Annotated in this window: 102 protein-coding genes, 1 tRNA gene, 4 pseudogenes and 1 other annotated feature (2 of these 108 only partly in view); of the genes and pseudogenes, 50 read left to right on the top strand and 57 right to left on the bottom strand. The window is 56.3% G+C overall.

Features of this window, described 5'->3' with window-relative positions; genetic code table 11:
* The 9 genes from sapA to pdeR all read left to right on the top strand — a co-directional run.
* Nucleotides 1-1,063, top strand: the 3' portion of a protein-coding gene (gene sapA, locus K5I40_RS00255) for an ABC transporter substrate-binding protein SapA (protein WP_039031873.1). Its footprint begins 578 nt before the window's first position; only the last 1,063 of its 1,641 coding nucleotides appear in the window; the start codon falls outside the window, past its left edge; the stop codon is at nucleotides 1,061-1,063.
* Nucleotides 1,060-2,025 (top strand): putrescine export ABC transporter permease SapB, encoded by a 966-nt coding sequence (gene sapB / locus K5I40_RS00260; RefSeq protein WP_039031872.1) that lies wholly within the window; start codon nucleotides 1,060-1,062, stop codon nucleotides 2,023-2,025. Before sapA ends, sapB begins: the two co-directional genes overlap by 4 nt.
* Nucleotides 2,012-2,902 carry a putrescine export ABC transporter permease SapC gene (gene sapC, locus K5I40_RS00265; protein WP_039031871.1) on the top strand — a complete coding sequence of 297 codons (891 nt, stop codon included), beginning with the start codon at nucleotides 2,012-2,014 and terminating at the stop codon, nucleotides 2,900-2,902. Before sapB ends, sapC begins: the two co-directional genes overlap by 14 nt.
* The gene (sapD, locus tag K5I40_RS00270; RefSeq protein ID WP_039031870.1) at nucleotides 2,902-3,894 is read left to right on the top strand and encodes a putrescine export ABC transporter ATP-binding protein SapD; all 993 of its coding nucleotides are present in this window, start codon (nucleotides 2,902-2,904) and stop codon (nucleotides 3,892-3,894) included. The genes sapC and sapD overlap by 1 nt, the downstream gene beginning before the upstream one ends.
* Nucleotide 3,895: 1 nt before the next feature.
* A complete protein-coding gene (gene sapF / locus K5I40_RS00275; RefSeq protein WP_138369197.1) occupies nucleotides 3,896-4,702 on the top strand; it encodes a putrescine export ABC transporter ATP-binding protein SapF in 807 nt (268 codons plus the stop codon).
* A 124-nt stretch (nucleotides 4,703-4,826) separates the two neighbouring features.
* Nucleotides 4,827-5,615 carry an enoyl-ACP reductase FabI gene (fabI, locus tag K5I40_RS00280; protein ID WP_039031868.1) on the top strand — a complete coding sequence of 263 codons (789 nt, stop codon included), beginning with the start codon at nucleotides 4,827-4,829 and terminating at the stop codon, nucleotides 5,613-5,615.
* 162 nt (nucleotides 5,616-5,777) lie between these two features.
* Nucleotides 5,778-6,770 carry a CMD domain-containing protein gene (locus K5I40_RS00285; RefSeq protein WP_223073945.1) on the top strand — a complete coding sequence of 331 codons (993 nt, stop codon included), beginning with the start codon at nucleotides 5,778-5,780 and terminating at the stop codon, nucleotides 6,768-6,770.
* 89 nt (nucleotides 6,771-6,859) lie between these two features.
* Entirely contained in the window at nucleotides 6,860-8,794 is a 1,935-nt protein-coding gene (locus K5I40_RS00290) for an exoribonuclease II (protein ID WP_223073944.1), read from the top strand.
* Nucleotides 8,795-9,112: 318 nt separating this feature from the next.
* Entirely contained in the window at nucleotides 9,113-11,104 is a 1,992-nt protein-coding gene (pdeR, locus tag K5I40_RS00295) for a cyclic di-GMP phosphodiesterase (RefSeq protein ID WP_039031865.1), read from the top strand.
* Here pdeR and K5I40_RS00300 read toward each other — a convergent pair.
* On the bottom strand, nucleotides 11,101-11,970 hold the full coding sequence (locus tag K5I40_RS00300; protein WP_139565325.1) for a crotonase/enoyl-CoA hydratase family protein: 870 nt from the start codon (nucleotides 11,968-11,970) through the stop codon (nucleotides 11,101-11,103). The genes pdeR and K5I40_RS00300 overlap by 4 nt on opposite strands.
* Before the next feature lie 192 nt (nucleotides 11,971-12,162).
* Here K5I40_RS00300 and K5I40_RS00305 point away from each other — a divergent pair, with 192 nt between their 5' ends.
* The 3 genes from K5I40_RS00305 to osmB all read left to right on the top strand — a co-directional run bounded on the left by K5I40_RS00305 (nucleotide 12,163) and on the right by osmB (nucleotide 13,652).
* Nucleotides 12,163-12,345: a hypothetical protein gene (locus K5I40_RS00305; RefSeq protein ID WP_072036731.1), complete on the top strand. Its 183-nt coding sequence runs from the start codon at nucleotides 12,163-12,165 to the stop codon at nucleotides 12,343-12,345.
* A gap of 68 nt (nucleotides 12,346-12,413) precedes the next feature.
* The gene (locus K5I40_RS00310) at nucleotides 12,414-13,169 is read left to right on the top strand and encodes a DNA-binding transcriptional regulator YciT (RefSeq protein ID WP_039031863.1); all 756 of its coding nucleotides are present in this window, start codon (nucleotides 12,414-12,416) and stop codon (nucleotides 13,167-13,169) included.
* 264 nt (nucleotides 13,170-13,433) lie between these two features.
* Nucleotides 13,434-13,652 (top strand): osmotically-inducible lipoprotein OsmB, encoded by a 219-nt coding sequence (gene osmB / locus K5I40_RS00315; RefSeq protein ID WP_039031862.1) that lies wholly within the window; start codon nucleotides 13,434-13,436, stop codon nucleotides 13,650-13,652.
* Between the two features lie 117 nt (nucleotides 13,653-13,769).
* On the opposite strand, the gene yciH is transcribed toward osmB, so the two are convergent.
* The 5 genes from yciH to pgpB form a co-directional block, all read right to left on the bottom strand.
* Nucleotides 13,770-14,096, bottom strand: a complete 327-nt coding sequence (yciH, locus tag K5I40_RS00320) for a stress response translation initiation inhibitor YciH (RefSeq protein WP_039031861.1) — start codon at nucleotides 14,094-14,096, stop codon at nucleotides 13,770-13,772.
* On the bottom strand, nucleotides 14,096-14,833 hold the full coding sequence (pyrF, locus tag K5I40_RS00325) for an orotidine-5'-phosphate decarboxylase (protein ID WP_223073943.1): 738 nt from the start codon (nucleotides 14,831-14,833) through the stop codon (nucleotides 14,096-14,098). Before pyrF ends, yciH begins: the two co-directional genes overlap by 1 nt.
* Nucleotides 14,834-15,015: 182 nt before the next feature.
* A complete protein-coding gene (gene lapB / locus K5I40_RS00330) occupies nucleotides 15,016-16,185 on the bottom strand; it encodes a lipopolysaccharide assembly protein LapB (RefSeq protein WP_223073942.1) in 1,170 nt (389 codons plus the stop codon).
* 6 nt (nucleotides 16,186-16,191) lie between these two features.
* Nucleotides 16,192-16,500 (bottom strand): LapA family protein, encoded by a 309-nt coding sequence (locus K5I40_RS00335; RefSeq protein WP_039031858.1) that lies wholly within the window; start codon nucleotides 16,498-16,500, stop codon nucleotides 16,192-16,194.
* Between the two features lie 150 nt (nucleotides 16,501-16,650).
* Entirely contained in the window at nucleotides 16,651-17,415 is a 765-nt protein-coding gene (pgpB, locus tag K5I40_RS00340) for a phosphatidylglycerophosphatase B (protein WP_223073941.1), read from the bottom strand.
* 197 nt (nucleotides 17,416-17,612) lie between these two features.
* On the opposite strand from pgpB, the gene ribA reads away from it, so the two are divergent.
* Entirely contained in the window at nucleotides 17,613-18,203 is a 591-nt protein-coding gene (gene ribA, locus K5I40_RS00345) for a GTP cyclohydrolase II (RefSeq protein WP_039031856.1), read from the top strand.
* Nucleotides 18,204-18,247: 44 nt separating this feature from the next.
* Here ribA and acnA read toward each other — a convergent pair whose 3' ends face one another.
* The 6 genes from acnA to topA all read right to left on the bottom strand — a co-directional run bounded on the left by acnA (nucleotide 18,248) and on the right by topA (nucleotide 25,710).
* Entirely contained in the window at nucleotides 18,248-20,923 is a 2,676-nt protein-coding gene (gene acnA, locus K5I40_RS00350) for an aconitate hydratase AcnA (RefSeq protein ID WP_223073940.1), read from the bottom strand.
* 155 nt (nucleotides 20,924-21,078) lie between these two features.
* Nucleotides 21,079-21,180: a small membrane protein YmiC gene (gene ymiC, locus K5I40_RS00355; RefSeq protein WP_231568169.1), complete on the bottom strand. Its 102-nt coding sequence runs from the start codon at nucleotides 21,178-21,180 to the stop codon at nucleotides 21,079-21,081.
* Nucleotides 21,181-21,305: 125 nt separating this feature from the next.
* On the bottom strand, nucleotides 21,306-21,476 hold the full coding sequence (locus K5I40_RS00360) for a hypothetical protein (RefSeq protein ID WP_072036729.1): 171 nt from the start codon (nucleotides 21,474-21,476) through the stop codon (nucleotides 21,306-21,308).
* 2 nt (nucleotides 21,477-21,478) lie between these two features.
* Nucleotides 21,479-21,619: a YmiA family putative membrane protein gene (locus tag K5I40_RS00365; RefSeq protein ID WP_218015341.1), complete on the bottom strand. Its 141-nt coding sequence runs from the start codon at nucleotides 21,617-21,619 to the stop codon at nucleotides 21,479-21,481.
* A 335-nt stretch (nucleotides 21,620-21,954) separates the two neighbouring features.
* Nucleotides 21,955-22,929 (bottom strand): HTH-type transcriptional regulator CysB, encoded by a 975-nt coding sequence (cysB, locus tag K5I40_RS00370; RefSeq protein WP_032611190.1) that lies wholly within the window; start codon nucleotides 22,927-22,929, stop codon nucleotides 21,955-21,957.
* Between the two features lie 186 nt (nucleotides 22,930-23,115).
* Entirely contained in the window at nucleotides 23,116-25,710 is a 2,595-nt protein-coding gene (gene topA, locus K5I40_RS00375; RefSeq protein WP_039031854.1) for a type I DNA topoisomerase, read from the bottom strand.
* Nucleotides 25,711-26,106: 396 nt separating this feature from the next.
* On the opposite strand from topA, the gene K5I40_RS00380 reads away from it, so the two are divergent.
* Nucleotides 26,107-26,358, top strand: coding sequence for a YciN family protein (locus K5I40_RS00380; RefSeq protein WP_039031853.1), 252 nt, complete (start codon nucleotides 26,107-26,109; stop codon nucleotides 26,356-26,358).
* Between the two features lie 35 nt (nucleotides 26,359-26,393).
* Here K5I40_RS00380 and sohB read toward each other — a convergent pair whose 3' ends face one another.
* A complete protein-coding gene (gene sohB / locus K5I40_RS00385; RefSeq protein WP_138369204.1) occupies nucleotides 26,394-27,440 on the bottom strand; it encodes a protease SohB in 1,047 nt (348 codons plus the stop codon).
* A 249-nt stretch (nucleotides 27,441-27,689) separates the two neighbouring features.
* Here sohB and K5I40_RS00390 point away from each other — a divergent pair, with 249 nt between their 5' ends.
* Together K5I40_RS00390 and cobO are read left to right on the top strand one after the other, a co-directional pair.
* Complete coding sequence (locus K5I40_RS00390; protein ID WP_223073939.1) at nucleotides 27,690-28,451, top strand: YciK family oxidoreductase; 762 nt, start codon at nucleotides 27,690-27,692, stop codon at nucleotides 28,449-28,451.
* Nucleotides 28,448-29,038 carry a cob(I)yrinic acid a,c-diamide adenosyltransferase gene (gene cobO / locus K5I40_RS00395; RefSeq protein ID WP_039031850.1) on the top strand — a complete coding sequence of 197 codons (591 nt, stop codon included), beginning with the start codon at nucleotides 28,448-28,450 and terminating at the stop codon, nucleotides 29,036-29,038. The genes K5I40_RS00390 and cobO overlap by 4 nt, the downstream gene beginning before the upstream one ends.
* Before the next feature lie 32 nt (nucleotides 29,039-29,070).
* On the opposite strand, the gene rluB is transcribed toward cobO, so the two are convergent.
* From rluB to rnm, 4 genes are all read right to left on the bottom strand, one after another.
* Nucleotides 29,071-29,946: a 23S rRNA pseudouridine(2605) synthase RluB gene (gene rluB / locus K5I40_RS00400; protein WP_039030662.1), complete on the bottom strand. Its 876-nt coding sequence runs from the start codon at nucleotides 29,944-29,946 to the stop codon at nucleotides 29,071-29,073.
* A 357-nt stretch (nucleotides 29,947-30,303) separates the two neighbouring features.
* Complete coding sequence (locus K5I40_RS00405; RefSeq protein WP_223073938.1) at nucleotides 30,304-30,672, bottom strand: hypothetical protein; 369 nt, start codon at nucleotides 30,670-30,672, stop codon at nucleotides 30,304-30,306.
* Between the two features lie 237 nt (nucleotides 30,673-30,909).
* Nucleotides 30,910-31,530: an L-threonylcarbamoyladenylate synthase gene (locus K5I40_RS00410; protein WP_039030663.1), complete on the bottom strand. Its 621-nt coding sequence runs from the start codon at nucleotides 31,528-31,530 to the stop codon at nucleotides 30,910-30,912.
* Complete coding sequence (gene rnm, locus K5I40_RS00415; RefSeq protein ID WP_251929512.1) at nucleotides 31,527-32,408, bottom strand: RNase RNM; 882 nt, start codon at nucleotides 32,406-32,408, stop codon at nucleotides 31,527-31,529. Before rnm ends, K5I40_RS00410 begins: the two co-directional genes overlap by 4 nt.
* 159 nt (nucleotides 32,409-32,567) lie before the next feature.
* Nucleotides 32,568-32,662: a sequence feature (Trp leader region), on the top strand.
* A gap of 24 nt (nucleotides 32,663-32,686) precedes the next feature.
* Here rnm and K5I40_RS00420 point away from each other — a divergent pair.
* The 8 genes from K5I40_RS00420 to K5I40_RS00455 all read left to right on the top strand — a co-directional run bounded on the left by K5I40_RS00420 (nucleotide 32,687) and on the right by K5I40_RS00455 (nucleotide 41,192).
* Nucleotides 32,687-34,249: an anthranilate synthase component 1 gene (locus K5I40_RS00420; protein WP_223073936.1), complete on the top strand. Its 1,563-nt coding sequence runs from the start codon at nucleotides 32,687-32,689 to the stop codon at nucleotides 34,247-34,249.
* Complete coding sequence (gene trpD / locus K5I40_RS00425) at nucleotides 34,249-35,844, top strand: bifunctional anthranilate synthase glutamate amidotransferase component TrpG/anthranilate phosphoribosyltransferase TrpD (RefSeq protein ID WP_138369211.1); 1,596 nt, start codon at nucleotides 34,249-34,251, stop codon at nucleotides 35,842-35,844. The genes K5I40_RS00420 and trpD overlap by 1 nt, the downstream gene beginning before the upstream one ends.
* Nucleotides 35,845-35,847: 3 nt before the next feature.
* Nucleotides 35,848-37,206, top strand: coding sequence for a bifunctional indole-3-glycerol-phosphate synthase TrpC/phosphoribosylanthranilate isomerase TrpF (gene trpCF / locus K5I40_RS00430; protein ID WP_223073935.1), 1,359 nt, complete (start codon nucleotides 35,848-35,850; stop codon nucleotides 37,204-37,206).
* A 10-nt stretch (nucleotides 37,207-37,216) separates the two neighbouring features.
* Nucleotides 37,217-38,410 carry a tryptophan synthase subunit beta gene (trpB, locus tag K5I40_RS00435; protein WP_039030668.1) on the top strand — a complete coding sequence of 398 codons (1,194 nt, stop codon included), beginning with the start codon at nucleotides 37,217-37,219 and terminating at the stop codon, nucleotides 38,408-38,410.
* Nucleotides 38,410-39,219 carry a tryptophan synthase subunit alpha gene (gene trpA, locus K5I40_RS00440; protein WP_223073934.1) on the top strand — a complete coding sequence of 270 codons (810 nt, stop codon included), beginning with the start codon at nucleotides 38,410-38,412 and terminating at the stop codon, nucleotides 39,217-39,219. Before trpB ends, trpA begins: the two co-directional genes overlap by 1 nt.
* Nucleotides 39,220-39,375: 156 nt before the next feature.
* Entirely contained in the window at nucleotides 39,376-40,587 is a 1,212-nt protein-coding gene (gene yedE / locus K5I40_RS00445; protein WP_223073933.1) for a selenium metabolism membrane protein YedE/FdhT, read from the top strand.
* Complete coding sequence (gene yedF, locus K5I40_RS00450) at nucleotides 40,584-40,817, top strand: sulfurtransferase-like selenium metabolism protein YedF (protein WP_039030671.1); 234 nt, start codon at nucleotides 40,584-40,586, stop codon at nucleotides 40,815-40,817. Before yedE ends, yedF begins: the two co-directional genes overlap by 4 nt.
* A gap of 102 nt (nucleotides 40,818-40,919) precedes the next feature.
* Nucleotides 40,920-41,192 (top strand): YqjD family protein, encoded by a 273-nt coding sequence (locus K5I40_RS00455; protein ID WP_052246198.1) that lies wholly within the window; start codon nucleotides 40,920-40,922, stop codon nucleotides 41,190-41,192.
* 32 nt (nucleotides 41,193-41,224) lie between these two features.
* Here K5I40_RS00455 and ompW read toward each other — a convergent pair whose 3' ends face one another.
* Nucleotides 41,225-41,857 carry an outer membrane protein OmpW gene (gene ompW / locus K5I40_RS00460; protein WP_039030672.1) on the bottom strand — a complete coding sequence of 211 codons (633 nt, stop codon included), beginning with the start codon at nucleotides 41,855-41,857 and terminating at the stop codon, nucleotides 41,225-41,227.
* 221 nt (nucleotides 41,858-42,078) lie between these two features.
* On the opposite strand from ompW, the pseudogene K5I40_RS00465 reads away from it, so the two are divergent.
* The 4 genes and pseudogenes from K5I40_RS00465 to yciA all read left to right on the top strand — a co-directional run.
* Nucleotides 42,079-42,171: pseudogene (locus tag K5I40_RS00465) on the top strand (YkgJ family cysteine cluster protein); the annotation flags it as partial.
* A gap of 25 nt (nucleotides 42,172-42,196) precedes the next feature.
* Nucleotides 42,197-42,940, top strand: coding sequence for a YciC family protein (locus K5I40_RS00470; RefSeq protein ID WP_223073932.1), 744 nt, complete (start codon nucleotides 42,197-42,199; stop codon nucleotides 42,938-42,940).
* A 56-nt stretch (nucleotides 42,941-42,996) separates the two neighbouring features.
* Nucleotides 42,997-43,536 carry a septation protein A gene (locus K5I40_RS00475; protein WP_039030674.1) on the top strand — a complete coding sequence of 180 codons (540 nt, stop codon included), beginning with the start codon at nucleotides 42,997-42,999 and terminating at the stop codon, nucleotides 43,534-43,536.
* Between the two features lie 55 nt (nucleotides 43,537-43,591).
* Nucleotides 43,592-43,987, top strand: a complete 396-nt coding sequence (yciA, locus tag K5I40_RS00480; RefSeq protein ID WP_138369213.1) for an acyl-CoA thioester hydrolase YciA — start codon at nucleotides 43,592-43,594, stop codon at nucleotides 43,985-43,987.
* A gap of 30 nt (nucleotides 43,988-44,017) precedes the next feature.
* On the opposite strand, the gene tonB is transcribed toward yciA, so the two are convergent.
* Nucleotides 44,018-44,749: a TonB system transport protein TonB gene (gene tonB, locus K5I40_RS00485; RefSeq protein WP_138369256.1), complete on the bottom strand. Its 732-nt coding sequence runs from the start codon at nucleotides 44,747-44,749 to the stop codon at nucleotides 44,018-44,020.
* 221 nt (nucleotides 44,750-44,970) lie between these two features.
* Here tonB and K5I40_RS00490 point away from each other — a divergent pair, with 221 nt between their 5' ends.
* Nucleotides 44,971-45,267 (top strand): YciI family protein, encoded by a 297-nt coding sequence (locus K5I40_RS00490; protein WP_032611245.1) that lies wholly within the window; start codon nucleotides 44,971-44,973, stop codon nucleotides 45,265-45,267.
* A 36-nt stretch (nucleotides 45,268-45,303) separates the two neighbouring features.
* Here K5I40_RS00490 and leuE read toward each other — a convergent pair whose 3' ends face one another.
* A complete protein-coding gene (gene leuE / locus K5I40_RS00495) occupies nucleotides 45,304-45,939 on the bottom strand; it encodes a leucine efflux protein LeuE (RefSeq protein WP_138369214.1) in 636 nt (211 codons plus the stop codon).
* A gap of 70 nt (nucleotides 45,940-46,009) precedes the next feature.
* Nucleotides 46,010-46,183, bottom strand: coding sequence for a YciY family protein (locus K5I40_RS00500; protein ID WP_098946243.1), 174 nt, complete (start codon nucleotides 46,181-46,183; stop codon nucleotides 46,010-46,012).
* Between the two features lie 142 nt (nucleotides 46,184-46,325).
* Here K5I40_RS00500 and cls point away from each other — a divergent pair, with 142 nt between their 5' ends.
* Complete coding sequence (cls, locus tag K5I40_RS00505) at nucleotides 46,326-47,786, top strand: cardiolipin synthase (protein ID WP_223073931.1); 1,461 nt, start codon at nucleotides 46,326-46,328, stop codon at nucleotides 47,784-47,786.
* Between the two features lie 32 nt (nucleotides 47,787-47,818).
* Nucleotides 47,819-48,148, top strand: a complete 330-nt coding sequence (locus K5I40_RS00510; protein WP_039030677.1) for an HI1450 family dsDNA-mimic protein — start codon at nucleotides 47,819-47,821, stop codon at nucleotides 48,146-48,148.
* A 60-nt stretch (nucleotides 48,149-48,208) separates the two neighbouring features.
* Here K5I40_RS00510 and oppF read toward each other — a convergent pair whose 3' ends face one another.
* From oppF to K5I40_RS00540, 6 genes are all read right to left on the bottom strand, one after another.
* Nucleotides 48,209-49,213, bottom strand: coding sequence for a murein tripeptide/oligopeptide ABC transporter ATP-binding protein OppF (oppF, locus tag K5I40_RS00515; RefSeq protein ID WP_039030678.1), 1,005 nt, complete (start codon nucleotides 49,211-49,213; stop codon nucleotides 48,209-48,211).
* Nucleotides 49,210-50,223, bottom strand: a complete 1,014-nt coding sequence (locus K5I40_RS00520) for an ABC transporter ATP-binding protein (protein WP_039030679.1) — start codon at nucleotides 50,221-50,223, stop codon at nucleotides 49,210-49,212. The genes oppF and K5I40_RS00520 overlap by 4 nt, the downstream gene beginning before the upstream one ends.
* An 11-nt stretch (nucleotides 50,224-50,234) precedes the next feature.
* Nucleotides 50,235-51,143, bottom strand: a complete 909-nt coding sequence (gene oppC, locus K5I40_RS00525; protein WP_039030680.1) for an oligopeptide ABC transporter permease OppC — start codon at nucleotides 51,141-51,143, stop codon at nucleotides 50,235-50,237.
* A gap of 14 nt (nucleotides 51,144-51,157) precedes the next feature.
* The gene (oppB, locus tag K5I40_RS00530; protein ID WP_039030681.1) at nucleotides 51,158-52,078 is read right to left on the bottom strand and encodes an oligopeptide ABC transporter permease OppB; all 921 of its coding nucleotides are present in this window, start codon (nucleotides 52,076-52,078) and stop codon (nucleotides 51,158-51,160) included.
* Nucleotides 52,079-52,163: 85 nt separating this feature from the next.
* Nucleotides 52,164-53,795 carry an oligopeptide ABC transporter substrate-binding protein OppA gene (oppA, locus tag K5I40_RS00535; RefSeq protein ID WP_039030682.1) on the bottom strand — a complete coding sequence of 544 codons (1,632 nt, stop codon included), beginning with the start codon at nucleotides 53,793-53,795 and terminating at the stop codon, nucleotides 52,164-52,166.
* A gap of 774 nt (nucleotides 53,796-54,569) precedes the next feature.
* Entirely contained in the window at nucleotides 54,570-55,217 is a 648-nt protein-coding gene (locus K5I40_RS00540; RefSeq protein WP_039030683.1) for a YchE family NAAT transporter, read from the bottom strand.
* A gap of 476 nt (nucleotides 55,218-55,693) precedes the next feature.
* Here K5I40_RS00540 and adhE point away from each other — a divergent pair, with 476 nt between their 5' ends.
* A complete protein-coding gene (gene adhE, locus K5I40_RS00545) occupies nucleotides 55,694-58,369 on the top strand; it encodes a bifunctional acetaldehyde-CoA/alcohol dehydrogenase (RefSeq protein WP_039030684.1) in 2,676 nt (891 codons plus the stop codon).
* 62 nt (nucleotides 58,370-58,431) lie between these two features.
* On the opposite strand, the gene tdk is transcribed toward adhE, so the two are convergent.
* Nucleotides 58,432-59,046, bottom strand: a complete 615-nt coding sequence (gene tdk, locus K5I40_RS00550; protein ID WP_223073930.1) for a thymidine kinase — start codon at nucleotides 59,044-59,046, stop codon at nucleotides 58,432-58,434.
* A 536-nt stretch (nucleotides 59,047-59,582) separates the two neighbouring features.
* On the opposite strand from tdk, the gene hns reads away from it, so the two are divergent.
* Nucleotides 59,583-59,996 carry a histone-like nucleoid-structuring protein H-NS gene (gene hns / locus K5I40_RS00555; RefSeq protein ID WP_039030686.1) on the top strand — a complete coding sequence of 138 codons (414 nt, stop codon included), beginning with the start codon at nucleotides 59,583-59,585 and terminating at the stop codon, nucleotides 59,994-59,996.
* A gap of 201 nt (nucleotides 59,997-60,197) precedes the next feature.
* On the opposite strand, the gene galU is transcribed toward hns, so the two are convergent.
* From galU to rssA, 3 genes and pseudogenes are all read right to left on the bottom strand, one after another.
* A complete protein-coding gene (galU, locus tag K5I40_RS00560; protein ID WP_039030687.1) occupies nucleotides 60,198-61,106 on the bottom strand; it encodes a UTP--glucose-1-phosphate uridylyltransferase GalU in 909 nt (302 codons plus the stop codon).
* Between the two features lie 201 nt (nucleotides 61,107-61,307).
* Nucleotides 61,308-62,321 carry a two-component system response regulator RssB gene (rssB, locus tag K5I40_RS00565; RefSeq protein ID WP_039030688.1) on the bottom strand — a complete coding sequence of 338 codons (1,014 nt, stop codon included), beginning with the start codon at nucleotides 62,319-62,321 and terminating at the stop codon, nucleotides 61,308-61,310.
* A 91-nt stretch (nucleotides 62,322-62,412) separates the two neighbouring features.
* Nucleotides 62,413-63,311, bottom strand: a pseudogene (gene rssA / locus K5I40_RS00570) (patatin-like phospholipase RssA).
* A 115-nt stretch (nucleotides 63,312-63,426) separates the two neighbouring features.
* On the opposite strand from rssA, the gene K5I40_RS00575 reads away from it, so the two are divergent.
* The 3 genes from K5I40_RS00575 (at nucleotide 63,427) to K5I40_RS00585 (ending at nucleotide 65,014) form a co-directional block, all read left to right on the top strand.
* Entirely contained in the window at nucleotides 63,427-63,885 is a 459-nt protein-coding gene (locus K5I40_RS00575; protein WP_072036690.1) for a YchJ family protein, read from the top strand.
* A 45-nt stretch (nucleotides 63,886-63,930) separates the two neighbouring features.
* A complete protein-coding gene (gene purU / locus K5I40_RS00580) occupies nucleotides 63,931-64,773 on the top strand; it encodes a formyltetrahydrofolate deformylase (RefSeq protein WP_039030691.1) in 843 nt (280 codons plus the stop codon).
* A gap of 156 nt (nucleotides 64,774-64,929) precedes the next feature.
* Nucleotides 64,930-65,014, top strand: a tRNA-Tyr gene (locus tag K5I40_RS00585).
* Between the two features lie 228 nt (nucleotides 65,015-65,242).
* Here the strand turns inward: K5I40_RS00585 and K5I40_RS00590 are convergent.
* Complete coding sequence (locus K5I40_RS00590; protein WP_223073929.1) at nucleotides 65,243-65,686, bottom strand: Lrp/AsnC family transcriptional regulator; 444 nt, start codon at nucleotides 65,684-65,686, stop codon at nucleotides 65,243-65,245.
* Nucleotides 65,687-65,793: 107 nt separating this feature from the next.
* Here K5I40_RS00590 and K5I40_RS00595 point away from each other — a divergent pair, with 107 nt between their 5' ends.
* Nucleotides 65,794-66,690, top strand: a complete 897-nt coding sequence (locus tag K5I40_RS00595; RefSeq protein WP_223073928.1) for a DMT family transporter — start codon at nucleotides 65,794-65,796, stop codon at nucleotides 66,688-66,690.
* Here K5I40_RS00595 and narI read toward each other — a convergent pair.
* From narI to K5I40_RS00620, 5 genes and pseudogenes are all read right to left on the bottom strand, one after another.
* Nucleotides 66,687-67,364: a respiratory nitrate reductase subunit gamma gene (gene narI, locus K5I40_RS00600; protein ID WP_039030694.1), complete on the bottom strand. Its 678-nt coding sequence runs from the start codon at nucleotides 67,362-67,364 to the stop codon at nucleotides 66,687-66,689. The genes K5I40_RS00595 and narI overlap by 4 nt on opposite strands.
* Nucleotides 67,364-68,074, bottom strand: a complete 711-nt coding sequence (gene narJ / locus K5I40_RS00605) for a nitrate reductase molybdenum cofactor assembly chaperone (RefSeq protein ID WP_139565339.1) — start codon at nucleotides 68,072-68,074, stop codon at nucleotides 67,364-67,366. The genes narI and narJ overlap by 1 nt, the downstream gene beginning before the upstream one ends.
* Nucleotides 68,071-69,605: pseudogene (narH, locus tag K5I40_RS00610) on the bottom strand (nitrate reductase subunit beta). Before narH ends, narJ begins: the two are co-directional and overlap by 4 nt.
* On the bottom strand, nucleotides 69,602-73,345 hold the full coding sequence (locus tag K5I40_RS00615) for a nitrate reductase subunit alpha (protein WP_223073927.1): 3,744 nt from the start codon (nucleotides 73,343-73,345) through the stop codon (nucleotides 69,602-69,604). Before K5I40_RS00615 ends, narH begins: the two are co-directional and overlap by 4 nt.
* Nucleotides 73,346-73,727: 382 nt before the next feature.
* Nucleotides 73,728-75,122 (bottom strand): NarK family nitrate/nitrite MFS transporter, encoded by a 1,395-nt coding sequence (locus K5I40_RS00620; protein WP_139565341.1) that lies wholly within the window; start codon nucleotides 75,120-75,122, stop codon nucleotides 73,728-73,730.
* A 309-nt stretch (nucleotides 75,123-75,431) separates the two neighbouring features.
* Between K5I40_RS00620 and narX the strand changes: the two genes are divergently transcribed.
* Both narX and narL read left to right on the top strand, forming a co-directional pair.
* Complete coding sequence (gene narX, locus K5I40_RS00625) at nucleotides 75,432-77,228, top strand: nitrate/nitrite two-component system sensor histidine kinase NarX (protein ID WP_223073926.1); 1,797 nt, start codon at nucleotides 75,432-75,434, stop codon at nucleotides 77,226-77,228.
* Complete coding sequence (gene narL / locus K5I40_RS00630; protein WP_039030700.1) at nucleotides 77,221-77,871, top strand: two-component system response regulator NarL; 651 nt, start codon at nucleotides 77,221-77,223, stop codon at nucleotides 77,869-77,871. Before narX ends, narL begins: the two co-directional genes overlap by 8 nt.
* A gap of 2 nt (nucleotides 77,872-77,873) precedes the next feature.
* Here the strand turns inward: narL and K5I40_RS00635 are convergent, their stop codons facing one another.
* From K5I40_RS00635 to nasR, 7 genes and pseudogenes are all read right to left on the bottom strand, one after another.
* Complete coding sequence (locus tag K5I40_RS00635; protein WP_039030701.1) at nucleotides 77,874-79,277, bottom strand: YchO/YchP family invasin; 1,404 nt, start codon at nucleotides 79,275-79,277, stop codon at nucleotides 77,874-77,876.
* Nucleotides 79,278-79,603: 326 nt separating this feature from the next.
* Nucleotides 79,604-82,114: a nitrate reductase gene (locus K5I40_RS00640; RefSeq protein WP_223073925.1), complete on the bottom strand. Its 2,511-nt coding sequence runs from the start codon at nucleotides 82,112-82,114 to the stop codon at nucleotides 79,604-79,606.
* A pseudogene (gene nirB / locus K5I40_RS00645) lies at nucleotides 82,111-86,090 on the bottom strand (nitrite reductase large subunit NirB). The gene K5I40_RS00640 and the pseudogene nirB overlap by 4 nt, the downstream one beginning before the upstream one ends.
* Nucleotides 86,091-86,101: 11 nt before the next feature.
* A complete protein-coding gene (locus K5I40_RS00650; protein ID WP_223073923.1) occupies nucleotides 86,102-86,890 on the bottom strand; it encodes an ABC transporter ATP-binding protein in 789 nt (262 codons plus the stop codon).
* A gap of 9 nt (nucleotides 86,891-86,899) precedes the next feature.
* Entirely contained in the window at nucleotides 86,900-87,778 is an 879-nt protein-coding gene (gene ntrB / locus K5I40_RS00655) for a nitrate ABC transporter permease (RefSeq protein ID WP_223073922.1), read from the bottom strand.
* 1 nt (nucleotide 87,779) lies between these two features.
* Nucleotides 87,780-89,027, bottom strand: coding sequence for a CmpA/NrtA family ABC transporter substrate-binding protein (locus tag K5I40_RS00660; protein WP_223073921.1), 1,248 nt, complete (start codon nucleotides 89,025-89,027; stop codon nucleotides 87,780-87,782).
* A 228-nt stretch (nucleotides 89,028-89,255) separates the two neighbouring features.
* Nucleotides 89,256-90,422, bottom strand: coding sequence for a nitrate regulatory protein NasR (gene nasR / locus K5I40_RS00665; protein ID WP_223073920.1), 1,167 nt, complete (start codon nucleotides 90,420-90,422; stop codon nucleotides 89,256-89,258).
* Between the two features lie 73 nt (nucleotides 90,423-90,495).
* On the opposite strand from nasR, the gene ychN reads away from it, so the two are divergent.
* The 3 genes from ychN to K5I40_RS00680 all read left to right on the top strand — a co-directional run bounded on the left by ychN (nucleotide 90,496) and on the right by K5I40_RS00680 (nucleotide 93,196).
* Nucleotides 90,496-90,849 carry a DsrE/F sulfur relay family protein YchN gene (gene ychN, locus K5I40_RS00670; protein ID WP_039030707.1) on the top strand — a complete coding sequence of 118 codons (354 nt, stop codon included), beginning with the start codon at nucleotides 90,496-90,498 and terminating at the stop codon, nucleotides 90,847-90,849.
* 107 nt (nucleotides 90,850-90,956) lie between these two features.
* Complete coding sequence (locus K5I40_RS00675; RefSeq protein ID WP_223073919.1) at nucleotides 90,957-92,741, top strand: methyl-accepting chemotaxis protein; 1,785 nt, start codon at nucleotides 90,957-90,959, stop codon at nucleotides 92,739-92,741.
* A 212-nt stretch (nucleotides 92,742-92,953) separates the two neighbouring features.
* Nucleotides 92,954-93,196, top strand: a complete 243-nt coding sequence (locus tag K5I40_RS00680) for a DUF1883 domain-containing protein (RefSeq protein WP_039030709.1) — start codon at nucleotides 92,954-92,956, stop codon at nucleotides 93,194-93,196.
* Between the two features lie 38 nt (nucleotides 93,197-93,234).
* On the opposite strand, the gene K5I40_RS00685 is transcribed toward K5I40_RS00680, so the two are convergent.
* Nucleotides 93,235-93,930 carry a gamma-glutamylcyclotransferase gene (locus K5I40_RS00685; RefSeq protein WP_039030710.1) on the bottom strand — a complete coding sequence of 232 codons (696 nt, stop codon included), beginning with the start codon at nucleotides 93,928-93,930 and terminating at the stop codon, nucleotides 93,235-93,237.
* A 194-nt stretch (nucleotides 93,931-94,124) separates the two neighbouring features.
* Complete coding sequence (gene chaB, locus K5I40_RS00690) at nucleotides 94,125-94,355, bottom strand: putative cation transport regulator ChaB (RefSeq protein WP_039030711.1); 231 nt, start codon at nucleotides 94,353-94,355, stop codon at nucleotides 94,125-94,127.
* A 268-nt stretch (nucleotides 94,356-94,623) separates the two neighbouring features.
* On the opposite strand from chaB, the gene chaA reads away from it, so the two are divergent.
* Complete coding sequence (gene chaA / locus K5I40_RS00695; RefSeq protein WP_039030712.1) at nucleotides 94,624-95,724, top strand: sodium-potassium/proton antiporter ChaA; 1,101 nt, start codon at nucleotides 94,624-94,626, stop codon at nucleotides 95,722-95,724.
* A 113-nt stretch (nucleotides 95,725-95,837) separates the two neighbouring features.
* Here the strand turns inward: chaA and kdsA are convergent, their stop codons facing one another.
* Genes kdsA through hemA form a run of 6 tightly spaced genes read right to left on the bottom strand, consistent with a single transcriptional unit; the run spans nucleotide 95,838 to nucleotide 101,141 of the window.
* Nucleotides 95,838-96,692, bottom strand: a complete 855-nt coding sequence (kdsA, locus tag K5I40_RS00700; protein ID WP_039030713.1) for a 3-deoxy-8-phosphooctulonate synthase — start codon at nucleotides 96,690-96,692, stop codon at nucleotides 95,838-95,840.
* Between the two features lie 36 nt (nucleotides 96,693-96,728).
* Complete coding sequence (gene sirB1 / locus K5I40_RS00705; protein WP_039030714.1) at nucleotides 96,729-97,538, bottom strand: invasion regulator SirB1; 810 nt, start codon at nucleotides 97,536-97,538, stop codon at nucleotides 96,729-96,731.
* Between the two features lie 3 nt (nucleotides 97,539-97,541).
* Nucleotides 97,542-97,934, bottom strand: a complete 393-nt coding sequence (gene sirB2, locus K5I40_RS00710) for an invasion regulator SirB2 (protein ID WP_223073918.1) — start codon at nucleotides 97,932-97,934, stop codon at nucleotides 97,542-97,544.
* Complete coding sequence (gene prmC, locus K5I40_RS00715) at nucleotides 97,927-98,760, bottom strand: peptide chain release factor N(5)-glutamine methyltransferase (RefSeq protein WP_223073917.1); 834 nt, start codon at nucleotides 98,758-98,760, stop codon at nucleotides 97,927-97,929. Before prmC ends, sirB2 begins: the two co-directional genes overlap by 8 nt.
* Entirely contained in the window at nucleotides 98,760-99,842 is a 1,083-nt protein-coding gene (gene prfA, locus K5I40_RS00720; protein ID WP_138369267.1) for a peptide chain release factor 1, read from the bottom strand. The genes prmC and prfA overlap by 1 nt, the downstream gene beginning before the upstream one ends.
* A gap of 42 nt (nucleotides 99,843-99,884) precedes the next feature.
* Nucleotides 99,885-101,141, bottom strand: a complete 1,257-nt coding sequence (gene hemA / locus K5I40_RS00725; protein ID WP_039030718.1) for a glutamyl-tRNA reductase — start codon at nucleotides 101,139-101,141, stop codon at nucleotides 99,885-99,887.
* A gap of 221 nt (nucleotides 101,142-101,362) precedes the next feature.
* Here hemA and lolB point away from each other — a divergent pair, with 221 nt between their 5' ends.
* The 4 genes from lolB to dauA all read left to right on the top strand — a co-directional run bounded on the left by lolB (nucleotide 101,363) and on the right by dauA (nucleotide 105,709).
* Nucleotides 101,363-101,974 carry a lipoprotein insertase outer membrane protein LolB gene (lolB, locus tag K5I40_RS00730; RefSeq protein ID WP_039030719.1) on the top strand — a complete coding sequence of 204 codons (612 nt, stop codon included), beginning with the start codon at nucleotides 101,363-101,365 and terminating at the stop codon, nucleotides 101,972-101,974.
* Nucleotides 101,971-102,840 (top strand): 4-(cytidine 5'-diphospho)-2-C-methyl-D-erythritol kinase, encoded by an 870-nt coding sequence (gene ispE / locus K5I40_RS00735; protein WP_138369268.1) that lies wholly within the window; start codon nucleotides 101,971-101,973, stop codon nucleotides 102,838-102,840. Before lolB ends, ispE begins: the two co-directional genes overlap by 4 nt.
* Nucleotides 102,841-102,964: 124 nt before the next feature.
* The gene (gene prs, locus K5I40_RS00740) at nucleotides 102,965-103,912 is read left to right on the top strand and encodes a ribose-phosphate diphosphokinase (protein WP_003856663.1); all 948 of its coding nucleotides are present in this window, start codon (nucleotides 102,965-102,967) and stop codon (nucleotides 103,910-103,912) included.
* Between the two features lie 120 nt (nucleotides 103,913-104,032).
* On the top strand, nucleotides 104,033-105,709 hold the full coding sequence (gene dauA / locus K5I40_RS00745) for a C4-dicarboxylic acid transporter DauA (protein ID WP_223073916.1): 1,677 nt from the start codon (nucleotides 104,033-104,035) through the stop codon (nucleotides 105,707-105,709).
* Here dauA and K5I40_RS00750 read toward each other — a convergent pair.
* Both K5I40_RS00750 and ychH read right to left on the bottom strand, forming a co-directional pair.
* Entirely contained in the window at nucleotides 105,695-106,738 is a 1,044-nt protein-coding gene (locus K5I40_RS00750) for a MerR family transcriptional regulator (protein WP_223073915.1), read from the bottom strand. The genes dauA and K5I40_RS00750 overlap by 15 nt on opposite strands.
* 114 nt (nucleotides 106,739-106,852) lie before the next feature.
* Complete coding sequence (gene ychH / locus K5I40_RS00755; RefSeq protein ID WP_039030722.1) at nucleotides 106,853-107,128, bottom strand: stress-induced protein YchH; 276 nt, start codon at nucleotides 107,126-107,128, stop codon at nucleotides 106,853-106,855.
* Between the two features lie 274 nt (nucleotides 107,129-107,402).
* Between ychH and pth the strand changes: the two genes are divergently transcribed.
* Both pth and ychF read left to right on the top strand, forming a co-directional pair.
* Nucleotides 107,403-107,987: an aminoacyl-tRNA hydrolase gene (gene pth, locus K5I40_RS00760; protein ID WP_223073914.1), complete on the top strand. Its 585-nt coding sequence runs from the start codon at nucleotides 107,403-107,405 to the stop codon at nucleotides 107,985-107,987.
* Between the two features lie 126 nt (nucleotides 107,988-108,113).
* Entirely contained in the window at nucleotides 108,114-109,208 is a 1,095-nt protein-coding gene (gene ychF, locus K5I40_RS00765) for a redox-regulated ATPase YchF (protein WP_032611353.1), read from the top strand.
* Nucleotides 109,209-109,306: 98 nt separating this feature from the next.
* Here ychF and K5I40_RS00770 read toward each other — a convergent pair whose 3' ends face one another.
* Nucleotides 109,307-111,361, bottom strand: coding sequence for a beta-galactosidase (locus K5I40_RS00770; RefSeq protein ID WP_223073913.1), 2,055 nt, complete (start codon nucleotides 111,359-111,361; stop codon nucleotides 109,307-109,309).
* An 11-nt stretch (nucleotides 111,362-111,372) separates the two neighbouring features.
* Nucleotides 111,373-112,605 (bottom strand): oligosaccharide MFS transporter, encoded by a 1,233-nt coding sequence (locus K5I40_RS00775; protein ID WP_223073912.1) that lies wholly within the window; start codon nucleotides 112,603-112,605, stop codon nucleotides 111,373-111,375.
* A gap of 287 nt (nucleotides 112,606-112,892) precedes the next feature.
* Between K5I40_RS00775 and K5I40_RS00780 the strand changes: the two genes are divergently transcribed.
* The gene (locus tag K5I40_RS00780; RefSeq protein WP_223073911.1) at nucleotides 112,893-113,906 is read left to right on the top strand and encodes a LacI family DNA-binding transcriptional regulator; all 1,014 of its coding nucleotides are present in this window, start codon (nucleotides 112,893-112,895) and stop codon (nucleotides 113,904-113,906) included.
* A 154-nt stretch (nucleotides 113,907-114,060) separates the two neighbouring features.
* On the opposite strand, the gene K5I40_RS00785 is transcribed toward K5I40_RS00780, so the two are convergent.
* Nucleotides 114,061-114,991, bottom strand: partial view of a DUF3320 domain-containing protein gene (locus K5I40_RS00785; RefSeq protein ID WP_251930990.1) — the final stretch only. It continues 2,333 nt past the right edge of the window; only the last 931 of its 3,264 coding nucleotides appear in the window; its start codon lies beyond the right edge, outside the window; it ends in the stop codon at nucleotides 114,061-114,063.

Consider the following 114,991-nt stretch of genomic DNA (forward strand, 5'->3'; position numbering starts at 1 on the left):
GTACGCCACCCAGTTGACCCTGCAGGATAAAATGGAGCTGATGGACCGCCAGCCGGTAGGCACCGGGCCATTCCAGGTTGAGGAGTACCGGGCCGGGCAGTACGTGCGTCTGGCGCGCCATGAGAAATTCTGGCGCGGCACGCCACTGATGCCGCAGGTGGTGGTGGATTTAGGCTCCGGCGGAACAGGGCGTCTGTCGAAACTGCTCACCGGCGAATGCGATGTTCTGGCATGGCCCGCCGCCAGCCAGCTCACCATCCTGCGCGACGATCCGCGCCTGCGTCTGACCCTGCGCCCGGGCATGAATATCGCCTATCTGGCCTTCAACACTAACAAGCCGCCGCTGAACAACCCGGCCGTTCGCCACGCCCTGGCGCTGGCGATCAATAACCAGCGCCTGATGCAGTCCATTTATTACGGTACCGCCGAAACTGCCGCCTCAATCTTGCCCCGCGCCTCGTGGGCTTACGATAGCGAGGCTAAAATTACTGAATACAATCCGGATAAATCACGCGAACAGCTGAAGGCGCTGGGGGCTGAAAACCTCACCCTGCAGTTGTGGGTGCCCACCAGCTCCCAGGCCTGGAACCCCAGCCCGCTGAAAACCGCCGAGCTGCTGCAGGCAGACCTCGCGCAGGTGGGGGTCAAAGTCGTGATTATCCCGGTAGAAGGCCGTTTTCAGGAGGCGCGCCTGATGGACATGAACCATGATTTGACCCTGACAGGCTGGGCGACAGACAGTAACGACCCGGACAGTTTCTTCCGTCCGCTGCTGAGCTGTGCGGCGATTGATTCCCAGACCAACTACGCCCACTGGTGCAACCGCGAGTTTGACGACATCCTGCGTAAAGCGCTGTCGACCCAGCAGCTGGCGGCGCGCATCGATGCCTATGATGAAGCGCAAATTATTCTCGCCAAAGAGCTGCCGGTGCTGCCCCTGGCCTCGTCCCTGCGTCTGCAGGCGTACCGTTACGATATTAAAGGTCTGGTGCTCAGCCCGTTTGGTAATGCGTCCTTTGCCGGCGTCTCCCGCGTGAACCAGGAAGAGGTGAAAAAACCGTGATTATTTTTACCTTACGTCGGCTGCTGTTGCTGCTGATCACCCTCCTCTTCCTGACCTTTGTCGGCTTCAGTCTGAGCTACTTTACCCCTCACGCGCCGCTCCAGGGTGCTTCCCTGTGGAACGCGTGGTGGTTCTGGTTTGAAGGGGTGCTGCACTGGGACTTCGGTGTCTCCAGCATTAACGGCCAGCCCATCGCCGAGCAGCTGAAAGAGGTGTTCCCCGCCACCATGGAGCTGTGCATCCTGGCCTTCGGCTTTGCGCTGGTTGTGGGGATCCCGGTCGGAATGCTCGCCGGGATCACCCGCAACAAGTGGCAGGACAAGCTGATCAGCGCGTTCGCCCTGCTCGGGTTTTCGGTTCCCGTCTTCTGGCTGGCGCTGCTGCTGACCCTCTTTTTCTCGCTGACGCTGGGCTGGCTGCCGGTGTCCGGGCGTTTTGACCTGCTGTACGCGGTGAAAACCGTGACCGGATTCGCCATTATTGACGCCTGGCTCTCAGATTCGGTCTGGCGGCATGAGATGATCATCAGCGCCGTGCGCCACATGGTGTTACCGGTGCTGGCGCTGGCCGTGGCACCGACCACGGAGGTGATCCGCCTGATGCGCATCAGCACCAGCGAAGTCTTTGATCAAAACTATGTTAAAGCTGCCGCCACGCGCGGGTTGTCGCGGTTTACCATTTTACGTCGCCACGTGTTGCATAATGCCCTGCCGCCGGTGATCCCGCGTCTTGGCCTGCAGTTCTCCACCATGCTGACGCTGGCGATGATCACCGAGATGGTCTTCAGCTGGCCCGGCCTCGGTCGCTGGCTGATCAACGCCATTCGCCAGCAGGACTATGCCGCGATCTCCGCGGGCGTAATGGTGATTGGCGCGCTGGTGATCATCGTTAATGTGATATCCGATATTCTGGGCGCTATGGCTAACCCGCTGAAACATAAGGAATGGTATGCCTTACGATAGCGTTTATAGTGAAAAGCGCACGCCCGGTGCGTTGCGCACCGTGTGGCGTAACTTCTATGGCGACACCACGGCGATGATCGGCCTGTACGGCTGCGGCGGCCTCGCGCTGCTGTGCATCCTCGGATCCTGGTTTGCGCCCTACGGCATCGACCAGCAGTTCCTCGGCTACCAGCTGCTGCCGCCGTCCTGGTCGCGCTACGGCGAAGTCTCCTTCTTCCTCGGTACCGACGACCTCGGGCGCGATGTGTTAAGTCGTCTGCTGAGCGGTGCTGCGCCAACGGTGGGCGGTGCCTTTGTGGTCACGCTGGCCGCCACGCTGTGTGGTCTGCTGTTAGGCATTGTTGCCGGCGCGACCCACGGTTTGCGCTCGGCGGTGACGAACCATATTCTTGATACGCTGCTGTCGATCCCCTCGCTGCTGCTGGCGATTATCGTGGTGGCTTTTGCCGGACCGCATCTGACCCACGCCATGTTTGCGGTGTGGCTGGCGCTGCTGCCGCGCATGGTGCGTTCGGTCTACAGCCTGGTGCATGATGAGCTGGAAAAAGAGTACGTGGTGGCCGCCCGTCTCGATGGCGCCACCACCTTAAATATTCTGTGGTTCGCGGTGCTGCCCAATATCGCCTCCGGGATGGTCACGGAAATTACCCGCGCCCTGTCGATGGCGATCCTCGATATTGCTGCCCTCGGTTTTCTCGATCTTGGCGCACAGCTGCCCTCTCCGGAATGGGGCGCAATGCTGGGCGACGCGCTGGAACTGATCTACGTAGCGCCCTGGACGGTGATGCTGCCGGGTGCGGCAATTATGATTAGCGTATTACTGGTGAACCTGCTTGGCGACGGGATCCGTCGCGCCATTGTGGCGGGGGTGGAATAATGCCGTTACTGGATATTCGCAATCTGACGATTGAATTTAAAACCGGCGAAGGCTGGGTCAAAGCGGTCGATCGCGTCAGCATTACCCTGAGCGAGGGCGAGATCCGCGGTCTGGTGGGTGAATCAGGTTCAGGCAAGAGCCTGATTGCGAAAGCGATCTGCGGCGTGGCGAAAGATAACTGGCGCGTCACCGCCGACCGTATGCGTTTCGATGATATCGACCTGCTGCGCCTTTCCGCTCGCGAGCGGCGTAAGCTGGTAGGTCACAACGTGTCGATGATTTTCCAGGAGCCGCAATCCTGTCTCGATCCGTCGGAGCGTGTGGGCAAACAGCTGATGCAGAATATCCCCGGCTGGACCTATAAGGGCCGCTGGTGGCAGCGTTTTGGCTGGCGCAAACGCCGGGCCATCGAGCTGTTACACCGGGTGGGGATCAAGGATCACAAAGACGCCATGCGCAGCTTCCCGTATGAGCTGACCGACGGTGAGTGTCAGAAAGTGATGATCGCCATTGCGCTGGCCAACCAGCCGCGCCTGCTGATCGCCGACGAACCGACCAACGCCATGGAGCCCACCACCCAGGCGCAAATTTTCCGCCTGCTCACCCGGCTTAACCAGAACAATAACACCACCATTTTGCTAATCAGCCATGACCTGCAGATGCTGAGCAAATGGGCGGACAAGATTGACGTGATGTACTGCGGGCAGACAGTAGAGACCGCCGGCAGCGAAGACCTGATCACCACACCGCATCACCCTTATACCCAGGCGCTGATCCGTGCGATCCCCGATTTTGGCAGCTCCATGCCGCATAAAAGCCGCCTGAATACTCTGCCGGGCGCTATTCCGCTGCTGGAGCACCTGCCGATTGGCTGTCGACTGGGACCGCGCTGTCCGTATGCCCAGCGGAAATGCATTGAAACCCCGCGCCTGGCCGGGGCAAGGAACCATCTGTATGCCTGCCATTTCCCGCTGAACATGGAGAGAGAGTGACATGGTCGAAACCCTGCTGGAAGTGCGCAATCTGAGTAAGACCTTTCGCTATCGCACCGGCTTATTCCACCGCCAGACCGTCGAAGCGGTAAAGCCGCTGAGCTTTACCCTGCGCGAAAAGCAGACTCTGGCGATCATCGGTGAAAACGGCTCCGGGAAATCAACGCTGGCGAAAATGCTGGCCGGGATGATCGAGCCTTCCGATGGTGAAGTGCTGATTGACGACCACCTGCTGAAATTTGGCGATTACTCGTTCCGCAGCCAGCGGATCAGGATGATTTTTCAGGATCCGTCGACGTCGCTGAACCCGCGCCAGCGTATCTCGCAGATCCTCGATTTTCCGCTGCGTCTGAATACCGACCTTGAGCCGGAGGCGCGGCGTAAACAGATTATCGAGACCCTGCGAATGGTTGGGCTGCTGCCCGATCACGTCAGCTATTATCCGCACATGTTGGCACCGGGCCAGAAACAGCGTCTGGGTCTGGCCCGCGCGCTGATCCTGCGTCCAAAAGTGATCATCGCCGACGAAGCGCTGGCCTCGCTGGATATGTCGATGCGTTCACAGTTAATCAACCTGATGCTGGAATTGCAGGAAAAACAGGGTATCTCGTATATCTACGTGACCCAGCATCTGGGAATGATGAAGCACATCAGCGATCAGGTGCTGGTGATGCATGAGGGCTCGGTGGTGGAGCGCGGCAGTACCGCCTCGGTGCTGGCCGCACCGCTTCACGATTTGACCAAACGTTTAATTGCTGGCCATTTTGGTGAAGCCTTAACCGCCGATGCCTGGCGAAAAGATCGCTGACCCACACCGTGTGGAGTGGTCGGATTAACACTGTACGCGACACATGCTATTATCGCCGCGTTTTAACGACGGTTGTCCAAACAGATGACGGCCGCCACAACAATGAATATAAGGATTAAGAGCTATGGGTTTTCTTTCCGGTAAGCGTATTCTGGTGACTGGCGTTGCCAGCAAACTGTCCATCGCATACGGCATCGCACAGGCTATGCATCGCGAAGGCGCTGAGCTGGCATTCACCTACCAGAACGACAAGCTGAAAGGCCGCGTAGAAGAGTTTGCCGCGCAGCTGGGTTCCAGCATTGTTCTGGAATGCGACGTTGCACAAGATGAAAGCATCGATGGCATGTTCGCTGAGCTGGCAAAAACCTGGCCGAAATTTGACGGTTTCGTTCACTCCATCGGCTTTGCACCGGGCGACCAGCTGGACGGCGATTACGTGAACGCAGTCACCCGTGAAGGCTTCAAAATCGCACACGACATCAGCTCCTACAGCTTTGTAGCGATGGCAAAATCCTGCCGCTCCATGCTGAACCCAGGCGCTGCCCTGCTGACCCTTTCCTACCTGGGTGCTGAGCGCGCAATCCCTAACTACAACGTGATGGGTCTGGCGAAAGCCTCTCTGGAAGCCAACGTACGCTATATGGCGAACGCGATGGGTCCAGAAGGCGTGCGCGTAAACGGTATCTCTGCGGGTCCAATCCGTACTCTGGCTGCTTCCGGCATCAAAGACTTCCGTAAAATGCTGGCACACTGCGAAGCGGTTACCCCAATCCGTCGCACCGTGACCATCGAAGACGTGGGTAACTCCGCGGCATTCCTGTGCTCTGACCTCTCTGCTGGCATCTCCGGCGAAGTGGTTCACGTTGACGGCGGTTTCAACATCGCTGCAATGAACGAGCTGGAAATCAAATAAGTTCGTAACCTTCCCGCTCCGGCGGGAAGGTTCTTCTCCCGTTCAGCCCCCCGCTTTCCCCTCGTTATTCCGTTCCGCTATTTGTTATCACCTAACAATATTTTTCCGCTTATCCAGCTTACGCCAGGATATTGATCGCTATTATGAGATCAAGGAACGCACATGGAACAACGCTGTATTTCTGGCAAAGGCCACTGGTATCATGAGACCCAGTCCAGTAGCAGCCCGACGGAAGTCCTGCCTTTGGTTCCCGAAGCCGCACAGGTCGCGGATCGTTTTTTGCTGAACCTCGTTTTACCAGCGACGCTGCTTGCCGCCTGTGAACGCTGGTTAACCCCGGCCCGGACGCTGTGCGACCTCTTTTTCCCGCGTACCCTGACGGTTACCCGACTGCGCACGTTGAGCGCGTATGACCGTTTCAGCACCGCCCTGACCGTGGCGCAGGTCTGCGGCGTGCAGCGTCTGTGTAACCACTACGCCGCCCTCCTCGCCCCGCTCCCCGGCCCCGACTCCTCCCGTGAAAGCAATCGCCGCCTCGCCCAAATCACTCAGTATGCCCGCCAGCTTGCCAGCTCGCCGGACGTGATCGACAGCAAAGCGCAGCAGGGGCTCGATGAAGTGGGCCTGACGGTGTATGACATTGTGACCATCAACCAGATTATCGGCTTCGTCGGCTTTCAGGCGCGCGTGGTGGCGGTCTTTCAGGCTCTGCTCGGCCACCCTGTTCGCTGGCTGCCGGGACACCACATTCAGCCTCACGCCCTGCCCGACGATAACACTTTGAATACATGGCAGCCCGCCGTACCGGGGGTCGAGCGATGTCAGGCCAGCCCAGAGCAGTTGGCGTCCCTTGAACGCTGGCAGGAGGAGCCGCTACTGCAGCAGCTTACGCCGGTGTTGTGTCATGAACCGGCAATCCTCGATCAAACAGGTGAAATTCTGGTCAGTGGCATTCACGCAGAATATGAAAACGACGAGTCGGTAAAGCGTGCCGTAGAGCAACTGGCGCGATCGCCGGACCAGTTTAGCGCCGCGCAGTTTACCCCGCTGACGAATGCCGGGCAGCCGCCGGTACAGGCCATCAACCTGCTTACCTGGAGCGCTTTTTGCGGTTGGCTGAACCGTCTGAAAATCGCCATCGGCAGGGGCGAATAACCACACTAATGACCTAAAGAGCGCTTGCTGTAACAGTGAGATTCGCGTAAAACTGTCAGCCGCTCATATGGCTACGAAAATAGATCACTATGCTCCAGGACAACCCGCTGCTAGCGCAGCTTAAACAGCAACTGCATTCCCAGACGCCACGCGCTGAAGGGGTCGTAAAAGCCACGGAAAAAGGCTTTGGCTTCCTTGAAGTCGATGCGCAGAAAAGTTACTTCATTCCGCCTCCGCAGATGAAGAAGGTGATGCACGGCGATCGTATTACGGCCGTGATCCATAGCGAAAAGGATCGTGAATCCGCCGAGCCTGAAGAATTAATTGAACCCTTCCTGACCCGTTTTGTGGGTAAGGTACTGAGAAAAGATGACCGTCTGTCCATCGTTCCGGACCATCCCCTGCTGAAAGACGCCATCCCCTGCCGCGCTGAGCGTGGCGTGACCCATGATTTCAAAGAAGGTGACTGGGCCGTGGCAGAAATGCGCCGTCATCCTCTGAAGGGCGATCGCGGTTTTTATGCTGAACTGACCCAGTTTATTACCTTCGGCGACGACCATTTCGTGCCGTGGTGGGTCACTCTCGCACGCCATAACCTCGAAAAAGAGGCCCCGGAGGGCGCAGCGACAGAGATGCTGGACGAAGGTCTGGAGCGTCGCGATCTGACCGCCCTCAATTTTGTTACCATCGACAGCGCCAGCACCGAAGATATGGACGATGCGCTGTATGTTGAAGAGCAGGCTGACGGCAAACTGCTGTTAACCGTAGCGATTGCCGATCCTACGGCCTGGATCGCTGAAGGTACACCGCTTGATAACGCGGCCAAAATCCGTGCCTTTACCAACTATCTGCCGGGCTTCAACATCCCAATGCTGCCGCGTGAGCTGTCTGATAATTTATGCTCGCTGCGCGCCAACGAAGTGCGTCCGGTCCTGGCGTGTCGCATGACCATCGCTGCCGACGGCACGATTGAAGAGAATATCGAGTTCTTTGCCGCGCTTATCGAATCGAAAGCCAAGCTGGTATATGACGAGGTCTCTGACTGGCTGGAAAACAGCGGCACCTGGCAGCCAGAATCTGATGCTATTGCCGAACAGATCCGCCTGCTGCAGCGCGTCTGCCTGAGCCGTAGCGAATGGCGTAAAACCCATGCGCTGGTGTTCAAGGATCGTCCTGACTACCGCTTCATTCTCGGTGAAAAAGGCGAAGTGCTGGATATCGTTGCTGAACCACGTCGCATCGCTAACCGTATCGTTGAAGAGTCGATGATTGCGGCCAATATCTGTGCGGCCCGCGTCCTGCGCGACAAGCTTGGATTTGGCATCTATAACGTGCACACCGGTTTTGATCCCGCCAACAGCGAAGCGCTGGCGGCCCTGCTGAAAACGCACGATGTGCATGTGGATCCGCAGGAAGTCCTGACCCTGAACGGTTTCTGTAAACTGCGCCGTGAACTGGATGCTCAGCCGTCTGGTTTCCTCGACAGCCGCATCCGTCGTTTCCAGTCCTTCGCTGAGATCAGCACCGAGCCAGGCCCGCACTTTGGCCTGGGTCTGGAAGCCTACGCCACCTGGACGTCGCCGATTCGTAAGTATGGCGATATGGTTAACCACCGCCTGCTTAAAGCGATCGTCAAAGGTGAAACCATTGCCCGTCCGCAGGACGACGCTACCGTGCAGATGGCCGAGCGTCGTCGCCTTAACCGCATGGCGGAACGTGATGTCGGTGACTGGCTGTATGCCCGCTTCCTGAAAGACAAAGCCGGAACCGACACCCGTTTTGCCGCTGAGATCATCGATATCAGCCGTGGCGGCATGCGCGTGCGTCTGGTGGATAACGGCGCCGTGGCCTTCATTCCAGCGCCGTTCCTGCACGCCGTGCGTGACGAACTGGTCTGCAGCCAGGAAAACGGCACCGTGCAGATCAAAGGTGAAGTGGCGTATAAAGTGACCGAAGTTATTGACGTGACTATCGCTGAAGTGCGCATGGAAACACGCAGCGTTATCGCCCGCCCTGCTGTCTGATTGTTGTCTGCTTAAAGGTCGGTTCACTCATTGCGGGCGAGCCGATTTTTTTTGTATTAACCTCACATTCATCATTTTTCCTTACCATTACCCCCCACAAATTCCGAAAAGCGATCACACTTATTAACGATAATCTGTTGAACTTCATAAGGTGTGACCGGAATATTCATTCGTCTGTATCCTTTTTTGCTAATCTCGTTCTAATATAAGAATACTGGGAAAAAACAATAAGTTTAGCTCGGCATTACCGCTATTTTAACGCGATTAAACCGACTGGAAATGCACGATGTGTGCAATTAAGTGCGCCTGGGAGAGAGCATGATTGACGATCTGGAGCAAAATTTGCTGTTTCGTTACATGGGCACCCACAGTCCCTGGTGGCGACTGACGGCGGACAGCAATGCGCTCCATCTTGCGGCCAGCGAAAGCGCCGAGACCACTCAGGTGGTGGCGCTGACTGACGAGCAGGCCGACAGCATTCGCCAGATGACGGTCATCACCTCCAGCATCACCATGACGCTCTCCCTGTACGGAACTGATGTGCCGGTGCACCTCGTGGGCCGTAAAACCACTAAAAAAGAGTGGGCCGGCACCGCCTCCGCCTGGAATGACACCCCCTCCGTCGCCCGGGATCTGGCCCAGGGTTTATCCTTTGCCGAACAGGTGGTTTCTGAGGCCAACTCGGTGATTGTTATCCTCGATCGGCACGGCAATATTCAACGCTTTAACCGTCTGAGCGAAGAATACACCGGGATGAAAGAGCACGAGGTCATTGGCCAGAACGTCTTTAAACTCTTTATGAGCCGCAGCGAAGCCGCTGCCTCCCGCCGCAATATCAGCGGTTTTTTTCGTGACGGCAGTTCTTATGAAGTAGAGCGCTGGATCAAGACCCGCAAAGGGCAGCGGTTATTTCTGTTTCGTAATAAATTTGTGCACAGCGGCAGCGGGAAAAACGAAATTTTTCTTATCTGTTCAGGTACGGATATCACCGAAGAACGCCGCGCGCAGGAACGCCTTCGGGTGCTCGCCAACACCGACACCATTACCGGCCTGCCAAACCGTAACGCCATCCACGATATGATCAGCGAAGCCATCGACACCCGTGGCGATGGCCAGGTCGGCGTGGTCTACCTCGATCTCGATAATTTCAAAAAAGTGAATGACGCCTACGGGCATATGTTTGGCGATCAGCTTTTGCAGGCGGTGGCGCTGGCGATCCTCAGTTGCCTGGAGGATGGGCAGGTGCTGGCGCGTCTCGGCGGCGATGAGTTTATCGTGCTGGCAACCGGCACGTCGCAGAGTGCGCTCGAAGCCATGGCTTCGCGGATCCTCACCCGACTGCGTCAGCCCTTCCGGATTGGTTTAATCGAAGTCTATACCGGCTGTTCGCTGGGTATTTCCCTCGCCCCACAGCACGGCACCGATCGCGAAAGCGTGATCCGCAATGCCGATACCGCGATGTATACCGCAAAAGAGAACGGGCGCGGCACGTTCTGCGTCTTCTCGCCGGAGATGAATCAGCGTGTCTTTGAATATCTGTGGCTGGACACCAACCTGCGCAAAGCGCTGGATAATGACCAACTGGTGATCCACTACCAGCCTAAAATTACCTGGCGCGGCGAGGTGAGAACCCTCGAAGCGCTGGTTCGCTGGCAATCGCCGGAGCGCGGGCTGATCCCGCCGCTGGAGTTTATCTCCTACGCCGAGGAGTCCGGGCTCATCGTTCCTCTGGGGCGCTGGGTGATGCTCGATGTGGTGCGCCAGGTTGCCAAATGGCGCGACAAAGGTATTAACCTGCGCGTGGCGGTTAACGTCTCGGCCCGCCAGCTGGCGGATCAGACGATTTTCAGCGATCTGAAGCAGGCCTTAAAGGACCTGAATTTTGAGTACTGCCCGATTGATGTCGAGCTGACCGAAAGTTGTCTGATTGAAAACGAAGAGCTGGCGCTGTCGGTGATCCAGCAGTTCAGCAAGCTGGGAGCGCAGATCCACCTTGACGATTTCGGAACGGGTTATTCGTCCCTGTCGCAGCTGGCCCGTTTCCCCATTGATGCCATTAAGCTCGACCAGGCATTTGTCCGGGATATCCATAAGCAGTCGGTATCGCAGTCGCTGGTACGCGCGATTGTTGCGGTCGCTCAGGCGCTGAATTTGCAGGTGATTGCTGAAGGGGTGGAGAGCGCAAAAGAAGACGCCTTTCTGACCAAGAACGGCGTCAACGAACGACAGGGTTTTCTGTTTGCTAAGCCCATGCCCGCTGTCGCATTCGAGCGATGGTTTAAACGTTATCAGGCACGCAACGCGCGTTAACTGGCTTTACGCAGGCCCGATGCGGTGTGGCGATCCTGCAGCAGAACCAGCCGCTGCATGTAGGCCACATCCTTCGGTTGCAGGCAGAATGCCGCATCCACCCAGTCTTCGGTGATATCCATCAATTCGCTGCGCGGCAGCTGCAGGACGCGCTGACGGGCGCGCAGCATCGCTCTGACGCCATTCATTTTGGGTTGTAACGTGTCGATGAAGGTGCGCGTCGCCACGTAGCCCTGGCCGGGTTCAAACAGCACGTCCACCAGCCCGTGTTGCTCGTGCCATTCCGCGGTGTGCGACTCCCCTTTATAGATAAGCTCCTCGGCCAGCTTCATGCCTGAGCGGCGCGCGACCAGCGAGTAGCCTCCCATTCCGGGGAAGAGATTGAAGGCGATCTCCGGGAAACCTAAGCGTGCATCCCTCTGCGCCAGTAAAAAGTGGTGCGCCAACGCGGCCTCAAAGCCTCCGCCCAGCGCACTGCCCTCCACCATCGACAGGGTGATCGCCCCGGTATCAAAGCCCCGCGACGCAGCGTGGACGCAGTCCACACAGGCGCGGGCATAGGCCCGAAGCGCTTCCCGGCGACCATTCTCAATGCAGTCGACAAAGAAGCGTAAATCGCCCCCGGTGTTGTACATATCGGGCACCAGCGAACCTGTCACCCAGAAATCAACCTCAAACCCGGACTGTCGTACCAGCCACGACAGGTTCATGATCTCCTCTATCAGCGCATGATTGAAGCAGGGCCGCGGCTGGGCCCGTAACATCATCCATACGGTACGTCTCTCTTCCTCGTAATAACCGGCGAGTTGGGTGAATCGTACAGAATCAGTGAACAGTTTACAGGTAGCCTGATTGATAATTGTCATAGTCCAATTCCTCATAGAAAAAAGCGCCTTGCGCGCAGAATTAGACTAAGCCACTACTAAAATCCTCTGTATAAAAAAGCATGAAAATATCACTACCATTAATGTGCTTTCGTTAGCACACTTTTTCCCTTCTCTTTTGCCTTCAATTTCTGCATCATTGAATTTATTCACTTTTCATTTAGGGATGAGATTATGTCTGATATCGATGCACTAAAAGTTGCGCAACGTATTGATACTGTGCTGGATATTCTGGTAGCAGGCGATGTGAACTCTGCTCTTCGTAATCTCGAGATATTAAAATCAGAATTACTGACCCTCGCAGGCGAGCAGAAAGACCCCGCTGCAGTACCGCCAAAATCACCGTGGGAAGTTTGACGATCGCATTGCCTCTCGTGTTTATGTCAGTTTTCAACTAACGGCTATGCCGTTTTAATATGGATGCTATGAATTCCCGACAACAAATAATATTACAGATGGTGATCGACACAGGGCGTGTAAGCGTCGTTGATCTGGCCAAAGCGACCGGCGTATCTGAAGTCACCATCCGCCAGGATCTCAATCTTCTGGAAAAAATGAGTTACCTCCGTCGCGCCCACGGCTACGCCGTGCCGCTGGACAGCGAAGATGTCGAGACGCGTATGATGAACAATTACGCGCTGAAACGTGAACTGGCGGAGTTCGCTGCTTCTCTGGTGAATAATGGCGAAACGGTGTTTATCGAGAACGGCAGTTGTAATGCCCTGCTCGCCCGCACGCTGGCTGAACAGAAAGAAGAAGTCACCATCGTGACGGTGAGCAGCTATATTGCTCATCTGCTCAAGGAGACGCGCAGCGAAGTCATTTTGCTGGGCGGCATCTACCAGAAAAAAAGCGAAAGTATGGTTGGCCCACTTACGCGTCAGTATGTTCAGCAGGTCCATTTCAGCAAGGCCTTTATCGGCATCGACGGCTGGCAGCCTGATACCGGCTTTACCGGCCGGGACATGATGCGCTCAGACGTGGTCAATGCGGTGCTGGAAAAAGGCGGTGAGACTATTGTGCTGACCGACAGCTCTAAATTTGGTGCGGTTCACCCTTACACGATGGGCCCGGTCTCCCGTTTCAGTCGGGTGATCACCGACGAAGGCATTAAAGAGGCGCACACCACCAAACTGCAACATGACGGCCTGGTGGTCGATATCGTCAAAAAACCTGCCTGAAGCCGTTTCAACGCCCGAGAATTCGGGCGTCATTCTCCCGCCCTTCGCTCTGAGACTATTCCGAGCAATCCTTTAAGACTATTTACCTGTCGGATCAGTGATAAAGACGTAAAATTATTGTTAGCGATATAACAGGAAGTAACTATCACTTGCGTGATCTTGTAACGCCTGCGCGAACAAGTTTCATGGAAAACGGCTTGAGGGGTATTGGTTTCCACTTAAGCGAAATAATTTCCGTGGATCAATATTTCAGGAGAATGAATTATGACTTTTAACAGCAAAAAATTATCCGCTGCTATGCTGGCCGTGACGCTGGCGTTTTCCCTGAGCGCTTGCTCTAACTGGAGCAAACAAAGCCGTAACACCGCCATTGGTGCGGGTGCAGGCGCAATCGGTGGTTCAGTCCTGACCGACGGAAGCGCGCTGGGTACCCTGGGTGGTGCCGCGGTTGGTGGGATTATCGGTCACGAGGTGAGCAAGTAAATAATATACCGATTGCCACCGCAGTCGTTTGATAATGCCCTGTTATTTCTGGCTTTATCTGAATATAAGAATATTAAGCCACGGCTCAGGCCGTGGCTTATTTGTTTCTGTAGCCTGTTAACCGCCAGCTAATTTTACTTTCATGCCTTTGGCTTCCAGCAGGGATTTAATCAGATCCCGCTTGTCGCCCTGAATCTCAATTACGCCATCTTTAACCGACCCACCGCATCCGCATTTTTTCTTTAGCTCAGCGGCAATTTGCGCCAGGGTCGCATCGTCGGCATCAATTCCGGTGACCAGACATACGCCCTTCCCTTTCCGCCCGCTGGTCTGGCGTTGTATACGCACAATGCCATCGCCTTTTGGTCGTTCGGCTACTTCTTTTGGTTCATCGATACGCCCGGTATCCGTTGAATAGACCAGGCGGCTGTTTGTATCGCGCATTACGCCCCCTTATGAAGTGATGCGTTGATAGCTTTCAGGGTTTGCGCCGGATCCGCAGACTGGGTTACCGGTCGTCCAATAACCATATAGTCCACACCCGCCGCCAGCGCCTGTTCCGGGGTCATAATGCGACGCTGATCGCCAGCGTCGCTCCCCGCAGGACGGATGCCGGGCGTAACCAGCTTGAAGTCCTGGCCGATAGCGCTCTTAAAGCGAACCGCTTCCTGGGCAGAACAGACAACACCGTCGAGCCCGCAGCTGTTCGTCAGGCGCGCCAGGCGCTCGGCATGTTCTGCCGGTGACAGCGTGATGCCAAGATCCAGTAGGTCGCTGGCTTCCATGCTGGTGAGTACCGTGACGGCAATCAGCAAGGGGGCATCTTTCCCGAATGGCACCAGTGCTTCGCGGGCCGCAGTCATCATGCGCGCGCCACCGGAAGCGTGGACGTTAACCATCCAGACGCCCAGTTCGGCTGCAGCCGCTACCGCGTGAGCCGTGGTATTTGGAATATCGTGGAATTTAAGGTCAAGAAAGACATCAAAACCGCGCTGCTGCATATCGCGAACAATTTGTGGGCCAAAGAGCGTGAACATCTCTTTACCGATTTTCAGGCGACAGTCGCGCGGGTCAATGCGATCAACGAACGCTAACGCATTGTCGCGATTGTTGTAATCCAGAGCGACAACAACAGGAGATTCAGTAACTACGCGGGAAGAAGATGAAGCTGCAGACGTCATGACCGGACCTTCTCGTCGATGGGCGCCGCATCGGCGCGGGAATGATAAACGGCGTGCATTCTACCTGCGCATCACAAAAATTAACAGGTTCCATTTTTAATCCTGCCAGACTACAGCGCGCACGGGCCAATAGATAAAAACCTGGGCAGTATGTTGTAACTAATATTGGGCTTTTTTAAAAATTACTGCCCATCGAGGCCGCGAATTGGCTTGATGGTGGACCAGGCGCGGCAGGACGGACAGTGCCAGTACAGCGTATAGGCTGTAAATCCACACTTCTGGCAGCGATAACGCGGCTTGCTGCGCACCTGCTCGCCAACCATGTCGCGCAGTACCATCAGGCTCTCTTTGGCGCGCCCCTCTTCCGCATCATTCAGATGGTAATCCATCAGCTTATGGAAGACGCGCATGGTCGGATGGCGCTGCAGCTGGCGAGTAATATACACCTGTGCGGTGTCGCTGCCTTCGTGCTCCTGGACCACATCCGCCAGCATCAGCTCAGCGGCGGCACCGGTGTTCTCTTCCACGCAGCGACGCAGGAAGGCAACCCACTCTTCGGCCATACCCAGTTGCTGATAGCAGGTTTGCAGCATCTCCAACGTTTCGCTGACCAGCTCTTTATCCTGATCGATTACCCGGAGAAGGCTATCTACGGCTTTCTGGTAATCCCCTTTCGCCATGTAGACGCGCCCCATCATGATGGAGACGCGCGCGCTGCTGCGATCGGCGGTAGCGCCTTTCCGGAGCAGCGCCATCGCCTTGTCCATGTCTTCGTTGCCCATCTGCTGCAGGGCCAGTTCACAGTAGAAGTGGGCGATTTCAACGCGCTGTTTGTCTTTACCGAGTTTCACCAGACGTTCAGCAACGTCGATGGCTTTCTGCCATTCGCTGGTAGCCTGATAGATCTGCAGGAGCTGTTGCAGGGCGCTGATGCGAAAATCGGTCTCATCTACCAGCTGTTTAAACATCTCTTCGGCGCGATCGTATAACCCGGCGGCCATATAGTCGCGGCCAAGCTGCTGTACGGCCAGCAGACGCTGCTCATAGGTTAATGAGGCGCTTTCCATTAAGGTCTGGTGAATGCGGATGGCGCGGTCAACTTCGCCGCGGGAACGGAACAGATTACCGAGAGTCAGGTGGGCCTCAACGGTACCGGTATCCTCTTTCAGCATCTCGAGGAACAGGTCTACCGCTTTATCCTGTTGGTTACTCAGGAGGAAGTTAACCCCGGCGACATAATCGCGTGAAAGGCGGTTCGCTTCATCCTGTTTATTTTGTTGCGCACTTCTGCGGCCCATATACCAGCCATAGGCTGCGGCTACAGGCAAAAGCAGAAACAACAACTCCAGCATCTTAGATTATTCCTTCGCTACCGGCACACCTGAACTTACCGGAACGTCGGTCGGAGGCGCAATTTGGTTTTCAAGACGTTTAATTTTACGTTCGGCACGGGCAAGCGTTACCCGAACTTTAAGCCAGAACAGACCACAAATCAGCCAGCCGATTGCAAATCCTGCAGCGAACAGTACCGCCAGGAGGCTGGAAATTCGATACTCGCCTTGCGCCAGCAGATAATTAAACGTTACCTGTTGATCGTTTTGCGCGCCCAATGTGACGGAAATGACAAAAATCGCCAACACCAGTAAGAAAATGAGTAAATATTTCACATTACTTCCCGTTATGTGGTTTGAGCGAATAAAGATTGTTCAACATAGCGTAACCAGCCTTATAAACTACCATTTCATGACGTGGGCGAAACGGAAAAAGCGTCGCGCCACGTTAAGATCTGCGGCTAAATATGAGAATTTCAACCTCAGTCAGCTTTCTTGCTCTCTGTCGGCGATTTCCCGTTTCTCTTCTGCCGGAGGCGTGAGCGGACCACAGAATCGCTGGGCAAGCCAGGTTGCACAGGTGATGAGCAGCCATGAAATCAGGGTCGCCACCACCAGATCCCGCGGCCAGTGCATGCCAAGCAGCAAGCGGCTTCCCATCACGCCCGTTGCCCAGACCAGCAGTACGATGATGGTCACCGTGCGCCGCCGCGGCCACAGCAGACCTACTCCCAGCAGTGCCCAGCTTGCAGCAAACATGGTATGCCCGGACGGGAAGGCAAACCCGGTCTCTTTCTGCCAGTGTTTACGTAAAAAAGTGGGAATAGTCTGTTGTTCAGCAAGCTGTTCTTTTACCAGCTCACCGCGCGCTTTACGCTTTAAATTGTAGAAGTCGTTCACCGGGACATGGTGAGTTTTTTCCATCCAGACCACGAAAGGACGCGGCTCCTGAACCCGATCCTTGACCCAGGATTTTACGCCCTGACCGATAAGAATGGCTCCTGCCAGGATGGCAAAGAGCATGATGGCGGCTCGCAGACGAAAACGCAGGCACCACAAAAACCAGGCGCAAAGAAGTGTGTGGGTGATAATCCCCCAGGGTTGGGTGACCGTCTCCGTTACCCAGAACAGCGCTTTCAACCATCCGCTATTCGCGCCTGGCTGCCACTGCCAGCCCGATATCCATAAAGCCACAGGCATAATAAGCAATATCCCTGCGCCAACCGCCGTGCGGCGGGCTATTGAAAGCATGTCGTCTCCTTTTTTCGATAAGCCTCACAATCATAACCGAAAAATTACAGCTGCGTAAAAATGTCGGATTGTGCGTTTAACGTTCGTTAAGCCGGGCGTGATTAGGTGAACCCGCGCAGCTTGTGGCAAAATAAGACAATACCGACAGCCAAACAGGCGACAGACACAAGGCGTGTCAGCATTTTCTGGAGAATCACATGCAGCTTAAACGTGTGGCAGAAGCCAATCTGCCAACCCCATGGGGCGATTTCCTGATGGTGGGCTTTGAAGAACTGGCAACCGGGCAGGATCACGTGGCGTTAGTGTTCGGCGATACATCCGGGCAGACGCCGGTCCTGGCCCGCGTTCATTCCGAGTGTCTTACGGGTGATGCCCTGTTTAGCCTGCGCTGCGATTGTGGTTTTCAACTGGAAGCCGCCCTGTCGCACATTGCGGAAGAAGGCCGGGGCATCCTGCTGTATCATCGCCAGGAGGGCCGTAACATCGGTCTGCTGAATAAGATCCGCGCGTATGCGCTGCAGGATCAGGGCTACGATACCGTTGAAGCAAACCACCAGTTGGGCTTTGCTGCCGACGAACGCGATTTCACCCTGTGCGCGGATATGTTCAAGCTGCTTGGCGTGGACGAAGTACGTCTGCTGACCAACAACCCGCGTAAGGTGGAGATCCTGACCGAAGCCGGGATCAATATCGTTGAACGTGTACCGCTGATCGTGGGCCGTAACCCGAAAAACGAACACTATCTGGATACCAAAGCGGCGAAGCTTGGGCATCTGCTTAACAAATAACATCAACAGCCCGGCAGCGTATGCGTGCCGGGCTGGTTTTGGTTTTAAGTCAGCATATTACGAATGACATAGTGCAAAATGCCGTCGTTCTGGTAGTAAGTGAGTTCCGTTGCGGTATCAATACGGCAGCGACAGTCAACGACTTCGGTTTGCCCATCGGCTCGCGTCAGTATGACCGGAACCGTTGCACCAGGCGTCAGATTTTGCAGGTCCGCAATATCAATCCGCTCCTCGCCTGTCAGCCCCAGCGTTTTACGTGATGCCCCCTGCGGGAACTCCAGCGGTAAAATCCCCATGCCAATCAGGTTTGAACGGTGGATACGCTCGAATGATTCGGCGATCACCACCCGTACGCCGAGCAGTCGTGGCCCTTTTGCTGCCCAGTCGCGGCTTGAGCCGGAGCCGTACTCTTTCCCGGCTATCACCGCCAGCGGAGTGCCTTCCTGCTGATACTTCATCGCCGCATCGTAGATGGAGATCACTTCTGTTCCAGGCAGATGACGGGTCATCCCACCTTCCACGCCCGGCACCATCTCGTTGCGAATACGGATATTGGCGAAGGTACCGCGCATCATCACCTCGTGGTTGCCACGACGCGAACCGTAGGAGTTGAAGTCACGACGCTCCACGCCACGGCCCTGGAGATAACGCCCTGCCGGGCTATCGGCTTTAATACTGCCCGCCGGGGAGATGTGGTCGGTGGTTACCGAGTCGCCGAGAATGGCCAGCACGCGCGCGCCGTGAATATCTTCCAGCGGTTTGGGCTGTGCCAGCATGTCATCAAAGAAGGGTGACAGACGAATATAGGTGGAATCATCCTGCCAGCTGTAGGTGTCTGACCGCGCCACCTCGATGGTTTTCCACTCCGGCGTGCCTTCAAACACTTCGGCGTACTCTTTGCGGAACATGTCGGTAGAGACTTTTTCAACCGCAAGGGCAATCTCCTGCGCCGACGGCCAGATATCTTTCAGATAGACCGGATCGCCTTTACGATCGTGCCCCAGCGGATCGGTTGCCAGATTGATGTTCATATTGCCCGCCAGAGCATAAGCTACCACCAGCGGCGGAGAGGCCAGCCAGTTGGTTTTTACCAGCGGGTGAATACGTCCTTCAAAGTTGCGGTTGCCCGAGAGCACCGCCCCTACCGTCAGGTCGCCCTGCTTGATTGCCGTCTCGATAGGATCCGGCAGCGGCCCGGAGTTACCAATACAGGTTGTACAGCCGTACCCTACCAGGTTAAAGCCCAGCTCATCCAGATAAGGTGTCAGGCGGGCCTGGGCCAGATAATCGGAGACGACTTTGGATCCCGGCGCCAGCGAGGCCTTGACCCACGGCTGGCGTTTCAGGCCAAGCGTAACGGCTTTTTTCGCCAGCAGCCCAGCCGCCATCAGCACGCTGGGGTTCGAGGTATTGGTGCAGGAAGTAATGGCCGCGATGACGACCGCGCCGTCCGGGAGCTGATACTGGTGACCATTCATCACGTAATCAATAGGCCGCCTGTCTTTCTGCGCGGTGTTAACTTCCAGTTCATTGCTGGCAGCAAAGGCTTTGGGCACATCCGCCAGGGCCACGCGGTCCTGAGGACGTTTTGGCCCGGCGAGGCTGGCTTCAACTTCGCCCATATCCAGCGCCAGCGTGCTGGTGAACACCGGCTCATCGCCCGTGTTACGCCACATGCCCTGCGCTTTGGCATAGGCTTCCACCAGCGCGACCTGCTCGCTGCTGCGCCCGCTGAGGCGCATATACTCCAGCGTCACACCATCGATCGGGAAGAAACCGCAGGTGGCGCCGTATTCGGGAGCCATATTGGCGATAGTAGCCCGGTCCGCCAGCGGCAGGGAGTCGAGCCCGTCGCCGTAGAATTCAACAAATTTACCCACCACGCCGTGCTTACGCAGCATCTGGGTGACGGTGAGCACCAGGTCGGTGGCGGTGATCCCCTCGCTCAGCTTGCCTGTCAGCTTGAAGCCGACCACGTCCGGGATCAGCATGGAGACCGGCTGGCCGAGCATTGCCGCTTCGGCTTCGATCCCCCCTACTCCCCACCCCAGTACGCCAAGGCCGTTGATCATGGTGGTGTGTGAGTCGGTACCGACCAGCGTATCCGGGTAGGCCACCCACTCTTTATCCTGCAATTCACTCCATACCGCTTTGCCGAGATACTCCAGGTTGACCTGGTGGCAGATGCCGGTGCCGGGTGGGACGACGCTGAAGCGGCTGAACGCCTGCTGGCCCCACTTCAGGAACACATAGCGCTCGTGGTTACGCTCCATCTCAAGCCGTACGTTCTCTTCGAAGGCATCATCATCGCCAAAATGGTCCACGGTCACCGAGTGATCGATAACCAGATCGACCGGAGAGAGCGGGTTCACTTTAGCGGTATCGCCGCCAAGGCGCTTGACCGCTTCACGCATCGCCGCCAGATCGACCACCGCCGGAACGCCGGTAAAATCCTGCATCAGCACCCTGGCGGGACGATAGGCTATCTCCCGGTCGGCATGGGCGCTCTGCAACCATCCGGCCAGGGCATGAATATCTTCAGCCGTAACAGAGACTTCATCCTGCCAGCGCAGGAGATTTTCCAGTAACACTTTAAGCGACTTGGGTAAGCGCGCGATATCCCCAAGTTCCTTTGCGGCCAGCGGCAGGCTGTAGTAGTGATAGGTTTTGTTCTCAGCCTGCAATGTGTCCTTACTGGCTTCGCGTAGGGTTAACGACATAAGCTCCTCCTTAATTACCGGGATTGCGATACCCTGACTTTGATCAGGGCCGTAATTAAAGATAACACATCGTCACCGTAACGATTTGATAACAACTCAAATAGACAAATTCGGCGGGAAAACAAAAAGCCCCGCCGGAGCGAGGCTTTCGTCATTCACTGGAGGGTGAGCCAGATCAGCTGGCACCAGAAGAGGATCGAGAGGGAAAACGCGGCCATCCACGACCAGTATTTAGCTCCGGATATATTATTCATCATTGCGACACCACGCTTTATTTATTCTTTGACAGCTGAGTTTGCCTCAGTTCGATATTGCTGATGTGTATTTATTAAAGAGTACAAAAGCGCATCAGATTATTATCACGCTACGCTGATAATACGAATTATTGTTTTTTGGCTTCGTCTTCTGCGAACAAATCAATAAAGGCTTGCTGCTGCGGTGACAACTTCCAGGACGCCGGAACGTTACCTGTAGCGTCATTACGGACTTTGCGACGCGTGTCACGCTGCTGACACACAGGCTTCACTGCTTCACTACGCCCCTGAACCGCCATAATTAACCCCAGAATTTCCAGACCAGAAACGCCACCACGACCCAAAACAGCGTGGAACCCAGAAACACCGCCAGCCAGGCTTTACGCTTAAGTCCTGGGTCCCTTTGCGGCTCGTGACTTCCTGACGGCATTGCTAACCTCATACAATCGATTTCGCTTATCATTTTGATACCAAACAATTGGTATAAGTAATCGTGACTGAGATAAATCCTAAAGAAACTTTAGTCGAAGATCCAGCGAATTTACGAATCCTGTAGCGTCAAATATTTAATCTTTTGAGCGGAAATATATAAATGAAACGTGGAATTTGCGTAGCGGTTAATTATTTTCTATTTTTGTCAGCTTTGCTGAGCAGTTTCAGGAAAAAAAACGCCGTAACCCCATGGTTAATGAGGCATGAGAGAAAACTGGAGGGGATTTTAATTCAGAACGACAACTGAGAAGGGTATCTTTCCCGAGGGAAAGATACCGAAGGTTATTATTTTTCCGGCAGCTTGATATCTTTAAACATCGCTTCGATATCTTCGTTCGAACGTAGCGCCACCGCGGTATCGACCACGTCGCGGGTCAGATGTGGTGCGAATCGTTGAATAAAATCATACATATAGCTACGCAGGAAGGTGCTGCGACGGAAACCGATTTTGGTGGTGCTGTGGCCGAACACCCCCTGGGTATCCAGTCGTACTAAATCGGGATCGGCCACAGGATCCACCGCCATGCTGGCAATAACCCCTACCCCCAGGCCAAGGCGCACGTAGGTTTTGATCACATCGGCGTCAGTCGCGGTAAAGACAATCCTTGGCGTCAGCCCTGCGCGGTTGAAGGCGGTATCCAGCTCCGAACGGCCCGTAAAACCGAAGGTGTAAGTCACCAGCGGATACTGCGCCAGCTCTTCAATGGATACCGAAGTTTTCGCCGCCAGCGGATGTTCCGGCGTCACCACAATCGAGCGGTTCCAGTGATAGCAAGGCAGCATCACCAGATCGTCATACAGATGCAGCGCTTCGGTGGCGATAGCGAAGTCCGCGTTGCCCTTGGATACCGCCTCGGCGATTTGCGTCGGCGAGCCCTGATGCATATGCAACGACACGCGAGGATAGCGCTCGATAAACCCTTTGATGACGCCCGGCAGAGCGTAGCGGGCCTGGGTGTGGGTGGTGGCGATATACAGCGAGCCTTTATCCGGCCAGGTGTGCTCCCCGGCAACGGATTTAATGGCATCGACCTTCGACAGCACTTCGCGGGCGATACGAATAATCTCCTGCCCGGCAGGCGTAACCTGGGTAAGGTGTTTACCGCTGCGGGCGAAAATCTGGATCCCCAGTTCATCTTCAAGCATACGGACCTGCTTGCTGATGCCGGGTTGCGAAGTATAGAGACCTTCTGCTGTCGAGGAGACGTTAAGGTTGTGGTTGACCACCTCAACGATATAGCGGAGCTGCTGTAGTTTCATGCCAGACCATCCGATTTAGCGCACACGGGCAATCGCTTAAGACGATTTGATAATAAGAAAAGGGTTAACTATAACCACTATATCACTTATATCTTTGCTGTATAGTCCGTAACAAAAAATAATAACCGGGCAATAAAAAAGGGCCGGAATTCCGGCCCTTTAAAGGTAACTTACAGTAAATTAAGGTTATTTCTTACCTTCAACCCATTTACCGTCAACATAAAATGCTGACCAACCTGTCGCTTTACCGTCTTTTTCAGCAGCAACATATTGCTGCTTAGTTTTACGGCTAAAGCGCACAACGGTCTTATTACCCTCTGGATCCTGCTGAGGAGCATCGGCCAGATAGCGCAGTTTTTCTGCCAGACGATCGCGGAAGCGATAAAGCTCTTCGACCAGTGGCGCACGCGTTTCACGAGATTTCGGGAAGGTGTTCGCCGCCAGGAAGACGCCCGCAGCGCCATCACGCAGAACAAAGTAGGCATCGGACTTTTCACACGGCAGTTCCGGCAGCGGAACCGGATCTTCCTTCGGCGGTGCCACTTCACCATTACGCAGGATCTTACGCGTGTTTTTGCAGTCGTCGTTGGTGCAGGCCATGTACTTACCAAAACGCCCCATCTTCAGGTGCATTTCAGAACCACACTTCTCACACTCCACAATCGGACCGTCATAGCCCTTGATGCGGAACTCGCCCTCTTCGATCTCGTAGCCGTCGCAGGTCGGGTTGTTACCACAGACATGCAGCTTACGTTTTGGATCGATCAGGTAGCTGTCCATCGCCGTGCCGCATTTGGTGCAGCGACGTTTGGCGCGCAGTGCGTTGGTTTCCGCATCGTCGCCTTCGAGCACGTTCAGCACTTCGTTTTCCGGCACCAGATTGATGGTGGTTTTGCAGCGCTCTTTAGGCGATAACGCATAGCCTGAGCAACCGAGGAACACACCGGTGGTGGCGGTACGAATACCCATCTTACGGCCGCAGGTCGGGCAGTCGATGCTGGTCAGCACCATCTGGTTCGGCTGCATGCCACCCTCTTCAGGGTCTTTTTCCGCTTTGTCCAGTTGCTTTGTAAAGTCGCTGAAGAAGCTGTCCAGCACCTTCTTCCACTCGGCTTCGTGGTTAGCCACCTGGTCAAGGCTGTTTTCCATCTGCGCGGTAAAATCGTAGTTCATCAGCTCGCGGAAGTTATCTTCCAGGCGATCGGTGACGATTTCACCCATTTTCTCAGCATAGAAACGACGGTTTTCGGTCCGCACATAGCCGCGATCCTGAATGGTCGAAATGATCGACGCATAGGTAGACGGGCGACCGATACCGCGTTTTTCCAGCTCTTTCACCAGCGAGGCTTCGCTGAAGCGTGCCGGCGGCTTGGTGAAGTGCTGTGCCGGGGTCAGCTCAACAAGGGTGAGTTCATCCCCGGTGTTGACCGCTGGCAGGGTTTTATCTTCATCACCCTTACGCAGCGCAGGCATCACTTTGGTCCAGCCGTCGAAACGCAGGATACGTCCACGCGCTTTCAGGCGGAAATCACCGGCACCCACGGTCAGGGTGGTGGAGTCATACTGCGCAGGCGTCATCTGACAGGCAACGAACTGGCGCCAGATCAGCTGATAGAGTTTCTGCGCGTCGGCTTCCATATCCTTCAGGGATTCCGCCAGCACAGCGACGTCGGAAGGACGAATGGCTTCGTGCGCTTCCTGCGAATTCTCTTTGCTGTTGTACTGATTTGCGCTCTCAGGCAGGTATTTCTTACCGAAGTTATCGCCAATGTAATCACGCACCATGTTAACGGCGTCCTGGCTCAGGTTGGTTGAGTCAGTACGCATATAGGTGATGTAACCCGCCTCATACAGACGCTGAGCCATCATCATGGTTTTTTTCACGCCATAGCCCAGACGGGTGCTGGCCGCCTGCTGCAGCGTGGAGGTAATAAAGGGTGCGCCGGGCTTGCTGCTGGTCGGTTTGTCTTCACGATCCAGTACCTGATAGCGGGCTTTTTCCAGCATCGCCACCGCGGCCATAGTCTGATCGCGGTTTTCAGGGCGGAACGGTTTATCGTTCTGATGGGAGACTTCCAGCGGCAACGTATCGCCGCCTGGCGTCGTTACGCTGGCGTCAATTTCCCAGAACTCTTCCGGCACAAACGCTTTGATTTCGCGTTCACGCTCAACCACCAGACGTACGGCAACAGACTGCACGCGGCCAGCAGAAAGACCACGCGCAATCTTTTTCCACAGCAGTGGAGAGACCATATAGCCCACGACGCGGTCCATAAAGCGGCGCGCCTGCTGAGCGTTAACGCGATCGATATTCAGCTCGCCCGGCTTTTCAAACGCCTGGCGGATCGCGTTTTTGGTAATTTCGTTAAACACCACGCGGCTATAGCGTGTGTCATCGCCACCGATCACTTCCCGCAGGTGCCATGCAATGGCCTCCCCTTCGCGGTCAAGGTCGGTTGCGAGATAGATGTGGTCGGCTTTTTCCGCCAGCTGTTTCAGCTCGGAGACGACTTTCTCTTTACCCGGCAGTACTTCGTACTGTGCCTGCCAGTTATCCCATGGGTTAACCCCCATGCGATTTACGAGCGCGCTACGTTCATCCTTTTTAGGCTTTTTGGCCCCTTTGGTGGAGGTAGAGTCGGCGCTCTTCTTGGCTGAGCCACTGGTCGGCAGATCGCGGATGTGACCGACGCTGGACTTAACCACGTAGTCACTACCCAGATACTTATTGATCGTTTTGGCTTTTGCCGGGGACTCAACGATAACGAGAGCTTTACCCATATTCACCTTTACCTAATTTGTTTCTTCCGGGAATACGTCGCGTGAGTTCACCTTCCACTGGCGACGAGACAGTTATATAGCGACGCCATCAGTGGATATCAACCCTCTTTTCAGTTCAGTCGCAAAAACGACGTCACACAAGCGGTTGAGATAACGCGCTTTTTCTCGCTTCAGTGTGACTGCACGACGAGACTTAGGTCGAATGTCAAGCAAATCTGTTGCCAGAATGACGAAAGCGCACACTCTACCTGATAAAATCCGTTACGCAACTTTATTAGCATGCAAAAGCAAATCGCGCCAGCGCTGTCCGTCTTGCCCGACATGCGCCAAAATGGGGAAAATTTGCTCCCGGGACCGCTGCGGCGTAGACTAATAACACTGTTTAAGGAGTGGATAATGCAGCAAACTACCCAACCAATTGACCGCGTAACCTTGCTTGCTGAAGCAAATAAACTCATTCGTGAACATGACGACACCATGGCAGGGATCGAAGCCACAGGCGTAGAGCAGCGCAATGGTGTGCTGGTGTTCAGCGGGGAATACTTCCTGGACGAGCAGGGTCTGCCGACCCCGCGCAGCACGGCAGTATTTAACATGTTTAAATACCTGGCCCATGTGCTCTCCGAAAAGTACCACCTGGTTGATTGATGCGAAAACGCGAGGCAAATGCCTCGCGTTTTTATTCAGAGCAGCGGTTTTTGCCCGCGCTGCAACCAGCGCAGCAGCAGACGATCCGCGCTTTCAGCGGCGCTATTGGTAAAGCGATCCATCAGCTTTTTACGACGCATATAGCGCACGCCAACCAGTTCGCGCCCTTCCATCAGAGATAGCAGCAGATCGTCGCTGGTGCCCACCTGATCCACCAGCCCCTTGTCCAGCGCCTGGGTGCCGTACCAGTGTTCGCCAGTGGCGACCTGGTCGATATCCAGTGAGGGTCGCATCTCTTTCACGAACCCTTTAAAGAGCTGGTGGGTATCATTGAGATCTTCACGGAACTTCTGTCGCCCCTCTTCGGTGTTTTCACCCAGCAGAGTCAGCGTGCGTTTGTACTGGCCTGCCGTATGAAGCTCCACATCAATATCTTTATTTTTCAGGAAACGATTGAAGTTCGGGATCTGTGCTACCACGCCAATCGAACCAATAATAGAGAAAGGCGCCGCGACAATTTTATCGGCCACGCAGGCCATCATGTAGCCACCGCTGGCAGCGACTTTATCCACCGCGACCGTCAGCGGGATCTGCTTATCGCGCAGTCGTTGCAGCTGGGAAGAAGCCAGTCCGTAACCATGCACCACCCCACCCGGGCTTTCGAGACGCAGAACAACCTGGTCTTCAGCTCTTGCCACCGCCAGCACCGCTGTCACTTCTTCACGCAGAGATGACACTTCATGGGCATCCATGCTGCCTTTAAAATCCAGCACATAAACGCGCGGTTTCGGCACTTCAGGGCGATGCTCCTGTTTTGCTTTCTGCTTTGCCGCTTTCGCTTCAAGCTTGTGTTTTTTCTTCTGCGCTTTGTGCCACAGCTTCTGCTCATGAGCATCAAGCAGCGCCACTGACATCTCTTCCTTCATATCAGTGTACTGCTCGCTTAAGCGGGTAATGCGCAACTCGCCGCGCTGGCGTTTGCGCTGCGTCAGGTTAACAATCAGAACGGCGATCACCGCAATGGCAATCACCACCGTCGCAATTTTGGCCAGAAATAATCCGTACTCAGAAAGTAATTCCACGCGTCCACCTTGGTTTAACCACTTGTTTTCTCACTCAGTGTACAACAGCCTTCAGCAGGCGTCTCTCAGCTGACGATACCCTTGCGAGCCGTCTTCAGAAATGTTTATTTGTGGATGAAATATTTGCAAATTGTTAATTTTACAGCGAACTCACCGGTAGACTGATTGTAATCAGCCGCGCTTTCGGGCATAAAGCCGAAAAGAGACCGCACAGCATGGGCCGCGCCAACGCGCGCCAGAGGAGTGACCTTGCACTATCAACCTAAAAAAGATCTTCTGCAAAATCGTATTATTCTGGTCACGGGAGCCAGCGACGGCATTGGCCGCGAAGCGGCATTGACCTACGCCCGCCACGGTGCGCGCCTTATCCTGCTGGGCCGTAATGAAGATAAGCTGCGCGATGTTGCTCAGGCTATCGCCAGTGAAGGCGGAGCCCCCACCCGCGAGTACATTCTCGACCTGTTAACCTGCACCCCGGAGAGCTGCCGGGAGCTTGCCGGGCGTATCGCCACCGAGTATCCGCGTCTGGACGGCGTGCTCCACAATGCGGGCCTGCTTGGCGAAGTCTGCCCAATGGATGAGCAAAACCCGGAGATCTGGCAGCAGGTCATGCAGGTGAACGTTAACGGCACCTTTTTCCTTACCCAGGCGCTCCTTCCTTTATTACTGCAGTCCGATTCCGGCTCGCTGGTCTTTACTTCGTCAAGCGTCGGACGCCAGGGCCGGGCAAACTGGGGTGCGTATGCCGCCTCGAAATTTGCCACCGAAGGGATGATGCAGGTGCTGGCTGAGGAGTATCAGAGCCGCCATCTGCGCGTGAACTGCATCAACCCCGGCGGGACGCGCACCAGCATGCGCGCCAGCGCGTTCCCGAGCGAAGATCCGCTTAAACTAAAAACCCCCGCCGATATCATGCCGCTCTATCTGTGGCTGATGGGCGACGACAGCCGCCGGAAAACCGGCATGACCTTTGATGCCCAACCCGGCCGTAAACCAGGAATATCGCAATGAGTGATGAACGTCATCAACAGCGCCAGCAGCGCCTTAAAGAACAGGTTGATGCCCGCGTTGCCGCAGCTCAGGATGAGCGCGGGATTATTATCGTCTTTACCGGCAACGGCAAAGGCAAAACCACAGCAGCTTTTGGCACGGCAACGCGCGCCGTCGGTCACGGTCAAAAAGTGGGCGTCATTCAGTTCATCAAGGGCGAGTGGCCAAACGGCGAGCGTAATCTGCTGGAACCGCATGGGGTGGAGTTTCAGGTCATGGCCACCGGCTTTACCTGGGATACTCAGAACCGCGAAACGGACACTGCGGCCTGTCTGGCCGTCTGGGAGCATGCGAAGCGTATGCTGGCGGACCCAACGCTGAATATGGTTCTGCTGGATGAGATCACCTATATGGTGGCCTACGACTATTTACCGTTGCAGGAGGTGGTTGAGGCGCTGAACAGTCGTCCGGCACACCAGACGGTGATTATCACCGGGCGCGGCTGTCATCGGGATATTATGGAGATGGCGGATACGGTTAGCGAGTTACGACCGGTTAAGCACGCTTTCGATGCAGGCGTTAAAGCGCAAATCGGCATCGACTATTAACAAAAAACCCGGCGTTGCCGGGTTTTTTATTTTTAGCCGTTGTTGTTACGGCTGCCAGACCGGCGATTGCTGCTGACCTGGCTATGACGTTTAACCGCCCGACGGATCTGGTTCGCTTTCATGCGACGACGATCTTTCTCCACCGCCACTTTCGAAGTGGTTTCCGGGGTCAGTTCCACCAGCTCACGCAGATAGTTGGTCTGGGTTAAATCCAGCTCCGTATAGCCGCCACGTGGCAGGCCCTTCGGCAGAAGGATGTCACCGTAACGGACACGGATCAGACGGCTAACCTGCACGCCAACGGCTTCCCACAGACGACGCACCTCGCGGTTACGACCTTCGGTCAGGGTCACGTTGTACCACTGGTTAATGCCTTCGCCACCGGTGAACTTAATGGTTTTAAACGCTGCCGGGCCATCTTCAAGCTGCACGCCGCGAGACAGTTCACGGATCTTATTGTCGTCAACTTCACCGAACACACGGACCGCGTATTCACGTTCGACTTCACGGCTTGGGTGCATCAGACGGTTTGCCAGTTCACCATCGGTAGTGAACAGCAGCAGACCGCAGGTGTTAACGTCCAGACGACCTACCGCGATCCAGCGCGCGCCGCGCAGTTTTGGCAGGCGGTCAAACACGGTTGGGCGACCTTCCGGATCGTTGCGTGTGCAGAGTTCGCCTTCCGGCTTGTAGTAAGCCAGCACGCGGCAAATCTGCTCGGCAGACTCTTTCACGGAGATCAGGTGGCCGTCGATACGGATTTTCAGGCCGGGTACGATGTCAACACGATCGCCCAGAGTGGCGATTTTACCGTCCACGCTGACACGACCTGCTGCGATAATGGTTTCGATTTCACGGCGTGACCCGTGGCCGGCGCGGGCCAGCACTTTCTGTAATTTCTCGCTCATTGAGCTTCCTTCAGGTGTCGCCTTCACAGGCGTCTGGTGTACTTTATAAAACAATGAGTTAAGCTCAACCAGAACCTAACTCAATGATCTGTAACTCTTTCACAGCACACATAATGGCAGACAATACGTCTCGCCCAGTGATTCATGGCCGCACATATTACATGAATTTTAGACTAAATGATTCAACAAGTTTTACGCGGCAGATTTCTTGTGCTGATGACCTGAAGTAAGCCCAACGAGCGGGCTATCAGTTTGCGTCAGGCCGTCGGGCGTTCATTCCAGGCATCGGTAAACTGGATGTTGCCGTCTACACTGCACCGCCATTTTCTTAACCCACATACAGGGAGGGTTGGCATTCTATTTCCTCCTTAATTTTTTGATTAACTTCATTGTTAAAATATAGACAGGAATTGCTATTGATACCATCACAGACAAATCTATATCGAAAAAAGCTTCATACAAGGATTCTGCGTCTTCACTTCCATAGAAGAACAACGCCCATTTTGTTGCAAAATCTTCATTAATATATAACTCTGCGTATGGGAGACTGTGACCTACACACATCAACAAAAAAACGAAATAAATAAATTTACCTATTTTACGCGCAATGTTTTTTATTATAGCCACCGCCGAGCACCTCCCCTGTCCTCGCTCCATCAAGGAACGCATTTTCCCAGGTGCGATGCGGGCTGGTTTTGCAACAGCCATACAGATTGAAAGGCGCATAATCCGCCCCGTTCAGAATGAGTGTCCCCTGTAACGCCACAGATTATCCCTCTATCTATAAATAAGTGTTCGTTTAACGTACAACCACTTATTCAGGCAAGCTGAGATGATTCCGGCAAAAGAATACTTTTCAGATAATAATAAGATTTTAAATACAGAAGGAAATAAGCGAAGCGTTACTATCAGGGCCATTATATTTGCTAATAAGATGGCCCCAGAGGACAGAAAATTACACCATTACAGGAAAGGCTTAACGTCCCCCACTCCTTCACGCAGCACGACCGGCGCATCTTCCGTTAAATCAATTACCGTGGTCGGTTGCTGGCCGAGATAGCCGCCGTGAATAATCAACTCCACCTGCTTCTCGAGGCGGTCTTTGATCTCATCCGGATCGGATTCGGTAAATTCGCTGCCCGGCAGCATCAGCGAGGTGGAGAGCATCGGCTCGCCGAGGGTTTCAAGCAGCGCCTGGGCAATCGGGTTCGACGGCACGCGCATCCCGATGGTTTTGCGTTTTTCCTGCAGCAGGCGGCGCGGCACCTCTTTCGTCCCTTTAAGGATGAAGGTGTAGTTGCCCGGCGTGTTGTTTTTGATCAACCGAAACGCGACGTTATCCACGTAGGAGTATGTGGATAACTCAGAGAGATCGCGGCACATCAGGGTGAAGTTATGCCCGTTCGGGATGTGGCGGATCCGGCAGATACGCTCCATCGCGGTTTTATCTTCGATCTTACAGCCCAGCGCGTAACCGGAATCGGTTGGATAGACGATAACCCCGCCCTTACGCACGATCTCCACAGCCTGATTAATCAAACGCGGCTGCGGATTGTCAGGATGGATATAAAAAAATTGGCTCATACTACCCTCTCTTCAATTGGCGTTGGCTGCTCCCAGAGTTGCCACACCGGCTCGACGCCAGCAGGTAACCAGAGCTTGCGTCCCAGCTCTATCCAGGGACAAGGCTGATGAAAATCAGAGCCCTGGGAGGCAAGGAGTCCATACTGGCGGGCATATTCAGCCAGCTGACTGCGCTCGTTGGGTGCCTGCTGACACTGGGCGACTTCCATCGCATCTCCGCCGTGTTCGGCAAAGTAAGCCAGCAGACGTTTCAGCCATTTGGCGGAGAGGTTATACCGCCCCGGATGGGCCAGTACTGCCTTGCCGCCAGAATGATGAATGACATCAATAGCTTGTTCTATTGTACACCACTGGGGAGGAACGTATCCGGTTTTCCCGCGGGCGAGGTATTTTTTAAACACATCCGCAATGTTATTTGCCTTACCGGCTTCCACCAGAAAACGGGCAAAGTGGGCGCGGGTCACCGCCCCGTCTTTCGCCAGCCGCATGGCCCCTTCCCAGGCGCCGGGAATATGGGCTTTCTCCAGGCGTTCGGCGATCATCTCTGCCCGCGTCACGCGCCGCGTTTTTTGCTCATCCAGAAACGCGCGCATCGCCGGGTTTTCGCTATCGATGTTTAACCCGACGATATGAATCTCATGATTTTCCCAGACGGTGGATATTTCCACGCCGGTTATCAGGGTCAGGGGCAATCCGCTGCGGGTAATTTCTGCCCGCGCGGCTGCAATGGCCTCGGTGGTATCGTGATCGGTAATGGCCAGCGTGCCCACTCGCATCTCATGGGCGCGATGGACAAGCTCTTCAGGCGTAAGCAGGCCGTCAGAGGCCTGCGTGTGGCTGTGTAAATCATAAATCACTGCGTAATTCGTGTCGCTCAAAGCGGCTCCCGTCACTGCTCGTCAATATCTGCGCCGCCATAATAACGGTATGTGGTGAAATTCTGAAATCGGGGGGTTGACAATAAGCCATCGAACTAGTTAACTAGTACACAAGTTCACTCAACGAGGTATCTGAAAATGACCGCACATTTTACTCTGCACAGCTGGTGGCGCACTTCCTGATTAACGGGCAGTGTCGTACGTCTGCGTCATGCATTCAGATACCTGGCCCGCCACTGAGCGGGCTTTTTTATGAACAGAATAAAGAGAACAATATAATGCAAACAGCCAAACCGAACCTCGAACTGCTGACCCGCGAGGCGGCGTATCGCCACAACCCCACCGTCCTGTTCCATCAGGTGTGCGGCGCGCGTCCCGCCACTCTGCTGCTGGAGTCTGCGGATATCGACAGTAAAGACGATCTGAAAAGTCTGCTGCTGGTCGACAGCGCCCTGCGCATCACCGCGCTGGGCGATACAGTAACCCTGCAGGCGCTTTCTGAAAACGGTGCGGCCCTGCTGTCGCTGCTGGACGATGTCCTGCCTGCAGGCATTGAGAATGAACATCGCCCTGACCAGCGCATCCTGCATTTCCCGCCGGTCAGCCAGCTGCTGGATGAAGATGCCCGCCTCTGTTCTCTGTCGGTGTTTGATGCCTTCCGCCTGCTGCAAAACCTGGTCAATGTGCCGGAAAGCGAGCGCGAAGCGATGTTCTTTGGTGGGCTGTTTGCTTACGACCTGGTGGCCGGTTTTGAAGATCTCCCTGAGCTTGAGCAGGGAAACCGCTGCCCGGACTACTGCTTCTATCTGGCGGAAACCTTACTGGTGATCGACCACCAGAAAAAGTACACCCGCATTCAGGCCAGCCTGTTTACCCCGATTCTGGCGGAGAAGCAGCGTCTGGAGCAGCGCATTGCCCAGCTGCAGGCGCAGATGGATGAAGTCCCACCGGAGCTGCCGGTGCAGCGCGTGGAGCAGATGCGTTGCGACGTCAGCCAGACGGACGATGAGTACGGCGTGGTGGTCCGTCAGATGCAGAAAGCCATTCGCGCCGGCGAGATTTTCCAGGTAGTGCCGTCCCGTCGCTTCTCCCTGCCCTGCCCGTCCCCGCTGGCGGCCTATGACGTGCTGAAGAAGAGCAACCCGAGCCCGTACATGTTCTTTATGCAGGATAACGATTTTACGCTGTTCGGCGCCTCGCCGGAGAGCTCCCTGAAGTACGACGCCACCAGCCGTCAGATTGAAATCTATCCCATTGCCGGTACCCGCCCGCGCGGTCGTCGTGCCGACGGTTCGTTGGATCGCGACCTCGACAGCCGCATCGAGCTGGAGATGCGCACCGACCAGAAAGAGATGTCCGAACACCTGATGCTGGTTGACCTGGCCCGTAACGACCTGGCGCGCATCTGCACCCCGGGCAGCCGTTACGTCGCCGACTTGACCAAAGTGGACCGTTACTCCTTCGTGATGCATCTGGTTTCCCGCGTAGTGGGCGAGCTGCGTCAGGATCTGGACGTGCTGCACGCCTACCGCGCCTGCATGAACATGGGCACCCTGAGCGGCGCGCCGAAAGTTCGCGCCATGCAGCTGATTGCTCAGGCTGAAGGCCGTCGTCGCGGCAGCTACGGCGGCGCGGTGGGCTACTTCACCGCCCACGGCGATCTGGATACCTGCATCGTGATCCGCTCCGCCTACGTCGAAGAGGGGATCGCCACCGTCCAGGCGGGCGCGGGCATCGTTCTCGACTCTGTTCCGCAGTCAGAAGCTGACGAAACCCGTAACAAGGCCCGCGCGGTACTGCGCGCCATTGCGACTGCCCATCACGCACAGGAGATTTTCTGATGGCTGACATTCTGCTGCTCGATAATATCGACTCCTTTACCTATAACCTGGCGGATCAGCTGCGTGCTAACGGTCACAACGTGGTGATTTACCGTAACCATGTTCCGGCTCAGACCTTAATCGACCGTCTGGCCACCATGCAAAACCCGGTGCTGATGCTCTCCCCGGGGCCGGGCGCGCCAAGTGAAGCGGGCTGTATGCCGGAGCTGTTGACCCGTCTGCGCGGCAAACTGCCGATCATCGGGATCTGCCTGGGCCATCAGGCGATTGTTGAGGCCTACGGCGGTTACGTCGGCCAGGCGGGAGAGATCCTGCACGGTAAAGCCTCCAGCATTGAACATGACGGTCAGGCGATGTTTGCCGGGCTGATGAACCCGCTGCCGGTGGCGCGCTATCACTCGCTGGTGGGCAGCAACATCCCGGCGGGCCTGACCATTAACGCCCATTACAACGGGATGGTGATGGCCGTGCGTCACGATGCGGACCGGGTTTGCGGCATGCAGTTCCACCCGGAATCCATTCTGACCTCCCAGGGCGCTCGCCTGCTGGAGCAGACCCTTAACTGGGCGCTGCAGAAACTGGAGCAGACCAACAGCCTGCAGCCAATCCTGGAAAAACTCTATCAGGCGCAGACCCTGAGCCAGCAGGAGAGCCACCAGCTGTTCTCCGCCGTGGTACGCGGCGAGCTGAAACCCGAGCAGCTGGCCGCCGCGCTGGTAAGCATGAAAGTGCGTGGTGAACAGCCCCAGGAGATTGCCGGTGCCGCCACCGCCCTGCTGGAAAACGCCGCCCCGTTCCCGCGCCCGGACTATCTGTTCGCGGATATCGTCGGCACCGGCGGTGACGGCAGCAACAGCATCAACATCTCCACCGCCAGCGCCTTTGTCGCTGCAGCCTGCGGGTTGAAGGTGGCAAAGCACGGTAACCGCAGCGTCTCCAGCCGTTCCGGCTCGTCGGATCTGCTGGCCGCCTTCGGTATCAATCTGGATATGAACGCGGAGAAATCCCGCGATGCGCTGGATGAGCTGGGCGTCTGCTTCCTGTTCGCGCCGAAGTATCACACCGGATTCCGCCATGCGATGCCGGTGCGTCAGCAGCTGAAAACCCGCACCCTGTTTAACGTGCTCGGGCCGCTGATCAACCCGGCGCACCCGCCGCTGGCGCTGATTGGCGTCTACAGCCCGGAACTGGTGCTGCCGATTGCCGAAACCCTGCGCGTGCTGGGTTATCAGCGGGCGGCGGTGGTGCACAGCGGCGGGATGGATGAAGTCTCCCTGCATGCACCGACCCTGGTGGCCGAACTGAACAACGGTGAGATCAAAAGCTACCAGCTTGAAGCGGCCGACTTTGGCTTAACGCCGTATCACCAGGAACAGCTGGCAGGCGGCACCCCGGAAGAAAACCGTGACATTCTGACCCGCCTGTTACAAGGTAAAGGTGAGCCAGCGCATGAGGCCGCTGTTGCCGCCAACGTCGCCATGCTGATGCGTCTGCACGGCGAAGAAGATTTACAGGTCAACGCGCAGAAAGTGATTGATGTGTTGCGCTCTGGCGCAGCCTACGACCGGGTTACCGCATTAGCGGCAAGAGGATAAACAATGCAGACCGTATTAGCGAAAATCGTTGCCGATAAGGCCATCTGGGTTGAAGCGCGGAAACAGCAGCAGCCGCTCGCCAGTTTCCAGAATGACGTGGTACCGAGCAGCCGTCGTTTTTATGATGCCCTGCAGGGCGCGCGCACCGCATTTATCCTGGAGTGCAAAAAGGCCTCGCCGTCAAAAGGGGTGATCCGCGACGATTTCGACCCGGCGAAGATCGCCGCCATCTATAAGCACCACGCTTCGGCGATTTCGGTGCTGACCGATGAGAAATATTTCCAGGGAAGTTTTGATTTTCTGCCCATCGTCAGCGGCATCGCGCCGCAGCCGATTTTGTGCAAAGACTTTATTATCGACCCGTATCAGATCTGGCTGGCGCGTTTTTATCAGGCCGATGCCTGCCTGCTGATGCTCTCGGTGCTGGATGACGAGCAGTACCGCCAGCTCGCTGCGGTGGCGCACAGCCTGAAGATGGGCGTGCTGACCGAAGTGAGCAACGAAGAGGAGCTGGAGCGTGCTATCGCGCTTGAGGCCAAAGTCGTCGGCATCAACAACCGCGACCTGCGCGATCTCTCCATCGACCTGAACCGCACCCGCCAGCTGGCGCCGCGTCTGGGCGCAGGCGTGACGGTCATCAGCGAGTCCGGCATCAACAATTATGCTCAGGTTCGCGAGCTGAGCCATTTCGCCAACGGCTTCCTGATTGGTTCGGCGATGATGGAGCAGGACGATCTCAGCGCGGCGGTACGTCGCGTGTTGCTGGGTGAAAACAAGGTCTGCGGCCTGACGCGCCCGCAGGATGCCGTAGCGGCTTATGAAGCAGGCGCGATTTATGGCGGGCTGATCTTTGTTGATACCTCCCCGCGCAATGTGTGCGTTTCGCAGGCGCGCGAGACGATCGCCGCGGCCCCGTTGCAGTACGTGGGCGTGTTCCGTAATGCCGCGATCGACAGGGTGGCAGAGGTTGCAGACCAGCTCTCCCTCACCGCCGTTCAGCTGCACGGTAGCGAGGATCAGAGCTATATCGATGCCCTGCGCCAGACGCTGAAACCGCAGGTGCAAATCTGGAAAGCCCTGAGCGTGGCGGACACCCTGCCGCCGCGCACGCTCAATCATGTTGATAAATATGTTCTGGATAACGGCCAGGGCGGAACCGGGCAGCGTTTTGACTGGTCGCTGCTTAACGGTGAGAAGCTGGATAACGTCCTGCTCGCCGGTGGTTTAAGCCCGGACAACTGCGTTGAAGCCGCCAAAGCAGGCTGCGCAGGTCTCGATTTTAATTCAGGCGTTGAGTCGCAGCCGGGCATAAAAGATGCCAGCAAACTGGCTTCGGTGTTCAAAACGCTGCGTGCATATTAAGGAAGAGAAGATGACCACATTATTAAATCCCTATTTTGGTGAGTTCGGCGGCATGTATGTGCCGCAGATCCTGATGCCCGCCCTGCGCCAGCTGGAAGAAGCCTTTGTCAGTGCACAAAAAGATCCGCTCTTCCAAGCTGAGTTTACCGACCTGCTGAAAAACTACGCCGGTCGTCCAACGGCCCTGACCAAATGCCGTAACCTGACGGCGGGCACCAACACTACGCTGTATCTGAAGCGTGAGGATCTGCTTCACGGCGGTGCACATAAAACCAACCAGGTGTTAGGCCAGGCATTGCTGGCAAAACGGATGGGTAAAACCGAAATCATCGCCGAAACCGGTGCCGGACAGCACGGCGTGGCGTCGGCGCTGGCCAGCGCCCTGCTCGGTCTGAAATGCCGTATCTACATGGGGGCAAAAGACGTTGAGCGTCAGTCACCAAACGTCTTCCGTATGCGTCTGATGGGCGCGGAAGTGATCCCGGTTTACAGCGGCTCGGCCACCCTGAAAGATGCCTGCAACGAAGCGCTGCGCGACTGGTCTGGTAACTATGAAAACGCCCACTATATGCTGGGCACCGCCGCGGGTCCGCACCCCTTCCCGACCATCGTGCGTGAATTCCAGCGCATGATCGGGGAAGAGACCAAAGCGCAGATCCTCGAAAAAGAGGGGCGTCTGCCGGATGCGGTGATCGCCTGCGTTGGCGGCGGTTCAAACGCCATCGGCATGTTTGCCGATTTCATCGATGACAGCAGCGTGGGGCTGATTGGCGTTGAGCCTGCCGGCCACGGCATCGAAACCGGTGAACACGGCGCGCCGCTGAAACACGGTCGCGTGGGCATCTACTTCGGCATGAAAGCGCCGATGATGCAGACTGACGAAGGCCAGATCGAAGAGTCGTACTCCATCTCCGCCGGTCTGGACTTTCCGTCCGTCGGACCACAGCACGCCTATCTGAACAGCATTGGTCGCGCCGAGTACGTCTCTATTACCGATGACGAAGCGCTGGAAGCGTTCAAAACCCTGTGCCGTAAGGAGGGGATCATCCCGGCGCTGGAGTCTTCCCACGCTCTGGCCCATGCCCTGAAAATGATCCAGGACAACCCGGAAAAAGAGCAGCTGCTGGTGGTAAACCTTTCCGGTCGCGGTGATAAAGACATCTTCACCGTTCACGATATTCTGAAAGCACGAGGGGAAATCTGATGGAACGTTACGATAACGTGTTTGCTGAACTTAAGGCCCGCAAGGAAGGCGCGTTTGTTCCCTTCGTAACGCTGGGCGACCCCTCTCCTGAGCAGTCGCTGAAGATTATCGACGCCCTGGTTGAGGCGGGTGCCGACGCGCTGGAGCTGGGCATTCCCTTCTCCGATCCGCTGGCTGACGGCCCGACCATCCAGAGTGCCACCCTGCGCGCCTTTGCCGCAGGCGTAACACCCACCCACTGCTTCGAGATGCTGGCGACCATTCGTCAGAAATACCCGGCTATCCCGATTGGCCTGCTGATGTACGCCAACCTGGTCTTTAACCGTGGGATCGACGAGTTTTACGCTGAGTGCGCCCGCGTGGGCGTGGATTCGGTGCTGGTCGCCGATGTGCCGGTTGAGGAGTCTGCACCGTTCCGCCAGGCGGCGATGCGTCATAACGTCGCGCCGATCTTTATCTGTCCGCCAAACGCCGACGACGAACTGCTGCGCCAGATCGCGTCCCACGGTCGCGGCTATACCTATCTGCTGTCGCGTGCTGGCGTAACGGGCGCGGAAAACAAAGCCGCCCTGCCGCTGCACCATCTGGTGGAAAAACTGGCGGAATACAACGCCGCACCGCCGCTGCAGGGCTTTGGCATTTCGGCACCTGAGCAGGTTACTGCCGCACTGGGTGCAGGCGCTGCCGGGGCTATTTCCGGTTCAGCGATTGTCAAAATTATCGAGAACAACGTCGATAAGCCCGAGCAGATGTTGAGCGAGCTGAAATCCTTCGTCAGTGCCATGAAAGCAGCCACCCGTCCGCAATAATGGAATCGCCGTCTGGTTTTGCCAGACGGCTTCATGCATAAATTGATCCCTTCGAGCTTTAACGCATTTAACACTTTCCAAAATAGTTTCCCGGCGTATTATCCCCCTGTCTTATAAGTCTTCCTCCTTAATCCTTCTGAGTTCAGAGGTTTAACTATGTCATGGCACCACTTTAAGCAGGCTTATTTAATTAAGTTCTGGTCACCTGTTCCTGCGGTTATCGCTGCGGGGATCCTCTCCACCTACTATTTCGGCATTACCGGCACCTTCTGGGCGGTCACCGGCGAATTTACCCGCTGGGGCGGACAACTGCTGCAGCTGGCTGGCGTTCACACCCAAGAGTGGGGTTATTACAAACTGATTCACCTTGAAGGTACTCCGCTCACCCGCATCGACGGCATGATGATAATCGGCATGTTCGGCGGCTGTTTTGCGGCAGCGCTGTGGGCAAACAACGTCAAGCTGCGCATGCCGCACAGCCGGATCCGCATCGCCCAGGCGGTTATCGGCGGCATCATTGCCGGATTTGGCGCGCGTCTGGCGATGGGCTGCAACCTGGCCGCCTTCTTCACCGGGATCCCGCAGTTCTCCCTGCACGCCTGGTTCTTTGCTCTGGCCACCGCCGTGGGCTCGTACTTTGGCGCGCGCTTTACCCTGCTGCCCCTGTTCCGTATTCCCATCAAAATGCAAAAAGTGAGCGCCGCTTCGCCGTTAACCCAGAAGCCGGATCAGGCGCGCCGTCGTTTTCGCCTCGGGATGCTGGTCTTCTTCGGCATGCTGGCCTGGGCGCTCTGTACCGCACTCAATCAGCCTAAGCTGGGGCTGGCGATGCTGTTCGGCGTCGGCTTTGGCCTGCTGATTGAACGGGCGCAGATCTGCTTTACCTCGGCGTTTCGCGACATGTGGATCACCGGCCGTACCATGATGGCAAAAGCGATCATCGCCGGGATGGCGGTGAGCGCCATCGGGATCTTCAGCTACGTCCAGCTGGGCGTTGAGCCGAAGATCATGTGGGCGGGCCCGAATGCCGTCATCGGCGGACTGCTGTTTGGCTTCGGGATTGTGCTGGCAGGCGGGTGTGAAACCGGCTGGATGTATCGCGCGGTCGAAGGCCAGGTGCACTACTGGTGGGTCGGTCTGGGTAACGTCATTGGCTCCACCCTGCTGGCCTATTACTGGGATGATTTATCGCCCGCGCTGGCGACGAACTGGGATAAGGTGAACCTTCTCAACACCTTTGGTCCACTGGGGGGACTGCTGGTGACCTACCTTTTGCTGATGATCGCCTTTTTACTGGTGCTGGCGCAGGAAAAGCGCTTTTTCCGTCGCGCTGCCGTGAAAACTGGAATCCGTGAGGAAGCCGCATGAAAGAGATCGTACCCGACTACCGCCTCGATATGGTGGGTGAACCCTGCCCTTACCCGGCTGTCGCCACTCTTGAGGCGATGCCGCAGTTGAAGAAAGGCGAGATCCTGGAGGTGGTGAGCGACTGTCCGCAGTCCATCAACAACATCCCGCTCGATGCGAAAAACCACGGCTATACCGTGCTGGATATTCAGCAGGATGGGCCGACTATCCGCTATCTGATCCAGAAGTAATCTCAGGGTGGTGACAGGCCACCCTTTTAAGTATTAATCCCATTTTCTTCAGCATCTCCCCGTGGCGTCTATGCTTTACATTGACTACAAAAGGAGAACGTTATGTCAGACCATAATCTTGATAATGATGCACAATATGCTGGTGAAAAGGCCAAGAACAAGCTGGATGAAGCGGCCGGTGCTGCACAGCAGCAATTTGGTGAATTTGTTGATTCACCAAAACATCAGTTGAAGGGTGCCGGACGTAAATATGCTGCACAGGCCAGCGACGTGGTAACCGAGGTTACCGACGCGGTGAAAAATAATCCGCTTACCGGCCTCATTGCCGCAGGTGCGGTGGGTATTGTCCTTGGCCTGTTGTTGGGTCGTAAATAAAAGACAGAAGGCCCTTCGGGGCCTTCTTTACGTCAGAAGCGATATCCCGCCGAGAACATAAACACCCACGGATCCAGACGGGTGCTGATACTTTGTTGCTCCCCACCTGCTTTGAAACGGACGTCGGTATCAATATCCATGTACCAGACCGAGGCGTTAATTAACCAGTCGCGGTTAATCAGATAGTCCAGCCCCACCTGCCCCGCCATTCCCCAGGAATCTTTCAGGCTCAGATCAGAGAGGCCCGCCGCTTTACCGGTGTCGTTAAATTTCTCATCAAAGAAGGTGGTGTAGTTGACTCCGGCACCCACATAGGGGCGAACCTTGCTACCGGCATCGCCGAAATACCACTGCGCCATCAGAGTAGGCGGCAGATGGTGAACCGTGGCGATATCTCCGGTTGGGCCCGTCCCTACCCGGTGACGAAACGGCGTGGCCGCCAGCAGTTCAACGCCGACATTGTCGGTGGCCATCCAGGTGAAGGTCATCCCGGCCTGGGTATTGTTACTGACGTTAAAACCGCCTAAACCCAGAACATTTTCCGAGCCTTCCGTAGGACGTACCGTGGCGGTCCCCAGGCGGAAGAAGAACTCACCTGCTTCGTGGGCAATTGCACTGCCGGAAAGCGTACCCAGAATCAGTGCTGCGAGCGCTGCTTTTTTCATATCCATTCCCTCGTTATGGTTTTATTGGCGTCGGGAATATACCTACAAATGATTAATCATGATCCAATCGGGATCACATTGAATTCAGAGATTTAACATTCATTGATCTAAATTAATTTTTTCGGTCGCGGGCAAAAATTGGTAGTAGCCGCCTGAATCAATTTTGCTTTTTCAAGCAAACAGAGCACAGTGCGATAACAACCGCGCAAAATTACAGCGGGGGATTACGGGCGCTTTACAAAGATATGCTTTTCCATACAAGGCTTGATACTGCCACCGTACAGTTATCCAGGGTACAATTGCCCGCTAATTAATACCTGCAATACTCAAGGAGAGTGCATGTCTATCACGGCGAAGTCTGTCTACCGTGACACGGGGAATTTTTTCCGCAATCAGTTCCTTACCTTTTTACTGATTGCCTTGTTGTGCGCATTTATCACGGTGGTACTTGGTCATGCCTTTTCGCCGAGTGAGGAGCAGATTGCCAGCCTGAGCGAAGGCGATCAGATTGCCAGCAGCGTCGGGCTGTTTGAGATGGTGCAGAACATGACCCCTGAGCAGCAGCAGATCCTGTTGCGGGCTTCGGCGGCCTCGACCTTTTCAGGCTTAATCGGTAATGCCATTCTCGCCGGCGGCGTGCTGCTGATGATCCAGCTGGTGTCTGCCGGACAGCGCGTCAGCGCACTACGGGCCATTGGGGCCAGCGCGCCGCTGCTGCCAAAACTGTTTATCCTGATCTTTTTAACCACCATGCTGGTGCAGTTAGGGATTATGCTGGTGGTAGTGCCGGGCGTGCTGCTGGCCATCGTGCTTGCCTTCGCGCCCGTGATGGTAGTACAGGACCGCATGGGGATTTTTGTCGCCATGCGTAGCAGCATCCGGCTGGCATGGTCTAATATGCGTCTGGTTGCCCCGGCGGTGATGAGCTGGCTGCTGGCTAAAACCCTGCTGCTGCTGTTTGCACCGAATCTTGCCATTCTGACGCCTAACGTCGGTGCTGTGGTGGCAAATACGCTGAGCAATCTGATCTCCGCAGTCCTGCTCGTCTATTTGTTCCGCCTGTACACGTTAATCCGCCAGTAATTTTTCTGATGGCCTGGGCATCACGCGCAGGCCGTCGCTGATGATGGAATCGAAGAATGAAGCAGTTTCTTGATTTTTTACCCCTGGTTGTCTTTTTTGCCTTCTACAAGCTGTATGACATTTACGCGGCCACTACTGCCCTGATCGTCGCCACCGCGGTGGTGCTGATTTACAGCTGGGTGCGCTACCGCAAGGTGGAAAAGATGGCCCTGATCACCTTCGTGCTGGTGGCCTTCTTTGGCGGACTGACGGTCTTTTTCCACAACGACGAGTTCATCAAGTGGAAAGTGACCGTCATCTACGTGCTGTTTGCCGGTGCGCTGCTGTTCAGCCAGTGGGTCATGAAAAAGCCCCTTATTCAGCGCATGCTGGGTAAAGAGCTGGCGCTCCCGCAGGTCGTCTGGTCACGTCTGAATATCGCCTGGGCGGTGTTCTTTATTCTTTGCGGCCTGGCGAATATCTATATCGCCTTCTGGTTGCCACAGAATATCTGGGTCAACTTCAAAGTGTTCGGGCTGACCGCACTGACGCTGATTTTCACCCTGCTGAGCGGCATCTACATCTATCGTCATATGCCGCAGGATGATAAGAACTGATCTTCCGGCCAGCACAACTCACGCGCTGGCCACATCGTTACAAGCAGAGAAAAGAATGACTACACAAGAAGCCCCTCAGGGTGAACTGGTTTTACGCACACTTGCAATGCCCGCCGACACCAATGCGAACGGCGATATTTTTGGCGGCTGGTTGATGTCGCAGATGGATATGGGCGGGGCCATTCTCGCTAAAGAGATTGCGCACGGCCGCGTGGTGACCGTCCGGGTCGACGGGATGACCTTTTTACGCCCTGTGGCCGTGGGAGATGTGGTCTGCTGCTACGCGCGCTGCGTGAAGCGTGGGAATACCTCGGTGTCGATAAATATCGAGGTGTGGGTGAAGAAGGTCTCTTCAGAACCTATCGGTCAGCGTTATAAAGCCACCGAAGCGCTGTTTATTTATGTGGCGGTGGACAGCGAAGGTAAACCTCGCCCGTTACCTCAGGCATAAAAAAAGCCTCCCGATGGGGAGGCTTTTTTATTATTCCATCTGTGCCCCGCCATTCAGGCGGAAGACAATATTCACGATCAGCCCGCTGCCTGGCTTACCGGCTTCATAACGCCATTTGCGCATCGCGGTTTTCACTTCACGCTCAAACATATTCGACGGCTGTGCGGAGAGGATCTGCACATTATCCACGCGTCCGTCGGCGGTAACGTCAAATTTCACCCGTACACGGCCTTCAATACGTAATGCCTGAGCTCGCGCCGGGTATTGCGGCTGGTTACGGCTCAACGCGCGTGGACCTGCCGGGGCCGCTGCTACCGGCTTCGCGGTGGCGGGCGAAGAGTTCATGACCGGGCGAGCCGGGGCCGCTCTCTCGACCGGCTGGGTGGTGCGAGGCTCAACCGGGCGCTCTTCACGCTTCGGACGCTCCTCCACCTTTTTCACCGGTTTTGGTTTCGGCTTCGGTTTTGGCTTGGGCTCCGGCTTATGAATCACTACAGGCGCTTCTTTAGGCGGTTCAGGAACGATTTCAGGTTCCGGTTCCGGCTCGGGTTCAGGCTCTGCAACAGGTTCCGGTGGTGGCGCCACCTGCACGGGCTCCAGCTCCGCAGGTGTTACCATGGTCACAGAAATCGGCTGCGCGGGCGCTGGCATTTCAATAACCTGATGTACCGATGTGTAAAGCAGACCCGCCACGACGGCTCCGTGAATGCCGACGGACAACAGCGTCGGCCAGGGAAAGCGGCGAGGTAAATCAAGGGTCATTGAAGTCATAATCGTTTCAGTTAAAAAGCCAGGCCTCGATTTTAAATGCAAATAGCAATCATATTCAATAAGCCAGTTAAACTTCGCCCGATTTAACCGTTCAGCTGGCGAAAAAAGGCACGTGTTGAGAAGGGTTTTAACATTGTCGCTATCTTTGCGTTGCAGTCACCTGTACTTTCACATAACGTAATTCCCACTTTTATCGGTTAAGGAGCTCCGCTGTGCTTTATGTGATTTTTGCTGCAGATGTTGCTGATTCTCTTGAAAAACGCCTCTCCGTACGCCCTGCCCATCTTGCGCGCTTACAGCTGCTGCATGACGAAGGCAGATTACTGACCGCAGGTCCAATGCCTGCCGTAGACAGCAACGATCCGGGTGCGGCAGGATTTACCGGCTCGACGGTGATTGCCGAGTTTGAATCTCTCGAAGCGGCACAGGCCTGGGCCCAGGACGACCCCTATGTGGCAGCAGGCGTGTATGATAACGTCGTGGTGAAGCCTTTTAAAAAAGTTTTCTAGGATAAAAAAAGGCTCCGCACCGGGAGCCTTTTCTCGTCAGTTCAGCGATGCCAGCCGCGCCGCGAACCCAACAAACAGTAAACCAATCAAGCCATTTCCCAGCTTCGCCAGTTTCTTTTTGGTTTTCAGGTAGCGCGTCACAAAGGCTCCGGAGAAGATCAGGAAGCTCATATAGACAAAACTGATGATTTCCAGCGTGACCGCGAGGATCATAAAGGCTACGCCGGTATGCTTCGCCTGAACATCAATAAACTGTACGAAGAACGAGACATAGAACAGTATCGCCTTCGGGTTGGTCATGCTCAGCACCAGCGAGCGTTTCATTATTGTTTTGGCTGGTTCAAGACCGCCCGCTTCGCCCTGCTGATTATGCCTTATCACTGACCAGAGCATCTTGCCGCCCAGCCATAACAGATAGAATGCCCCAAGATAGCGAACAATATTAAACAGCATCGGTGTGGTCTGGATCAGCGCAGCCACGCCCGCCCAGGCCAGAAACATCAGCACCGCATCGCCGATAAACACGCCGCTGGCGGCCAGATAGCCCTTTTTCACGCCGTGACCAATACCGGTCTTTAAGACAAACAGGGTATTTGGCCCTGGCACCAGTACGATAAAAATAGCCCCAACGACATAAGTCCAGAAATTCAGTACACCCAAATCCGCAAACACCTCATCCTCCTTTTCGAAATAGCGAATCATATAAAAACATCGGGCACCTCTGAGGGTGCCCTTGTGTCATTCAGTAATCCTGAACGGCGAACAGCAACGCATTGCGATGACGGTTCATACTGCACTTTCTGATGGCGTGGATACGCATATTACGGCGGGATTGTGCTTCCAGCCAACGCGCTTTGCGACGACCTGTCTGTCGCAACATGCGCCAGCGCCCTACTTCTGTTCTACTGCGCTTCATGTTAACAACTCTTCCCAAAACAGAACGCTCATTATAGTCCCTTGCCTGCGTCAGACCAGTGCTTTTATCTGGCGTTTTTATTTGCCAGAAAAATCCTGACGCGTAAACTCATAACAATACGCTTTCAAAAGGATTTTTTATTATGACAACCTTCTACACCGTGGTGAGTTGGCTGCTCATTCTGGGATACTGGCTGCTCATCGCGGGGGTAACATTACGCATCCTGATGAAGCGCAGAGCCGTTCCTTCTGCCATGGCATGGCTGTTGATTATCTATATCCTGCCGCTGGTCGGTATTATTGCGTATTTATCCTTTGGCGAACTTCACCTCGGCAAACGTCGGGCAGAGCGCGCACGGGCGATGTGGCCTTCGACTGCGAAGTGGCTTAACGATCTCAAATCCTGCAAACATATCTTCGCTGAAGAGAACAGTGACGTCGCCGCGTCATTATTCAAGCTCTGCGAACGCCGCCAGGGCAATGCCGGGGTGAAAGGCAATCAGCTGCAGCTGATGACCACCTCCGATGACGTCATGAACGCGCTAATCCGCGATATACAGCTGGCGCGGCATAATATTGAGATGGTGTTCTACATCTGGCAGCCCGGCGGCATGGCGGATCAGGTAGCGGAATCGCTGATGGCCGCCGCGCGTCGCGGTATCCACTGCCGCTTAATGCTCGACTCCGCCGGGAGTGTGACCTTTTTCCGCAGCAACTGGGCATCAATGATGCGCAATGCCGGTGTGGAAGTGGTCGAAGCCTTAAAGGTCAATCTGATGCGTGTGTTCCTGCGCAGGATGGATCTGCGTCAGCACCGCAAAATGGTGCTGATCGACAACTACATTGCCTATACCGGCAGCATGAATATGGTTGACCCGCGCTTCTTTAAACAGGATGCCGGCGTGGGCCAGTGGGTCGATCTGATGGCGCGCATGGAGGGCCCGGTCGCCACCGCGATGGGGATTGTCTACTCCTGCGACTGGGAAATCGAAACCGGCAAACGCATTCTACCCCCGCCGCCGGATGCGAACATCATGCCGTTTGAACAGGCCAGCGGACACACTATTCACACCATTGCCTCCGGCCCGGGCTTTCCGGAAGATCTGATCCACCAGGCGCTGCTGACCGCAGCCTATTCCGCCCGTGAATACCTGATCATGACCACCCCCTACTTCGTGCCGAGCGACGATCTGCTGCACGCCATCTGTACCGCCGCCCAGCGTGGGGTCGATGTGAGTATCATCCTGCCGCGCAAGAACGATTCGGTGCTGGTGGGCTGGGCCAGCCGGGCGTTCTTCAGTGAACTGCTGGCGGCCGGGGTGAAGATTTACCAGTTCGAAGGTGGGCTGCTGCACACCAAGAGCGTGCTGGTCGACGGCGAACTCAGTCTGGTAGGAACCGTGAACCTGGATATGCGCAGCCTGTGGCTCAACTTTGAGATCACCCTGGTGATCGACGATGCCGGTTTTGGCGGCGATTTGGCCGCCGTGCAGGACGACTATATCTCCCGCTCCCGCCTGTTGGATGCCCGTTTGTGGATGAAAAGACCGCTGTGGCAGCGAATTGCCGAACGACTGTTTTACTTCTTTAGTCCGTTGCTGTAAAACGTGCCCAACGATGTTAAAAGGTAGTCATCATGGAAATGGATCTAAACAATCGCCTGACCGAAGACGAAACGCTCGAGCAGGCCTACGATATCTTTCTTGAACTGGCCGTCGATAATCTCGATCCGGCTGACGTCATTCTCTTTAATCTGCAGTTTGAAGAGCGTGGCGGCGCGGAGTTGTTCGACCCGTCTGAAGACTGGGCTGAACATGTCGATTTCGACCTGAACCCGGATTTCTTCGCCGAGGTGGTGATTGGCCTGGCGGATACCGACGGCGGTGAGATCAACGACATCTTTGCCCGCGTCCTTCTGTGTCGCGAGAAAGACCACAAGCTGTGCCACATACTCTGGCGTGAGTAAAAATCTGGCGCGAATAAAAAAAGGCTGCAAATGCAGCCTTTTTTATTACCTGTTATCCACTCAGAGCGGGTCGACCTTCAGGCAGGAGACCGCATGGCGGAAGCTGCCTTCCAGCACCGGACGCGTCTTCGCGCACTCCGGCCCGGCAATCGGACAGCGGGTACGGAACACACAGCCCGACGGCGGATTGATCGGCGACGGCAGTTCCCCTTCCAGCAGCTGAATAGTTTTATTCTGCTCGAGGTCAGGATCCGGCACCGGCACCGCAGACATCAGCGCTTTGGTGTAGGGGTGTAACGGGTTGTGATAGACCTCATCATAGGTGCCCAGCTCAACCGCATGGCCGAGATACATCACCAGGACGCGATCGGAGATGTGCTTCACTACCGCCAGGTCGTGCGCGATGAAGATCAGCGACAGGCCCATTTCACGCTGCAGCTTTTGCAGCAGGTTAACTACCTGCGCCTGGATGGACACGTCCAGGGCGGAGACCGGTTCGTCGCAGATGATCAGTTTCGGCTCGAGGATCAGCGCGCGGGCAATACCGATACGCTGACACTGGCCACCAGAGAACTCGTGCGGATAGCGGTTGATGAGGTTTGGCAGCAGGCCCACTTTCATCATCATCGCCTTAACACGGTCACGCACTTCTGTACGCGGCATCTTCGGATGATAGGTGCGCAGCGGCTCGGCGATGATCTCACCGATGGTCATACGCGGGTTCAGTGACGCCAGCGGATCCTGGAAAATCATCTGGATGTCGCTGCGCACTTCGCGCCACTCATCCGGTTTCATCCCCAGCAGATCTTTACCCAGCCAGGCCACTTTGCCGTCGGTGGCTTTCACCAGGCCGATAATGGCGCGGGCGAAGGTGGATTTACCGCAGCCCGACTCACCCACCACGCCGAGGGTTTCCCCTTCGTACAGACGCAGGGTCACGCCGTCCACCGCTTTCAGGGTTTTGGCCGGCTGCCAGAACCACTGCTTGCCATCCTTAATGTCGAAATGCACCTTCAGATCGGCGATTTCGAGCAGAACATTTCTTTTTTCGTCGGTCGCGTTCATACCAGCTCCTCGTACGGCTTAAAGCAGGCGCGCAGACGGCCTGGGGCAAACTCTTCCAGCGGCGGAGCGCTGTTGCAGATTTCCATCGCGTGCGGGCACCGCGGCTGGAACGGACAGCCCTTCGGCAGACGCAGCAGGTTTGGCGGGTTGCCTGGAATGGTCAGCAGCGACTCCCCTTCCGCATCAAGACGCGGTACCGCATTCAGCAGGCCAATAGAGTACGGGTGCGCCGGATGGTAGAACACATCGCGCGCTTTACCGTACTCCATAGTACGACCGGCATACATCACCAGCACCTTGTCGCAGATCCCGGCCACGACGCCCAGATCGTGGGTAATCATGATGATCGCGGTGTTAAACTCGCGCTTCAGCTCGTTCAGCAGGGTCATGATCTGCGCCTGAACGGTCACGTCCAGTGCGGTGGTGGGTTCATCGGCAATCAGCAGTTTTGGCCGGCACAGCAGGGCCATGGCGATCATCACGCGCTGGCGCATCCCGCCGGAAAACTCGTGCGGGAACATGCGCATACGCTTACGCGCTTCCGGCATTTTCACCGCATCCAGCATCTTCACCGACTCTTCAAAGGCTTCGCCTTTGCCCATCCCTTTGTGCAGCATCAGCACTTCCATCAGCTGCTCGCCCACACGCATATACGGGTTCAGGGAGGTCATTGGATCCTGGAAAATCATCGAGATCTGCTCGGCGCGCAGCTTGTTAAGCTCGTTTTCCGGCAGGTTAAGGATCTGTTTGCCGTTAAAGAGCGCAGATCCGCCGATAACACCGTTTTGTGCCAGCAGGCCCATCAGCGCGAACGCCGTCTGGGATTTACCGGAACCGGATTCACCCACGATACCCAGCGTTTCGCCAGCACGCAGGCTGAAGTTAAGATCGTTTACCGCGGTCACGTCGCCATCGGGCGTTTTGAAGGTAACGCGCAGATCTTTCACATCCAGCAGAAGGTTGCTCTGCTGATGCGCTTGTGGGGCAGATGCCGTTTCAATAATAGTCATGGCGGCACTCCTTAACGGTCTTTCGGATCGAGGGCATCACGCAGGCCATCGCCGATAAAGTTGAAACAAAACAGTGTTACCACCAGGAAACCCGCCGGGAACAGCAGCAGCCACGGTGAAACTTCCATAGAGTTGGCGCCATCACTCAACAGCGCACCCCAGCTGCTCAGCGGCTCCTGGGTACCCAGGCCGAGGAAGCTCAAGAAAGATTCAAACAGGATCATGCTCGGCACCAGCAGGGAGGCATACACCACCACTACGCCCAGCACGTTCGGCACGATGTGGCGAACCACGATATTGCCGGTAGAGACCCCGCCGACCTGCGCCGCTTCGATAAACTCTTTGCGCTTCAGGCTCAGGGTCTGGCCGCGAACGATACGCGCCATATCCAGCCACGACACCATGCCGATGGCCACGAAGATCAGCAGAATGTTCTGGCCAAAGAAGGTCACCAGCAGGATGACGAAGAACATAAACGGGAAGGAGTTGAGGATCTCCAGAATACGCATCATCACCGAGTCGACTTTGCCGCCGAGGTAGCCGGACAGCGATCCGTATAAAGTCCCCAGAATTACCGCAACGAAGGCCGCCGCGATCCCGACCATCAACGAAATGCGTCCACCGATGGCCACACGCACCAGCAGGTCACGCCCGGAGGAGTCGGTACCAAAGTAGTGGCCCGATTCGGTATCCGGCGCGCTGGACATCATGCCCCAGTCGGTATCGAAGTAGGTGAACTGCGACAGCATCGGCGCCAGCGTCACAAACAGGGCGATAATGACCAGCACAATCAGGCTGGCAACCGCGGCACGGTTGTGCATAAAGCGACGGCGGGCATCCTGCCAGAGACTACGCCCCTCGACTTCGAGTTTTTCACTGAAGTTTTCCAGCGCCTCGCTGTTTTTCTTACTTAACATCATGGCGAGCTCCAGTGTCAGTAGCGAATTTTCGGATCGATAACGGCATACAGCACGTCGACGATCGCGTTAAAGAAGATGGTGAGCGCGCCAACGAGAATGGTCAGACTCAATACCAGAGAGTAGTCGCGGTTAAGGGCGCCGTTAACGAACAGCTGACCGATTCCCGGCAGACCATAGATGGTTTCGATAACCATCGAACCGGTGATGATCCCGACAAACGCAGGGCCCAGGTAAGAGAGCACCGGCAGGAGCGCTGGCTTTAACGCGTGACGGAAGATAATGCGGCGCATCGGCAGCCCTTTCGCACGGGCGGTACGGATGAAGTTAGAGTGCAGCACTTCAATCATCGAACCACGGGTAATACGCGAAATACTGGCGATATAGGCGAGAGACAGCGCCACCATCGGCAGGATCATGTACTGCAGCGCCCCGCCGTTCCAGCCGCCGCCGGGCAGCCATTTCAGGGTGATGGCAAATATCATTACCAGTAAGGGTGCGACGACAAAACTCGGTATGACGACGCCGGTCATTGCCACCCCCATCACGGCGTAATCCCATTTGGTATTTTGATTAAGCGCGGCAATAACGCCCGCCGTCACGCCAAGAATAACGGCCAGTAAAAATGCCGCGGCGCCTAATTTTGCCGAAACGGGGAAGCTCGAAGCTACCAGGTCGTTTACGGAATAATCTTTGTATTTAAATGACGGACCAAAATCACCGTGGGCCAGCTGTTTCAGATAGTTGAAATACTGGGTGGAGATAGGATCGTTTAAATGATATTTCGCTTCGATATTCGCCATGACTTCTGGTGGCAGCGTACGTTCACCGGTGAAAGGACTTCCCGGGGCGAGACGCATCATAAAGAAGGAGATCGTTATAAGAATAAATAGCGTTGGGATCGCTTCAAGACAGCGACGTAGGATAAATTTCAACATTGCCCGTACCTTCTGGCCTGTGCCTATATAGTATTACGATGAGTAGACACCGTGGGGCAGGCATCGCCCGCCCCACTCATTGCCATTAATGCTTGATAATATACAAGTTTTTAACGTAGATATTATCCATCGGGTCTTTCCCGGTATATCCACCTACCCACGGTTTGACCAGACGGGCGTTCACGTAGTAGTAAACCGGCACGATTGCAGAGTCTTTATCGAGCTGCTGTTCTGCTTTCGCATACAGGTCAGCACGCTGCGCTTCGTCAGTGACTTTCAGGGTATCGCCAATCAGCTTGTCGAACTCTGGGCTCTTATAGTGCGCGGTGTTGTTCGAGCTGTCGCTCAGCATGGTGTTCAGGAAGGAGGTCGGTTCATTGTAGTCCGCACACCAGCCTGCACGCGCCACATCAAAGGTGCCCTGATGACGGCTGTCGAGGAAGGTTTTCCACTCCTGGTTTTCCAGCTTCACGTTCGCACCCAGGTTTTTCTTCCAGATGGAGGAGACGGCGATAGCCAGTTTCTTATGCAGGTCAGAGGTGTTGTACAGCAGGTTAAAGGTCAACGGTTTCTCAGCGGTATAACCGGCTTCGGCCAGCAGTTTCTTCGCTTCTTCGTTACGTTTTTCCTGTGACCAGCCGAACCACTCTGGCTGGGTCAGTTTTGCGCCATCGGTATACGGTGGGGTGTAGCTGTACGCCGGCAGGTCGCCCTGGTTTTTCACTTTATTAACGATGATGTCGCGATCCAGTGCCAGTTTCAGAGCGGTACGAACGCGAACGTCATTGAATGGCGCTTTCTGGTTGTTGATCTCGTAGTAATAGGTGCAGAGGTACGGGTCAACGTGTACTTCAGCCGGGATCTCTTTTTTCAGCTTCTGGAACAGTTCAATTGGCATGTTGTTATAGGTCATGTCGATTTCGCCGCTGCGATAGCGGTTAACGTCGGTCACTTCAGAAGAGATTGGCAGGTAGGTTACCTGATTGATAACGGTTTTTGCGTTATCCCAGTAGTTGGTATTACGCTCGAGGTCGATACGTTCGTTAACAACCCAGGCTTTCAGCTTATAGGCGCCGTTGGTCACGATATTGGCAGGCTGAGTCCACTTCTCGCCGAATTTCTCAACCGCGGCTTTCGGAACCGGGGAAACGGACGGGTGAACCAGCAGCTTATAGAAATACGGAACCGGCTCGCTCAGGGTCACTTCGAAAGTGTTGTCATCGATCGCTTTTACGCCGAGGTCGGTAACAGGTTTTTTGCCAGTGATGATGTCGTCGATATTGGCGATATGGCCATACTGCAGATAGCTCGCATACGGAGAAGCGGTGTTTGGATCCGCCAGGCGCTGCCAGCTATAAACGAAATCTTGTGCGGTGACCGGGGAACCGTCAGACCACTTTGCGTCTTTACGCAGGTGGAAGGTCCAGACTTTACCGTCTTTGTTTTCCCATTTTTCAGCCACGCCCGCAACCGGGTGGCCGTCTACGTCAGAGACCAGCAGACCTTCGAACAGATCGCGGTTAACGTTAGACTCAGGTACACCTTCAATTTTGTGCGGGTCCAGAGACTGGACTTCAGCACCGTTGTTACGGACCAGCGTTTGCTTCTCCGCCAGTTGGACCCCAGCAGGTACGTCAGCAGCCATTGCAACGTTGCCTGCGATTAGCGCAGTTAAGATCCCCGCAGCGACCAGACTTTTTTTTGTGATGATGGACATTGTGTTGATACTCCACTCTTTATAATTACTGGTTTTTTACCAGCCTGTTTAATTCCCCTTTTTGGGGTTCCCTGACAACGTAGGAGTTTATGCTGCCGTCAGGCGTTTTTTTACTTCTTGCTATCACCGACTTTACTATTACTGGCGACTCGTCTGGCCGCCTTGCGTCGATTTGTGACACGCCTCCCCTGTCGAGGCGTGTATTAATTCTTATAGGTCAGAATCGTTAATGAAAAAGATTCTCAACTAAAGGAATTACGCTGAAATGGAATGGCCGGAAAGTACCAAATGGCTTACTTAGGTGCCAATACATTTTGCAAATTTGTTAACCAATTCTCTTTTACGAAATTTACTGCAACGCTGTGGGCTACCCTGCCGCGCATCAAAAGCGGGAAAAGTTACCGCTATTCAATGGGATGTTGAAAATGTTGTCGATGACTGCCTGGCGCTGCCAGAGACGAACCGTTATTTGTACAAAAAATTAACAACTGTCTATTATTTAGCACATTCATCTAAATCATTCATCAAATTACTAATATCATCTCAGTAATCTTGCAGCAAGCCCCAGAGTATCGTGTGAGTAAAATAACAGTCGCATTGCGCGGATTGTGACCAGCACAGGAGGGTGATGGAAGGCAAGTTATTGAAAGTTATAACAACAAAATTATTAATAAAATTTATTATAGATAGAGCGATTTTCAACTTTCATTATATGATTTGCTGATAATGACAAAAAAAACGGAGCCACAGGCTCCGCTCTTTCGTTTGAAATGGCTAACTGAGTAAACCCGGGAAAATGGATTTCAGACCGGTAACAATAAATTCGATCCCCAACGCCATCAGCAACAGACCCATAATTCGGGTAATAACGTTAATGCCGGTCTGCCCCAGCAAACGCACCAGCCAGGGTGCGAGACGGAATACCCCCCAGCAGCAGAACGCAAACAGCGCGATGGCTACCGAGAAGCCAACCAGATGCATCAGATTATGGTAGCGCGTTCCCCATACGATAGTGGAGCTGATTGCCCCCGGTCCCGCCATTAATGGCAGCGCCAGCGGTACTACACCAATACTCTCGCGGATGGCGGTTTCTGATTTCTCCTGCTTGTTTTGTTTGTCCTCACCCAGCTTGCCGCTGATCATTGACATTGCAATAGTCACCACGAGGATCCCGCCGGCAATTCTGAACGAATCAATGGAGATGCCAAAAATTTGCAATATTGAATCGCCAAGATAGAGCGAGGTCAGCAGGATGATTGCCACCGACAAATTTGCCGTCAGGTTGGTTTTATTCCTGGCCACAGCGGTTTGATAGCTGGTCATACTGATAAACACGGGGATGATGCCCACCGGGTTCACCAGCGCAAACAGGCCGATGAAAAACTTAAAATAGGTTGGAAAATCAAAGAGCGATAGGCTCACTGTTAGCTCCGCTGATAAGCAAGACGTAATATAAAATGTGGCAACAACAATAACCGCGCAGAAGATACGCCTTTTATGCCTGCCTTTCATCACATTAATGCTAAATATAGTGATGTTGCACTGTAAAATATTTGTGTACTTTATAGGTGCTTATGGTTCAATTACTTTTGCAATTATTTAACATCTGACGAAATGCCCCAAAATACCCCTGCTGAAAGGTATCAGCTTATGGATAAATTGATACAGATCATGTTTTCGGTACTCAGAAGTGAGTAATCTTGATTACGCCACCACGGAGATGCAGAGTCTGAACCCAGGCTACTGATAGGAGGCTCTTTTAGTAAATCAGGGGAAAGATAAAAACGTTAACACCTTGTTTTTACGTAATTAAAGCAAGTGGCAATGACGCTGACTATACTGTTTTCTTGTCGAGCAGCTGATTTACTAAAAGAGTTTAACATTATCAGGAGAGCATTATGGCTGTTACTAATGTCGCTGAACTTAACGCACTTGTAGAGCGCGTAAAAAAAGCCCAGCGTGAATATGCCAATTTCACCCAAGAACAGGTTGATAAAATCTTCCGCGCCGCCGCCCTGGCTGCTGCAGATGCTCGAATCCCTCTCGCTAAAATGGCCGTTGCCGAATCCGGTATGGGTATCGTTGAAGATAAAGTGATTAAAAACCACTTTGCTTCCGAGTATATCTACAACGCCTATAAAGATGAGAAGACTTGTGGCGTCCTGTCAGAAGATGACACCTTCGGAACCATCACCATCGCTGAGCCAATCGGCATCATCTGCGGTATCGTTCCAACTACCAACCCAACTTCTACCGCTATCTTCAAATCGCTGATCAGCCTGAAGACGCGTAACGCAATCATTTTCTCTCCACACCCACGTGCTAAAGATGCAACCAACAAAGCTGCGGATATCGTTCTGCAAGCGGCGATCGCTGCAGGTGCACCGAAAGATCTGATCGGCTGGATCGATCAGCCTTCTGTGGAGCTGTCTAACGCACTGATGCACCACCCGGACATCAACCTGATTCTTGCGACCGGTGGTCCAGGTATGGTTAAAGCAGCTTATAGCTCCGGTAAACCGGCTATCGGCGTAGGTGCGGGTAACACCCCTGTTGTTATCGACGAAACCGCCGATATCAAACGTGCTGTCGCTTCTGTACTGATGTCTAAAACCTTTGATAACGGCGTAATCTGTGCTTCCGAGCAGTCCGTTGTTGTTGTTGACTCCGTATACGATGCCGTTCGCGAACGCTTCGCCAGCCACGGCGGCTACCTGCTGCAGGGCAAAGAGCTGAAAGCTGTTCAGGACATCATCCTGAAAAATGGCGCACTGAACGCCGCCATCGTCGGTCAGCCAGCGTACAAAATCGCTGAACTGGCAGGTTTCACCGTTCCAGCCAGCACTAAGATCCTGATTGGCGAAGTGAAAATCGTTGATGAAAGCGAGCCGTTTGCGCACGAAAAACTGTCTCCGACCCTGGCAATGTACCGCGCGAAAGATTTTGAAGACGCGGTCGTTAAAGCTGAGAAACTGGTTGCGATGGGCGGTATCGGTCATACCTCCTGCCTGTATACCGACCAGGATAACCAGCCAGAACGTGTTGCTCACTTCGGTCAGATGATGAAAACTGCCCGTATCCTGATTAACACCCCTGCTTCTCAGGGTGGTATCGGTGACCTGTATAACTTCAAACTCGCGCCTTCCCTGACTCTGGGTTGTGGTTCATGGGGTGGTAACTCCATCTCTGAAAACGTTGGTCCTAAGCACCTGATCAACAAGAAAACCGTTGCTAAGCGAGCTGAAAACATGTTGTGGCATAAACTTCCGAAATCTATCTACTTCCGCCGTGGCTCCCTGCCAATCGCGCTGGATGAAGTGATTACTGATGGCCACAAACGTGCGCTCATCGTGACTGACCGCTTCCTGTTCAACAACGGCTACGCAGACCAGATCACCTCTGTTCTGAAAGCAGCTGGCGTAGAAACTGAAGTGTTCTTCGAAGTTGAAGCTGACCCTACCCTGTCCGTTGTGCGTAAAGGCGCAGAGCTGGCAAACTCCTTCAAACCAGACGTGATCATCGCGTTGGGCGGCGGCTCCCCAATGGACGCAGCCAAAATTATGTGGGTAATGTACGAGCACCCTGAAACGCACTTCGAAGAACTGGCGCTGCGCTTTATGGATATCCGTAAACGTATCTACAAGTTCCCGAAAATGGGCGTGAAAGCGAAAATGATCGCCGTAACTACCACTTCCGGTACCGGTTCTGAAGTGACTCCGTTTGCCGTTGTAACCGACGATGCAACCGGTCAGAAATACCCACTGGCAGACTACGCTCTGACGCCGGATATGGCGATTGTCGATGCCAACCTGGTTATGGAGATGCCGAAATCACTCTGTGCATTCGGTGGTCTGGATGCGGTAACTCACGCCCTGGAAGCCTATGTTTCTGTACTGGCGTCTGAGTTCTCCGACGGTCAGGCTCTGCAGGCACTGAAACTGCTGAAAGAGAACCTGCCAGCGTCCTATAACGAAGGCTCTAAAAACCCGGTTGCCCGTGAGCGTGTGCACAGTGCTGCCACCATCGCCGGTATCGCGTTTGCTAACGCCTTCCTGGGCGTGTGTCACTCCATGGCGCACAAGCTGGGTTCACAGTTCCACATTCCTCACGGTCTGGCGAACGCCCTGCTGATTTCTAACGTTATCCGTTATAACGCGAACGATAACCCAACCAAGCAGACTGCATTCAGCCAGTACGACCGTCCACAGGCTCGTCGTCGCTACGCAGAAATCGCTGATCACCTGGGCCTGAGCGCTCCTGGTGACCGCACTGCAGCGAAGATCGAGAAGCTGCTGGCATGGCTGGAAAGCCTGAAAGCTGAACTGGGTATTCCTAAGTCAATCCGTGAAGCAGGCGTTCAGGAAGCTGACTTCCTGGCTCACGTTGACAAGCTGTCTGAAGATGCCTTCGATGACCAGTGTACTGGTGCGAACCCGCGCTACCCACTGATTGCCGAGCTGAAACAGATCCTGCTGGATACCTACTACGGCCGTGAATACTCTGAAGGTGTGGTTGCTGCACCTGCAGTGGAAGCCCTGGTGAAAGCGGATAAGAAAGCGAAGAAAAGCGCTTAATTAATCGCTCAATAAAAACCCGCTTCGGCGGGTTTTTTTATGTCTGTTAAGAAACAGGGATGCTAGCGACGAAAGGCGTCCTGAATCGCCGTCAGAGAGCCTGTGACCAGCGCCTCTTTGTAATGCTTACGACAGACGGATACATAGCGCTCATTGCCGCCAATAACCACCTGCTCGCCTTCCGCATAGGGTTTACCCGACTGATCGAGGCGCAGCACCATACTCGCTTTACGCCCGCAGAAGCAGATGGTTTTTAATTCCACCAGTTTGTCTGACCAGGCTAGCAAATACTGGCTACCGATAAATAACTCGCCGCGAAAATCAGTACGCAAGCCATAACAGAGCACCGGTATATCCAGTTCATCAACCACTTCTGAAAGCTCATGTACCTGCTGACGCGTTAGAAACTGGCTTTCATCTACCAGCACGCAATGCACCGCCCGATCGGCGGCTTCTGCTCGAATTTCATCCAGCAGATTGGTTAGTGGATTAAATAGCCTGGCGGGTGAAGAGAGGCCAATTCGGGAGCTGACCTTCCCGGTGCCAAAGCGGTCATCGATTTCAGCAGTGTACACCACCGTGCGCATCCCACGCTCCTGGTAATTGTAGGAGGATTGCAGTAATGCGGTCGACTTACCTGCGTTCATTGCTGAATAGTAGAAATACAGTTGTGCCATTGGCCCTTAAACCCTAATCAATGTGTATTATTACCGATGCGCGATTGTACCATATTTTGTCGGGTCTTCCGTGCTCCAGCGCGGTTTACCGGGATTTCAGAAGATTTTATCCCTTAACAAGGATATAGGGATCATACTAAAAAGAGGAAATATCTGAGCTTTATCACCGTGCTAAGTTCAGGAAAAACCTCTTATTTTAATGTCGTCACAGGGTTCAAAATGAATCAATAATAATTAACCATTTTGGCGAGAAACCGTGTTTTCAGTACTAATACGAAAGGTTGATATTTATCCTGAGAAACAATAAACCCTGACAAAATTGCAGACGAAAAAGAGTTCACCGTCAGGTTTACAACGCATCATTGGATAACCGGGGTTACCTTTTGCCCTACCAAATTTAAGTTGGCTTAATTATTAATAGCGTCGAATATTAGGTATTTTTGAATTCCTTACATTATGACCTATTGCATATATCAATTTATGCCTCTATTATTACTTCAACAAACCCCCCACATTATAAGTTTGAGATTACTACAATGAGCGAAGCACTTAAAATTCTGAACAACATCCGTACTCTCCGTGCCCAGGCGAGAGAATGTACTCTGGAAACGCTTGAAGAAATGCTGGAGAAATTAGAAGTCGTTGTTAACGAGCGCCGTGAAGAAGAAAACGCTGCTGCTGCTGAAATCGAAGAGCGTACGCGTAAACTGCAGCAATATCGTGAAATGCTGATCGCAGATGGTATTGATCCAAACGAATTGCTGAACAGCATGGCTGCCGCTAAAACCGGTACTAAAGCTAAACGCGCTGCGCGTCCTGCTAAATATAGCTACATCGACGAGAACGGCGAATCTAAAACCTGGACTGGCCAGGGTCGTACTCCAGCTGTTATCAAAAAAGCCATGGATGAGCAAGGTAAACAACTGGACGACTTCCTGATTCAGGAATAAGTCAGAAACTTATCCGAAAAATCCCGCTTAATGCGGGATTTTTTATGCCTTTATTTTATACAGTGTGACATTCTGTTACATGCTGTCATAAGGATTGAACCAGATTATTCTCGTGCCCTGGTAAGAAACGCCTTAAAAAGGCCATAAAAAACCGGTGTAGCCTGGCTATCACCGGTTTTTGCTTAGCGCGTCATCGCAAAATTAGTTTTTAATGCCCAGAGTATCTTTCAGCCAGCCTTTAAATTCCTCACCTAAAGACTGGTGACGAATACCATATTCAACGAATGCCTGCATGTAACCGAGTTTATTACCGCAGTCATGGCTCTTACCTTTCATGTGGTAAGCTTCAACGGTCTCTTTTTCGATCAGCATATCGATGGCATCGGTCAGCTGGATTTCATCCCCAGCGCCTGGAGGTGTTTTAGCCAGCAGTGGCCAAATCTCCGCGCTCAGGACGTAACGCCCTACTACAGCGAGATTAGACGGCGCTACGTCGGCTTTTGGCTTCTCAACCACGCCGACCATTGGCACGCTGTCACCCGGGTTCATGCCAACGCCTTTGCAGTCAACCACGCCATAAGCGGTAACGTCTTCAACCGGCTCAACCATGATCTGGCTGCTGCCCGTTTCGTCGAAGCGCTTAATCATTTCTGCCAGGTTATCCTGTGAGAGATCGGATTCAAACTCATCGAGAATAACGTCAGGTAAAATAACCGCTACCGGCTCGTTCCCGACGACCGGGTGTGCACACAATACGGCATGGCCCAGACCTTTTGCCAGACCCTGACGAACCTGCATAATAGTCACGTGCGGCGGGCAAATAGACTGAACTTCCTGCAGAAGCTGACGCTTAACACGTTTTTCCAGCATAGCTTCAAGTTCAAAACTGGTATCGAAATGGTTTTCGATAGAGTTTTTGGATGAATGCGTTACCAGCACAATTTCAGTAATGCCAGCGGCAATACATTCGTTGACCACATACTGGATTAATGGCTTATCAACGAGTGGCAGCATCTCTTTTGGAATTGCCTTCGTTGCCGGCAGCATCCTGGTTCCCAACCCGGCAACCGGGATAACGGCCTTTGTCACTTTCGAATTTACGGCAGCCATTGAAACTCTCCTGAACTGTTCATGTTTTGAACTTTAGTCTGCATTAATAACGCGTTCAGTATATCAGCCTGAAGATGGTGTCCGGGTCTGAAAAGGACGCGCTACCGCTTAATTAGGATAAATACGAATGAAAACAGGCACCGATAGTAGCATTGCCCGTAAAACGACGGTAAAGCTATCTACCGTTTAAAATTCAACTGACTATTCTGTGGACAACATTAAGCGCAACCGTCCCCCTGTCCCCCAAATTTGGCATTGCCATGAGGTGCAGCGGTGGCTTATTTGATTAAGATAAGTATTACCTAACGTGCCTAACGGAACGCCGTTACTGACCTGAATATGATGCTCACCTGTATTAAGCGTGGCATTAAGTCCGGCAGACACCAGAATCAAATTTTTCAGGCCGCTGTGGTAATAACCGACCAGTAAAGGAAATTGACCAGGCAGACTGGCTTGTCGCAGCAGCTGGTTAACCTGTTTCAACAAGCTGCCCAACTCAGGCAGACGCTGCCCCTGGTGAGAAAGTTGTTCCTGGAGCAGGCCATTAAATAATGCCCGCAATAATAACGCCGCCAGCACGCCATTATCGCCTGCCCGGGTGACGTCCAGACAATAAAATGCCAGATCGTTTTCAGACAACGGTGCGATATCCAGCACCAGACCTGGTTGATCGGCCGCCATCAGCTGGCGGTAATTCACCTTGCACCCGGAGATGGTCTGTTGCACTGGCGGCTGAAGTTCCTGTAACAGCTTTGCTGCCGCAGATGGGTTATTGACCAGCGCATCCCAGTCCTGAAAAAGTCGCTCTTCTTCTTCAACGCGCGAATTGAACATATTGGGATAGAGGCAGGCGAGCACGGTTTCACGCAGGCGATTGAGATCTTTTACCGGCTTAAGCAATACATCCTGGACTCCAAGACGTAACGCTTTTGCGATATCGGCCATATTTTCCGTCGCGGAAATAACCAGAATTGGAAGCTGGTTACCTGCGTTACGCAGATGCTCCACCAGCTTCAGGCCATTCATACGCGGCATGGCGATGTCGCAAATCATCAAATCGGGCTTAAGCCCTACCATTATTTCCAGTGCGTCGATCCCATCAGCTGCAAGCGCGGTGGTCGCCCCCAGCGATGATAGCCATGAATCCAGTAAAGAGCGGAAAACAGGCTCGTCTTCAACTATCAGAATTTGTTTTCCGGCTAGTGGTTGTGTCATGGTCTCTCCCGGCGCTGACAATAGATAAATAGTGGCATGCTATCGGTACTATCGCCTGTCAGATTTTGCTGAAGTAATCAAAAAAACGTGCTCAGGCTGTTGCCCGCACTAAAGGTAATAATTCATCCATTTTCTTTTCGACTGCCTGCGCGCCTGCGGTAATGGCTGCCTCTGCACGATGGAAATCGAGCGTTGAAATTTGTGGACAAAAAGGTTGGATCAATATATCCGGCGGATCTCCCGCCATTCGATTGCGCTTCAGGCGATTTTCCAGCACCTGAATTGACGTCGTCATGATTTCCATGGCGGTAGGCGCAGTGACCAGCTTACGGGTGGTCCGCGTGAAGCGTCCTCGCAGGCGTTTATGCCAGGCGAGATCTTCTGGCGCGCCCTCATCAGTATGGGTATTGACCGGCATAAGATCTGCTGCATCAGGTGGGCATCATGCTGGAGGTCGACGGCAATGACGATATCGGCCCCCATCGCGCGGGTCAGTGAAATGGGCACCGGATTAACAACGCCGCCGTCAACCAGCCAGTAGCCATTATGCGGAACCGGCGCCATCAGGCCAGGCATACTGCAGGAGGCACGTACGGCAAGATGAAGATCGCCTTCGGTGAACCAGATTTCCCTGCCGGTGCTGAGATTGGTAGCTACCGCACCGAAAGGCATCTGACAGCTTGAGAATTCGGTCAGGGGCATGACCTGGCGAAAACGGTTAAAGACGCGCTCACCGCGTAATAACCCGCCACGTTGCCAGGAGAGATCCATCAGGCGCAGGACGTCCCAGTAGCTAAAGGAACGAACCCAGGTTTCCAGCTCCGGGAGCTTGCCACACGAGTAGGCGGCCCCCACCAGTGAACCTATTGAACAGCCTGCAACAATATCAATTTCGATACCTAAACGTTGTAAGGCGTTGATTACGCCAATATGCGACCAGCCCCGGGCTGCACCTGAGCCCAACGCCAGTCCAATTTTTACTTTTCTCATTAGCCCTGTTTAACGTCCCCTGGATTCCTGGCATAGCGTCATTGCACACGCTCAGTTAACATAGTGCCACCCTGGCGTTGTCAGCCATTCATATTTTAATTTCAGGAAGAGAATCGTGTCTCAACTCTGTCCCTGCGGTAGCGCTCTCGATTATAGCCTATGTTGCCAGCGATATCTTACTGGTGAACAGGTTGCACCGGACCCGGCATCACTTATGCGCTCCCGATATGCCGCTTTTGTGACGCGGGACGCAGACTACCTGATCAGGACCTGGCATCCATCCTGCCATGCTACTGATTTTCGTCAGGAGATCGAGGCCGGATTTGCAAATACGCAGTGGCTCGGCCTGACTCAGTACGAAACGGCAGCAGGCCGGGATGAAAACGAGGGGTTCGTCAGTTTTGTCGCGCGCTTTACCGAACAAGGAAAAGCGGGTGCCATCATCGAACGCTCGCGTTTCTTAAAGGAGGGCGGACAGTGGTACTATATTGACGGTACGCGTCCACAGTTCGGTCGTAATGACCCCTGCCCCTGTGGTTCAGGTAAAAAATTTAAAAAGTGTTGCGGCCAGTAAGGCCTGACGACACCATTTCAGCAAACACTTAAGGATTTTCCGGCAATGCAATCAACACAACGCAAAGTGCTGCGCACCATTTGTCCCGACCAGAAAGGGCTGATCGCCCGTATCACCAATATTTGCTACAAGCATGAACTGAATATCGTGCAGAACAACGAGTTTGTTGATCACCGTACCGGCCGCTTCTTTATGCGTACCGAGCTGGAAGGGATTTTCAATGACGCGACGCTGCTTGCCGATCTGGACGGTGCCCTGCCGGAAGGTTCGGTACGTGAACTGACTCCTGCCGGTCGTCGCCGCGTGGTTATCCTGGTCACCAAAGAGGCGCATTGCCTGGGCGACCTGCTGATGAAAGCCAACTATGGCGGGCTGGACGTGGAGATCGCTGCGGTCATTGGCAACCACGAGACGCTGCGTACTCTGGTTGAGCGTTTTGATATTCCGTTTGAGCTGGTCAGCCATGAAGGCCATACCCGCGAAGAGCATGACAATTTAATGGCTCAGGCAATTGAAGCGCATGATCCGGACTACGTGGTGCTGGCGAAATACATGCGCGTTCTGACGCCGTCATTTGTTGCCCGCTTCCCGAACAAGATTATCAATATTCACCACTCGTTCCTGCCGGCGTTTATTGGCGCGCGTCCTTATCACCAGGCGTACGAGCGCGGCGTGAAGATCATCGGCGCAACGGCCCACTACGTGAATGACAATCTGGATGAAGGTCCAATCATTATGCAGGACGTGATTCATGTCGATCACACCTACACGGCGGAAGATATGATGCGTGCCGGCCGCGACGTCGAAAAAAATGTATTAAGCCGCGCGCTGTATCAGGTGCTGGCTCAGCGTGTCTTCGTGTACGGTAACAGAACGATTATTCTTTAATCCTTTATAAAATGAATTGATTAGCTTTGCGTCTTTATGCATAAAAATCAGGCAAACGATTCAATTTAGCAAAGGAAGTCTTTACAGGGGCGCGTCATTTGATATGATGCGCCCCGCTTCCCACAAGGAAGCAGGCCAGTAAAAGCATTACCCCGTGGTGGGGTTCCCGAGCGGCCAAAGGGAGCAGACTGTAAATCTGCCGTCATCGACTTCGAAGGTTCGAATCCTTCCCCCACCACCATCATTTTCAAATCCTATTAAATCTGTTATTCGCAACATGTCTCATGCATTTTTTGATGCAGCCGAGTAATCTTTCCTTCTCCACCATTACTTCCCAAATCAATGTATTTATCCAGCTCCCGCGCACCTGTATTCCCCGGTGGCGCTGCGCTTACCGGGGCTACAAAACGACAACACCGCACCGTATCCGTAGGCCGGGTAAGGCGCAGCCGCCACCCGGCAAAAAACACTACACCGGCGGCAACCGACGCGTTACCGGTGAACTCTTCACAATAGACGTATTGCACTGCGCGTGTTCTGCCAGCCCATCCAGCAACGTATCCAGCTGTTCAATCGAACGCACCACCAGCCTGATAACAAAGCAGTCTTTGCCGGTTACTTTGTCGCTCTCTATACATTCGGGCATCTGCTGGATGTATTTATCCACCTTATGCAATAACCCCGGCAACGGCCGCACGCGGACCAGCGCCTGCAGCGTATACCCCAGCGCAGCCAGGTTTACCCGGGCACCGTACCCCTGAACAATCCCCCGCTCCTCCAGCCTTTTTAAACGCTCCGCCGTACTGGGTGACGTGAGTCCAACCCGGGCGCTCAACACCTTCAGCGACATACGCGCGTCCTCTACCAGACAGCGCAGAATATGGCGGTCGATCTCATCAATAACGTAATCCATAGCATTTACCTAATTTATAAAAGCAAATCCTGACTCTTACCTTACTTCAGCACTGTAAAACCAGACACAATTTTTTAACAATAAAGGCATTAATCAGGAGGTGTGTGATGAGTGACATTCAAAAAGGCGTCTGGCAAATGAGCCTGGCAATGCTGATATCCGGCTCCATCGGCGCGTTTGTTTTGCTTTCCGGTTTACCGGTGACCGAGGTAGTGTTCTGGCGCTGCCTGATCGGGGCCATGGCGCTGTTTCTCTTTATTCGTTTCAGTAAACGCCCTTTCAGCCCCTTAACTAAAGTCACTCTGGGGCTGGCCGTGCTCGGCGGCGTTGCGCTGGTCATTAACTGGCTGCTGCTGTTTGCCGCCTTCGACCGCATCTCAATCGGGCTTTCAACGGTGGTTTATAATACCCAGCCCTTTATGCTGGTGCTGATGGGCATGTTGATGGGTGAACGGGTGAGCCTGGTGAAATGGGGCTGGCTGTTCCTCGCCTTTGGCGGCGTGGTGATACTGCTCTCCAGCGAACTGACCGGCGGGCATAACGCACAATGGCTCGCGGGGATCGCCCTCGCGCTGGGCGCAGCCTTTTTCTATGCCCTGACCGCCATCATCACGCGCAAATTGAAGACCATCGCGCCGCAGCATATCGCCTTTATTCAGGTTTTAACCGGGGTGGTGATGCTCCTGCCACTGGCAACTATGCCAACTTTCTCCGGCGATTTTCCTTGGGCGATTTTACTCACGCTGGGGATTGTGCACACGGGGGTGATGTATCAACTGCTCTACAGCGCCATTCAGAAACTCCCTACGCCCATCACCGGTTCGCTGTCGTTTATCTATCCGGTTGTGGCATTGATTGTCGATAATCTGGTCTTTGGCCATGCGCTGAATCTCACCCAACTGGCCGGTGGGGCGCTGATCCTGTTTGCCGCGGCGGGGAATAACCTTGGCTGGGGCGAAAAAAAACCCCGCGAGTGCGGGGTTCAGATTAAAACGGCTGATTAGCGACGGGCACGCACAATCTGATATCTGCGCGTCAGGTACTCTACCGGCGCGCTCCAGATATGCACCAGACGGGAGAACGGGAACAGCAGGAACAGGGTCATGCCCAGCACCAGGTGGACGCGGAAGACAAACGCCACGCCGTCCAGATGTTCAGATGCCCCGCCGTGGAAGGTCACCACCGACTGTGCCCAACCCACCAGCTTCAGCATTTCGCTGCCGTCCATGTGCTGCGCAGAGAACGGAATGGTCAGCAGACCCAACGCACACTGCACCATCAGCAGGGAGAGGATCAGGATATCTGCCCCGGTGGTGGTGGCGCGAACGCGCGGGCTGAACAGACGACGTTTCAGCAGCAGCAGGCCGCCGACCAGGGTCATCACGCCACAGGCGCCCCCGGCAATCATCGCCATCTTCTGCTTCACGTCCATCGGCAGGAAGGATTCATACATCCAGTGCGGGGTCAGCATCCCGAGGAAGTGACCGGCAAAGATGCCCAGAATGCCGATATGGAACAGGTTCGACGCCAGGTTCATCCCTTTGCGATCCAGCATCTGGCTGGACGCGGCGCGCCAGGTGTACTGACCGTAGTCGTAACGCAGCCAGCTACCAATCAGAAATACCGAACCGGCAATATACGGATAGATATCGAAGAAGAACATATTCAGGAAGTGCATTATTGCTGTCCTCCGTTAGAGATATTCAAATATTGCGGGGCAACGGCACCGGCAAAGCGACGCTGGTGAGCGGCGATCTCCGACTCACCGCAGCTCTGGTCAGCAAAGAACTTCACCTGCTCCTCTTCCCAGACCGCATCCAGCGCCTGTGGGGTATCATCGCGCGCTTCATCGGCGATTTTTTCCGCCACTTTTTCACTGTCGACCGAGGCGTTTGCCAGTTTCACCAGCAGATCGAACAGCACCGCATAGCGGCTTTCACGCTGTTGCAGACGCGCGCTCAGTAACGCCAGAATCGGAGCGATATCCTGCAGGCCGCCCAGCGCCTCTTCTTTCGGCAGCTGCGCCAGATACTCCAGGTACAGCGGCAGGTGATCCGGCAGCTCGCGGCTGTCGAGATGAAGGCCGTGCTGCTCGTACTGCGACATCAAATCGACCATCGCCTGACCCCGGTCACGGGATTCACCGTGAACGTGTTCGAACAGCAGCAGCGAAGTGGCGCGGCCGCGGTCGAACAGCTGGCTGTAGTCAGACTGCACGTCCAGCAGATCCCGGGAGAGCAGATCGCGGAGGAAAACGCCCAGGGTCTGGGCATCCTCTTTGTCCAGGTTTTCCGATGACGCGAGTGCATCAAAGAGTTCCTGTTGATGCTGCGCCAGGGCAGCATCCGGGTACTCGAGCAGACGCGAAACAATGACGAGTTCAATCATTGGTGCGGCTCCGTTTTGCTGGTCACATCCATCGCGTCGATGCGACGGCTGTTAAACAGGTTGAATTTGTTGTCTGAACCGTGGCAACCGTCGCCGAAGGTAAAGCCACACCCACTTTTTTCCGGGAAGGCTTCACGGGCCAGCTCACGGTGGCTGCTGGGTACCACGAAACGATCTTCGTAGTTGGCAATCGCCAGATAGCGGTACATCTCCTGAGCCTGAGCTTCGCTTAAGCCCACCTCTTCCAGCGCGCGGGTGTCGATGACGCCGTCAACGGTTTCCGCACGTTTGAAGTGGCGCATCGCCAGCATACGTTTCAGCGCCAGCAGTACCGGCTGGGTGTCACCCGCGGTAAGCAGGTTCGCCAGATACTGAACCGGGATACGCAGGCTTTCGACATCCGGCAGAATGCCGTTGCTGCCCAGCTCGCCCGCGTCAGCCGCAGACTGAATCGGAGACAGAGGCGGCACATACCAGACCATCGGCAGCGTGCGGTATTCCGGATGCAGCGGCAGGGCCAGCTTCCAGTCCATCGCCATTTTGTACACTGGCGACTGCTGCGCAGCGTCAATCACGCTCTGCGGAATGCCGTCTTTCAGCGCCTGAGCGATCACTTTTGGATCGTTCGGATCGAGGAACACGTCCAGCTGTCGCTGGTACAGATCTTTCTCGTTCTCGGTGCTCGCCGCGTTTTCAATGGCATCTGCGTCATAGAGCAGCACGCCGAGGTAACGGATACGGCCTACGCAGCTTTCAGAGCAGACGGTTGGCATCCCGGCTTCGATACGCGGATAACAGAAGATACACTTCTCGGACTTGCCGCTCTTCCAGTTAAAGTAGATTTTTTGTACGGGCAGCCGGTGATGCACATACGCCAGCCGCGGCATTTGTCCTGGTCGATCAGCACGATACCGTCTTCTTCACGCTTGTAGATGGCACCGCTCGGGCAGGTGGCGACACAGGCCGGGTTGAGGCAGTGTTCACACAGGCGCGGCAGATACATCATGAAGGTGTTTTCGAACTGGCCGTACATCGCCTTCTGCATATTCTCGAAGTTCTGGTCTTTGGCGCGCTTTTCAAACTCGCCGCCCAGAATTTCTTCCCAGTTTGGCCCGCTGGTGATCTTGTCCATGCGCTGACCGGTGATCAGCGAGCGTGGACGGGCGATCGGCTGGTGTTTACCTTCCGGGGCGTTGTGCAGGTTCTGGTAGTCGAAGTCAAACGGCTCGTAGTAATCATCGATGCCCGGCAGGTGCGGGTTAGCGAAGATTTTACCCAGCAGCAGCGCTTTGTTACCCATGCGCGGCACCAGCTTGCCGTTGATTTTACGGATCCAGCCGCCCTTCCATTTCTCCTGGTTTTCCCAGTCAGTCGGGAAGCCGGTGCCCGGCTTGCTTTCCACATTGTTGAACCAGGCGTACTCCATACCTTCGCGGCTGGTCCAGACGTTTTTACAGGTGACTGAGCAGGTATGACAGCCGATGCATTTATCCAGATTCAGCACCATGCCGACTTGTGAACGAATTTTCATTTTACGCTCTCCTGTACCTGGTCATTACCTTCGCCATCTAACCAGTTAATGTTCTTCATCTTACGTACCACCACGAACTCATCGCGGTTCGATCCTACGGTGCCGTAGTAGTTAAAGCCGTAGGCCAGCTGCGCATAGCCGCCGATCATATGGGTCGGTTTCGGCGTAATACGGGTCACGGAGTTATGTATACCGCCGCGCTGTTCCGTTATCTCAGAACCCGGCAGGTTCACGATACGTTCCTGAGCGTGGTACATCATGGTCATCCCGGCCGGTACACGCTGGCTCACCACCGCACGGGCGGTCAGGGCGCCGTTGCTGTTGAACACTTCGATCCAGTCGTTATCTTCAATGCCCAGATCTTTGGCATCCGCTTCACTCATCCAGACAATCGGGCCGCCGCGTGACAGGGTCAGCATCAGCAGGTTGTCGCTGTAGGTGGAGTGGATACCCCACTTCTGGTGCGGCGTCAGGAAGTTCAGCGCCTTCTCCGGGTTGCCGTTGGATTTCGCACCCATCACGGCTTTCACCGAGCGGGTATCAATCGGCGGACGGTAGACCAGCAGGCTCTCACCGAAATCACGCATCCACTGATGATCCTGATACAGGGACTGACGGCCGGACAGGGTACGCCATGGGATCAGCTCGTGAACGTTGGTGTAACCGGCGTTATAAGAGACGTGCTCATCTTCCAGACCAGACCAGGTCGGGCTGGAGATAATTTTGCGCGGCTGAGCCTGAATATCGCGGAAGCGGATCTTCTCGTCTTCTTTGTTCAGCGCCAGATGGGTATGGTCGCGACCGGTAAACTCGCTCAGCGCCGCCCAGGCTTTCACCGACACCTGACCGTTGGTTTCCGGGGCCAGGGTGAGGATCATCTCTGCCGCATCAATCGCCGTGTTCAGCATTGGCTGGCCTTTGGCCGGGCCGTCCGCTTTGGTGTAATTGAGCTTACGCAGCAGATCCATTTCGCTCTGGGTATTCCAGGCAATGCCCTTGCCGCCGTTACCGATTTTCTCCATCAGCGGGCCGATAGAGGTAAAGCGCTCATAGGTCGCCGGGTAATCACGTTCCACCGGAATAATGTGCGGTGCAGTCACGCCCGGGATCAGGTCGCACTCGCCTTTTTTCCAGTCCTTCACGTCCAGCGGCTGCGCCAGTTCGGCGGCAGAGTCGTGCTGGATTGGCAGGGTGACCACGTCGGTCTCTTTGCCCAGGTGCCCTACGCACACTTCGGAGAATTTCTTCGCGATATCTTTGTAGATATCCCAGTCGCTTTTGGATTCCCATGCAGGGTCAACGGCAGCAGACAGCGGATGAATAAACGGATGCATATCCGAGGTATTCATGTCGTCTTTTTCATACCAGGTAGCGGTTGGCAGCACGATATCGGAGTACAGGCAGGTGCTGGACAGACGGAAGTCCAGGGTCACCACCAGATCCAGTTTGCCGTCGAGACCGTTGTCTTTCCACTCCACCTCTTCAGGCTTCACGCCGCCCTGCTTGCCGAGATCTTTCCCCTGGATACCGTTTTCAGTACCGAGCAGGTATTTCAGCATGTACTCGTGGCCTTTACCGGACGAGCCCAGCAGGTTGGAGCGCCAGATGAACAGGTTACGCGGATGGTTTTTACCGTTTTCCGGCTGCTCAGCGGCGAAACGGATAGAGCCATCTTTCAGGGATTTAACGGTGTACTCCGCTGGCGTCATGCCGGCTTTCTTCGCTTCCTCTGCAATGCGCAGCGGGTTGGTCCCCAGCTGTGGCGCAGACGGCAGCCAGCCCATGCGCTCTGCGCGCACGTTAAAGTCGATTAAGTGGCCGCTGTAGCGGGATTTGTCCGCCATCGGCGACAGCAGCTCCTGGGCGGTAACCGTTTCGTAGCGCCACTGGCTGGAGTGGTTATAGAAGTAAGAGGTGCTGTTCATGTGACGCGCCGGACGCTGCCAGTCAAGGGCAAACGCCAGCGGCTGCCAGCCGGTCTGCGGCCGCAGTTTTTCCTGGCCCACGTAGTGTGCCCAGCCGCCGCCGCTCTGACCGACGCAGCCGCAGAAGATCAGCATGTTGATCAGCCCGCGATAGTTCATATCGAGGTGATACCAGTGGTTCAGGCCGGCACCGACGATGATCATTGAACGACCATGAGTCTTATCGGCGTTATCAGCAAACTCACGCGCGGTACGGACGATCTGCGCCCGCGGTACGCCGGTGATCTGCTCGGCCCAGGCCGGGGTGTAGGCTTTTACGTCGTCATAGCTGGTAGCGCAGTTTTCGTCGCCAAGACCGCGCTCCAGACCGTAGTTGGCCATGGTCAGGTCATAGACGGTGGTGACTAACGCGGTAGAGCCGTCGGCCAGCTGCAGGCGTTTCACCGGCAGTTTGTGCATCAGGACGTTTTGCAGCTCAACCTTGTTGAAGTGTTCAGATCCTTCGCCGCCAAAGTACGGGAAGCCGACATAGGCGATCTCGTCCTGGCTGCCCAGCATGCTGAGGCGCAGTTCGGTCTCTTCACCGGTTGTGCCGTTACGCTGCTCGAGGTTCCATTTGCCCTTCTCACCCCAGCGGAAACCGATGGAGCCGTTAGGGGCAATCATGTCGCCATTGCTGGTGCAGGCAACGGTTTTCCACTCCGGGTTATTTTCCTGGCCTAGCGCATCCACCAGGTCGGCGGCACGCAGCATACGGCCTGCGGCGTAGTAACCGTCGCGCTCTTCCAGCATCACCAGCATTGGCATGTCGGTGTACTTGCGTACGTAGTCGGTGAAGTACTGGCTTGGTTTGTCGAGGTGGAACTCACGCAGCATGACGTGGCCCATCGCCAGCGCCATCGCGGCATCGGTACCCTGTTTAGGGGCCAGCCACAGGTCGCACAGCTTGGCGATTTCGGCGTAGTCCGGGGTAACGGCGACGGTTTTGGTACCTTTGTAACGCACTTCGCTAAAGAAGTGGGCGTCCGGGGTACGGGTCTGCGGAACGTTGGAGCCCCAGGCGATGATATAGCTGGAGTTATACCAGTCGGCGGATTCCGGCACGTCGGTCTGCTCACCCCAGGTCTGCGGAGAGGCAGGCGGCAGGTCGCAGTACCAGTCGTAGAAGCTCAGGCAGGTACCGCCGATAAGCGACAGATAGCGCGCGCCAGAGGCGTAGGAGACCATCGACATCGCCGGGATCGGCGAGAAGCCCGCCACACGGTCCGGGCCGTAGGTTTTAACGGTATAGACGTTGGAGGCGGCAATCAGTTCGTTCACTTCCTGCCAGGAGGAGCGCACAAAGCCACCGCGTCCGCGAGCCTGTTTGAAGCTCTTCGCTTTGTCGGCGTCTTCGATAATAGAGGCCCAGGCCAGCACCGGATCGCTGTGCTGCACTTTCGCTTCACGCCACATCTTCATCAGGCGTTTACGCATCAGCGGGTATTTCAGGCGGTTAGCGCTGTACAGATACCAGGAGTAGCTGGCGCCACGTGGGCAGCCACGCGGTTCGTGGTTTGGCATATCCGGGCGGGTGCGTGGGTAGTCGGTCTGCTGCATTTCCCAGGTCACCAGACCATTTTTGACGAAAATCTTCCAGCTGCAGGAGCCGGTGCAGTTTACGCCGTGGGTAGAACGCACCACTTTGTCATGTTGCCAACGCTGACGGTAACCGTCTTCCCAGTCCCGGTTAGTCTCCAGAACCTGGCCGTGCCCATCGGCAAAAGTTTCACCCTTCTGTTTGAAGTAGCGAAACCGGTCCAAAAATTTGCTCATCGGGTATCTCCTGTGTGGAGCCTGTGGCTCTCTAAATCGACATTGCTGATTTGCTGCGAAGGTAACGCTCTGAAAGAGGAGGAGAATTGATAACGATCAAGGGGGATGGGGGATGTTCAGCGCGGTAAATTTTCAGCTACCACTAAAGCGGTACAAAAGTAAACAATGTAATATATTGTTTTATATGATTATTATTTATTTATCGTACAAAACAGCACTGGGCATTTATCCCCGGTGGTATTAAGGGGTAGGCCATCCTGTTTAGCGATAGCGATCACAGCGGCTACGGCCTGGCAGTCGTGCTGGTCATAAGTATGTTGTAACTAAAGACGGCGTAAAAAAAGCGCGGCCTTAGGCCGCGCAAACGGATAATCAAACTTACTTACTTTTTATTAGAATTCCGTCCGTATACCAGCCAGGTGACAAACACGCAGGCGATATAGAAAACAAGGAACACTTTCATGGCGCCTGCCGGTGAGCCGGTCAGGTCCAGAGAGATACCAAAGGCTTTCGGGATAAAGAACCCGCCAATGGCGCCGATTGCTGAGATAAAGCCCAGTGCGGCTGCGGTATCGGTGGCCGCTTCACGCATTGCCTGCTCCTCAGAGCCGCCCTGCGCTTTAACGCGATCCATCGTCAGTTTACGGAAGATCACCGAAATCATCTGGAAGGTTGAGGCGCTACCCAGCCCGGCGGTCAGGAACAGGACCATAAACACCGCGAAGAAGGCACCGAAGTTGCCGCCCGCACCGTTAACCGGCAGGGTCATGAACAGCAGCGCACAGAAGAGAGCCATCACCACAAAGTTCACCAGCGTGACGCGGGTGCCACCCAGACGGTCGGAGATCATCCCGCCGGTAGAACGTGCCAGCGCGCCAATGAACGGACCGAAGAAGGCATAGTGCAGGATCTGCACATCCGGGAACTGGGTTTTCGACAGCATTGCGAACCCGGCGGAGAAGCCGATGAACGAGCCGAACGTGGCCAGATAGAGCAGCGCCATGATCCACAGATGGGCACGCTTAAGCACCGGCAGCTGTTCGCTCAGGGAGGCTTTCGAGGCCGCCAGATCGTTCATGCCAAACCATGCCGCCAGGGTGAAGATCACCAGGAAAGGCACCCAGATCCACGCGGCGTTCTGCAGGAACAAATAAGAGCCATCGGCCTGCTCAACGCCTGCGCCACCGAAGGCGGCAAAGATACCGACCGAGATCGCCAGCGGTGCGATCAGCTGCATGACGCTGACGCCCATGTTGCCCAGGCCGCCGTTGATCCCCAGCGCCCCGCCCTGCTTCTGTTTAGGGAAGAAGAAGCTGATGTTCGCCATGCTGGAGGCGAAGTTCGCACCCGCAAAGCCGCACAGCAGAGAGATAATCACGAAGGTGCTGAATGGCGTAGAGGTATCCTGTACCGCAAAGCCCAGCCACACGCATGGGATGATCATGATCCCGGTACTGAACGCGGTCCAGCGGCGGCCACCGAACAGCGGCACCATAAAGGCATAAGGCACGCGCAGCAGCGCGCCGGAGAGCGCAGGCAGTGCGGTTAACATAAACAGCTGGTCGGTGGTAAACGTGAAGCCCACTTTCGGCAGGTTGACGGCGACGGCGCTGAACAACATCCAGACGCAGAACGCCAGCAGCAGGCAGGGAACGGAAATCCACAGATTACGACTTGCTACACGTTGGCCCCGCTGTTGCCAGAACGCCGGATCTTCCGGACGCCACTCGGTAATGACTGCGCCAGAATCCCTTTCGGGGGTAGTTGAGTGACTCATAGACACCTCTGATTCTTAAAAGATGCTACAAAGATCAGGGTTTTAAGCTGGCGGGAAGTTGATATAAATCAATGGGAAGGTGAGCAAAATTCTGGCCTGAAATCCGCCATCCTCCAAAGTGAGTAGCGTTTTCCGGTAAAAAAGGTGTGGTTTTTCACGGCGCTGCTACCCCCGATGCCCCCTCTCCTCCCATTCACCCCTTCAATGGCAATTAGTAGGTAATCCTTTTGGGGTATGGGTATACTCCAGGGGTTGCCTGAGAATAGAGCCCTTGCCGAGTCCAGGCATTGTCAGGAGCCAGACTGCCCTATGTTTAAACGCTGTTTTTCACCTTTAACGCTGGTTAACCAACTGGTGCTGATTGTCATGCTGTCTACCGCCATCGGGGTGACAGGGATGGCGATCTCCGGCTGGCTGGTGCAGGGCGTACAGGGCAGCGCGCACGCCATTAATAAAGCCGGTTCGCTGCGCATGCAGAGCTACCGCCTGCTGGCGGCAATCCCGCTGGAAGACAAAGATCGGGTATTACTCGACGAAATGGAAGCCACGGCGTTCAGCCCTGAGCTGGAGCTCGCTGCGCGTCGGGATAATCAGCAGGCCCAGCTGAAGGCCCTGCAGACCTACTGGCATACCCAGCTGGCGCCCGGGCTGCGTCAGGCGCGTAACCCGGATGCGGTAGCCGCAGACGTATCCGGTTTTGTCAGCCGTCTGGATAATCTGGTCTCGGCGTTCGACCACAGCACCGAGCTGCGTATTGAGCGGGTGGTGCTGATGCAGCAGCTGATGGCGGTCTTTATGGGCCTGCTGCTGGTGTTCACCATCCTCTGGCTGCGCGCCCGGCTGCTGCACCCCTGGCGGCAGCTGCTGGCGATGGCCCGCGCCGTGACCCAGCGTGATTTTACCCAACGCGCGCACATCAACGGGCGCAACGAAATGGCGATGCTCGGCGAGGCGCTGAACACCATGTCCGGCGAGCTGGCGGAGAGCTATGCAGTGCTGGAGCAGCGGGTTCGCGAAAAAACCGCCGGGCTGGAGCAGAAAAACGAGATCCTCTCTTTCCTCTGGCAGGCCAACCGCCGCCTGCACTCCCAGGTGCCGCTGTGCGAACGTCTTTCGCCGGTGCTCAACGGGTTGCAGAACCTGACCCTGCTGCACGATATCGAATTACGCGTCTATGACCTGGAAGACGAAGAGAACCATCAGGAATTTACCTGTCAGTCCGATGCCAGCTGCGATGAAATTGGCTGTCGCCTCTGCCCGCGCGGCCTGCCGCCGCTGACCACCAGCGGCACCACCCTGAAGTGGCGCCTGGCGGACAACCTGACGCAGTACGGTATTTTACTGGCGACGCTCCCCGCCGGACGCCATCTCAGCCACGATCAGCAGCAGCTGGTCGATACGCTGGTAGAGCAACTGACCGCGACCCTGGCCCTCGACCGTCATCAGGAAAAACAGCAGCAGCTGATTGTGATGGAAGAGCGCGCCACCATCGCCCGGGAGCTGCACGACTCTATCGCCCAGTCGCTCTCCTGCATGAAGATGCAGGTCAGCTGTCTGCAGATGCAGGACACGGACCTGCCGGAGAGCAGCAAACAGCTGCTGAGCCAGATCCGCAACGAGCTGAACACCTCCTGGGTGCAGCTGCGTGAACTGCTGACCACCTTCCGCCTGCAGCTGACGGAGCCCGGGCTGCGTCCGGCGCTGGAAGCCAGCTGCCAGGAGTTCAGCGCCCGCCTCGGCTTTACCGTCTCGCTGGATTACCAGCTGCCGCCACGTTTTGTGCCGTCGCACCAGGCCATTCATCTGCTGCAGATCGCCCGGGAAGCGTTGAGCAACGCGCTGAAACATTCCGGGGCGACGGCGGTCTCGCTCACCGTGAGCCAGCATGACAACCAGGTCAGACTGGTGGTCCGTGACAACGGCTGCGGGCTCCCGGAGAACGCCGAAAGAAGTAACCATTATGGTCTGATTATTATGCGTGACCGCGCACAAAGCCTGCGTGGTGATTGTCAGGTCCGCCACGGCGAATCTGGCGGAACTGACGTCATCGTCACCTTTATTCCCGAAAAGCCTCTTTTCACTGCTCAAGGAGAACATCATGTCTAATCAGGAGCCCGCTACAATCCTGCTGATCGACGACCATCCGATGCTGCGCACCGGTGTTAAACAACTTATCAGCATGGCGTCGGATATTACCGTCGTGGGCGAAGCCAGCAACGGGGAACAAGGTATTGAACTGGCCGAGGCACTCGATCCTGATTTGATCCTCCTCGACCTGAACATGCCCGGCATGAACGGCCTCGAAACCCTGGATAAGCTGCGGGAAAAATCCCTCTCCGGACGCGTGGTGGTTTTCAGCGTCTCGAACCATGAAGAGGACGTGGTCACCGCCCTGAAACGCGGCGCCGACGGCTATTTGCTGAAGGATATGGAGCCGGAAGAGCTGCTGAAATCGCTGCAACAGGCGGCAGCAGGCGACATGGTGCTGAGCGAAGCCTTAACCCCGGTGCTGGCTGCCAGCCTGCGCGCCAACCGCGCCACCTCCGATCGTGACGTCAGCCAGCTGACCCCGCGCGAGCGCGATATCCTGAAGCTGATTGCCCAGGGGCTGCCGAACAAGATGATTGCCCGCCGTCTGGACATCACCGAAAGTACGGTCAAAGTGCATGTGAAACATATGCTGAAGAAGATGAAGCTGAAGTCTCGCGTGGAAGCGGCGGTGTGGGTGCATCAGGAACGCATTTTCTGAGTTTACTCGTCCGGCAGCAGCGTCCAGCGCGGATCGTCCTCTGGCAGAGCCAGTAACGGCTGCGTCAGCGCAAGCGTGATCTCATTGGACGAGACACGCTGCCCCGCCTCATCTTCCACCACCACCGACAGCCGCCAGCGGTTGCTCGCCCCTTCACTGCTATCCCACGCCGGCAGGATAATGCTCCAGCCCTCGGTATCACTGGCTTTCGCCGGTGAGGTCAGGCTCAGGGCCTGAACATCCCCCTGCCAGTGCAGCGAGCGCACCCCGTGACGGCTGCGAATGTCCAGCTTCAGCATCACCGTTTCACCCGGCTTAAGATCCCAGGGCGGCGTTGCCAGCCAGACGGATAGGGTTTTGCGCTGGCGGAACTCCAGCACCGGCAGATTCTGGCGCTCGGGCGGATCGTAGCGGCTGCCGCGCAGGGATCGGCTTTCGGCCACTTCGCCAGCGGAGAGTTGTTTTTTAAGCGGCACCCCGAAGCGGTAGTTGAGCTTCAGGCCGAGGTTGTTCTGGCTCACCCCGCTCTCCCCCTGCTTATGCCCGGCGGAAAAGGTCACCAGCGGCACCGGGGTATAATCCAGACCCAGGTTTACCGCCAGCGGGTTGTGGTATCCGGTGCCAGTCTGGAACAGATCCACGCTGTCGCCAAAATATTGTTCAAAGCTGACGCTGGTGTTGAGGTGATGCCAGAACGGCAGCCAGGCTTTGGCGGTGACATCATATCCGCGCGCCATGCGCTGCTCCTGCACCTCTGAGCTGTCACGCCAGCTGGCAAACGGCTGATAGTAGTTAGCCGACAGGCGCAGGTATTCGCCCCAGGCTTCGGCGCCCAGCCCGGCGCGCTGGAGATTTTCATCGAGCAGATTGTCGTAAAAAGTGTTGTAACCAAGCAGCCATTTGCCCGCCACCCAGCGCTGGCCGATGCCCGCATTGCTGACCAGTCCGTCCTCCTGCTGGGTCAGGCCAAGCTGACTCCAGGTAAGATAGTGGTTGTTATCCTGCCAGGGGATAAACCAGCTGCCTTTACTCCCGGTGAAGCGCCCTTCGTCGTTGACCAGCAGATCGACGCTGGCATTGCCCCACGGCGAGAGCCATGACTCAATGTGCTGGTTCACCTCCTGGCTGACGGCCTCCCGCACCTGGCCCAGGGCAAACTGCCGGGCCTGCTCCTCGGTGGTCAGGCCGTTGTCGGTCATGCTGGCTTCGCCGAACGCTTTCGCCATCTCCGCCAGATGCTTTTCGCCTTCTCCCGTCGGGGTCGCCATGCCTAAGTCCGGCAGGCTGTCGCCATTGTTATCGAACGGGTTTTGCGCCTGATGGATGAAGGAATTCGGGGCACCGTGAACGGCTCCGGCATAACAGAGGAGGAGGAACAGCGAACGAATGCGGGGAGATACAACCATCACCGTCGTGAAAGGTAGCCTGTGTTGTCGGAAACAGAGTTAATACCTTAACGTGATTGAGGAAAAATGACAGCCCAAAGGGAAATTTCAGGAATATCCTGAAGTCTTGTTGCCGGGTGGCGCTGCGCTTACCCGGCCTACGGGGGTACGGTGCATGATTGCCGGGTGGCGCTGCGCTTACCCGGCCTACGGGGGTACGGTGCATGATTGCCGGGTGGCGCTGACGCTTACCCGGCCTACAGGGGTACGGTGCATGATTGTCGGGTGGCGCTTCGCTTACCCGACCTACAGGACCGTAGGCCTGATAAGCGCAGCGCATCAGGCGTTTACACCCGCACGGAAAGTATCGCTTTTAGCTCCGGCACGCAGGAGCCGCAGTTGGTGCCGCAGCGTAGCTTCGCGCCCAGCGCGGCGGCAGAGTCGCATCCCCCGGCAATCGCCTCGCGAATGGCGTTTTCACCCACGCTAAAACAGCTGCAGATAATCCGCCCCTGCTCCACGCGCTCGCCAGGGCTCTGGCCGTTCAGCAGGGCGTGCCGTTCCGCCAGCTCTACCGGCGCGGTGTGAAACGCCGCTTCGATAAAACCATGCGCCAGCGCGGGCACCTGAGTGCCCTGCCAGAAGCCGAGCATCAGAGCCCCCTGATGCCAGGCGAGCAGGCTGCTGCGCTCCCCCGTTTGCGCGATTTGCAGCTGCCAGCCCTGCCCGGTGCAGTGCGCCAGCAGCCACTCCAGCAGCGGCTTATCCCCGGCCAGCGTCAGGCGTGAGACTCCGGTCACCGCCTTGCGCCACCAGTGGACGAACATCGGCAGCGTCATCTCTTCCCGGCTCCAGAGCTCCCCCTGCCAGGCGGGCTGCCACGGCATCAGCCGCACCGCCGTCTGCTTGCTCTCCGGCTGACCGGAATGGGGATCGCAGCGCCCCTCCACCAGAGCGTTCACCTTGCCCTGGCGGGAAAAGCAGCTGTTCCAGTGCATCGGAACGAACAGTTGTCCGACGCGCTGGCCCTCGTTGATCCGCGCCCGGGCCACCATCACCCCGCGCGGGGCGCTGATCCGCGCCAGCTGTCCCTCCTGCAGCCCCAGCCGGGCGGCATCCTGCGGCGAGATATCCACCGTCGGCTCATCGCTGTGCTGCATCAGGCGCGGCACATACCCGGTGCGGGTCATGGTGTGCCACTGATCGCGAATGCGTCCGCTGTTGAGCGTAAAGGGATAGAGCACACTCCCGGTGGCGCCGTGGGGCTGCGGGTTAACGGGGAGCTGGCGTCCACGGGTAAAGGCTTCGCGGTTGACCGGCCACTGCCAGGGCGTCAGCCCGTCCCACTCCTCGCGGGTAAGCTGTGCCAGCGCCCCGAGGTTTAGCATCCGCTCGCCCTGATTTTCGAACGCCGTCAGGGCAGCGTGTTCGGAAAAAATGGCGTGGGGATGGTCCCAGGCGAACGCCGCGCCATGGCCGAGCCGCTCAGCGATGCGGGCGATGATCCACCAGTCGGGTTTTGCCTCCCCAGGTACTGGCAGAAAGGCGCGCTGGCGCGAGATACGGCGCTCGGAGTTGGTGACGGTCCCGTCTTTCTCGCCCCAGCCCAGCGCCGGGAAGCGGATATGGGCGAAGCGGCTGGTGTCGGTGTCGCGCATCACCTCCGAGACTATCACCAGTGGACAGGCGGCCAGGGCCTGACACACCGCATGGCTGTCCGGGAGCGACACCGCCGGGTTGGTGCCCATGATCCACACCGCCTTGACGTCGCCGCGGGCGATGGCCTCAAACAGCTCCACCGCCATCAGGCCCGGCGTCTGCGCCAGCCGCCCGGTTCCCCAGAAACGGGCCACGCGGCTTAAATCATCCGGGGTGAAATTCATGTGCGCCGCCAGCTGATTCGCCAGCCCGCCCACCTCGCGCCCGCCCATCGCATTGGGCTGACCGGTCAGCGAAAACGGCCCGCAGCCCTCGCGGCCGATCTTACCGCTCGCCAGATGGACGTTAATAATGGCATTGCACTTGTCGCTGCCGCTGGCGGACTGGTTGATCCCCATGGTGTAGAGCGTCACCGCCCGCGGGGCGGCAGTAAACCAGGCGTAGAAGGTCGCGACTTCGTCAGGCAGCAGGCCGCAAAAATCGGCCACCCGTTCGGTCGGCCAGTCGCTGGCACGCCCAGGCTCGATGGTGTCCAGCAGGCCGACAAACAGCCCCGCATCGCTGCCGGGCGTCAGGGCCAGATGCAGGTCGGCGATATCGCAGGTCGCAGTGCGGCGCGGGTCGATCACCACCACCTTCAGCGCCGGATTAGCGGCGCGCGCCTGCACCAACCGCTGATACAGCACCGGATGGGTCCAGGCGGCATTGGATCCCACCAGCACCACCAGATCGGTCTTTTCAATGTCCTCGTAGCTGCACGGCACCACGTCTTCACCGAAGGCCCGCTTGTAGCCCACCACCGCCGAAGACATGCAGAGCCGGGAGTTGGTGTCGATATTGGCCGCGCCGATAAAGCCCTTCATCAGCTTGTTGGCGGCGTAGTAATCCTCCGTCAGCAGCTGGCCGGAGGCATAAAAGGCCACCGCCTGCGGCCCGTACTGGTCGATAATCTCCCGCAGCCGCTCTCCGGCGCGATCCAGCGCCTGATCCCAGCTCACCGGCTGGTCGTCCACCTCCGGGTGCAGCAGACGGCCCGTCAGGCCGGTCGTCTCCCCTAACGCCGAGCCTTTCACGCACAGGCGGCCAAAGTTGGCCGGATGGCTGTCGTCGCCGCGCACGCTCACCCCGCCGTTCTCAACGCGGGCGATCACCCCGCAGCCCACGCCGCAGTAAGGACAGGTTGTCCGGGTTTCCGTCATGAGGCCTCCGCACGCATCACCAGCTCTTCGCTGCCCACCAGCACGCGGTTGCCATCCACCTTCACCGGCCAGGCGCGCACCGCCACTTCGCCGGTGTCGACCAGACGTCCGTCGCGCAGGCGGATGCGGGTTTTATACAGCGGGGAGATCACCACCGGCTCGCCGCTGGCATCCCCAAGAATGCCGCGCGACAATACGCTGGCGCTGCCGCCCGGCTCCCTGTCTTCGAGGGCATAAATCGACTTGCCGAAGCGGAACAGCGCAATCTGCTGCGAACCCAGACGGGCGCCTATCCCGGCCTCCTCGGGGATGTCGTCCAGGTTGCAGATATCCTGCCAGCGTTTTGCTGGTGCCGGGGCGGCGTCGAGCGTGCGGAACTGCGCCAGACGGCCCGGATCCTGCAGCGTGGTCTGCCATTCGCACTGATAGGTATCCACCACCCGCTGCATCTCCAGCTCCAGCTCACCGGCAATGCCCAGGCTGTCTTCGATGATCACCTCGCGCAGATACTCCAGCCCGCCTTCCAGGTTATCCCGCCAGGTGCTGGTGCGCTGCAGGCGGTCGGCGGTGCGGATATAGAACATCAGGAAGCGGTCGACGTAGCGCAGGAGCGTGGCGTCATCAAGATCGCTGGCAAACAGATCCGCATGGCGCGGCTTCATGCCGCCGTTGCCGCAGAGATAGAGGTTCCAGCCCTTGTCGGTGGCGATCACCCCCACATCCTTGCTCTGGGCTTCGGCACACTCGCGGGTGCAGCCCGACACCGCCATCTTGATTTTGTGCGGGGCGCGCAGCCCCTTGTAGCGGTTCTCCAGCGTCACCGCCAGCCCGGTGGAGTCCTGCACCCCGTAGCGACACCAGGTAGAGCCGACGCAGGATTTCACCGTGCGCAGGGATTTACCGTAGGCGTGGCCGGTTTCAAACCCGGCGTCAATCAACTGCTGCCAGATCTCCGGCAGCTGCTCCAGCCGGGCGCCAAACAGGTCGATACGCTGCCCGCCGGTAATTTTGCTGTACAGCTGATAGCGTTTGGCGATCTGGCCGATGGCGATCAGCCCGTCGGCGGTCACCTCCCCCGCGGCCATACGCGGCACAATGGAGTAAGTCCCGTCTTTCTGGATGTTGGCAAAGTAGCGGTCGTTGGTGTCCTGCAGCGGCAGGTGAGCCGGTTTCAGCAGGTATTCGTTCCAGCAGGAGGCCAGCACCGAGCCCACCAGCGGTTTGCAGATCTCACACCCGTGCCCCTGGCCGTAGCGGCTGATGAGTTGCTCAAAGGTGTGGATGCGGTTGACGCGCACCAGGTGGTAGATCTCCTGGCGGGAGTACGCGAAGTGCTCGCAGATGTCTTTTTTGACCTCCACACCCTGGGCCGCCAGCTGGAACTCCATTACCTGTTTCACCAGCGCGCTACAGCCGCCGCAGCCGGTGGCCGCTTTGGTGCACTGCTTCACCGCCCCGATGTCGGTCGCGCCGTTGCTCACCGCCTGGCAGATATCGCCCTTGCTGACGTTGTGACAGGAGCAGATCTGCGCGCTCTCCGGCAGGGCCGCCACGCCCAGCGCTTTCGGGGCGCTGCCGGCTACCGCAGGTAAGATCAGGGTTTCAGGATCGTTGGGCAGGCTGATGCCGTTAAGCATCATCTGCACCAGGGTGGCATATTCGCTGGCATCCCCCACCAGCACGCCGCCGAGCAGGGTTTTGTTATCGGCGCTGACCACGATCTTCTTGTAGATCTGCTGCGGGCCGTGGGTCCACTGGTAGCTCTGCGATCCGGCCGTGCGGCCATGGGCATCGCCAAACGAGGCCACGTCCACACCCAGCAGCTTGAGTTTGGTGCTCATGTCCGCCCCCATAAAGGCGTTCTCTTCCCCTGCCAGCGCGGCACAGGCGACGCGCGCCATCTGGTAGCCGGGAGCCACCAGGCCGAAGATTTTGTTCTCCCAGAGGGCGCATTCGCCAATGGCGAACACATCCGCATCCGAGGTGCGGCACTGGTTGTCGATAATTATCCCACCGCGCTCGCCAAGCCCCAGACCGCATTCGCGGGCCAGCGCATCCTGCGGGCGGATCCCGGCGGAGAAGACCACCATGTCGGTAGCCAGTTCGCTGCCGTCGGCGAAACGCAGCACCATTCCGCCGTCGGTTTCGGCGATCTCCGTTGTCGCTTTGCTGGTATGCACGCCCACGCCGAGCGCCTCGATTTTGCGTCGCAGCATGGCGGCCCCGTCGTTATCGAGCTGCACCGCCATCAGGTTGGGGGCAAACTCCACCACGTGGGTCTCCAGCCCAAGCTGTTTCAGGGCGTTGGCCGCCTCCAGCCCCAGCAGCCCGCCGCCGATCACCACCCCGGTGCGCGAATCTTTGGCGCGGGCGGCGATGTTATCCAGATCGTCCAGGGTACGGTAAACAAAACAGCCCGGCAGGTCGCGTCCCGGCACCGGGGGTACGAACGGGTAGGACCCGGTGGCGAGCACCAGCTTGTCCCAGTGGGTCTCATGCCCGCCCGCCGTGCGGATCACCCGGGCGTCGCGATCGATAGCCACCACCTGCTGAGAGAGGCGCAGCTCAATGCCATTTTCCGCAAAGAAATCCCCGGCGACCATCGACAGCGAGTCGGCGCTGCGTCCGGCAAAGTATTCTGAAAGATGGACGCGATCGTAGGCGGCATAGCGCTCTTCACCGAAGACCACAATCTGATACTGCTGATGCAGACCACGGTTTACGCAGTCTTCAAGAAAATGGTGGCCGACCATACCGTGTCCAACCACAACCAGAGTAGGTTTTGTCATAGCGTTCTGTCCTGCAACCTGCGGCTGCGTAGTGAATCGATCGAACAGCCAGTCCGCCCGGGCGGTTCTGACGTTGCCAGTAAATCGGTGAGGGTGGCCGCACTGCGACACGCCCCCATCAGCAGCACGCCTGCCAGCGTGCCGTTACGAACCAGTAAGCGGCGGTAATGGCGGGTCAGCGGATCCCAGCTGGTCCACACCGCGTCATCCTGTTGCGCGCTCACCTCTCCGGCGCTGAACAGCTCAATGCCGGTGACCTTCAGGCGCATGCCGTTTTGCGTCGGGGTAAAGGGGGTGACGCTGTCGCCTGCAAGACGGGCGGCGAGGATCTCCGCCTGGGCCAGACAGGGCGCCACCAGCCCCCACGTCTGCCCGTCGATTTCGCAGCACTCGCCGATGGCGCTGATGCCCTCAAACGCGGTGCGCATCTCGTTATCCACCAGGATCCCGCGCCCGCACGGCACACCGCTTGTCTGCGCCAGGGTGATGTTGGGTATGACGCCCGTGGCCAGCACTACCCGGCTGGCGGCCAGAGTGCGTCCGCCGCTGAGGGTGACGCTGTCGGGGGTTATCTGCGCAATACCAGCGTTAAGCTCGCAGCCGATACCCCGCGCCGAGAGCGCCTCCTCCAGCAGCAGCCCGGCGTGCTGATCCAGCTGTTGCTCCATAAGCCACGAGCCGCGATGCACTAACGTGACGTTGTCACACTGAAGGCGTAATGCCGCGGCCGCTTCCACCCCGAGCACGCCGCCGCCCAGAATCACCGCCGGACCGGGCGTCGCCAGAATGGCGTTCACGTCATCCAGGGTGCGGAAGGTAAAGACGTGGGGCAGATTGCTTCCGGGGATCGGCGGCACGAACGGCTGCGATCCGGTGGCGAAGACCAGTTCATCCCACCCCAGCAGGCGTTTATCGGTGCGCAACATCCGCGCCGCGCACTCCACCCCCAGCACCCGTTCGCCGCACAGCACAGTGACGCCGCGCGCCCGATACCAGGCGTCGTCATGCAGCTGCGTTGCCGCGGCCGCTTTCTCGCCCCCCAGCACCGGCGAAAGCTGGATACGGTTATAGGCGTGCCCCCGCTCTTCACCGATGACGGTGATGTCGAAGCGCCCGGGGGCGCGGTCGGTCAACGCCTCGATCAGCCGCGTTGCCGCCAGTCCGTTTCCAATGATGACCAGGCGCATGGTGGTGCTCCTCAGGCCGCTTTCGGCTGTTTTTCGTAGAGGAAGTGGAGGATCTGCTGGCGCATATGGTGATAGCGGCTCTCTTCCGCCAGCTGCACCCGGTTACGCGGCCGCGGCAGATCGACGCGCAGGATCTCGCCCACCGTCGCCGCCGGACCGTTGGTCATCATCAGCACCCGATCCGAAAGCAGCACCGCCTCGTCCACGTCGTGGGTGATCAGCACGATGGTGGTGTTCAGCTCCTGCTGGATGTGCATCACCGAATCCTGCAGATGGGCGCGGGTCAGGGCGTCGAGGGCGCCGAACGGCTCATCCATCAGCAGCACTTTTGGCTTCATCGCCAGGGCGCGGGCAATGCCCACCCGCTGCTTCATGCCGCCGGAGATCTCCCCCGGGCGCTTGTGGATGGCGTGCCCCATCTGCACCCGCTCGAGGTTATGTTCGATCCACTCCCGGCGTTCCGCTTTGCTCATGCTGCGGCGGAACACCTGATCCACCGCCAGCGCCACGTTGTCGAAGCAGGTCAGCCACGGCAGCAGGGAGTGGTTCTGAAACACCACCGCCCGCTCCGGCCCCGGCCCGGCGATCTCGCGGTTATCGCAGAGAAGTCCGCCTTCACTCGGCAACGTGATGCCCGCGATCAGGTTCAGCAGCGTGGATTTGCCGCAGCCGGAGTGACCAATCAGGCTGACGGTCTCCCCTTCGTGAATATCAAAAGAGACGTTCTGCAGTGCCAGAAACTCGCCGCTGGCAGTGGAAAAACGCTGGCTGACGGCCTGGACCTGAATTAATGGTTTCATGTGCGCTCCTTATTTTTCCTGCCAGCTGAAACGACGGGCGATCAGCATCAGCCCCTGCTCCAGCAGCAAACCCACCACGCCGATAATGACGATGGCGATGAGAATGTTTTCAACGTTGAGGTTGTTCCACTCGTTCCAGATCCAGAAGCCGATCCCCAGGCCCCCGGTGAGCATCTCGGCGGCGACAATCACCAGCCAGGCGATGCCGATGGAGAGCCGCACCCCGGTCAGCACCGCAGGCAGCACGGCCGGGAAGAGAATGCGGCGCATCACCGTCCACTCAGACAGTTGCAGCACCCGGGCGACGTTGAGGTAATCCTCCGGGATGCGGCGCACCCCTTCGGCGGTATTGATGACCATCGGCCAGATCGAGCAGATAAAAATGGTCCAGCTGGAGGCGGGCTCCGCCTTCTGGAACAGCAGCAGGCCAATGGGCAGCCAGGCCAGCGGGCTGACCGGGCGCAGCAGGGCAATCAGCGGGGTGAACATGCGGGACATAAAGGTGAAGCGGCCAATCATAAAGCCCAGCGGAATGCCCACGATGGCCGCCAGGCCAAAGCCGATGGCAACACGCTGCAGCGAGGCCAGCACGTTCCAGCCCACCCCCATGTCATTCGGGCCGTCGCGGTAGAAGGGATCGGCAAACAGGGTGAGAGCCGAATCCAGCGTGCTGAGCGGCGTTGGGAAGCCTTTGCTGTTGATGGCCGCCAGCTGCCAGGCAATCACCAGCAGCCCCAGGCCGAGCAGCGCCGGAATGAGGCGCTGCAGCAGATCGTTAATCCGCCGGGCAAAAGCCGGGGTGCGACGGCGCACCTGCACCGGCGGGAGGGTAATCACTTCACCGCTGACCGGCTCGGCGGGTGCGGCTTTGGTGTTAACTTTTTTCATATCAGGCCCCTGTACGGTGAATAGCGAAACTGTTGGCGTAACCCTTCGGATCGGCGCCGTTCCAGACGGTGCCGTCCATCAGGGTGCTGCTGCGCAGCGGCGAAGATGGCGCGCGAATGCCCCCTACTGCGGTGGCGGCGTCCTGCCAGACGTCGGTGCGGTTGATGCGCTGCGCGATGGCGGCATAGTCAGGATCGGTTTTCAGCAGCCCCCAGCGACGGAACTGGGTCAGGAACCACATCCCGTCGGAGTGCCACGGATAGCTCACCGCTCCGTCCTCAAAGAAACGGATCGGGTTGGCATCCTGCCAGCGGTGGCCGGTTCCGTTGTCGTACTCCCCCAGCATGCGGCCGGTGAGGTACTGCTCCTTGGTGTTGAGCCAGGCGCGACGGGCCAGCAGCTGAGCGGTTTCTTCTTTGTTCTGCGGCGAGGCGTCGATCCAGCGCTGAGCCTCCAGCAGGGCGCTCACCAGCGCCCGGGCGGTGTTCGGATGCTGCCCGACCCACTCGCTGCGGGTGCCCAGCACTTTTTCCGGGTGTTCCGGCCAGATCGACTGCGAGGTGGCGGCGGTAAAGCCGATGCGATCGTTAATGGCCCGGGCGTTCCACGGCTCGCCGACGCAAAAGCCGACCATATTGCCGATGCGCATGTTCATCACCATCTGCGGCGGCGGCACCACCACGGTGCGCACGTCGTCAAACGGGTTGATGCCCGCGCTCGCCAGCCAGTAGTAGAGCCACATAGCGTGGGTGCCGGTGGGAAAGGTATGGGCGAAGGTATAGCTGCCCGGCGCCTGTCGGGCGATGAGCTTTTTCAGCCCCTCAACGTCGCGCACGCCCTGCTGAGCCAGATCGCTCGACAGGGTGATCGCCTGCCCGTTGCGGTTGAGGGTCATCAGGTTGGCCATCGGTTTGGGTTTACCGGCGATCCCCAGCTCCAGACCGTACAGCAGGCCATAGAGGATGTGCGCCGCGTCCAGCTCCCCGGCGACCAGCTTGTCCCGCACCGCCGCCCAGCTGGCCTCTTTAGTGGGCACCAGGGTGAAGCCGTATTTTTTATCGAAACCTTTATATGCCGCGATGGCCAGCGGCGCGCAGTCGGTCAGCGGAATAAAGCCGACGCGAACGGTATCGAGTTCCGGTTTATCGGAGCCTGCGGCCCACGCAGCCTGCATCACGCCCGGCAACATGAGCGCCCCGCCGGCCAGCGCGCTGGCCTGTAAAAAACGCCGTCTTGTCCATTCCACCATGCTCACTCCCGAAAAAATGCCAAAAAAAAGCGCCCGGCAGTGCCGGAGCACTGCAGGACGCCTTTATCCTTCGTCACGACCCACCGCCGTTGGCGCGTCGTTAAAATTGTTATGTTGATTAATGCAAGGGTGATGCCAGGTTTTAAACGCTCAAATGTCTTGCCTTTTCTGCCTGCGGGTCAGGAAAACGCACCTCAACCATGCAGGCCTTGCCCAGCCGGGGTGCATTCACTCCTGCCAGAGGGCTTTGACCGTCAGCAGCGCCCGGGCGATATCCACCATCCTCTGGTTTTTATCCATCGCCATCTTGCGCAACTGGCACCAGGCCTGCTCCTCGCTCATCTGCTGATGGGTCATCAGCACGCTTTTGGCCTTGTCGATGATTTTGCGCTCCTCCAGGGTGTCGCGCATTGAAGCCAGCTGGCGGGAGAGCTGTTCGATCTCCTGCGCCTGCTGGCGCACCAGCGGCAGCAGGGGTTTCTGCGGGTAGAGCGCCAGCGGCTCATACGTTTGCGGCTCGGCGGGCGGTTCGTCGTCGGCGCGGCTAATCAGCGACTCTACCGCCAGCATCAGGTCGTCGATGAGCATCTCTTCCAGGGTGCGCAGATGTTCAAGGCGCTCGGTTTGCAGCGAGAACCAGTGCAGCGCCAGCACGCCCTGATCCGCGGCGGGTTGACGGGTACAGGCCAGCCGCCGCAGCTGTTCAACTTCCGCTCCCGGCACGCTGAGTGTGAAGTGGTCATGCAGGCTGGCAGGCGTGAGGGAGAGGAAGATCTCGAAACAGGTTTGCTGCCCGTCGATCCGGTCCACCAGCGTCTGGCGCATTTCGTCGCTGAAAAAGCCCTGGGTAAAGCCAATCGCTCCCAGGGCCCTCTCCTGTCCTACCAGCTCTTTGCCTTGCATCAGGCTGTAAAGGGCGACAAATCTGCCCGCGATTTGCGGATCGTCAATGCTGTCATTAAGTTGCGGCACAATACTGAGCAGGTTACGCAGCATGCGGCCATAGCGCTCCATCGCCGTCGTCGCGGGCAGCGCGCAATCTGTAATTGCCTCGCGAAGCCCGGGAAGTTGCTCCAGACTTTGCAGGGCGTTGGCGACCCGCTCGCACAGGGCACCGCTGGCCATCAGCGGCGTGCCGAGAGCCTGATGCAGCGCCTGCAGATGATCGTCCACCAGCGCGCGGCTGGCTTTACACTCCAGGGCGTACAGCGCCCCCTGTGAGCAGAGCCAGATGTTGGAGGCTCCGCGCTCGCACTGTAGCATGTGGGCAAGATGGCCGATCCGGCTGACCAGGGTGCCCAGCTGCGCCAGTTTGCACAGCTGGGCTTTCCGCAGCAGTCTGGCCTGCTGGTACCATTCAGTGGCGCCGGGTGGACGGCCCGTGTTTATCGTCATGCTTTCTCTCCCGGATCGATATCTAATGATGAGAGAAGCAATTTTCATGCCTTTTCATTGTTCAGGAGTCAAGATGCAGAAGATTGTGATTGTCGCCAACGGCGCGGCCTACGGCAGCGAATCCCTGTTTAACAGCCTGCGGCTGGCCATTGCCTTGCGCGAGCAGGAGAGCGACCTGGATCTGCGCCTGTTTTTAATGTCCGATGCAGTGACCGCCGGACTGCGCGGCCAGAAGCCTGCGGAGGGCTATAACATTCAGCAGATGCTGGAGATCCTGACGGCGCAGAACGTGCCGGTAAAACTGTGCAAAACCTGCACCGATGGCCGCGGCATCAGCGCCCTGCCGCTGATCGAGGGGGTCGAGATTGGCACCCTGGTAGAGCTGGCGCAGTGGACGTTATCCGCCGATAAACTATTAACATTTTAATAATCCTTTAACTGAAATATTATTTTCTTATGAGCGCGGTTCCAGCATCAAGTTTGCCTGCCCGATGCCGATAGGCATTTAACAACAACACAGCAGGTATAACATTTATGTTCAGGTCAATTCGCGCTCGTATTATTGCGGCGACGGTCGGATGTCTGATCGCCGCGCTTGTACTGAATACCGTGATCAATTTCAAGGTCACGCGTCAGGATAATCAACAGTCGCAACGCTCCATGCTCGCCAGTACCAGCGCCAGCCACAGCATGGCGATTGCCGACTGGGTCAGCAGCAAGACAACCATCATCAACTCCCTGCAAAACGTGGCCCTGAGCGACGATCCGGTCCCGGTGTTTAAACAGCTGGCGCAGGCGGGCGGATTTATCAACGTCTATGCCGGATATGCCAGCAAAACCGCGAAGTTCTCCAATCCTGACGGCGTGCCCGCCGACTACGATCCGACGGTACGCCCGTGGTATCAGCAGGCGGTGAAAGAGGATCGCGCCATTGTCACCGCGCCCTATGTGGATACCGGCACCAAAAAGCTGGTGGTGACCTTCGCCGTGCCGGTGAAAGAGAACGGCGAGTTAAAAGCCGTGCTGGCGGGCGACGTGGCGATGGACAGCGTGATCGCCAACGTGCGCGGCATTCATCCGACCCCGGCCAGCAGCGGGCTGCTGGTGGACAGCGATGGCTCGGTCATTGCCGCAAGCGATCCTGAACTGACCCTGAAACCCTTTAAGGATGTCATCAGCGGCGTCGATCTGGCGGCGCTGAAGAACGGCAACAGCGCCGACGGCCAGTACAACGGCGTGGCAAAAACCTTCTCTGCGACCCCGATTGCCGGCACCCAATGGAAGCTGATTGTGGCGCTCGACAGCGATGACGCCACCTCGGGGATGCGCACCCTGCTGAAAGCCTCCTCCCTGTCGCTGGTGATCCTCGTGCTGCTCAGCGCGGTGGTGGTGCATTTCGTGATCGCCCGTCTGCTGAAACGCCTGTCGGAGATCCGCGATGCGATGCACGCCATTGCTAACGGCACCAACGATCTCTCCCAGCGCCTGCCGGAGAAAGGTGACGATGAGGTGGCGCAGATCGCCCATGCGTTCAACGCCTTCAGCGACAAGCTCTCGGTGGTGATGGTGCAGCTGCGCGACGCCAGCGCCTCGGTGAAAAACGCCGCTCAGGAGATCGCCGCCGGTAACCAGGATCTCTCTGGCCGTACCGAGCGGGCCGCCTCCAGCCTGCGTGAAACCGCCAGCGCCGTGGAGCAGATCACCGCCTCCGTCGCCCAGTCCACCGAATCTGCCGCCGTGGCGAACGAGCAGGCGGGCAAAGCCGCCGAGGCCGCGACGCGCGGTGGCAGCGTGGTATCGCAGGCGATCACCACCATGCAGTCCATCGAGGCCGCCTCGACCAAAATTGGCGACATCACCAGCGTGATTGACGGCATTGCCTTCCAGACCAACATCCTGGCGCTTAACGCCTCGGTAGAGGCGGCGCGTGCCGGTGAACAGGGTCGTGGCTTTGCGGTCGTGGCAGGGGAAGTACGCAATCTCGCCAGCCGCAGCGCCCAGGCGGCAAAAGAGATCAAGAGCCTGATCGACTCTACCACCGACAGCGTGGCGACCGGCTCGCGCTACGTGCATCTCGCCGGACAGAGCATGGATGAGATCGTCACCAGCATTGGCAGCATGTCGGGGATCATGCGGGAGATCACTGTAGCCACCAGCGAGCAGATGAAAGGCATTCAGGAGATTAACCGCGCGGTGCTTAACCTGGACAGCATGGTGCAGCAAAACGCCGAGCTGGTGGTGGAGTCGGCCGCTGCGGCCAGCGCCCTGCAGGGTCAGGCAGGCGACCTCGCTGAAACCGCAGGCCATTTCCGCATTTAATGTTAAAGCAATGCCTGAAAGCCGCGTAAAGCGACGTCAGCTGAACCCTTTCAGGCATATTGTCATTTTTGTTTAAGGTTTATGCCATTTTTTGATCAAAATCAGCACCCCTGACCTTCCCCTTTGGTGTTATGCCATGAGTGAATTGTGAACAACATCACGCTCAGGATTGGCCGCAAGGAGAGCGTCGTTTTCAGATACGGGGTAATAAAATGGCACTGGTAAAAGCAAGTCTGAAGTTGTTTGGCGGGGATACGGTAGTGGTGCGCTGCTCAGAGCGTTGCCATATTCATCTGATGAGTAACAAAGCACCACGTAAAACGCAGGCGGATATTTTAAGCGTGCAGGACAGAGACAACGCCTGGCTCACGGTGCCCTACACCGGGACCTGGGAGGTACTCATCGACAGCCACAGCCAGTCCCTTGAGCACTCTATCAGCTACGTCGCAGCCTGATAACTAAGCCCGGTGGCGCAAGGTCACCGGGCGTTTTTTCAGGCAAAGCCCGGACGCAGTTGGCTGTCAGGCGAGGCGTTATCCAGCAAGGCCCGCACCCGCGACACCAGCTCATTCAGACAATCATCCTGCATACCCAGACGCGTTAACTCCTGATCGAGGGAGAAGAGGTACTGCGCGTTGGTGCCAAGCGGGCCGCTGGCGGCGGCAATCAGCGGGGCAATGACCTGCGCGCGGGTATCGGCTTCAAACAGCGGATGGCGCGGATCCATAATGAACACCAGCGCATTAACGGTACGTCCGTCATCCAGTTCCAGCTTACACCAGCTCGGCATATAGCAGCCGGTGATCATCTCGCGCTTCCACAGCAGCGCCAGCTCCTCTTCCAGGCTCGCATCCGGCAGGCGATAGGCCACCCCCGTGGTGCGTCCGCCCTCTTTCAGTGCAAGCATGCGCCCTGGCTGACAGGCGCTGCCGCGTCCGGCGGTCAGGCGCAAACAGAAGGCGCGATGCCAGCCCGGCAGCGTACCGGTTGCCGATTCGACAAACTCCAGCGCCGGGTTCCACATCAGGGAGCCGTAGCCAAACAGCCAGACCGGACCGTTGTCCGGACGGCAGGCAAGGGTTGCGGCCAGCGACGCCGCTCGCTGCTCGGCTGACCACAAAAGCGACTCTTCAATCGCACCGAAGGCCGTTTTACAGTCGGCCTTCATCAGAAAATCACGCGTTAACATATTGCACCTCCGCCACTGCCTGCTTCCATTCGCACACTTTTTTGAACCTTCCGGGTCCTTTTACTGCTCAATTAGAAAGCAGCTACCGTGACGATATGCAATAAACTCGCCGGGTGCAACAGAGCGGCGCGTCGAGAGCCTTAAAAGTCAAAGCGCAGTGTGCAAACTATTAAGCACAGCGCACTAAGCAACGGCTATTTCTTCTTGTGCCACTTATCATCCTCACCCTTTTCATAATCCTGCTTCACCGCCGCCCAGGCCACCTTGTGCGCGGTCTCTTCGCGGCTGTCATCGCCCCGACGGTCCTCTTTGTCTTTGTACTGATCCCAGGCGCTGTTGAAGGCTTCTTTGTAGATATCCTGCGCGTGGGCGGGCAGAACGTGCTGAACGTTATCCGGTAAATCACTTTTCGATTTGTATGGCATGGCAAACCCCTCTTTTTAATCAATTATTAAGTGTGGTCCACAATTCCGGAGCCTTCCAGTCGAAGTGATAATCGGATAATTCTATTGCTTAATTCACTGTTATTAAGAATATATTTAATAAAATCTTCTTATTATGACGCTCTCACGTAAAAATGAAGTGATACCGTAAAATTAAGTAAAAGATAAGCAGAAATTAACGGTAATCTGTTAATTTAACGTCCTCTTTTTCTGTCTACAATAATAAGCACCTGCAACTCTGGAGATATACATGACAACAGCACACGAGGCGGTGAAAACCCGCCATAAGGAGACGTCTCTCATTTTCCCGGTGCTGGCCCTGGCCGTGCTGCTCTTCTGGGGAAGTAGTCAGTCGCTGCCAGTGGTCATCGGTATTAATTTGCTTGCCCTGGTGGGTATTCTGAGCAGCGCCTTTAGCGTTGTCCGCCATGCCGACGTGCTGGCCCACCGCCTGGGCGAACCCTACGGTTCCCTGATTTTAAGTCTTTCCGTCGTTATTCTTGAAGTGAGCCTTATTTCCGCCCTGATGGCGACCGGTGACGCCGCGCCAACGCTGATGCGCGATACGCTCTATTCCATCATTATGATTGTCACCGGCGGGCTGGTCGGCTTCTCGCTGCTGCTGGGCGGGCGCAAATTCGCCACCCAGTATTTGAACCTGTTTGGCATTAAGCAGTATCTGATCGCCCTCTTCCCGCTGGCGATTATCGTGCTGGTGTTCCCGATGGCACTGCCGGGGGCCAATTTTACTACCGGTCAGGCCCTGCTCGTGGCGCTGATTTCCGCGGCGATGTACGGCGTGTTTCTGCTCATCCAGACCAAAACGCACCAGAGCCTGTTCGTGTATGAGCATGAAGATGAGAGCGACGACGATGACCCGCACCACGGCAAGCCGTCCGCGCACAGCAGCCTGTGGCACACGGTCTGGCTGGTGGTGCATCTGATTGCGGTGATCGCGGTCACCAAGATGAATGCGAACCCGCTGGAAACCCTGCTGACCGAGATGAACGCGCCGGTGGCCTTTACCGGTTTCCTGGTGGCTCTGCTGATCCTCTCCCCGGAAGGGCTGGGGGCGTTGCGTGCGGTGCTGAACAACCAGGTGCAGCGTGCCATGAACCTGTTCTTTGGTTCAGTACTGGCGACCATCTCTCTTACCGTGCCGGTGGTGACGCTGATCGCCTTCCTCACCGGGAACGAGCTGCAGTTCAGCCTCGGCGCACCGGAGATGATTGTGATGGTGGCGTCGCTGCTGCTGTGCCAGATTTCATTTTCAACAGGGCGCACCAATGTGCTCAACGGTGCGGCGCACATGGCGTTGTTTGCGGCGTATTTAATGACGATATTTGCGTAGCCTGACGCCCGGCGGCGCTGCGCTTGCACGGGCCTACGGGTTTTGTAGGCCGGGTAAGCGCAGCGCCACCCGGCAAAATCACCCATAAAAAAACCCGCCGAAGCGGGTTTTTATTAGTTGCTGGTATCCAGCTCTTCAAAGCTCTTAACCAGGTCGTCAATCGCTTTAATCTGCTTCAGGAACGGCTCCAGCTTATCCAGCGGCAGCGCGGATGGGCCGTCGCACTTGGCGTTGGCTGGATCCGGGTGCGCTTCAATGAACAGGCCCGCCAGACCGGTCGCCATACCGGCACGCGCCAGTTCAGTCACCTGGGCACGACGGCCGCCGGAGGCTGCGCCAAACGGGTCGCGGCACTGCAGGGCGTGGGTCACGTCGAAGATCACCGGCGACTGGTTAGAGACGTTTTTCATCACGCTGAAGCCCAGCATGTCGACCACCAGGTTGTCGTAACCGAAGTTAGCGCCACGGTCGCACAGAATAACTTTGTCGTTACCGCCTTCGATAAACTTATCGACGATGTTCCCCATCTGGCCTGGGCTTACGAACTGCGGTTTTTTCACGTTGATCACGGCACCGGTTTTCGCCATCGCTTCGACCAGGTCGGTCTGACGGGCGAGGAACGCGGGGAGCTGGATCACGTCGACAACGTCAGCGACAGGCTGCGCCTGGCTGGCTTCATGGACGTCGGTGATCACTTTTACGCCAAAAGTCTGCTTCAGCTCCTGGAAAATCTTCATCCCCTCTTCCAGGCCCGGGCCACGGTAAGAGTGAATGGAGGAGCGGTTGGCTTTGTCAAAAGAGGCTTTGAACACGTACGGAATGCCCAGCTTCTGGGTCACGGTCACGTAATGTTCGCAGATACGCATCGCGAGGTCGCGGGATTCCAGAACGTTCATGCCGCCGAACAGCACGAACGGCAGGTCGTTCGCCACGTTGATATCGCCAATGCTAACCACTTTTTGTTTCATAGGATCGCCTTATTCAGGGGTGAATCGGAATTAAGATTAATGCAGTGTAATCTGTTTGTGCGCGATGGAATTAATCTGCGCGCGGATCATTTCGCTGATCGGATCTTCCGGACACTGCTCAACAAAATAACTCAAATCATTCAGCGCAACGTGGTCGCACTCAAGCTGGACGTAGATCAGACCGCGGTCGCGGATCTCATACGGATCTTCCGGGTTAAACTGCAGCAGCACCTCACTGGCACGCAGCGCCAGCTCCATCTGCCGCTCTTCCATCAGCGCCGACTTCAGGGTGTCCAGCAGCTTGCGGATCACCTCGGCGTTATCCGCTTCATCCAGATCTTCGTTGTACAGCTCCGCCATCGGACTGATGTTGCCCTTCAGCCAGACATCCAGCGTATGGTCGTCGAGGGTCTCGCCATTGAACGGGTTGATTAACCACATTTCACCGTCGAGCCACTCGGCGCGCAGCAGCATCTGCGTCGGGAAGATGACCGGCACCAGCGGGATATCCAGACGGTGCGCCACCCATAATAAAATCGCCCCCAGGGAGACGGCGCTGCCCTGACGGTTTTTCAGTACCTGATCGAGCCACAGCGCGTCGGAGAGGCGATACACGCCGCGCGTATCGCAAAAGCCCCACTCGCCATAGAAAAGCTCAATCAGTTTTTCCAGTTGCCAGTCCTGAGGGCGCGCCTGATTAATCTCTTCACGCGCCAGACTCACCAGCTGCTCCAGCTCGTCATAGACATACTGCGAAATGAAATCATCGCGGATCAATTCTGATACCTTAATCATCCCATCGCACAGCGGCACTTTGTTAAATTCGAAATCGGCCAAGGACCTCATGACTTACCCCAGTATCGGTATTCTTGTGGTGGCGAGTTTAATGATGATGTACAGCACCACCAGCCCCAGCAGAAAGGCAATAAACCCCACCTGCTGGCTGCGCTGACGATGACGCCCCAGCGCAATAAAACCCAAAACGATGTAGATGATAACGCCAAACAGCTTTTCAGTCAGCCATGAGCCTTCATCTGTAAATGGCAGATAGCCCGTTATCCACATCAGACCCGCGCCGGAGAGAAACAGCACGGTGTCGATGCAGTGCGGCAGCACCCTCACCCAGCGCGCGTTGATTAGGGCATTACTGCTGTAACGCCACCAGTAACGCAGCGCAAAAAAACTGACGGTCAGGGTGACTGCCGTCAGATGCAGGGTGATGAGTAGAGAAAAGCTATTCATGCCATTTGCCAAGGGTCAGGCGCTCATTACCGCCATAGTCGCGACAGGTTTCAACCTGGGTAAAACCGGCCTGCCGGAAGAGGTTACGCACCGGTTCGCCCTGGGTCCAGCCATGTTCCAGCAGCAGCCAGCCGCCGCTCACCAGATGTTGACGAGACTGGATGATAATATGGCTGAGATCCGCAAGGCCCTGATCCGCTGCAACCAGCGCGCTGCGCGGTTCAAAACGCACGTCGCCCTCGCCGAGGTGCGGATCGCATTCATCAATATAGGGCGGGTTGCTGACGATGGTCTCAAACTGCTGGTCAGCGAGGGCCGCAAACCAGCTGCTCTGTCGCACCGTCACGTTTTTAAGCCCCAGACGCTCAAGGTTACGCTGTGCCAGCGCCACCGCGTCGGGCATCACGTCCACCGCCGTCACCTGACAGTCCGGACGCTCGCTGGCCAGCGCCAGAGCGATAGCCCCGGTGCCGGTGCCTAAATCGAGAATGCGCGCAGGCGTGGCGGGCAATCTGGCCAGCGCCTGCTCCACCAGACATTCGGTGTCGGGACGGGGGATCAGCGTGGCGGCAGAGACATACAGCGGCAGCGACCAGAACTCACGCTCGCCCACCAGGTGCGCCACCGGCTCGCCGGTTTTACGCCGGGCCAGGAGAGCATCAAGCTGCGCCTGCTGATCGGCGGTGAGCTCGGTTTCACCAAAGGCGAGAAGAAAGGTGCGTGGTTTGCCGGTCACGTGCTCCAGCAGGATCTCCGCATCGCGACGGGGGCTATCGCCGCCCGCCAGCGTCGTTATCGCCTGCTGTAACCAGTGCTGAAAATCCATTAATCCTGCTCTGCCAGCGCCGCCAGCTGATCGGCCTGGTACTCCTGCACGATAGGCTCGATCAGCGAATCCAGTTTGCCTTCCATGGTCTCATCCAGACGATAGAGGGTCAGGTTGATGCGGTGATCGGTCACGCGCCCCTGCGGGAAGTTGTAGGTGCGGTTGCGATCGCTGCGATCGCCGCTGCCCAGCAGGTTACGACGGGTTGAGGCTTCCGCCTGCTGGCGTTTTGCCATCTCTGCGGCATGGATACGCGCACCCAGCACCGACAGCGCTTTGGCCTTGTTTTTGTGCTGGGAACGTTCGTCCTGACACTCCACCACAATGCCGGTTGGCAGGTGGGTAATTCGGATCGCGGAGTCGGTGGTGTTAACGTGCTGACCACCCGCGCCGGACGAGCGGAAGGTATCGATGCGCAGATCCGCCGGGTTGATATCCGGCAGTTCGGCTTCCGGCAGCTCGGGCATAACCGCCACAGTGCAGGCGGAAGTATGGATACGGCCCTGTGACTCGGTGGCCGGTACGCGCTGAACGCGATGACCGCCGGACTCAAACTTCAGACGACCGTACACCCCGTCGCCGCTGATTTTGGCGATCACTTCTTTATAGCCGCCATGCTCGCCTTCGTTGGCGCTCATGATCTCCACGCGCCAGCGACGCGACTCGGCGTAGCGGCTGTACATGCGGAACAGATCGCCGGCAAACAGGGCCGCTTCATCCCCGCCGGTGCCGGCGCGGACTTCGACAAAGGCGTTACGCTCATCGTCCGGATCTTTTGGCAGCAACAGCACCTGAAGCTGCTGCTCCATCTCTTCAGAGCGGACTTTCGCTTCCTGCAACTCTTCCTGCGCCATCTCGCGCATTTCCGGGTCGTCGAGCATCATCTGCGCGGTTTCGATATCTTCCTGAACCTGTTGCCAGTCGGTAAAGCAGCGCGAAACATCGCTTAACTGTGCATATTCGCGCGACAGGGCGCGGAAACGTTCCTGGTCGGCAATGGTCGCGGCATCGCCGAGCAACGCCTGAACTTCTTCATGGCGCTCGTGCAGCGCTTCCAGTTTGGCGACGATAGAGGGCTTCATAGGCGTAAGTGCACCTTTTAATTATAAAATGGGTATGGCGCGCTATTCCAGCCCGAGGCTGTCGCGCAGAATGTTCAGGCGTTCGTCGTCCCCGTCACGGGCAGCCTGTTGAAGTGATTTGGTTGGGGCATGGATCAGACGGTTGGTCAGTTTCCATGCCAGTTCCTGCATGATGACCTGCGGATCGCCGCCCTGTTCCAGGGCCGCCATCGCTTTGGCAGTGAGTTCATTACGAACCTGTTCCGCCTGACCGCGGTATTCGCGAATGGTCTCGCTGACGCTTTGCGCGCGCAGCCAGGCCATAAATTCGCTGGTTTCCTGCTCGACAATCGTTTCGGCCTGCACCGCCGCCGCTTTACGCTGGGCGAGGTTGTGGGAAATGATGCTCTGCAGATCGTCCACGCTGTACAGATAGGCGTTCGCCAGCTTGCCGACTTCCGGTTCGACATCACGCGGTACGGCGATGTCCACCAGCAGCATCGGCTGGTTGCGGCGGGACTTAAGGGCGCGTTCTACCATGCCTTTGCCGATAATCGGCAGCGGGCTGGCGGTGGAGCTGATGATGATATCCGCCTCGTTCAGACGGGCGTCGATGTCGCTCAGGGCGATCACTTCCGCGCCCACCTCATCCGCCAGCGCCTGGGCGCGTTCACGGGTGCGGTTGGCGATAATCATCTTCTTCACTTTGTGCTCGCGCAGATGACGCGCGACCAGCTCGATGGTTTCACCCGCGCCGACCAGCAGCACGGAGACCGTCGAGAGGGATTCAAAGATTTGGCGCGCCAGAGTACAGGCGGCAAACGCAACGGAAACGGCACTGGCGCCAATGTCGGTTTCGGTTCGCACTCGCTTGGCGACGGAGAAGGATTTCTGGAACATGCGCTCCAGCTCGCTGGCCTTAAGATGGCCTTTTTGCGAGTCGGCAAAGGCTTTTTTAACCTGCCCGAGGATCTGCGGTTCACCCAGAACCAGCGAGTCAAGGCCGCTGGCCACGCGCATCAGGTGGCTGACCGCATCGTTATCCTGATGCCAGTACAGGCTGTTGCGCAGCTCTTCTTCGTTCAGATTGTGGTATTCGCATAGCCAGCGGATCAGCGCTTCGTGCAGGTTATCCTGCTCTTCCACGCTGAGATAGAGCTCAGTACGGTTGCACGTCGACAGCACCACGCCCCCCTGCACCATTGGCTGGGCAAGCAGACTTTCCAGCGCCTGGTCGAGCGTGTCCGGCGAAAACGTGACGCGTTCTCGCAGTGAAACCGGGGCCGTTTTGTGGTTAATACCGAGTGCTAAAAGGGTCATATGAGCGGGAGTAGTACCAGCGTTAATAAGGTTAGCAGGCCGCATCATACAGGATGCGCGAGATCAATAAAAGAGACTGCCCCCTTTCGGAGTAATAGGTTATTAGTTGTTATTAACGGTTAAATTCAAGTTTTAAGACAACTTGAGCGTAGACGCTGCCGCTACCGGGCGCTAGCATTAAGCGATATAACTGCCACGTATCTCAAGGATTTGTCCTCATTATGACCAGACTGATTCGCCTGCTGCCCCTCGCCGCGCTGGTGCTTACCGCATGTTCCATTACGCCGCCCAAAGGGCCAGGCAAAAGCCCCGACTCGCCGCAGTGGCGTCAGCACCAGCAAGAGGTGCGCGGTTTAAGCCAGTACCAGACCCGCGGTGCTTTTGCTTATCTGTCGGATCAGCAGAAAGTGTACGCCCGCTTCTTCTGGCAGCAGACCGGCCAGGATCGCTATCGCCTGCTGCTGCTCAATCCGGTGGGGAGCACCGAGATGGAGCTGATTGCTCAGCCAGGCAGCGCGCAAATCACCGACAATAAAGGGCAGAAATATACCGGCACCGATGCCGAAGAGATGATCGGCAAGCTGACCGGAATGCCTATTCCGATCACCAGCCTGCGCCAGTGGATCCTCGGCCTGCCGGGCGACGCCACCGATTACAAACTCGACGACCAGTATCGTCTGAGCGAAGTAAACTACAGCCAGAACGGCAAAAACTGGCACGTGGTTTACGGCGGCTACGACAGCAACACCAAACCGGCTCTGCCGTCCAGCCTGGAACTGACCGAAGGCGGCCAGCGCATCAAGCTGAAGATGGATAACTGGATTGTCAAATGATGACCCACTGGCCTTCACCGGCAAAACTGAACCTGTTTTTATACATCACCGGCCAGCGGGCTGACGGCTATCACACCCTGCAGACGCTGTTTCAGTTTGTCGACTACGGCGACACGATTTCGATTGAACTCCGTCAGGATGGGCAGATCCGTCTGCTCACCCCGGTGGAGGGCGTGGCAGATGAAGATAACCTGATCGTCCGCGCCGCCCGGCTGCTGATGGCTGCGGCGCAGCAGAGCGGACGCCTGCCTGCGGGCAGCGGCGCGGATATCAGCGTCGAGAAACGCCTGCCGATGGGCGGCGGGCTGGGCGGCGGGTCGTCAAATGCCGCCACCGTCCTGGTGGTGCTCAATCACCTGTGGGGCTGCGGACTTTCGGTGGATGAACTGGCCGCGCTCGGGCTGACGCTAGGAGCCGACGTGCCGGTGTTTGTCCGGGGGCATGCCGCCTTTGCCGAAGGGGTGGGCGAGATCCTCTCCCCGGCAGAACCTGCCGAAAAATGGTATCTGGTGGCCCACCCGGGTGTCAGCATCCCCACCCCGATTATCTTTAAGGATCCGGACCTTCCACGCGATACCCCGGCCCGGTCAATAGAAACGTTATTAAACTGTGAATTCAGCAACGATTGCGAGGTTATCGCAAGAAAACGTTTTCGCGAGGTTGATGTCGCGCTTTCCTGGCTGTTAGAATACGCGCCGTCGCGCCTGACTGGCACAGGAGCCTGTGTCTTTGCTGAATTTGATACGGAATCCGCCGCACGTCAGGTGCTCGAGCTGGCTCCAGAGTGGCTGCATGGTTTCGTAGCGCGTGGTATGAACATCTCCCCGCTACAGCAGGCCATTCTGGCGCAATCTGAGTTTCGGTGACAACGTCACCCTGTTCCAGACGTTGCATCGCGCTCTTTAATACACCGCCTGGATAGCGTTCGCCTGGCCCGCACAGTTTTCGGCGACACTATCCACCACTGGACGCATGCCTGAGGTTCTTCTCGTGCCTGATATGAAGCTTTTTGCTGGTAACGCCACCCCGGAACTAGCACAACGTATTGCCAACCGCCTGTACACTTCTCTTGGCGACGCCGCCGTAGGTCGCTTTAGCGATGGCGAAGTCAGCGTACAAATTAACGAAAATGTACGCGGTGGTGATATTTTCATCATCCAGTCCACCTGTGCTCCAACTAACGACAACCTGATGGAACTGGTTGTCATGGTCGATGCCCTGCGCCGTGCTTCCGCTGGCCGTATCACTGCTGTAATCCCTTACTTTGGCTATGCCCGTCAGGACCGTCGCGTCCGTTCCGCACGTGTGCCAATTACCGCAAAAGTTGTTGCTGACTTCCTCTCAAGCGTAGGCGTTGACCGTGTTCTGACGGTTGACCTGCATGCCGAGCAGATCCAGGGCTTCTTTGATGTTCCGGTTGATAACGTATTCGGCAGCCCAATCCTGCTGGAAGACATGCTGCAGCTGAACCTGGACAACCCGATTGTGGTTTCTCCGGACATCGGCGGCGTGGTTCGCGCTCGCGCTATCGCCAAACTGCTGAATGACACCGACATGGCGATCATCGACAAACGCCGTCCACGCGCTAACGTTTCTCAGGTGATGCACATCATCGGTGACGTCGCTGGCCGTGACTGCGTGCTGGTTGACGACATGATCGACACCGGCGGCACTCTGTGCAAAGCCGCCGAAGCGCTGAAAGAGCGTGGTGCTAAACGCGTGTTCGCCTACGCAACTCACCCGATCTTCTCCGGCAATGCTGTAAACAACCTGCGCAACTCCGTCATTGACGAAGTTGTCGTCTGCGACACCATCCCACTGAGCGACGAAATCAAAGCGCTGCCAAACGTGCGTACTTTGACTCTGTCCGGGATGCTGGCCGAAGCGATTCGTCGTATCAGCAACGAAGAATCCATCTCTGCGATGTTCGAACACTAATCGGCCGCAGTCTGAAAACCCGCTACGGCGGGTTTTTTTGTCTGTAGCATTTATTTGTATGATTAATGCCTCCTTCACCTGCCATTGATATGACAGATGATGCGCAACTGGATAATGATTGTGAAAAACGCTTCCTCTCATGTTCTTCCCTTCCGCGCCCTCATCGACGCCTGCTGGAAAGAGAAATACACTCTGTCGCGGTTTACCCGTGACCTGATCGCCGGGATTACGGTCGGCATTATTGCGATTCCGCTGGCGATGGCGCTGGCTATTGGCAGCGGCGTGGCGCCGCAGTATGGCCTGTACACCGCCGCCGTTGCCGGGATTGTCATTGCCCTGACCGGCGGGTCACGCTTTAGCGTCTCCGGGCCGACCGCAGCCTTCGTGGTGATCCTCTATCCGGTTTCTCAGCAGTTCGGCCTTGCCGGTTTGCTGGTGGCGACCCTGATGTCCGGGGTATTTTTGATTCTGTTCGGCCTGGCGCGCTTTGGCAGGCTGATTGAGTACATCCCGCTTTCCGTCACCCTCGGCTTTACCTCCGGGATCGGCATTACCATCGGGACCATGCAGATTAAGGATTTCCTTGGCCTGCAGATGGCCCACGTACCGGAACACTACCTGCAAAAAGTAGGCGCGCTGGTGATGGCGCTGCCGACCGCCAACCCCGGCGATGCCGCGATCGGCGTGGTGACGCTGAGCACGCTGATCCTCTGGCCACGGCTGGGTATCCGCCTGCCGGGCCACCTGCCCGCCCTGCTGCTGGGCTGCGCGGTGATGGGGGTGGTCAATCTGCTGGGCGGCCATGTCGCGACGATTGGCTCACAGTTCCACTATGTTCTGGCCGATGGTTCGCAGGGTAATGGCATCCCGCAGCTTCTGCCTCAACTGGTACTGCCGTGGGACATGCCCGGTTCCAGCTTTACCTTAAGCTGGGACTCCCTGCGTGCCCTGCTGCCTGCCGCTTTTTCTATGGCGATGCTGGGGGCGATTGAGTCCCTGCTCTGCGCCGTGGTGCTGGACGGGATGACCGGCACCAAACATAAAGCCAACAGCGAACTGGTCGGTCAGGGGCTGGGCAACCTTATCGCGCCGTTCTTCGGCGGGATCACCGCCACGGCGGCCATCGCTCGCTCGGCAGCCAACGTGCGTGCGGGTGCCACCTCGCCGGTCTCGGCGGTGATCCACTCGATACTGGTGATCCTCGCCCTGCTGGTGCTGGCGCCGCTGCTCTCCTGGCTGCCGCTCTCCGCCATGGCCGCCCTGCTGCTGATGGTGGCATGGAACATGAGCGAGGCGCATAAAGTGGTCAACCTGCTGCGCCGCGCGCCGAAGGACGACATCATCGTGATGCTGATCTGCATGTCGCTGACGGTGCTGTTTGATATGGTGATTGCGATAAGCGTCGGGATTGTGCTGGCATCGCTGCTGTTTATGCGCCGTATCGCCCGCATGACCCGTCTGGCGACAGTGAACGTTACGGTGCCGGATGACGTGCTGGTGCTGCGGGTGATCGGCCCGCTGTTCTTTGCAGCCGCCGAAGGGCTGTTCAGCGAACTGGAGTCGCGCATCGCGGGCAAACGCATCGTGGTGCTGAAGTGGGACGCGGTGCCGGTACTGGATGCCGGTGGGCTGGACGCCTTCCAGCGTTTTGTGCAACGTCTGCCGGAAGGCTGTGAGCTGCGGGTCACCAATCTCGAGTTCCAGCCCCTGCGCACGATGGCGCGCGCAGGGGTTCAACCTATTGCGGGTCGTCTGGCGTTCTATCCGAACCGCGACGCTGCGTTAGCGGATCTGTGACATCCGCCGCTGCATCATGATCCCGATCGCCTGCTGGAGCCACTCAAGCACTGCAGGCGTCATCCAGGTGCCCTTCATCAGATGCGGCTCCTGCTGCATGGCAAGGCGGAATTTTTGCTGGGTCGCGGGGTGTGTTCCGGCGTAAGACTGGAACAGCTCCAGCCAGTTCTCTGCCAGCCGCTGGGCTTCCGGGCTATCTGCACTCACGCCGTCCCGGCTCGCCTGATGCAGTTTTGCCACCAGCGCCGGCCACTCCATCATGCGATCAAAATAGTGCGCGCGGGTAAACGCCATCTCCTCGGGCGTCAGGTAGCGCGCCCAGATTGCCAGCTTGCTCTCGGCAAACGCCCGGGTGATGAAATCCAGAATTTCAGCGTTGATCCCCGTCTGCTCACGCATTTGTGGTTCCACGCTATGCATCTCATTCAGCCGGGTCAGGAAGGCCGGATTGCTCGCGGTATCCTGCTCAAGCTGCGTCATCCAGCGCGTCGCCAGATCGGTGGCGCGCGGGTCGGCAACGTCCACCTTTTCCGCCAGCAGGCTTTGCACTTCCGCCACCAGCCCGGCCCAGATCCCGGACAGGGCGTCACTCTGCTGCGCAAAGGGTAATGCCTGTAACTCTTCTTTACTGAACCAGCGATCGTACATCGTCATTAACTCCAGAGTTTGTAACCAGGATTCCAGATCGGGCTCTGCCCCTGCGGCCATCGCGCCACGCAGGCCCATCAGCTGTTCGCGCAGCGTCTGTATGCCGCGCAGCTGTTTATCCAGCAGGGCGATTTGCACACTCAGTACGTCCACCATGGAGCGGAGATCCCGATCGAGAATCTCTTTGATTTCGGCAAGTTCCAGCCCCGCTTTGGCCAGCACCTGGATTCGGTGCAGCCGCTGTACATCCGCGAGGGTATAAAGACGGTAACCTGCCGCACTTCTGGCGGAGGGAAGCAGCAAGCCGGTTTGCTCATAGTGGTGCAACGTGCGAACGGTGATCCCCGCTCTCTTCGCCAACAGGCCAACCTGGATTAACATTGCTGCTCCTTTTATCTCGCCATCACGGTCACTCTGGAGCCTTACGTTACGTGAGGGTCAAGGAAAAAGGCAAAAAACGGCTTCCGAAGAAACCGCTTTTCGCGCTGTCGCAGGTTAACTGTGCTTATGCTGATCGCGACGGCAGCGTTTATCGTAGTGGCGCACCCACCAGTATCTGTCGCAAACCTGCTCGTGGCCGCTGACGCGAGCCCCCGCGAGCCACAGCACCGCACCCAGGAAGATGCTGAGCACCGCGCCATGCGCGAAGTATTGCGGCAGGTCAAGTTGCGGAAGCTGGTTTAAAATGGAATAACCGACGCCGACAACCATGACGACTAATCCCAACCCCATCAGCACGTTACCGAGTAGCGAAGCGTTTTTGCGTTTCATATGTCACCTCCGGAACTTTGGGTTGTCAGGGAATAATCTCCCTAATCCTTGTGTGTAAAGTATAGACAACACCCTTTTTGCGGAGTGCGTGAGCGATCACAAATACGTACTTCAGTGCAACAAAACTTTACAAATAAGCCTTTGAGTAGCATGAAATTCTAATGGTTCAAAGGCGGTATTATTCAGCTTTTACGTGGCTGCACGCAGAATTTTGTCAACCGACGCGGCAGACAGTACACTACGCGCCAGTCTTAGCACTTTCAGGAACAAAAACGTGACGATTAAACTGATTGTCGGCCTGGCCAACCCCGGCGCGGAATATGCGGCCACCCGCCATAATGCGGGCGCATGGTATGTCGATCTGCTGGCCGAGCGGTTGCGCGCTCCCCTGCGTGAAGAACCTAAATTCTACGGGTTTACCTCACGCATTAACCTGGCCGGAGCCGATGTGCGTCTGCTGGTGCCGACCACGTTTATGAATTTAAGCGGTAAGGCCGTTGCCGCAATGGCGACCTTTTATCGCATCAACCCGGATGAAATCCTGGTGGCGCACGACGAACTGGATCTGCCGCCGGGCGTGGCTAAATTCAAACTGGGCGGCGGCCACGGCGGGCATAACGGCCTGAAAGACATCATCAGCAAACTGGGCAATAACCCCAGCTTCCACCGCTTACGCGTGGGGATTGGCCATCCGGGCGATAAAAACAAAGTTGTCGGTTTTGTCCTCGGTAAACCCCCGGTTTCCGAGCAGAAACTGATCGACGAAGCGGTAGACGAAGCGGCGCGTTGCACCGAGATCTGGCTGCAGGATGGCTTAACCAAAGCCACTAACCGTCTTCACGCTTTCAAAGCGCAATAACCGGCGCGAAACGCCTTTTTTGCCCCGCAGGCTGCGGCTTACGTGTATAATAGGCGTAGTTTTTTACTTTTCTTCGACTCGTTAATGTTAACGCGTTGAATATCAAGATATTAAGGTGATTCAGAAATGGGATTCAAATGCGGTATCGTTGGTCTGCCTAACGTTGGCAAATCCACCCTGTTTAACGCGCTGACTAAAGCGGGCATCGAAGCGGCGAACTTCCCGTTCTGTACCATCGAGCCAAACACCGGTGTCGTACCCATGCCCGATCCGCGTCTGGATCAGCTTGCCGAGATCGTAAAACCGCAGCGTATTCTGCCGACCACCATGGAGTTTGTGGACATCGCAGGCCTGGTAAAAGGCGCATCCAAAGGTGAAGGCTTGGGTAACCAGTTCCTGACCAACATCCGTGAAACCGAAGCCATCGGCCACGTTGTGCGCTGCTTCGAGAACGACAACATTATCCACGTGAACAACAAAGTGGATCCGGCTGACGATATTGAAGTTATCAACACCGAGCTGGCGCTGTCTGACCTCGACACCTGCGAGCGCGCCCTGCACCGCGTGCAGAAGAAAGCCAAAGGCGGCGATAAAGACGCGAAAGCTGAACAGGCTGCGCTGGAAAAATGTCTGCCACAGCTCGAAAACGCAGGTATGCTGCGCGCGCTGAAAAACCTGACCGAAGAAGACAAAGCGGCGATCAAATACCTGAGCTTCCTGACCCTGAAGCCAACCATGTATATCGCCAACGTCAACGAAGACGGTTTTGAAAACAACCCGTACCTCGACAAAGTACGCGAAATCGCGGCGGCGGAAGGTTCTGTTGTGGTGGCCGTGTGTGCTGCTGTCGAGTCTGATATTGCCGAACTGGACGATGCCGACCGTGAAGAGTTCATGGCCGAACTGGGTCTGGAAGAGCCTGGCCTGAACCGTGTGATCCGCGCCGGTTATGAGCTGCTGAACCTGCAGACCTACTTCACCGCAGGCGTGAAAGAAGTGCGTGCATGGACCATCCCTGTCGGTGCGACCGCTCCACAGGCTGCGGGCAAGATCCACACCGACTTTGAGAAAGGCTTTATCCGTGCCCAGACTATCGCGTTTGAAGACTTCATCACCTACAAAGGTGAGCAAGGCGCGAAAGAAGCCGGCAAGATGCGTGCAGAAGGGAAAGACTACATCGTTAAAGATGGCGATGTGATGAACTTCCTGTTTAACGTCTAAGCGCCACCGACTGCGCTACACCATTTAATAAAAATCCACGCTACGACGTGGATTTTTTATGTGTGTAATTCCTTTGATTGTCGTCAGGCCCTGCCCGGTCATGCCTCCGCTAAAAACACCTCAACGCCAAATGACGACAGGGGGTATTGATGCCCCTTGCGCTCCGCCCTCAATAGCGGTTTAAGCGCCCGGTTCTCTTCAGCCAGATCAAGCGTCACCGTCCGATCGCTATAGTTCTGCACAACGATGTACGACTGCCCTTCACGCTGCCTTGCCGTGGCCACAACCCCTTCCGGCAGTTGCAGGCTGGTGCAGGCTGCAAGGCCATGATGATCCGCCACCGTCCGGTAGAAATCCTGCAGGCAATCCGCATCGGTTCTGGCCGCCAGATAATACGCCTGCCCGTTGCCGTACCGGTTACAGGTGATAGCTGGCCTGCACGCATAAAAGTCCTGCTGGTAAACCGCCAGTACGTCTGCCGTTTCGGCGTGAATGAGATCGCACAGCTCCCGGCATACATAGCCCCGCGACGGGCTGGCCCAGTTGGACGCGGTGATGTCGATATGATTGGTTTCACCGTCATACAGGCTGTCGATCTCTTCCGACCATATGCCCAGAACCTGGCGCAGCGGGCCGGGGAAACCGGTGGTGAAGCACAGGTCGTCCGGGTTGACGATCCCCGTCCAGTAGGTGGCAATAAACACCCCGCCCTCCGCCACAAAGTGGTTAACGCGTTCGGCGAAGGCTTCATCCACCATATAGAGCATCGGAGCGATCAGCACCCGATAAGCGCTGAGATCTGACTGCTGAGAAACGATATCCACCGGGATACTCTGCTGCCACAGGGCCTGGTAATGCTGCTGCACTGTCTCTTCAAACTTGATGCCGCCATTGCGCGGCCCGGCAGCATCATTGACCGCCCAGCGGTTGTCCCAGTCATAGACCAGCGCCACCTCTGCCTGATAACCGGCCCCCGCAAGGTGCGCGATTTTTTCCAGCGCAGCGCCGACCTGCTTCACGTCCTGTCCGACGCGGGTATTGAGATGACCGACGTGATCCACCACCGCCCCGTGTAATTTCTCGACCGAGCCGCGGCTTTTGCGCCACTGGAAATACTGCACCGAGTCCGAGCCGTGGGCCACCGCCTGCATCGCCGACAAGAGATGCATCCCCGGTTTTTTCAGCTTGCTGATCGGCTGCCAGTTGGTGGTCCCCGGCGTGGACTCCATCAGCAGGAACGGCAGTCCGGATTTCAGGCTGCGCATCAGGTCGAAGGTGAACGCCGTGTAAGCGGCAATGTCCTGCTGATCGCGCGTCTTATGCCACTGCGGGTAGCTGTCCCAGGAGATGAAATCGACCTCCCGGGCGAGGCGCCAGTAATCGTAATCATAAAAGTCGCCGTGGAAGTTGGTGGTAGCAGGAAGTCTCGGGTTATAGGCTTTAACCGCCTGAATCTCATGGCGGCAAAACAGGGCAACCTGCTCGCTCACAAAACGTCGCCAGTCGATATTCAGGGCATGAACTGACTGTTCTCCCTTTGGTCCAGGGGAATGGATCTGGCTCCAGGCTGAATATTCGTGGCTCCAGAATGAACTCCACCAACGCTGGTTCAGGTTCTCCAGGGTCTGATATTTGTTCTTCAGCCAGTCGCGGAACGCGTGCTGGCACGTATCGCAGTGGCACTCGCCGCCATATTCATTGGAGATATGCCAGGCCAGCACGGCAGGATGGTGCGCGTAGCGTTGTGCCAGTTGCTGGTTAATGTTTTTAGTCAGACGTAAATAGTCGGGTGACGATGGACAGTGATTATGTCGTTCACCGTGCAGGTTTTTCGTCAGATCGCTATTGGTGCGCAAAACCGCCGGGTATTTTTCCGATACCCAAGCGGGCTTAGCGCCGCTTGGGGTAGCCAGAAATACATATATTCCATTCGAGTACAGTTTATCCAGCACATTATCCAGCCAGTCAAACTGGTACTGGCCTTCTGCAGGTTCCAGTTTCGACCAGCTGAATATCCCCACCGACATGACATTGCATTTTGTCTCTTTCATCATCGCGATATCTTTTTCAAGAATATCAGGTTGGTTAAGCCACTGGTCAGGATTGTAATCCGCCCCGTGTAATAAATTGAGTTGTGGAAATAACCGGCTCATAACCCTCTCCCTTATGCCAGTGACGCTGTGTTTTGCGCATGGTCAATGACCTTGTCTTTTCTGCTGCGCAGCGAAAAGGCTGAGAACAGCGTAAACAGACCTGAAATAACGCCCAGAATGATATAGGTGTTAGCAAAACCAATGGTGTCGTAGAAATGCCCGACCATTGGGGAATAGACCGTAGTGGCGATGGATGCCGCAAACAGCACTAATAAATAGATGGTGGATGACAATTTATGGTCGAAATTTTGAGCAATAAACTTAAATACCGAAATCAGGATCAACGGTTTTTCGATGGCATGCATCATCTTCACCGCCGCAATCCACACCGGCCCCAGCGGCACGGCGGAGCCAAGAATACGCACCGACATAATGGTGCCGGCAATCACCAGCGCCCACTTCGCTCCGACGCGGTTAACAAACCACGGCATCAGCCCCAGGAACAGCGTTTCGCCACAGACCTGGATTGAGGCCAGCGTGCCGTACCATTTATTTCCTTCATCGACACTCGGGAACTGCAATGAGAAATACTGCGCAAATTGCTGGTCGTAAGTGTCATAAATCTGGGTAACGAACAGGGTAAAAATAATCAGCATCCAGAACTGCTTGTCTTTCATCAATTCAAAAACGTGCCCTGCTTTCAACGAAGAGGTCATTTTCTCCTCTTCAAGCGTGACGGTAATTTTCGTCATCATGAAGCAGATCCCGGCTAATACGATGGCAATGCTCGCCAGCCAGAATGAGAGGTTGGGATTGTCGTTAATATTACGGCCGACAATATATGCCGCCGCCGCCCAGCCTAATGAGCCCCACATTCTCACCCGCCCGTATTCGAACGCATAGCGACGAGAGATTTTGTCGATATAGGAATCAATCACCCCGCAGCCGGAGTTAAAAATAACGCCCAGATAGATGCCGCCTAATATTGCCCCTAACCAGAAAGAGCTGACCAGCAAAGGCGCGTAGACATAAATAAAGAACGGCCCAACCGGCAGCAGTAAGGCAATAATCCAGAAGATCAGCGATTTTTTGGTGCCGAATTTATCGGAGATAAAACCAAAGAACGGCTGCATGGTCAGGGCAATAAAGGCATTGATCGCATACAACCACCCCGTCTGGGTCGCACTGATCCCTAAATGCTGTGTCGTCCAGATAACAAAAAAGGCCATCGTCGACGACCAGGCAAACAGGTAGAGAAAATCGAAAATGCTTAAAAGAATGTAGTTCCTTTTACCGGTAACCATATTTTTCTTCCTCAAGAAGGAACAGGATCGGTGCTTCGCTGATTGCTCAGTGAATGGTAAATGTATGACGCTCACATCAATGCGTTACATACAATACCTGACAAATGGCGCGAACAACTCCCGGGTGTGAAAAGTGCAATCAACCTCACAAATCGCAATTTTAAAAGCAGTAAAAGGTGAGCAAGATCGCCAAATTTCACCATGTGAACGTATGACATTTTGATATAATGTCCATTCAGCGCAGCGAAGACGCGTGTATTTTCATCACAAGAAAATAAGGATTGAGAGTGAACAAAAACAGAAATGCGACGCTGGAAGATGTCGCTCGCCAGGCGGGGGTCTCTTACCAGACCGTCTCCCGGGTGCTCAATAAATCGGTGAACGTTGCCGAGAAAACGCGGATCCGCGTCGAGCAAGCGATTGAAGATCTGCGCTACATTCCTAACCGTCTGGCGCAACAGCTTGTCGGTAAACGCACCCAGACACTGGGGTTAATTACCACCTCCCTTGCGCTGCACGCGCCGTCGCAAATCGCCGCCTCCGTGAAAAAGCATGCCCGTGAGGCGGGCTATCAGGTCATGATTTCGATGATTGATGAAGGTGACCCCAGCGCCATTCAGCAGTCGATTAACGATTTTAAATCGCAGTTTATTGATAAAATCCTGATTAACGTCCCGCTGGAAACCGCTGTCGCCCGGCAACTGGCTGAAGATAATACCGATGTCACCTGCCTGTTCCTCGACGTCGCGCCGGACAGCGGCGTGTTTCACGTTATCTTCGATCCGGCAAACGGCACTCAGGAGAGCGTTAAACGCTTATGCGAACTGGGGCATCAAGACATCGCTCTGATGCCCGGCCCGCAAAACTCTGTCGCGGCTAAACTGCGTCTGGCGAACTGGTTAAGCGGCCTGGCATCCTTTAGCAAAACCCCTGCCGCCGTCGTTTACGGAACATGGGATGCACAGAGCGGCCACGACGGTGCGCAGCAACTTATCGACGATCATGTCAAATTTAGCGCCCTACTGGTGGGGAACGATCAGATGGCGCTTGGGGCATTGAGTGCGTTGAACAAGGCGGGAATTGTGGTCCCTCACGACGTTGCCGTTATCGGCTACGATGACAGCTACGAAAGCGCCTTTTTCATACCCTCTCTTACCACAGTGCGCCTGGATCTGGATGCCCAGGGCAAGGAAGCGGTGACCAGAGTACTCGCCGCGACCGAAGAGAGTGTGCCGGACAACTGTATTTTGCCTGCAGAGTTTATTGCACGGGATTCGACCAACGGGTATCGACCGGGATAAGCCATTACGCATGCCACTACTACCGCTCCCTGCAGCATAGTCTGGACGATGCTACGCCACTGGGTACGCAGGACCCGATCGTCCGGGTCCACTTCCTTCTTTTTTTCCTGCTTTTTCAGCTCCCCGCGATGACGCACTTCCTGGCAAATCTGGGCTACAGAACGTCGGCAGGAGAGACAACGTCATCATCAACCCGCAATCGACCCTGCGTAGCAAGCGTGCTAATACGCTCTTCCAGCACTGCAGAAACTTTTGCCGTTGCGCGTCCAAACCCCAACAAACCTAACGAACCTGAAATGGCATCTTCACGGCTCATTGAAAAACCGAGTGTGACCGTTTCGATTAAGGCCTGATCCAACTCTTCGGGGCAAACCCACTCGAACTTACGCTCTGAGCTTCCCAGATGTTCCCGGTTACGCACGGTAATGGGGCGTTCGTCTATGGAATAGATAAAACCGTTGCGCCCGGAGAAAAACCGATGTTGTTGACCGAGCCGAATGGCCTCATCAACGGCATTGGTAATACGCGACCCAGCCCGGGTTACACCAAAAGCTTCCAGAAGTCGACGCGTGACTTCGCTGGTATGGACGGGGGTTTCTACCTCTACGACTGATTGAATCATTCTTGCGAGTTGCACAGGTTTTTCCTGATGTAACTCATTAGTCGATGGCGAAGGTAAAGACGCCTTGATATAGGGCTTACTTACAGGTGTGACAGATTCTTTCGGCGACTCGCCGCGCACTATTTCATGCTTTTGTTCCTGTACTGGTACCGGAATAGAGTCGCGCCCTTCAGCAATCCGGATGCGGGCAGACTCAATCGACGCCACAACGCGATTGATCTCCTGTTGCGGATTGCGGAACCAGTCAGTACTCCAGATACGATGGAAATTCCATCCCAATCCTTCGAGTACGCCCTGGCGAAGACGATCGCGATCGCGCGCCGAGCGGGAGCTATGGTATGACGCACCATCGCACTCAATAGCCAGTACATAACGGCCAGGGTATTGCGGGTCCTTCACTGCGATATCGATAAAATAGCCGGCAGTCCCGACTTGAGGTTCTACCTCGTAGTTCCTCTCGCGC

This window comes from Leclercia sp. LTM14, assembly GCF_023736175.1.
Classification (GTDB): Bacteria; Pseudomonadota; Gammaproteobacteria; order Enterobacterales; family Enterobacteriaceae; genus Enterobacter; species Enterobacter barmai.

Excerpts from the sequence above, each read along its gene's own strand:
- sapD (WP_039031870.1), top strand. The coding sequence starts at position 2,902 with ATGCCGTTACTGGATATTCGCAATCTGACGATTGAATTTAAAACCGGC.
- hemA (WP_039030718.1), bottom strand. The coding sequence starts at position 101,141 with ATGACCCTTTTAGCACTCGGTATTAACCACAAAACGGCCCCGGTTTCA.
- yciA (WP_138369213.1), top strand. The coding sequence starts at position 43,592 with ATGACTACACAAGAAGCCCCTCAGGGTGAACTGGTTTTACGCACACTT.
- K5I40_RS00285 (WP_223073945.1), top strand. The coding sequence starts at position 5,778 with ATGGAACAACGCTGTATTTCTGGCAAAGGCCACTGGTATCATGAGACC.
- K5I40_RS00290 (WP_223073944.1), top strand. The coding sequence starts at position 6,860 with ATGCTCCAGGACAACCCGCTGCTAGCGCAGCTTAAACAGCAACTGCAT.
- lolB (WP_039030719.1), top strand. The coding sequence starts at position 101,363 with ATGACCAGACTGATTCGCCTGCTGCCCCTCGCCGCGCTGGTGCTTACC.
- sapF (WP_138369197.1), top strand. The coding sequence starts at position 3,896 with ATGGTCGAAACCCTGCTGGAAGTGCGCAATCTGAGTAAGACCTTTCGC.
- oppA (WP_039030682.1), bottom strand. The coding sequence starts at position 53,795 with ATGTCCATCATCACAAAAAAAAGTCTGGTCGCTGCGGGGATCTTAACT.
- topA (WP_039031854.1), bottom strand. The coding sequence starts at position 25,710 with ATGGGTAAAGCTCTCGTTATCGTTGAGTCCCCGGCAAAAGCCAAAACG.
- K5I40_RS00300 (WP_139565325.1), bottom strand. The coding sequence starts at position 11,970 with ATGACAATTATCAATCAGGCTACCTGTAAACTGTTCACTGATTCTGTA.
- ompW (WP_039030672.1), bottom strand. The coding sequence starts at position 41,857 with ATGAAAAAAGCAGCGCTCGCAGCACTGATTCTGGGTACGCTTTCCGGC.
- osmB (WP_039031862.1), top strand. The coding sequence starts at position 13,434 with ATGACTTTTAACAGCAAAAAATTATCCGCTGCTATGCTGGCCGTGACG.
- oppF (WP_039030678.1), bottom strand. The coding sequence starts at position 49,213 with ATGAACGCGACCGACGAAAAAAGAAATGTTCTGCTCGAAATCGCCGAT.
- K5I40_RS00365 (WP_218015341.1), bottom strand. The coding sequence starts at position 21,619 with ATGAGGTTAGCAATGCCGTCAGGAAGTCACGAGCCGCAAAGGGACCCA.
- galU (WP_039030687.1), bottom strand. The coding sequence starts at position 61,106 with ATGGCTGCCGTAAATTCGAAAGTGACAAAGGCCGTTATCCCGGTTGCC.
- K5I40_RS00685 (WP_039030710.1), bottom strand. The coding sequence starts at position 93,930 with ATGTTAACGCGTGATTTTCTGATGAAGGCCGACTGTAAAACGGCCTTC.
- prmC (WP_223073917.1), bottom strand. The coding sequence starts at position 98,760 with ATGGATTTTCAGCACTGGTTACAGCAGGCGATAACGACGCTGGCGGGC.
- rssB (WP_039030688.1), bottom strand. The coding sequence starts at position 62,321 with ATGACACAACCACTAGCCGGAAAACAAATTCTGATAGTTGAAGACGAG.
- pdeR (WP_039031865.1), top strand. The coding sequence starts at position 9,113 with ATGATTGACGATCTGGAGCAAAATTTGCTGTTTCGTTACATGGGCACC.
- K5I40_RS00360 (WP_072036729.1), bottom strand. The coding sequence starts at position 21,476 with ATGGCGGTTCAGGGGCGTAGTGAAGCAGTGAAGCCTGTGTGTCAGCAG.
- trpCF (WP_223073935.1), top strand. The coding sequence starts at position 35,848 with ATGCAGACCGTATTAGCGAAAATCGTTGCCGATAAGGCCATCTGGGTT.
- sirB2 (WP_223073918.1), bottom strand. The coding sequence starts at position 97,934 with ATGAATAGCTTTTCTCTACTCATCACCCTGCATCTGACGGCAGTCACC.
- tonB (WP_138369256.1), bottom strand. The coding sequence starts at position 44,749 with ATGACCCTTGATTTACCTCGCCGCTTTCCCTGGCCGACGCTGTTGTCC.
- K5I40_RS00520 (WP_039030679.1), bottom strand. The coding sequence starts at position 50,223 with ATGACTATTATTGAAACGGCATCTGCCCCACAAGCGCATCAGCAGAGC.
- trpA (WP_223073934.1), top strand. The coding sequence starts at position 38,410 with ATGGAACGTTACGATAACGTGTTTGCTGAACTTAAGGCCCGCAAGGAA.
- K5I40_RS00775 (WP_223073912.1), bottom strand. The coding sequence starts at position 112,605 with ATGGTTACCGGTAAAAGGAACTACATTCTTTTAAGCATTTTCGATTTT.
- narL (WP_039030700.1), top strand. The coding sequence starts at position 77,221 with ATGTCTAATCAGGAGCCCGCTACAATCCTGCTGATCGACGACCATCCG.
- K5I40_RS00660 (WP_223073921.1), bottom strand. The coding sequence starts at position 89,027 with ATGGTGGAATGGACAAGACGGCGTTTTTTACAGGCCAGCGCGCTGGCC.
- sirB1 (WP_039030714.1), bottom strand. The coding sequence starts at position 97,538 with ATGAGGTCCTTGGCCGATTTCGAATTTAACAAAGTGCCGCTGTGCGAT.
- K5I40_RS00640 (WP_223073925.1), bottom strand. The coding sequence starts at position 82,114 with ATGACGGAAACCCGGACAACCTGTCCTTACTGCGGCGTGGGCTGCGGG.
- K5I40_RS00680 (WP_039030709.1), top strand. The coding sequence starts at position 92,954 with ATGGCACTGGTAAAAGCAAGTCTGAAGTTGTTTGGCGGGGATACGGTA.
- ymiC (WP_231568169.1), bottom strand. The coding sequence starts at position 21,180 with ATGATGAATAATATATCCGGAGCTAAATACTGGTCGTGGATGGCCGCG.
- K5I40_RS00310 (WP_039031863.1), top strand. The coding sequence starts at position 12,414 with ATGAATTCCCGACAACAAATAATATTACAGATGGTGATCGACACAGGG.
- cls (WP_223073931.1), top strand. The coding sequence starts at position 46,326 with ATGACAACCTTCTACACCGTGGTGAGTTGGCTGCTCATTCTGGGATAC.
- K5I40_RS00305 (WP_072036731.1), top strand. The coding sequence starts at position 12,163 with ATGTCTGATATCGATGCACTAAAAGTTGCGCAACGTATTGATACTGTG.
- chaB (WP_039030711.1), bottom strand. The coding sequence starts at position 94,355 with ATGCCATACAAATCGAAAAGTGATTTACCGGATAACGTTCAGCACGTT.
- K5I40_RS00595 (WP_223073928.1), top strand. The coding sequence starts at position 65,794 with ATGAGTGACATTCAAAAAGGCGTCTGGCAAATGAGCCTGGCAATGCTG.
- K5I40_RS00420 (WP_223073936.1), top strand. The coding sequence starts at position 32,687 with ATGCAAACAGCCAAACCGAACCTCGAACTGCTGACCCGCGAGGCGGCG.
- K5I40_RS00650 (WP_223073923.1), bottom strand. The coding sequence starts at position 86,890 with ATGAAACCATTAATTCAGGTCCAGGCCGTCAGCCAGCGTTTTTCCACT.
- hns (WP_039030686.1), top strand. The coding sequence starts at position 59,583 with ATGAGCGAAGCACTTAAAATTCTGAACAACATCCGTACTCTCCGTGCC.
- prfA (WP_138369267.1), bottom strand. The coding sequence starts at position 99,842 with ATGAAGCCCTCTATCGTCGCCAAACTGGAAGCGCTGCACGAGCGCCAT.
- narJ (WP_139565339.1), bottom strand. The coding sequence starts at position 68,074 with ATGATTGAACTCGTCATTGTTTCGCGTCTGCTCGAGTACCCGGATGCT.
- sapC (WP_039031871.1), top strand. The coding sequence starts at position 2,012 with ATGCCTTACGATAGCGTTTATAGTGAAAAGCGCACGCCCGGTGCGTTG.
- K5I40_RS00405 (WP_223073938.1), bottom strand. The coding sequence starts at position 30,672 with ATGCGCCTTTCAATCTGTATGGCTGTTGCAAAACCAGCCCGCATCGCA.
- yedE (WP_223073933.1), top strand. The coding sequence starts at position 39,376 with ATGTCATGGCACCACTTTAAGCAGGCTTATTTAATTAAGTTCTGGTCA.
- trpD (WP_138369211.1), top strand. The coding sequence starts at position 34,249 with ATGGCTGACATTCTGCTGCTCGATAATATCGACTCCTTTACCTATAAC.
- K5I40_RS00455 (WP_052246198.1), top strand. The coding sequence starts at position 40,920 with ATGTCAGACCATAATCTTGATAATGATGCACAATATGCTGGTGAAAAG.
- K5I40_RS00410 (WP_039030663.1), bottom strand. The coding sequence starts at position 31,530 with ATGAGCCAATTTTTTTATATCCATCCTGACAATCCGCAGCCGCGTTTG.
- ychF (WP_032611353.1), top strand. The coding sequence starts at position 108,114 with ATGGGATTCAAATGCGGTATCGTTGGTCTGCCTAACGTTGGCAAATCC.
- K5I40_RS00675 (WP_223073919.1), top strand. The coding sequence starts at position 90,957 with ATGTTCAGGTCAATTCGCGCTCGTATTATTGCGGCGACGGTCGGATGT.
- tdk (WP_223073930.1), bottom strand. The coding sequence starts at position 59,046 with ATGGCACAACTGTATTTCTACTATTCAGCAATGAACGCAGGTAAGTCG.
- K5I40_RS00590 (WP_223073929.1), bottom strand. The coding sequence starts at position 65,686 with ATGGATTACGTTATTGATGAGATCGACCGCCATATTCTGCGCTGTCTG.
- K5I40_RS00750 (WP_223073915.1), bottom strand. The coding sequence starts at position 106,738 with ATGTTAATCCAGGTTGGCCTGTTGGCGAAGAGAGCGGGGATCACCGTT.
- K5I40_RS00475 (WP_039030674.1), top strand. The coding sequence starts at position 42,997 with ATGAAGCAGTTTCTTGATTTTTTACCCCTGGTTGTCTTTTTTGCCTTC.
- fabI (WP_039031868.1), top strand. The coding sequence starts at position 4,827 with ATGGGTTTTCTTTCCGGTAAGCGTATTCTGGTGACTGGCGTTGCCAGC.
- cysB (WP_032611190.1), bottom strand. The coding sequence starts at position 22,929 with ATGAAACTACAGCAGCTCCGCTATATCGTTGAGGTGGTCAACCACAAC.
- K5I40_RS00470 (WP_223073932.1), top strand. The coding sequence starts at position 42,197 with ATGTCTATCACGGCGAAGTCTGTCTACCGTGACACGGGGAATTTTTTC.
- purU (WP_039030691.1), top strand. The coding sequence starts at position 63,931 with ATGCAATCAACACAACGCAAAGTGCTGCGCACCATTTGTCCCGACCAG.
- pyrF (WP_223073943.1), bottom strand. The coding sequence starts at position 14,833 with ATGACGTCTGCAGCTTCATCTTCTTCCCGCGTAGTTACTGAATCTCCT.
- K5I40_RS00770 (WP_223073913.1), bottom strand. The coding sequence starts at position 111,361 with ATGAGCCGGTTATTTCCACAACTCAATTTATTACACGGGGCGGATTAC.
- narI (WP_039030694.1), bottom strand. The coding sequence starts at position 67,364 with ATGCACTTCCTGAATATGTTCTTCTTCGATATCTATCCGTATATTGCC.
- rluB (WP_039030662.1), bottom strand. The coding sequence starts at position 29,946 with ATGAGCGAGAAATTACAGAAAGTGCTGGCCCGCGCCGGCCACGGGTCA.
- ntrB (WP_223073922.1), bottom strand. The coding sequence starts at position 87,778 with ATGAAAAAAGTTAACACCAAAGCCGCACCCGCCGAGCCGGTCAGCGGT.
- K5I40_RS00380 (WP_039031853.1), top strand. The coding sequence starts at position 26,107 with ATGCAGCAAACTACCCAACCAATTGACCGCGTAACCTTGCTTGCTGAA.
- nasR (WP_223073920.1), bottom strand. The coding sequence starts at position 90,422 with ATGACGATAAACACGGGCCGTCCACCCGGCGCCACTGAATGGTACCAG.
- K5I40_RS00620 (WP_139565341.1), bottom strand. The coding sequence starts at position 75,122 with ATGAGTCACTCAACTACCCCCGAAAGGGATTCTGGCGCAGTCATTACC.
- K5I40_RS00510 (WP_039030677.1), top strand. The coding sequence starts at position 47,819 with ATGGAAATGGATCTAAACAATCGCCTGACCGAAGACGAAACGCTCGAG.
- pgpB (WP_223073941.1), bottom strand. The coding sequence starts at position 17,415 with ATGCTTTCAATAGCCCGCCGCACGGCGGTTGGCGCAGGGATATTGCTT.
- adhE (WP_039030684.1), top strand. The coding sequence starts at position 55,694 with ATGGCTGTTACTAATGTCGCTGAACTTAACGCACTTGTAGAGCGCGTA.
- ribA (WP_039031856.1), top strand. The coding sequence starts at position 17,613 with ATGCAGCTTAAACGTGTGGCAGAAGCCAATCTGCCAACCCCATGGGGC.
- lapB (WP_223073942.1), bottom strand. The coding sequence starts at position 16,185 with ATGCTGGAGTTGTTGTTTCTGCTTTTGCCTGTAGCCGCAGCCTATGGC.
- chaA (WP_039030712.1), top strand. The coding sequence starts at position 94,624 with ATGACAACAGCACACGAGGCGGTGAAAACCCGCCATAAGGAGACGTCT.
- cobO (WP_039031850.1), top strand. The coding sequence starts at position 28,448 with ATGAGTGATGAACGTCATCAACAGCGCCAGCAGCGCCTTAAAGAACAG.
- yedF (WP_039030671.1), top strand. The coding sequence starts at position 40,584 with ATGAAAGAGATCGTACCCGACTACCGCCTCGATATGGTGGGTGAACCC.
- ispE (WP_138369268.1), top strand. The coding sequence starts at position 101,971 with ATGATGACCCACTGGCCTTCACCGGCAAAACTGAACCTGTTTTTATAC.
- trpB (WP_039030668.1), top strand. The coding sequence starts at position 37,217 with ATGACCACATTATTAAATCCCTATTTTGGTGAGTTCGGCGGCATGTAT.
- narX (WP_223073926.1), top strand. The coding sequence starts at position 75,432 with ATGTTTAAACGCTGTTTTTCACCTTTAACGCTGGTTAACCAACTGGTG.
- K5I40_RS00615 (WP_223073927.1), bottom strand. The coding sequence starts at position 73,345 with ATGAGCAAATTTTTGGACCGGTTTCGCTACTTCAAACAGAAGGGTGAA.
- ychH (WP_039030722.1), bottom strand. The coding sequence starts at position 107,128 with ATGAAACGCAAAAACGCTTCGCTACTCGGTAACGTGCTGATGGGGTTG.
- ychN (WP_039030707.1), top strand. The coding sequence starts at position 90,496 with ATGCAGAAGATTGTGATTGTCGCCAACGGCGCGGCCTACGGCAGCGAA.
- yciH (WP_039031861.1), bottom strand. The coding sequence starts at position 14,096 with ATGCGCGATACAAACAGCCGCCTGGTCTATTCAACGGATACCGGGCGT.
- kdsA (WP_039030713.1), bottom strand. The coding sequence starts at position 96,692 with ATGAAACAAAAAGTGGTTAGCATTGGCGATATCAACGTGGCGAACGAC.
- acnA (WP_223073940.1), bottom strand. The coding sequence starts at position 20,923 with ATGTCGTTAACCCTACGCGAAGCCAGTAAGGACACATTGCAGGCTGAG.
- oppC (WP_039030680.1), bottom strand. The coding sequence starts at position 51,143 with ATGATGTTAAGTAAGAAAAACAGCGAGGCGCTGGAAAACTTCAGTGAA.
- oppB (WP_039030681.1), bottom strand. The coding sequence starts at position 52,078 with ATGTTGAAATTTATCCTACGTCGCTGTCTTGAAGCGATCCCAACGCTA.
- K5I40_RS00500 (WP_098946243.1), bottom strand. The coding sequence starts at position 46,183 with ATGAAGCGCAGTAGAACAGAAGTAGGGCGCTGGCGCATGTTGCGACAG.
- K5I40_RS00635 (WP_039030701.1), bottom strand. The coding sequence starts at position 79,277 with ATGGTTGTATCTCCCCGCATTCGTTCGCTGTTCCTCCTCCTCTGTTAT.